Origin of the sequence: Fontibacter flavus, from assembly GCF_042432905.1 — a bacterium.
In the GTDB taxonomy this organism is placed as follows: domain Bacteria; phylum Bacteroidota; class Bacteroidia; order Cytophagales; family Cyclobacteriaceae; genus Fontibacter; species Fontibacter flavus.
This window is the reverse complement of sequence record NZ_JBHLWI010000006.1, coordinates 57672-153971: the sequence shown is the minus strand read 5'-3', so window position 1 is coordinate 153971 and position 96300 is coordinate 57672. Positions and strand designations below refer to the sequence as shown.

The following is a 96300-nucleotide window of genomic DNA, read 5'->3' as shown; positions in this document are numbered from 1 at the left end:
CAATTGCCAGTCTGATTTTTAAAAACTACCTTAGACATTGTTGTATTTTGTTCAACTCTAAAATAATAATTTTAGAGAAGATCAACAATAAAAAAAGGGTGTCTCGACTTTTCGGACACCCCCTTCGTTAAACTTCAAATCCTGGTCTGTAAGTTCTTCCTACAAACTGATTGGCATCTTCTAAGTTAGTGATCAACATTTTGTCTCCATCCCATAGGAGTTTTCTACGTCCATAGAATTCCATCTGACCGCGGCTGTTTTCTCTTCTTAGCATATAACTTCTGATAGCAAGGTTACCCATCAGCACTGTTTCTGTCATAGGACCTGCATAATCAAATGAAGAAGTCAATTCTTTAAATTCCTTACTGCCATATCCTGCCTTGCAGGCGTCTACCCATTTCCTTTGATGGCCATATTCCGGTTCTTCCATTTCCTCTTTCTCTGGTCCGAATTCTTTATAGCCATCATTCATATACAGTTTTGGCATTAAAGGAGAACTATCGTTGATATTGGTGGAAATAACGCCATGCTCTCCAATGATCAGTACACCATTGGCCGAGTTAGTGCCTCCCATATCATGATCAGCAGGGATGGCATCCGGTCTTGAAGGGCGGATACCTCCATCGCTCCAGGTCATTTCAATTGGGGCTTTACTCTTATCCGTTGCTGCAAAATTGAGGGTGATATAAGAAGATGCTGGGCATCCTTCTGGATGGTAATCTGGTGTCCACATTCTTGTAAATACTGTTCCTACACTACATTCAGCAGCCGTTGGATAGTGTAAGCCCAAAGTTCGGAAAGGGATGTCAATCAAATGACAGCCTACATCCCCTAGTGCTCCTGTACCATAATTCCACCAACCTCTCCAATTGAAAGGGTGGAGGTTAGGCGTGTAAGGAATCTCTGGTGCTGGTCCTAACCACAGGTCCCAATTCAATGCGTCTGGTTTTTGGCTAGGCTCAGGTTGCGGAAAAGCAAATCCTTGGGGCCAAACGGGTCTATTGGTCCATACCTGTACTTTGGAAATTTTACCAAGTTTGCCGCTGTCCACCCATTTTTGGACCATGCCCAAGAAGGGGTTCGAGGCACCCTGATTACCCATTTGGGTCACTATTTTCTTCTCCCTCGCCAATTCGGTCAGCATTCTAGCCTCTCTGATGTTATGGGTCAAAGGTTTCTGCACATATACATGTTTCCCTCTTTCCATGGCGTATTTGGCTGCAGGGCCATGTACATGGTCAGGTGTGGAAATGGTTACCGCATCGATGTCTTTTTCCTTGTCAAGCATCTCCCTGTAATCAGCATACAATTTAGCATTAGGGAAGTTGTCTATTGATTGCTTGGCAGAACCTGAAAAATCCACATCACAAAGCGCCACCACTCTTTCTCTGCCATTGACAGAGGCATTTTTGATATCGCTGATGCCTTTTCCCCCTGCACCAATTGCTGCAAGGTTTAACTGATCTGAAGGTGCGGTGAAACCAACACCGCCCAAAACATGTCTTGGGACTATAAAAATGGAGGAGGCAATTGCAGCGTTTTTGATAAATTCCCGCCGACTTTGGCCGGAAGATTCATTTTTTGAAGATTTCATAATAGGTTTTGGGTTCTTGAAAATTTTTCAAAAACCAAGATACACTTTTTGTTTATTTTGATAGAATTCTCTCAAATGTATTTTTATTCCACCTGAATTCAGATCCTGATTATTAGGGTTAAGATTTCCTGGTGAAAATAGCCACTATCGCACTGGTAATGACTCCTGCAACAGGGGCAAAGAGTGTGCTTTGCAACAGGTAACTGTTGAAGTTGAAGAATGTCTCAGCTTCTTCCTGGCTCATTTTTCCCTGACTTACACTATAGTTGATCATGTTGGTGAAATATTCTGGGCTGATCCAATAGGAGGTAATATATTGGGTAATAGGGGTAAGTAAGGTGACAAATAGTGAAATCCAGATTCCTGTAACGAATCCCTGTAAGTAGGTCATTTTGCCATGGTAAAAGTTTTTTCTTTTGTCCAAAAATGCCAGTGCATAAATCAAAAATGCCAGAACGGCCACTCCGTTGGTGTAGATGGCGTGCTTGTCGATGTGGGCATCATGTAATCCCGTGAGCTTCTCCATGAGCATCCAGGATAGCTGCATCAGCACAAAGATCAGTGCCCATTTAATTTCGATTTTGAGGTTTTTCATAGTGTGTGGGTTTTTGGGTGGGTTTATTGTTGAATCATAAAGTCAAAAGCTCCTTTTCTCAGGTTAATACCATATTCCAAATAAGCTTTCAGGCAGGCAAGGAAATTTGCCCATCCTGCGGTGTTGTTTTTCAGCCAATTCAAGCCTTCGTCATTGTTGTTCATTTCTTTTTCTTCCACCTTGACCAAAGTGGCTTCTCCGTTGTTTCGTGGCTCTAGGTGAATAGTCACCGTAAGCGCTTGGGTGTCTCCATCCCATTCAAAGGTGATATTTTCATAGGGCTTGATAGCGAGGATTCTGACAGGAAAACTGCCTGGAAATTCAGGGAATTCCCATTCTAGCGTTTTGCCGGCCTCCATGTTTCCAGAACTTTTAGAGATAAAATAATGGGTCATATGAGCAGGATCGATGATCGCTTCAAAAACTGCTTCAGGTGTTTTGTTGATTTGCAGGGAGGTAGATATGGAAAGCTTATTCATGGGTATATGGGGGTGATGTTAAATTTAACCATAAAAAATAAAAAGGTGACAGTTGCCCGTCACCTTTCTTGATTTGTACTCTAAAAAGCCTTAAAAAGCTGATTTGAAACCTTCCATTTTTTGGTCCACTTGGGTGTCTACCATAAAGGAAATCCTAACATTTTCCCAAGTCATGCTTACTTTAGCGATTTTGTTATTTTCTGCAGATATGTTGTATTGTAGTCTTTCCTGTACTGCTGGCAATTGTTCAGCTTTTACTTTAATGGTTACCACGTCGTCTTTTGCCAGTGCTTCCTCATCGATTTTACCATCTTTCATGTAGTTGAATACAGAATTGCCTTTGGCATTCAGTCTGACAGTCCATTCACCGGAAGCTTCTGGAGTCATGAAAAGTGAATATTTTCCTGGTCGCAGATTTTTTCCGCCCACATTGACTGCTGTACTGAATTCGATCATGGTGGTGGCATTAGCTCCAGCTCTCCAGGTAACACCATACTTCTCGATCTCACCGAAAATCTTTCTGCCTTTAACAGCAGGGGAAGAATAATCAATGCTGATTTTGGTGAAACCTACATTCTGTGAAACAAAGGCTGCAGGACTTGCAACAGGCAACTGAATCTGTGCTTTTGATTCTAATTGTAGTCCAAAAAGAATTGCAAATAGAGCGCAAGCAAATACTAAAACTTGTTTTTTCATTGTAGTTATGCGTTTATGGGTTGATAATATGCAATCTACAACTATTATCAGTTATCCTTGTTTAGAATATTTAAATGAGTGGTCATTTTTTTTATAGCAATGGAAAAACCGAGATTTAAAGCGAGATTTTTACTAACTTATTACCCTAAGAACTAGGTACATCAGTATTATGAAATCACTGGAATATTTACCCCATATAGCAGATATAAGGATGAAAATTCAAGGGAGCTTGGGGGAAGAACTTGCTGAAAAGAATATTTTTGTAAGGGCAGGATCCCGTTCAGGTGTGAGCGAAGAAGCGCCAATCGCTTACAAAGATATCGATGAGGTTATCGAAGTGGTCCATCAGGCCGGAATAGCCAAAAAGGTGGCGAGGTTGAGGCCATTGTCCGTCATCAAGGGTTAGTAAGGGTGATTTTCTTATGGGTTTCTGCTTTCCATAACCTGAGGGATATAGTTATTGGATTTGGTCATGTTAGAGGGGATCTGTTTCCATTTTTCTGAACCAGGAGCCAGAAACAAATACTGTAATTTTGCTTTTAAGGTATGGATTTTGGGTACTTGCTTAAAAATATCAATGTATTCATGCAGGATTATTTTGGCCGGATTATGTGTATATATATTGTGGGTAATGCCATAAATCGGCTTCTCTTTTTCAGGGGTGTAGGTTCCAAATAGGTGGTCAAAGATAATGAGGATGCCTCCCATGTTTTTATCTAGGTAATCAGGATTACTGGCATGGTGTACCCTGTGGTTGGATGGGGTATTGAAAATAAGGTCTAGTATTCCTAGTTTTTTTACACGCTCCGTGTGCACCAGTACATTCCAAAGTGTTGATATCGACTCATTCAACAGGATCATCCAGGGAGGGATGCCGATAAGACACAGGGGTGCCCAAAAAAGAAAACGATAGAAGGTATGAAGGAAATTCACCCTAAATCCCACAGAAATGTTGTAGTGAAGCGAAGAGTGATGGGTAACATGTGCTGCCCAGAATATTCTTGACTTGTGACCGAGCAAATGGAACAAATACATGATAAAATCACAAGCAAAGAAACCTGCGATCCATACCCAAATGTTGATTTCTGGTTTGAAAAATGCGTATTCATACACCACGCTGTAAAGTGCAAAAGCAACTCCTTTCATGAAAAGTCCAACTGTGAGGATGCACATGCCCACCACAAAATTGGCTAACATATCTTTGATCTCGTCATGGCTATGCTCATGTTTCCAAGAGATATAAAGCTCTACCAAAAAGAGCAATATCAGTAATGGGGCGCCAATGTTGTCAATGGTAAACATGATGTTTGAATTTATATTTAATTTTGTAAAAACTCAATATACTTCATTAATTAATTTGAAAATATTCTTTATTTCCATTATAAATTCTGTTTTTTGTTTATTTGTGAAATGATTAAAATATAACCAAAGTTTTATCCTGTTTGGTAAATTAATCAAAAGCAGACCTAAAGTTTTTTAATTCATATCTTTGTAATATGAATAATCATCCACCTTGCCCTGCCTGTAATTCTCCTTATGCCTATGAAGTGGACCATCAAATGGTCTGTCCTGAATGCGGTTTTGTTTGGACTCTCGAGGAAGAAAAAGTAGAAGAAGGCTTCATTGTCAAAGATGCCAATGGAAATATATTGGCTGATGGTGATTCAGTGGTCATCATCAAGGATCTTCCGGTAAAAGGTGCTCCAAAACCGATCAAATCGGGTACAAAGGTTAAGAATATCCGTTTAGTCGAAGGAGATCACAATATTGATTGCAAGATTGACGGCTTTGGATCAATGGCCTTAAAATCAGAGTTTGTGAGGAGGGCTTAAATTTTAGATTAAGGAAAGTTTATTTTTAAAGTAAGTCTGGATTTTTTGTTTAGGAATGATTAGATTGAACAATTCCGCTTGAAATTGTTTGTTTAATTAGAACTAATCCGAAAATTTTATGAGCTATACAGTAAAAATTACCGACGTATTTTCATTAACCCATGATGTTAAAAGGATCAAGACTACTAAACCTAAGGGGTATACTTTTTCTCCTGGTCAAGCAACTGAGGTTGCAATTAACAAGGAAGGTTGGAAGGAAAAAAAAAGGCCTTTTACCTTTACGTCTCTCCCTAGTGATCATTTTTTGGAATTTGTGATCAAATCATATAGAGACCATAATGGAGTAACTAAGAAGGTTGAGGATTTGACAGAAGGCGAGGAGTTGATCATTGAAGAGCCTTGGGGAACCATCCAATACAAAGGAAAGGGAGTTTTTATTGCCGGAGGGGCTGGAGTTACTCCTTTTATCAGTATTTTAAAAGATCTTTCTGCCAAAGGTGAACTTGTGGGCAATACGTTGATTTTTGCCAATAAAAAAGGAAAAGATGTGATTATGGAATCTTATTTTTTCGATTTATTGGGAGATAATTTCATTTCTATTTTAGACCAGGAAAAATTAGAAGGACATTCATTTGGTAGGGTCAATATGGAATTTTTGAAAGAGAAAATTCAGGATTTTTCACAAGAATTTTATGTGTGTGGACCACAGCCTATGGTAAAGGGAGTAAGTGAAATTTTGGAACAGCTTGGAGCGAATCCTGCAGGGATTACATTTGAACAGTGAATGAAACATTATATTTCAAATGAAAAAGCCGGTATTTTGACAGGCTTTTTCATTTTACAATTTATTCTTCTACAAACTCTAGAATATCTCCAGGCTGACAATCCAATGCTTTACAGATGGCTTCCAAGGTGCTGAAGCGAACAGCTTTCGCTTTGCCAGTTTTGAGTATGGAAAGATTGGATAGGGTAATGTCTACTTTTTCAGAAAGTTCATTGAGCGACATTTTACGCTTGGCCATCATTACATCCAAATTTACTATTATAGGCATGGTTTAGACAGTTAATTCGTTTTCAGCCTGGATTTCCACCCCTCTTTTGAAGACTTGGGCAATGGCATATATCAGAGCAGCCATCAAAAGGTATTCGAAAGCTCCTCCAAGATATCCGTCTAGGGAAGGGATATCGAAACTTCTTTTTTCCAACCATTTTAAATAAGTGGAGGCAAGAATAATAGATAGCCCTATTTGAAGCGCCATGTAACTGATTTCTGAAATCCTCTTGGAAACTTCTTTGCTAAAAGGGTGCACAAGGTTAATTTTTAGAAATACAAGGATCATCAGGTAGAACAAATGGGCTTTCTGACCAGCGATGAGCACAATAAAAGACATAACTCCTATGTAATTCCAAAAATGTTGGTTCAATAGCTCGTAAAGATTTAATCCTTCAAAAAGATCCTGGGCAACAACTGGATTAAATAGGCTGTAAACAAAAGTAAACAGCAAGGCGCCAGCTTTGATACAAAGACCTATGAAGATTGACCAGATCACTATGGTGATCAGCATTAGACCGGGTTGGGTTACCCATTTTTCTTTCCATTGTTGTTGAAGTTTCATGGCTTTAGATGTTTTATATTTCAAACATCGGAAAAAAATTATTGATAAACAATAAAAAATTATTGAAAAAAGAATTTTGTAAAAATAAAAAAATCCGAAGCATAGCCGCTTCGGATTTTTGATGTTTTTAAGAACTGTTAATTATCCAAGCTTTGCCAAAGCTTCTTCAAGCGTTTTGATTTTGGCCTCGGCATCTGCCTGTTTTTTCTTTTCATTTTCTACTACTTCAGCGGGAGCTCCAGCCACGAAGCGCTCATTACTGAGCTTTTTCATCACAGAATTCAGGAATCCTTTGGTGTATTCCAGTTCTTTAATCAGGTTTTCTTTTTCTTTTTCCACATCAATCTGCTCTCCCATTGGGATAAAGCACTCGTCAGCCTTCACTACAAAACTTACTGCATTGTCAGCTTTCTCTGCAAAGCTCAATTCAGAAAGGTTGGCCAGTTTCTTTAATACCGCCTCAAATCTGCTATAGAGTTCCGGCTGCTTAGTATTTACTGTCAGGGCAAAGGCTTCTTTTGGAGAAATTCCTTTGGAGGAACGGATATTTCTTATCTGGGAAACCACCTCGAAAATCTGCGTCGCTTCAGCAATAGGCTTGTCCTCGAAGGCTTTTGCTTTTGGCCAGGCCGATATGATCAATGCTTCATCAGCTGTTCTTTCCTTGATCTGATGCCAAAGTTCTTCGGTCAGGAACGGCATGAAAGGATGAAGGATTTTCAGGATACCCTCAAAGAAGGCAATGGTTTTTTCATAGGTAGCCCTATCAATCGGTTGCTGATAAGCAGGTTTGATCATCTCAAGATACCAAGAACAGAAATCATCCCAAACTAGTTTGTAGGTGGTCATTAGGGCGTCGGAAATCCTGAATTTCTGGAAGTGTTCTTCAATTTCCGTAAGGGCCTCATTGAACCTGTTTTCAAACCAGTGGATGGCGGCTGCATTTTCTGCTCCTGAAGCCTTTTCGTCAATTTCCCAACCCTTCACCAGTCGGAAGGCATTCCAGATTTTGTTGGCGAAGTTTCTTCCTTGCTCCACCAACTTCTCATCGAATGGAAGGTCATTACCGGCAGGAGAGGAGAAGAGCATGCCTGTTCTCACTCCGTCAGCACCAAAGTTGGCGATCAATTCCAATGGATCCGGAGAGTTGCCCAAGGATTTGGACATTTTTCTGCCGAGTTTATCCCTTACAATACCGGTCAGGTATACATTTTTGAAAGGCATGTCACCCATATATTCATAGCCTGCGATGATCATTCTTGCCACCCAGAAAAAAAGGATTTCTGGAGCAGTTACCAAGTCATTGGTAGGGTAGTAATATTTCAGGTCTTCATTAGGTTTGCCCGAAGTGAAGACTTCAGAATCAAATACTGAGATCGGCCACAGCCAGGAAGAGAACCACGTGTCCAAAACATCTTCGTCCTGCTTGAGGTCTTCCAAGGTGTAGGAAGCATTGAACTTTTCATTGGCCAATGCCAAGGCTTCTTCTTTGGTTTTGGCGACTACAAACTCACCGTTTGGCAGGTAGAAGGCTGGGATTTGATGTCCCCACCAAAGTTGACGGGAAATGCACCAGTCACGTACATTTTCCATCCAAGAACGATACATGTTCTTGAACTTAGGGGGATGCAATTGGATGGTATCATCCATTACCGAACTCAAGGCAGGCTTGGTAATCTCTTCCATTTGCAAGAACCATTGTAGAGATAGTTTTGGCTCCACAACGGCATCGGTTCTTTCAGAATGGCCAACATTGGATTTGTATTCCTCAATTTTCTCCAGTTGCCCGGCTTCCTCCAGGAGTTTGCCGATTTTCTTTCTGGCCACAAAGCGGTCTTCCCCAACCAAAATCTGTGCTTTTTCATTCAGGGTACCGTTGTCATTGAGGATGTCAATAACCTCAAGTTTATGCTTGATGCCTAGTTCGTAGTCATTGATATCATGTGCAGGAGTGACTTTCAGACAGCCTGTACCAAACTCCATGTCCACATATTCATCCTCGATGATTGGGATAGCTCTATTGATCAGTGGAATGATTGCTTTTTTGCCCTTCAAGTGGGTAAATCTTGGGTCATTTGGGTTGATGCAAATAGCCACATCTGCCATGATGGTCTCGGGACGAGTGGTAGCAATGGTCAGGAAATCTTCAGAGCCTTCTATTTTGTAATTAATATAATACAGCTTGGATTGGATTTCTTTCATGATCACCTCATCGTCTGATAGAGCAGTCTTGCCCTGTGGATCCCAGTTGACCATCCTGATGCCACGATAGATTTTGCCTTTATTGTACAAGTCCACAAAAACAGAAATAACGGCATCACTTAGGTCGGGATCCATGGTGAATTTGGTTCGGTCCCAATCACAGGAGGCACCCAGTTTTTTCAATTGTTCAAGGATGATGCCCCCATATTTCTCTTTCCATTCCCAGGCATAAGTAAGGAATTCCTCCCTGGAAAGTGATTTTTTATCTATTCCTCTTTCCTTTAGCATGGCTACTACTTTGGCTTCAGTAGCGATGGAAGCATGATCGGTGCCGGGAACCCAACAGGCGTTTTTGCCTTCCATACGTGCCTTTCTGACCAAAACATCCTGAATGGTATTGTTGAGCATATGGCCCATGTGCAGCACTCCGGTGACATTAGGAGGAGGGATGACGATGGTGTAGGGCTCTTTATTATGATCAACTTGGGAGGAGAAAAATTTGTGCTCCATCCAGTATTGGTACCATTTTGCCTCAACGGCTTCAGGACTGTATTTTGTAGCTAGTGACATTTTATAAAAGAGGTTTTTAAAACTTCAAGGTTGCAAAATTAAGAGAAAAAAGCTTCTGAACTATGAGAAATCAGGATTTGTGTAGGGCAAAGGAACAGGTGAAAAGACAGTGAAGGAATTAGGGATTTGTGTAGTTACAAAGATTTCGGAAATGGAAGGGGGGAATTCGGATGTTTTGGACTATAGCCGGAACTTAAGATAATATATCAAACATCTCAAGAGGAATAATATTTTCAATATTTATTTGAAGGGATGGAAAAGTGGAGTATATTTAGTTTGATAATTAGACGCAATATATTTATGTTGTATTTACTCTGGGTTGTGCTGAACATAACTTTGGTTTTGGGTTTGTTCATTTTATTTTTTGATTGGTTGGGTTTTGTGAAGTCAAGATTCGGATGGTTTATAGCAATTTTAGTTGGATTAATTTCTTTAGGAGCGATTACTAATGGACAGAAAAAAATAAGTGAGCAGGAAAAGGAGATTATTTCACCATGTTTGACCGAGAATGGTGTCAATTATGAAGGTTATAGAGGATTTGAGAGATTAGCGCTTGAAAGTAATCTGATTCAAACAGTTTATTTTGATTATTTTTTATGCAATTCTCAAAAGGAAGTAAACGTGTCGGCTTTAACCCCATTAGGCGTCTCTTTAAGTGGCTTGGTTTTGGGTTTTGATTGGGAAACCAACCATATATTAAAAATAAATGGTCCGGAAGATGAGGGTCTGGAGTATAAAATTCATGGCCGAATCAATTGGAAACTCCTCGGACTTCAAATTTTTGCCCAATCAAAGGAATATGAGGTGGTATTGAATTAAGAAAACCGATATCCTTTTTTATCCAACAAGTAAAGGATATCGGTTCCCAGTTTAATCTTCAATTTCAAATGTAATTTTTGCATTGACCCTGTAAGAAGTAATTTCTCCATTAGTAACAGTAGCGCTTTGTTCCTGAATGTAAACAGACTTGATATGCTTTACTGTTTTGGAGGCATGTGCAACAGCATTTCTGGCAGCATCTTCCCAACCTTTGTTTGAGTTGGCTAAAATTTCAATGACTTTTAAGACTCCCATGGCGCTTTTAATTTAAAGTGTGAAATGAAAATTTAAATGATTAGTAAGTTACTGAAAATTAGGTTGTTTTACAATTTTTCAGCCTATTAATTCAAGTATTTTGTTAGGGGTATTGTCGGTACATGATGTTGAAATTCGGTATAATTCAAAATTAAATTTTGTAGAATTAAAAAGTCTTTTAATGATTCCTGATGTAAAGGGATTGCCTAAAAACATTTTTGATACTGTGTCGGCTAGTTTCCGTTGGACATGAAGAGTTTTTATCTTCTACTTGAAAAGTCTACCTTTGCAACGGAAAAAACTTTTGAAGATGAGTAACCCAAATATGACACCCATGACTTCTTGGGTCCAAGTACCAAAAGATTCAGATTTCACTATTTATAATCTTCCATTTGGAGTTTTCGAAAGCAAGAGACTTTCACCCAGAGCTGGAGTTGCTATTGGAGACAAAATTGTAGATCTCTCGGTCTTGCATGAAGAAGGTTTTTTTGCTGAATTATCTCAATTGCCTAATGACATATTCCTGAGAGACTCTTTGAATGACTTTATCGGACTTGGGAAATCAGTTACCAGAAAAGTTAGGGAAATTGTGCAAAATCTTCTAAAAGAGGAAAATGATGCTTTGAGAGAGCATACTTGTCGTGGCAAGGCTATGGTAAACCGTAAGGAAGCCAAAATGTTGATGCCGGTGAAAGTTGGTGATTATACCGATTTCTACAGCAGTATGGAGCATGCTACCAATGTGGGCACTATGTTCAGGGATCCTGATAATGCATTATTGCCAAACTGGAAACATCTCCCTGTTGGTTATCATGGGCGTGCTTCTTCTATAATTCCATCAGGTATACCTATTCATAGGCCTAAAGGACAGTTCAAGGACCCCAATATGGAGAAGCCGGAATTTGGGCCGAGTAGGAGATTGGATTTTGAGTTGGAATTGGCATTTGTCACTGGAGGGCCTACCAAAATGGGCGATACTATCAGTACCGAAGATGCAGAGGATTATATCTTTGGTTTTGTGCTGTTCAATGATTGGTCAGCCAGAGATATTCAGGCTTGGGAATATGTGCCGCTTGGTCCATTCTTAGGTAAAAACTTTGCTTCCAGTATTTCCCCTTGGATTGTGACTTTGGAAGCCTTAGAACCATTTAGGGTTGCAGGTCCGGCTCAGGAACCTGAAGTTTTGCCTTATTTGAAATGTGAAAAAGACCATTCATTTGATATTCAATTGGAGGTTTACATACAGCCTGAAGGCTTCAATCCTACTAAAGTCTGTACTTCTAACTTCAAGTATATGTACTGGAATATTGCCCAGCAGTTAGCGCACCATACTATTAATGGCTGTAATATCAATGTCGGCGATATGATGGCTTCAGGTACTATTTCTGGCCCTACAGAGGATAGCTTTGGTTCTATGCTCGAACTTGCTTGGAAGGGTACCAAACCGATACAGTTAGTGGAAGGTGGCGAAAGAAAATTTATCAATGATGGAGATACAATTATCATGAAAGGTTATTCAGAGAAAGATGGAATTAGGGTTGGATTTGGGGAAGTGGCCAGTCAAGTGCTTCCAGCGAAATAAACTTCTTTTCTAACCTTTCCAGGTTTGTAACCCCTCCAAAAAACTTTAACTCTTGGAGGGGTTAATTTTTTCATCAATTTTTAAAGTTAAAATAGTGATGCCTGTTGTTCTGTGATTTTTAATCCTAAAAAAATACATATTCATACTTTTCGTCAGTTATAAGAAAAAAACGCTTAAACTATTTGTTTGGTAATTTGATATTTATAATTTAGCATTTGAATAAATCAAAAAATTATGAAAAGACTGCTTTTTTTATTTTCCTTTATGTTTTTAATTCAAAATTGTGGATATGCCCAAGCACCAGGAACACAATCGGTTTATTTGGAACTGGGTGGTGCTGGTTTGGCTTATTCTTTTAATTATGATTTCCGTTTTAATAAAGAAGACATCAATTCCTGGGGAATGCGGGTAGGTGCAGGTGGTTGGGCTTTCAATAATAATTGGCGGTCTGAGGGATTGTTAACCATGCCTTTTCAGGTAAACAAGTTATTCGGCAAGCAGAAACATTTCTTTGAATTGGGAGGAGGTGCAACGTTTATTTATTATCGGGAGCGATATAATGATTGGAATAATGGAGAACCAAGGATTTGGAAAGATTTTGATTTTATCTTGAATTCTGGAGATACACCTGCTTTTATGGGTACCTTGAATTTAGGATATAGGAGAATTCCTGTAGATGGGGGATTTACTTTTAAAGCCAACATGAACCCGATCTTTAATCAAAATGGATTTTGGCCACTTTGGGTAGGTGTTGGCTTTGGATATGCTTTCTAAGATTTGATCAGGAAATTGGTGGTAATTGTGCTCCGTTTTGCTTGAATTAATGCCGTTAGGAAGGAAAGTTTCACGTCTTTTTTATAACGTTTCTTGAGGGGCTCGTTCTCCGGCACGGACCTCAGAATCTGAATATCAGGATCAACCCCCCCATGCTACGGTCCCAACCCAAAAGATTTGAACCGCAGTTCTGGAATAGGTATTTTGAAAACCTTTCCGTGCTTATTACTCAAAATCCATTTCAAACCTTTCGCCTTTCCCCAATTCTACTTCAATAATATTTCCCTGATATTTCAATTTTGTCTTGCCACCGATTGGAGCAAATAAGCTTAAGCTTCTAAGCGCTCCATTGTCCCAGCTTAGATCCAGGGTATAATTTCCTCTTGCTTTCAAACCTTTGATGCTTCCTTTTTTCCAAGCTTCGGGCAAAGCAGGTAAGATATGGATGAAGCCATCGTGACTTTGTAAAAGCATTTCGGCAAATCCCGCTGTATAGCCGAAATTACCATCAATTTGGAAAGGGGGATGAGCATCAAATAAATTTGGGTAAAGGGAAATCTGAATAAGCTTTTTGACATGCTCATGCGCCATTTCACCATCATGAAGTCGTGCTGAGAAATTGATCAACCAAGCTCTCGACCAACCCGTGCCTGCTCCACCATGTGCCAACCTGTAATCCAAAGTTTTTCTAACGGCATCAAACAATTCAGGTGTTTTATTTTTCGTGATGGCATTTCCTGGGTGAAAAGCGTACAAATGAGACATGTGCCGGTGACCTTTTTCAGGTTCTTCATACTCTTGATCCCACTCCATCAACCTGCCATCTTTTCCAATCTGCAGACCTGATCTGAGATTTTTTCTTTTTTCCTTTACTTCAGCCAAAAGTGGTGGGGTCTTGGCCAATATTTCACAGGCTTTAATGTAATTGTCAAAAACTTCAGCGATGATCTGCTGGTCCATGGCTGCTCCCATGGTAGAAGCGACAGACTCTCCTTTGGCATTGATAAAGCTGTTTTCGGGAGAGGTTGATGGAGATGAAACCAAAAGTCCATCTGAAGGATAGGGGACCAGCCAGTCCACATAAAACTTCGCTATTTCCTCCATAGCGGGGAGAAATCTTTTTTCAAGGAATCCTTTGTCATTTGTAAAGAGGTACCTTTCCCAGAAATGCTGCATCATCCATCCTCCTGCACCCATCCAGGAGCCCCAATAGGCTTGGGCAGACTGGAGAAAAGTCATATGCCAAAGGTCTGAGCCATGCGCTAATGCTGCTCCACGCATGCCATAAGTTTTCTGAGCAGTTTTTTTGCCACTGAGAATCAATTGGTCCATATAATCAAAGAATGGCTCATGTAGTTCTGATAAATTGGTGACCTCTGCTAGCCAATAATTCATCTGAAGATTGATATTCATGTGGTAATCTGCATTCCAAGGTGCTTCAATATGTCTGTTCCATATCCCTTGAAGGTTGGCAGGTAAGGTACCTGGCCGGGAAGATGAAATTAACAGGTACCTCCCAAAGTCAAAAAGCAAAGATTCTAGATAAAGATCTGTTTGGCCCTCTTTTACTTTTTGAATTCTGACATTAGTTGCTAGATCCTCTGTTGGTTCCTCTCCTAGGTTTAGGCGTACTCTATGAAACAATGCCTGATAATCTTTAATATGTGCCTGAAAGAGTGCTTCAAAGTCTTTGTCCTTGATTTTGAGTAGATGCTCTTGGTTCTTCCCTTTAAAATCACTGTGATAATAAGAGGTGTTACTAATCAGTTTAATGGTTAGTTCTTGAACGCCTTCTAGTTCGATTTTATCACCATTTTGTTTAAGATTCCCTCCTTTATTGTCCAACCAGGCCAAGGCTTGAAATCGTACTCCATGTAGAATCGGACTGGGTTTGGAGTCAATCATCCCTTTTCTTTGGGTAATCTCTCCGTCCATCTGCAAGCTTTTGGTAGAGGTGGCCTGAACTTTCACAGTGGGATATCCCTGGTCATCAGGTCTGCTCATGCTGACAGATCCATTGATGCCTTCGGGATGGGAGGATTGAAGGTGGATAATGGTGGCTTGGTCTGGAGCTGAAGTAAATACTTGCTGTAAAAAATCATAACCATCCACTTTATAACTCACACTGACTAATGCTTGGTCGAGGTCAAGTTCGCGTCTGTAATCAGAGATGTGATGGTGGTTGAGTTCAAGCCAAAGGTCCCCCATAGTTTGATGGGATCGGGTAATGCTTTTTCTTGAAAATTTAGCGACCAATAAAGAGTCTGCTTGTTTATTTTCTCCTTTGATCAATAGTTGCCTGATCGCCTCTAAGTCATCAGGATTTCCTTCAGCTAATCCCCAGTCATTAGGTCCTCCCGGCCAGAGAGAATCTTCATTGAGCTGAATGCGTTCCTTGTCGGTATTTCCAAAAACCATGGCACCCATTCTTCCATTCCCAATGGGGAGTGCCTCTTCCCATTGGGAAGCAGGCTGTTGGTACCAAAGCTTTTTTTGGGCACTTGCTTCCTGAAGATTTAGAGAAATGAGGAGGAAAGTAAAAATAAGTTTAGAATAGGTTTTCATAGAAAAGGCATTTATCCTTCAAAATCGAGAATAAATGCCTGATCTCAAAACGGAGTTATCTTATCTGTCAATATATGCACGATAAAAGGCAAGTGTTGCCTTCTGGGGGTTACTTTTTACTGGTCTGAATCAAGAAGTTTCTGAATTCTTCCGTATCAAAGTTACTCATTCCTTCTTGGTAAAAGACGATTTCACCTTGAGGGCTTACCACTAAGGTGGTGGGGATTGATTGGCTTTGCAGGGATTCGTTTAGGCCAAAGGAAGCATGAACTGAGGTGAAGGAAAAATCCTTGCTGTCCATGAAGTTTTTACTTTTTGCCAATTCCTTATCCAAGGCGATCATCAGGAATTCAAGGTTTTCGGTGTCTTTGACCTTGTCATATAAGTCTGAAATATGAGGCATTTCCGCCCTGCATGGAGGGCACCAAGTAGCCCATAGATTGATAAAAACGGCCTTTCCTCGGTAATCTTCAAGATTTACTCTATTGCCTTCCATATCTAGAAAAGCACCCTGATATGAGAAATCAGTATTTGATTTGTCCACCAATGTGATTTTAGGCTTTTTGATGCCGGTTTTCAATAAGAGGGATTGCAATCCTCCCATAATCGGTGTAATCAATCCTGTAAAATATAAAAAGGCGAAAATGGCAATCATTATGCCCCAACTCTTGGCTTCTTTTTTCCAGTCAATCATTTTTATTAGTTTAATGATGATACAAATTAAGGAAACTACTGTTTATTTTCCTGTGACAATTGATACCAGACTTAAGTTTCAAAAATGGGGATGAGCCAGTTTCTTGAAAATTACAAGTTTGAGGTCTGGTCCTATTGGTTTTCATCCAGATGTTATTTTCTAGAGGTTTTGGGTTAGAAGGCTTAGAATCAATCTTAAGCATTCTCTTATAATTGCAGATTAAATAATTGGTGGTTAAAGTCATACTAAATCATTTTATCAGTCATTCAGATTTTTACTCTTTCTATTGAGATTTTCAAAAAGGTTTCTTTTGATGGACTAATTGGTCTTCTTACTTTGCGGTCCCATTTGATCAATCAAGTTTTTATATGAATATCAATCATTTTATAAAAGTAGCCGAAGAGCTTCAAATTAAGGTAAAGCAGGTTACCGATACCATTGAATTGTTGGATGAAGGAGCCACTGTTCCTTTTATTTCCAGGTACCGAAAAGAAGTTACCGGTAGCCTCGATGAGGTTCAGGTAGCAGCTATCAGGGATAGGATACAACAGTTACGGGATTTGGATAAAAGAAGGGAAGCCATCCTGAAATCCATTCAGGAGCAAGGTAAACTCACACCTGAACTGGAAGGCAAAATCAACGCTGCCGAGACCATGTCAATGTTAGAGGATTTGTATCTACCCTACAAACCCAAAAGAAGGACCAAGGCAACTATCGCAAGGGAAAAAGGGTTGGAACCTTTGGCAAGCAAAGTCTTTGAACAGGGATCATTTGACCTTGAGGCTGAAGCTGAGAGATACATCGATGCTGAAAAAGAAGTGAATTCCATTGAAGAAGCACTTCAGGGCGCACGAGATATCATTGCCGAATGGGTCAATGAGAATGTTGAGTTGAGGAAGAAAATGCGGGACCTGTTCATTGAAGAAGGGGAGTTTGTTTCCAAAGTAATACCCGGTAAAGAAGCGGAAGCTATCAAATACAAAGATTATTTTGACTGGAAGGAACCTGTAAAATCGGCGCCTTCTCACAGGGTTTTGGCCATGAGAAGAGGAGAGAAGGAATTATTTTTGATGTTGGATTCCTGTCCGGATGAGTTATCTGCGATTACATTGATGGAGAATATGATTTTGGAAAATGCCGCTAATGCTGCAGTAGAACATGTCCGAATGGCCATCAAAGACTGTTATAAGAGACTTTTGAAACCTTCCATGGAAACAGAGGTAAGGCTTTATACCAAAAAGAAAGCAGACGAAGAAGCGATTAAGGTTTTTGCGGAAAACCTGAGACAGCTGTTGTTGACAGCTCCTTTGGGAGAAAAATCTGTCTTGGCTATAGACCCTGGGTTCAGAACAGGCTGTAAAACTGTTTGTCTTGGACCGCAAGGCCAATTGCTAAGTTACGACACTATCTTCCCAAATGAACCTCAGAAGAAAATTGCGGAGGCTGGGGCGACTGTTAGGCATTTGGTAGAAAAACACCATGTGGAAGCCATTGCGATAGGAAATGGAACGGCGAGTAGGGAAACTGAGGCATTTGTAAAATCCTTAGGTTTACCTAAGCACGTAATTGTGACAATGGTGAATGAAAGTGGTGCCTCTATCTATTCTGCTTCTGATGTAGCAAGAGAAGAGTTTCCGGATTATGATCTTACGGTCAGAGGTGCGGTGTCGATTGGTAGAAGACTAATGGATCCTCTTGCCGAATTGGTGAAGATTGATCCTAAATCTATTGGGGTTGGACAGTACCAGCATGATGTAGATCAAGGAGCCTTGAAAAATTCTTTAGATGATACAGTAATGAGCTGTGTGAATGGGGTAGGGGTAGAAGTCAATACTGCCTCAAAGCAATTGCTGACCTATGTTTCCGGATTAGGCCCTGTATTGGCGCAGAATATAGTGAACTACAGAAATGAAAAAGGACCATTCAAGAGCAGGGATGAAATCAGAAAAGTGCCGAGATTGGGCGATAAAGCATTTGAGCAAGCAGCAGGGTTCTTGAGGATCCGCAATGCCACCAACCCCTTGGATGCTTCAGCAGTACACCCTGAGCGGTATGACCTTGTGGAAAAAATGGCCAAAGATATTGGGGCCAAACTGACTGATTTGATGAGTTCTGAAGAATTGAGATCCAAGATCATTTTGAAGAATTATGTTTCTGAGACTGTAGGGTTGCCAACTTTGCAGGATATTATGGATGAATTGTCCAAGCCAGGAAGAGACCCAAGAGAGACTTTCGAGGTTTTCAATTTTCAGGAAGGGGTCAATGAGATTTCAGACCTAAAGGTAGGGATGAAGTTGCCCGGTATCATCACCAATATCACCAAGTTCGGTGCTTTTGTAGACATAGGTGTGCATCAGGATGGCTTGGTTCACCTAAGTCATTTGGCAGATAGGTATGTGAATGATCCTGCTGATGTCGTCAGCGTCAATCAGAAAGTAGAAGTGACGGTGATGGAAGTGGATATTCCTAGAAAGCGTATCGGATTGAGCATGAAGTCTGATCCATTTGCCGAGAGAGGGAAGTCCAAGCCTGCTGGAGAAAAGAAACGAAGAGAAGAGCCTGAGGTAGAGGGAGATTTGGCAGCCAAGCTGGCAATGTTGAAGGGGAAATTTAGGTAAAAAATCAAAAGCCGAAGATGATTAAAATCTTCGGTTTTTTTCTAACTTATGCCCTTAAATTGCCATTGCTTTGAAATTCCAACCACTATGAAAACAACAAACATTTATCTTTTAACATTTATAATAGGAATAAATATGGCCTGTTCTAAACAAGAACCTGGAGTAATATTGCCTGATGTTCAGCCGCCTGTGGCTGAAGTGAAACCATTTGAATTAATAGCTAAGCATGGGCATGTCCGTGTGGATAATTACTATTGGCTCAATGATAGAGAAGATCCTGCTGTGATTGATTACCTGAATGCTGAAAATCAGTACTTGGATACCATGATGGGACATACCAAGGTGTTTCAGGAAAAGCTTTTCAACGAAATGAGGAGCAGAATCAAGGAGGATGATTCTTCCGTGCCTTACCGATTGGATGACTATTACTATTATGTTCGCTATGTAGAAGGGGGAGAATATCCCATATACTGCAGGAAAAAAGGCTCTTTGGATGCTCCGGAAGAAATTATTATGGACGGTAATGAATTGGGGAAAGACAAGCCTTACCTCAATTTTTATACTTCTGTAAGTCCTGATCATAATTTGGCGGCTATCATTATGGATACACAAGGGAGGAATTTTTACACCATTATGGTGAAAGATCTCAGAACTGGCGAGCTTCTAACTGATAGGATAGAAGACACCAGAGGTGGGGTTGCTTGGACCAATGACAACAAGTCCTTTTACTATTCGGTACCGGACAAACAAACTTTGAGGGTTTTTCAGGTGAAAAGGCATCTTTTAGGAAATGTGAGCCATCAAGATGAACTGGTTTTTGAGGAAAATGATCAAACGCTTGATTGCTATGTGACCAAAACGAAATCTAAGAAATATGTCATTATCGGTTCTGGAAGGACTGATGCTTCTTATGCCATGTTTGTCGATGCAGATAAGCCCGCTAAGCCTAAGTTAATTGAGCCTGTCCAGGATAATGTGCAGTATGCTGTAGACCATGCAGGAGGGGATAAGTTTTATATCCATACCAACTTAAATGCGGTCAATTACAGGTTGGTGGAAGCACCTATTACCAATTCAGGTCAAGGGAATTGGAAAGATGTCATTCCACATAGAGAGGATATTTTCCTGGAAGGTGTTGATTACTTTAAAGATTACATGGCAATCCAGGAGACTTTTGAAGGTCTTGCCAAGATTAGGATTGTGAAGTGGGCTGATGGTTCCGAATATGAAATGAAATTTGATGAACCTGCTTATTCAGCAGGAATTGCCTATAATCCAGCCTTTGAAACCAAGGTTTTGAGGTACTCTTATACCTCTATGACCACTCCAAACTCCACTTATGACTATGATATGGAGACAAAGGAAAAAACCTTGATGAAGGAACAGCCTGTATTGGGAGATTTTGATAAATCCAATTATGTTACCGAAAGGGTGATGGTGCCAGCCAGGGATGGAAAGCGGGTTCCTGTTTCCATCGTTTACAGAAAAGACAAGTTTAAGAAAGATGGATCCATGCCTGGATGGATTTATGCTTATGGGTCTTATGGGTACTCTATGGAGCCGACTTTTAGTAGTACGAGATTGAGTTTATTGGATAGGGGATTTGTCTTTGCCATTGCACATGTTCGTGGAGGACAGGAAATGGGAGGAGAGTGGTACGAAGATGGTAAAATGATGAATAAAAAGAATACTTTCACAGACTTCGTTGATTGCTCCAAATGGCTACAGGATAATGGTTATGTGGCCAAAGATAAACTTTTTGCTTCTGGAGGAAGTGCAGGAGGTTTATTGATGGGAGCTGTGGTGAATATGGCTCCTGAAACCTACAGAGGAGTGATCGCTGCGGTGCCTTTTGTTGATGTGGTCACAACGATGATGGACGAATCTATTCCCTTGACTACATTTGAGTGGTTGGAGTGGGGTAATCCTAATATTCAGGAACAATATGAATACATGCTTTCTTATTCCCCTTATGACAACGTGGAGGAAAAAGATTATCCAAACCTTTTGGTTACTACAGGTCTACATGATTCTCAGGTGCAATATTGGGAGCCAGCCAAGTGGGTGGCATTACTGAGGACAAAGAAAACAGATCAAAATAAGCTATTTCTTTATACCAATATGGATGCAGGTCATGGAGGGGCAAGTGGTCGATTTGAAAGATTGAAAGAAATTGCTTTAGAATATGCTTTCGTGTTTGATATTCTTGGGGTCTACGAATAATAAGGAACAGAGGTGTAACCTGATACTGATGGCTTACGAATCAATAACACTTGAAAAGTGAACAAGTTGAAACAAAAAATCCGGCCTGAAGCCGGATTTTTTTTATTTTTTAATCACACTGAAATCAAATGATTCCAGGAATTTGGTAGTAAAATTACCTGCTTTGAAGTCTTCATTTTCCAAGAGGGCGATGTGGAAAGGGATAGTGGTTTTGATGCCATCAATCACAAATTCCTCCAAGGCTCTTTTCATTCTGACGATGACTTCATCCCTCGATTGACCACTTACGATCAATTTGGCGATCATGGAGTCATAATTTGGCGGGATGACATATCCTGCATACACATGGCTATCCACCCTGACGCCTTTTCCTCCAGGCATGTGCAAGTTGTTGATTTTGCCGGGGCTAGGACGAAAGCCATTTGCCGGATCTTCCGCATTGATTCTACATTCCATAGCATATAGCTTAGGGAAATAGTTTCTACCTGAGATCTTTTCGCCGGCAGCTACTTTGATTTGTTCCTTGATCAAATCGAAATCGGTTACTTCTTCTGTAATTGGATGTTCTACCTGAATACGGGTATTCATTTCCATGAAGTAAAAATTACGGTTTTTGTCAACTAGGAATTCAATAGTTCCCGCACCTTCATAACCAATGGCTTCAGCGCCTTTGATGGCAGCTTGTCCCATTGCTTCACGCAGTTCATCCGTCATGAATGGAGAAGGGGTTTCTTCAACCAGTTTTTGATGTCTTCTTTGGATAGAACAGTCTCTTTCGGATAAATGGCAAGCCCTTCCGGTGCTGTCACCTACGATTTGGATTTCGATATGTCTGGGTTCTTCCACGAATTTTTCAAGATAGAGACCATCGTTGCCGAAGGCAGCTCCTGCTTCTTGACGGGCATCGTCCCAAGCTTTCTTGAATTCACTCTCCTGCTTAACAATTCTCATGCCACGACCACCACCTCCGGCAGTCGCTTTGAGGATTACAGGATACCCCATTTCATTGGCCAATTTGACACCTTCTTCGATATTGTCCAAAAGACCTTCTGATCCAGGAATAGTGGGAACTCCTGCAATTTTCATGGTAGCCTTAGCAGTGGCTTTGTCTCCCATTTTATTGATCATCTCAGGACTTGCACCAATGAATTTGATGCCATACTCTTCACATATTCTGGAGAATTCGGCATTTTCCGAAAGGAATCCATAACCAGGGTGAATAGCATCTGCATTGGTAATCTCAGCTGCTGCGATGATTCGGGGGATGTTCAAATATGATTCACGGCTTGGTGCCGGGCCGATGCATACCGCCTCATCTGCAAATCGCACATGCAAGCTCTCTTTATCGGCTGTAGAGTAAATTGCCACAGTTTTGATTCCCATCTCTTTGCAGGTACGGATAACCCTTAAGGCAATTTCTCCACGGTTTGCTATTAATATTTTTTTAAACACGGTAAAATCGATTGGTGATACAAAAATTAACCTGCTGGATCAACCAAGAACAATGGCTGATCGTACTCTACTGGCTGGGCATTATCAACCAAAACTTTTACAATTTTTCCAGAAACTTCTGACTCAATCTCATTGAATAATTTCATTGCCTCAATGATACAAACGGTTTGTCCCGCAGTCACGACATCTCCAACTCCTACGAATGGCTCGGAGTCCGGATTTGGGGTTCTGTAGAAGGTTCCTATCATAGGTGATTTGATCTCCAAATATTTGGAAGTATCCTCTTTAGGCGCAGCGGGAGCAGCCGCAGGAGTTGGCGCTGGAGCAGGAGCGGCAGCTACTGGTGCCGCAACTGGTACTGGAGATGCTTCAAACTTTACAGCAGGAGCCTCAGTATATTTTTTTATGGCAAGTTTAAATTCTTCTGTTTCTATTTTGACTTCGGCTAAGCCAGAGTTTGAAATAAAATCAATCAATTCCTGAATTTCTTTTGCTTTCATAATAAGTTTAGTTTAGGGATACCCTATTTAGTTTGGGCTGTTTGTATTGGTGGTAAATACAAAAGCTATGTAATTTAGGTAAATCACATAGCTTTTTAAAATTATTTTACTCTTTCAGAGTAAGATCCGTCTCTTGTATCAACTTTGATCATGATGTCCTGGTCCACGAAAAGTGGTACCATAACAGTCGCACCGGTTTCTACTGTAGCAGGTTTAAGAGCATTGGTAGCGGTATCTCCTTTGATACCAGGCTCGGTATAAGTGATCATCAATTCAACAAAAGGAGGTAACTCTACAGAAAGGGGAGTCTCAGTCTCAGCATGTACCAAGATATCAACCATTTGACCTTCCTTCATCAAATTGGCTCTTTCAATCAGTTTTTCTTGTATTGGGATTTGCTCAAATGTCTCTGTGTCCATAAAATGGTATCCCATATCGTCAGCATATAGGAATTGGTGAGGTCTTTTTTCTACTCTAGCGGTAGTTACTTTTTCGCCTGCATTGAATGTTTTGTCTAAAACCTTTCCTGAGGTAAGGCTTTTCATTTTTGTTCTTACAAACGCAGCACCTTTACCAGGTTTGACGTGCTGGAATTCTACAATGGAGTAAATGTCATTGTTCATTTCAAGACATAGTCCATTTTTGAAATCTGCTGTTGATGCCATATAAATTCAGATTAATAGTTTCAATTACTTTGGATCATATCCCCATTTGAGGTAAATCGCACCCCATGTAAAACCTCCGCCAAAAGCAGCCAGTATGATATTGTCACCTTTTTTGAGTTGTGATTCATAGTCCCAAAGACAAAGTGGAAGAGTGCCTGCTGTAGTATTGCCATACTTTTCAATGTTGAGCATGACCTTTTCCGGTCCTACTCCCATACGGTTTGCAGTGGCATCAATAATTCTTTTGTTGGCTTGATGGGGAACAAGCCAAGCCACATCTTCAGCCTTTAGGTTATTTCTTTCCATGACCTGCGCACTCACCTCTGCCATATTGGTAACGGCAAATTTAAAAACAGTAGATCCTTCTTGGTAAGCGTAATGCTCTCTCGCATTCACAGTTTCAATGGATGCTGGTTTTCTACTGCCTCCGGCTTTCATGTGTAGGTATGGGGCGCCTGCACCATCTGCGTGAAGTAAGGAGTCCATTACACCTACTTCCTCTTCAGTTGGCTCTAATAATACAGCACCACCTCCATCACCAAAAATGATGCAGGTTGCACGGTCCTGATAATCAATAATGGAGGACATTTTATCTGCTCCTACTACAATAACCTTCTTGTGCATGCCTGTTTCAATAAATTGGCTTCCCATGGTCAAGGCGTACAAGAAACCGGAACACGCTGCCGAAATATCAAAACTGTAACTGTTTTTTGCGCCTACACCATCTGCAATCAGGTTGGCAGTCGCTGGAAACGGCATATCGGGAGTAACCGTAGCACATATAATCAAATCAATATCTTCAGGGTCAGTGTTGGTCTTTTTTAGAAGTCCTTTTACTGCATTGATGCCTATAACTGATGTTCCTTGATTTTCTCCTTTTAGAATTCTTCTTTCTTTGATGCCGGTCCTGGTGACAATCCACTCATCGTTGGTGTCCACCATCGTTTCAAGTTCCCGGTTGGTCAATACATACTCCGGTACCCAACCCTGAACGCCCGTAATAACTGCTCTTGTTTTTTTCATTAAATGTGGGTTTTAGCCAGTTCAATACCATTGCGTGGTAATGTTTTGGCTTATAATGCTTTATGGTTGATAAGCTTGAGGTCAATGTTTAGTCCTTTAAGCAAGGTGTCAAAATTATCTAAAATGAACTTTTTCACCAAAGATTTTCAGGTTTTAGAATACATGTCACCCAAGTTAAGGCTATTAGCACTGTTTTTTACCAAAAAAAAATCCATCCCTGATAAGATCCGGGATGGATTTAATATAAAAGGCCTTTTGTGTAATAATTAAGCAAGAACTTCTTTCTCCATGATTACCTGTCCACCATAGTACAGTTTACCGTCTAACCAAAAAGCTCTATGTGGCAAATGGAATTCGCCTGTCGTAGGGCATTGTGCAAGACCTGGAGCTGTCAACTTATAGTGAGTTCTTCTTTTGTCTCTTCTTGTTTTCGAAATTTTGCGTTTAGGATGTGCCATCTCTATACTATTTTAGATTAATCTTTTTTCTTTAATTTATTCAATATTTCCCATCTAGGGTCTACCGGTTGATCTTGATCCTCTAAGGGTTCAGTTTCTTCCGGTTCAAATTCTTCATCTGTTTCATCTGAGAGGTAAACTAAACTGCCTTCTTCCTCAAAATCCTCTTCATCCATCTCTTCCAAGTAATCCGGATGGATTTTTTTAGCTGGAATTGCCAAAAGAATGAATTCATAGATCAATTGAGCCACATTGATACTCGGAGTGTCTCTTGTGATCATAAATACATCCTCGCTGATTTCCTGTTCGATCGGCCCATATTTATAAATTACCTTTTGGGTAAAACTGATGGGATGATCAAACTCTTCCAGGCTTCTATCACAGGTTAACCTGATCGTTCCAGAGAAGTTGAAATCAGCTTCCATGACAGAAACTGTCTTGTTGATCAATACATCTACTGTGATATTGGCTCCGTTGACCCAATCTTCGGCTTCGTAAAATTTAAAGAATTCATCTTTGACGTCAAAGGTAAAATTATGCTTACCCTCTTTCAGTTTGATGACATCAATGTTATATGCTCTTAAGAATTTCACGACTCCTCCAGCTATTTCAAGACCGCAAATTTAGACAAATGCTACGGAAAAATAAAATCTGGCGGAAAATTATTTTATTTCTCTTTTGGAGGGTCATCTTATTGCCCTTTTAAAATCTGAATTGGGCATCAAAGATATTTGAAGTAAATGCGGTTGATTCGGTTATAACAAGCTCAATTCTAGTGAATTTGTTTTTAAGGGCGCTTAATTTTTTTCTATCTTTTGATAAGATGCAAGTACGCCTCTGACCATTGCTGCAGAAAATCCCTGATGCTCCATTTCATTCAGCCCAACAATAGTGCAGCCCTTTGGTGTAGTTACTTTATCAATGGCTTCTTCAGGGTGTATGTTTTTTTGGATCATTAGCTCTGCGGCACCTTTTACCGTCTGATTGACAATTTGACTAGCTGTTTTGGCATCAAAACCGATCTGGATTCCGCCTTGGATCATGGCTCTCATAAACCTGAGTACATAAGCGATGCCACATGCACCTAAAACAGTCGCTGCTTCCATCAAGTTTTCATCAATGCTGATCGAAAATCCAATGCTATTAAAAAGCGCTTTCACTTGTTTGTCCTCTTTTTCTGTACTATTTCTCGAACAGATGCAAGTAACGGATTCCCGTATGTCTGCGGCTATATTCGGCATCGCCCTAAACGCAATGGTTTTTGGATCAAGGACTACAAACATTTCATCCAAAGTGATCCCTGTGGCCAAGGAGACGATCACTTGTTTTTTAGGGTCCAAGACAGGCTTGATTTCCTTTAATATTGCTGATACATTAAATGGTTTCACACCTAAAATCACCAAATCAGCTTCTTTTGCTGCAATTAAATTATCGGAATGTACCCTTACACCTTTGTCCTGTAAATGCAAAAGATTATGAGGGTTTCGCTTCGTAATGTGTAGATTCTGTGCCAAAAAATCCTCTTGCTCCAATAGTCCGTTGACTATTGAAGTGCCTAAATTTCCACAGCCAATTATGGCAATTTTTATATGATTCAGCATGAATATGTTTAATAAATCGACTGGTTAATTGTGTAAATATAAAAAAATATGCTTGTTTTTTTAATTATTGCCAAATCCCCAACTCAATCCAATATGAAAGTCGGCCTGTTTGGTGTCGGCAATGAGTCCTGTTATGATAGAGTTACTGCCCAAGAAGAATCCTCCATATCTTAGGCCTAACCCGCCTGTAATGCCGGCAACTTCATAACTTGTCCATGGGGAGTATATTTCAAAATTGCCAAAAAGCAATCTAGGGGTAAGAACAAGAATATTTTGGGCCACCAACTGATTGTTGTCATTCTGGGAATTAAACCGTTGTTGTCCATAGAGACTCATATAAAAAGATTTACTGAGTTTGAGTTCTCCATAGGCTGAGATTAGGGTTGGTAAATTTGTAAGTACTCCCTCTCTTTGTCTGTCAATACTAAAATAGCCACTATTGACCAGTTGTTGGTTGATTTCCTCCAAACTACCCTCCAGCTGGTCAATCCTAAAAGACTCACCTTCAGGGATGTTGATATTGTATGTGTTGTTTGTCTGATTGCGACCAAATCGCATCTGACCAATATTCCTCAAAGCCAGGCCTGCATTCAGTTTGCTTCCACCTTGAGGGTCTTTCCATTTGTAATTAGCACCTAGGTCTACACCATACCCACTAAGTTGGCTGAAATTAAAAGGGTTAACGGAAAAAGTAAACGAACCTGCATCCAAAGCCTCATCAGCATAGCTTAAATTGACTCTTCCTGTAGTGTTGGTCAAACTAAACTCAAAATCGTTTTGGACCAGGGTGCCGTTAATTTGGTTTACACCGACATTGATATAATTGTAAGGGAAAAGCAATTTATAAGTTCCCCCCACAGAAAGGCTGTGTTCAGCAAGACGGATAAGTTCGAATCCGGCTGTGAATCCAATTTCTGTCCATCCTGAAATGTTTACCCTTTGGTTGAAAGGACTGTTGATATTGATAATATTACTTCTCCCTGTGAAATTATTGGAAGAGAATGATTCTGCAAGTTTAGGGTCAAGGTCAATCATGTGCCCACTGGCAAATGCCTGAGTTGAAATTCCAAAAGCCCACCTATCCATTTTAAAACCAATGGAAGGACCGATTATTTCTATGTTAGACCTGACATTAACTGGTCCATCAGCTCTTTCAAATGCCAAATTGAGCACATCTTCTCTGTCTTTGAGCACATCCTGGAAAGAAATGATATTATTTCCAAAGGAACCTTGTACTGAGAAAAAGTTCACTTCTATTTTTTTATGGAGATGGTTGATTTCAGCGGGGTTCATCCATACGCTATGTATACTTTTCCGCTGACTGTTTTGGATACCGATAAATGAATTTTGTCCAAATGCAGTATGATGGACAATAAATAGCAGGGTCAGGATAGCGAAAGTCTTTTTCATAATAACAAAGAGATAAAAGTTGTTGGTTTATTTCAACTTTAAATCACAAAAAAAAGGCCACTTTAGGTCACCATCTCTTATTTGTTGGGATCTTGTCTGTTTTTGATTGATTCAGGTTAAGATTACCAGTATTTGTTTTAATCATTGCCAAAATCGATATTTAAATTTGTGACGCTAATCTCTCTTTGTGAATTTTGACAAATGCACCAATAAGGTCCCATAAGGTTGTCAAAAGCATCTATATTATTTATGAATTCAAATTTGTAATTAGCTTAAAGTTTAGTGATCTGGACAACTACTAAAGAGCATTTACAAATTGTAAAGATAAAAGGGGGCAAATTTCTTTCAGCGTACATTTGAATTTCAAAAATGCTTAGTATGATCCACGTAAAAATGGAAATTTGATGTAACTGAAGTAGATGAATAAAGAATAAATAAGATTTATGGATGTTTTCAACTCACTTATTGGAATGTTATTTATTCTTTTTTCAATAATTATTTTGATTATTCAAATTAGAGGTGGGGTATACAAGAAAAAAGGAGGAGTCACTATTGGAGATGTAAAATTATCTATTGCAGGATTATTTTCTCTTCTAGGAGGGTTTTATCTTTTAATAAATGCGTTTTAGTGCAAGCAGGCAAATGAAAAGCACATTCATGTAAGTCCTTTTCCGATTCAATAGATATCCTTTCTATGACCCAATTCAATAACATCAACTAGCAAGATACTATCCAGAATTTCCTAGAATATACAGTATTCGGCCACATGAATTCTGTAGCCATCCCTTCCTTATAACTTTAAATGTAAATCCTAATCTTGTTAAAGTTATTCAATGTTGTATCGGAAATGTATAGAGCAGTATCATTAAACCTTTATTTTACTGTGAATTTGAGAAGATAGCCATCCAAAGACAATAAAGTAATTTGGTTCAAAAAAGAGAAGGCCAGAAATGGCCTTCTCTTTTTGTTTAAATTTTTGGGCTTTAATGAAAGTGGCAAAAAGATTTTCACTTCACCTTCCTTAAGGTTACCCTAAATTATTTTACACTTCTTTAACTTCCGCGGTAAGCTTCTGTAAGGTGTCTTTTGCGTCACCGAAAAGCATTCTTGTCTTTGGATAGAAAAAGAGTTCATTTTCGATGCCAGCATACCCTGCACTCATACCCCTTTTGAGAATGATGACATTTTTGGCCTGGTCAACTTCAAGGATTGGCATGCCATATATAGGGGAGGAAGGATCGTTTTTGGCTGCAGGATTGACTACGTCATTGGCGCCAATCACGACTACTACATCTGTGCTGGCCAGTCTAGGATTGATCTCTTCCATTTCCTGCATCCTTTCATATGGAACATCAGCTTCTGCTAAAAGGACGTTCATATGACCTGGCATCCTTCCTGCAACAGGGTGAATGGCATAATTGACTTCCACTCCTTTTTCTTCCAGAAGTTTCTCCAACTCATGGCAAATGTGCTGGGCCTGTGCTACCGCTAATCCATATCCGGGTACGATGACCACATTTTGAGAATAGGATAGGAGTACGGCGGTATCGGAAACACTGATTTCCCGTACCGTCTGATCACCAGCTTCTCCTTTTGCACCTCCTGCACTTGCCCCTCCAAATGCCCCGAGCAACACATTGGTCAGTGATCTGTTCATGGCATTACACATCAAAATGGTCAAGATCGTACCTGCAGAACCTACCAAAATACCACCTGTCAACATGGCTTTGTTATCATATAGGAACCCGCCAAAGGCCGCAGCCATACCCGTAAAGGAGTTGAGCAGGGAAATCACCACAGGCATATCTGCACCACCGATAGGCATTACAAATAGTACGCCATATACCAAGGCCAATGCCAATAGAATGTAGAATTGGAAAGGTGTTGAGCCCACAAATAACTGATAAGCGATCAATACAATGATGGCGCCCAACATAATCATGTTGATTGCCTGATTCATCGGTAAAACCCTGTCTTTAATTTTTCCTTCTAATTTCCCATAGGCAATCAAAGACCCTGAAAACGAAACTGAACCGATCAACAATCCCAAGAGCATCACCAAAAGTTCTCCATCAAAACCGGTAACAGTGGTATGTTGGTGATGTTGGTATTCGATTATCGCAATTAGAGCCGCACATGCACCTCCCATGCCATTGAAGAAGGAAACCATTTGCGGCATGGAAGTCATCTGTACCCTCTTTGCCATAATGGTTCCGATAACGGTGCCCACAACCAATCCCCCGAAAATCAATCCATAATTGATCATTTTCGCCTGATCAAAGTCCTGGTACAACGTCAAGGTAGCGAGTATGGCAATCAGCATCCCTACCGCTGCAATTAGGTTCCCTTTCCTTGCAGAGTCAGGATGGCTAAGCATTTTTAACCCTATGATAAAGGTCAAAGAAGCTATCAAATAGCTTATTTCAAGTATGTTTAAACTCATGATTTCTTCGGTTTTTTCTTAAACATCTCCAACATTCTGTCGGTGACTACAAATCCACCGATTACATTTAGGGTCCCCACTACTACGGCCAGAAAGCCAACAGTCAATGCCATATAATTGTCAGGGGAAGCCTGTAACATGACGATAATAGCTCCGACCACCACTACACCATGGATGGCATTGGCGCCTGACATCAATGGGGTATGGAGAATGGCTGGGACATTGGAAATTACTTCCACTCCAAGTAAAATTGCCAAAACAAGGAAATATATCATTTCCATGTTTTCACCTATATAATTGAATATTTCTTCCATGATCAGCTGTTATGTATTTGTACAATTCTTGAACTTACAGGCTTGCCGTGATGGCATACACATGTTCCGGTCACAATATCATCTTCAAAATTGAGGTTGAGGTTACCGTCTTTAATGATGAGTTTAAGGAAATTCAGGTAGTTTTTCCCGTACATCTTGCTGGCATCCTGAGGCATATTTGCCGCTAGATTTCCAACCCCAACGATTCTGACTCCATTTACCTCAACTGTTTGGTCTGGTTGTGACATGGCACAGTTACCTCCCGAAGAGGCAGCTAGATCAATGATTACAGAACCAGGCTTCATTGCCCTTACAGTTCTTTCTTCCACTAAAAGCGGGGCTCTCCTTCCTGGAATCTGTGCTGTCGTGATGATTACATCTGCCTTGGCAGCATGTTCATGGATGGTGTCTTTTTGGCGCTGCAGGAATTCTTCTGTCTGCTCTACGGCATATCCTCCGGCACCTTTGTCTTCTTTTGCACCTTCTACATCTACGAATTTTGCACCTAATGACAAGACTTCCTCTTTGGCAGCCTGACGGACATCAAAAGCAAATACACTTGCACCCAGTCTTCTCGCTGTGGCAATAGCCTGTAAGCCGGCAACACCAGCACCCAGAATCAGGACTCTGGCCGGAGTAATACTGCCGGCAGCAGTCATAAACATGGGAAAAAATCTGGGTAAAAGATCTGCGGCCATCAAAACAGCCTTGTATCCCGTTACAGTAGCCATTGAAGACAAGACATCCATGGCCTGTGCCCGTGTTGTTCTTGGGACAAGCTCCATGCTAAATGCAGTCCTGTTGTTGTTGATCAAAAACTCAGTGAGTTTGGGGTTGAAAAGAGCGTTCAATTGTCCCATCAATACAGCATCAGGTTTCATTTGCGAAATTTCTGTTTCTGAAATCGGCTGTATTCCTAAAATCAGGTCTGCTTTGCTCAGGACTTCAGTCCGGCTGTGGATTTCTGCACCGGCATCCTGATAAAGGTGGTCCGAGGCATAAGCTTTTGATCCAGCATCGTTTTCGACCCAGACCGAAACCTTCCAGGAGAGTAGCGTTTTGACGGCTTCCGGCAATAGTGCTACCCTTGCCTCATCCTGAGGTTCCTTCATTATTCCTATAATCATCGATTGTTAGTGATAAAGCGTGAAATAATTTGATTGAAATTCAATTAATGCATGAAGCTATCAAAAAAGATGAAAAAAGAAACTGATTTTTGTCAGTGTGTACCAAATTTTACACGAAATAACCATCCAGTTGAAAAATGTCGAGTAGAAAAAAGGCTGAAAATTTATTCAGTTTTTGAGAGATATAGGTTGAATTCCAAAGGACTGCAATTGACGAATTCATCTACCTCCAAATCTTCAAAAATTTCTTCATCAAACTCCATAGGTGTTTTTTCAACCTTTCCATCGGGATGGATGATTAGTTCTAGACCTGTCAAGTCATCGGGATTAACTTTCACCAAGACTTGGTAATCATCAAAAACACGCTTGAAATATTGAGGGATAGATTTCATAAGATGGAATGATTTATACAAATGTATTGATATAAGGTGTCAATTGCCAATTTCAAATTACCAAATAGCATTTTTTGTTAGATTGTGAATAATGAGGATATAAAATTTCCAATATATTTTCTTGGATATTGTTTTGTTAATAAAAAAGCATAGCTAAATTTGAAGCCAAATAGATATGAATACAATTCAAGCAAAATATTGGTGGTGGCATTTGACTTCTCAAAGCGGGGAAGAACCAATAGCTATTGCCTAAATATTAGTTTGTAAAAATACTTGTAAAAGGCTTGCTGGTTTTTCCCAGCAAGCCTTTTTTGTTTTTAATCCAAGAACATGAAAAAATTCAACATACAATCTAATTTTAAGAAGCTTCTAGCTGACACCATCACACCTGTAAGCATTTACCTACAGATCAGAGATAGGTATGCCAATCCGATCTTGTTGGAAAGTTCTGATTACCATGGTCAGGAAAACAGCTATTCTTATATCTGCTTCAATCCTCTGGCCACATTTTCTTTTAATGATGGAAAGGTGAAGGAAAGTCTTCCTGATGGAGAGATCATGCAGTATGCAATAGGAGGGGGACTAAAAGTGATTGATGCTTTGCGCGAGTTTTCCGGAAAGTTTGAAGACGAGAACGGGAAACACAAGTTTATTCATAATGGCTTGTTCGGGTACATACAATATGATTCAGTGGCTTATTTTGAAGAAATAAACCTGAATAATACCCAGCCTGATAGTATTCCCATGATGCACTATGCTGTGTATCAACATGTGATCGTCGTCGACCATTTCAAAAATGAGCTGTATCTATTTGAACATCAGGTGGAAAATAATGCCAAAGAAAGCATTCTTGACCAATTGGTTACCTTACTGAACAACAAAAACATTCCGGCCTATTCCTTTGAATTAGTTGGTGAGGAAGTATCCAATTACACAGATGAGGAATTTCTGGATATCCTCAAAAAAGGACAGGACCACTGCAACAGAGGGGATGTCTTTCAGATCGTGCTTTCCAGAAGGTTTACCACAGGATTTAAAGGAGATGAGTTCAATGTCTACCGTGCCTTAAGGTCAGTCAATCCATCACCATACTTATTTTATTTTGATTATGGGTCATATAAGGTTTTTGGAAGTTCTCCTGAAGCACAAATCGTGGTCAAGAACAAGAAAGCAACTATTTATCCCATTGCCGGCACGTTTAAGCGTACTGGACATGATAAAGCTGATGAAAGCCTTGCCCTCAAGTTATATGATGATCCCAAAGAAAATTCCGAACACGTGATGTTGGTGGATCTGGCTAGAAATGACCTGAGCAGATCATCTGAAAAAGTTGAAGTTGAAGTGTTCAAGGAAATACAATACTATTCTCATGTCATCCACCTTGTATCTAAGGTAACTGGGCTGCTTCCCGATAATGCCAACCCGCTTCAGCTAGTAGCTGATACATTTCCTGCAGGGACGCTATCCGGTGCGCCGAAATACAGGGCGATGGAGCTCATCGATGAACTGGAAAATACTTCCAGAAAATTCTACGGGGGAGCCATCGGTTTTTTGGGTTTCAACGGTGATTTCAACCATGCCATTTTGATCAGGTCTTTTGTTTCAGAAAACAATCAGCTCAGGTTCCAGGCAGGTGCCGGTGTTGTGGCAAAGTCGTCCATACCTTCAGAATTGCAGGAAGTGGCCAATAAATTAGAGGCGCTCCGAGTGGCCTTAAAAACGGCAGAAGAAATTTAAAGATTCAAAAATCTCAGACCACTTTAGCCATGAAAATCCTCGTCCTTGACAATTACGACTCCTTTACCTACAACCTGGTCTATATCATCAGGCAGTTAGGCTATGGCCCCCAAATGGATATTTTCAGGAATGATAAAATCACCTTGGAGGATGTCGCCCAATATGATAAGATTTTGCTTTCTCCCGGTCCTGGTATTCCCTCTGAAGCGGGAATCATGCCTGAACTCTTACAAAAATATGCTCCTGAAAAAGATATCCTGGGAATTTGCCTTGGGCATCAGGCCATAGGAGAAGCTTTTGGCAGTGAGCTGACCAACCTTTCAGAAGTGGTGCATGGTCTGGCTTCGCAAGTGACGGTAGAAAATGATCTCTTGTTTAAAGGGATTCCGAAATCATTTAAAATAGGAAGATACCACTCTTGGGTAATCAATGAAAATTCTTTATCTCCAGATTTAGAGGTGATTGCGCGGACACCTGATGGTCAGATCATGGGGGTTAGACATACATCCTACAAGGTAAGGGGATTGCAGTTTCATCCTGAGTCGGTATTGACTGAGTATGGAGTAGAGATGATGAGAAACTGGCTGGAAAGCTGATTTGAATTGTGAGGATTTACCTCCTTCTTAAGTAAGTGAGGTGGTAATCATAAAAAATTGAATTGAATAATAGCAGCAATGTCATGAAAGAAATATTAAATCATTTGATTGAGCACAGGACCTTATCCAAAGATCAGGCTCGGGAAGTATTGAAAAAGATTACCACTGGAGAATTTAACACCAGTCAGATAGCGGCCTTTATGACAGTTTACCTGATGCGTAGCATTACCGTGGAGGAGCTCAGTGGCTTTAGGGAAGCCATGCTGGAACAGTGTATTCCTGTCGAAATAGATGAATATGATGCAATAGACCTTTGCGGAACTGGAGGTGATGGAAAGGATACCTTCAACATCTCTACTTTGGCCTCATTTATAGTTGCCGGAGCTGGTCAAAACGTGGCCAAGCATGGCAATACAGGTGTCTCATCCATCTGCGGATCCTCCAATTTGCTGGCATCCTTTGGATATGAGTTTACCAATGATGTCAATAAAATCAAGAAGAGTTTGGACGAGGCAGGAATCTGCTTTCTTCATGCTCCTTTATTTCACCCAGCTATGAAAAATGTTGCCCCGATCAGAAAGGATTTAGGTGTGAAAACATTCTTCAATATGCTGGGGCCTATGGTGAATCCAAGCTTTCCTAAGAAACAATTGGTGGGAGTTTTTAGTCTTGAGTTGGCCAGGTTATATGCGTACCTTTACCAAGAGCATGAGGGGTATTTCAGTATTTTACATGCTTTGGATGGATACGATGAAATTTCTTTGACAGGTGACTTTAAGATGATTTCCAATACCGGTGAAAAGCTGATCAGTCCTGAGAGCATAGGAATGCCCAAAGTGACTGCCGCATCTATTGCTGGCGGTAATACTGTAGAAGAGTCTGCTAAGATATTTGATAATATACTCAGTGGAAAAGGAACGCCAGAACAGGACGCAGTGGTGATAGCAAATGCAGGTGCAGCCCTCAAAACTGCCGACCCGAAATTAGAATTTCCCGAGGCATTAGCGAAAGCAGAAGAATCTTTGAAAGGTGGAAAAGCCAAGGAGGTATTCCAAAAATTGGTCAACCCAAAAACTTCCATTTCATTTAGCTAAAAATTACTATGAATATTTTAGACAAAATAATTGCACACAAAAAGATTGAAGTTGCTGAAAAAAGCAGTTTAGTCCCGGTCAAGCTTCTTGAGAAAAGTATCTACTTTGATTCGAAGGTGGTATCCATGAAGAAGTATGTTGAAAGAGAAGACAAGACAGGCATCATTGCCGAGTTTAAGAGGAAATCTCCCTCAAAAGGAGATATCAACATCAATGCCTCAGTAGAAGCAGTAACGATTGGGTACATGCAGGCAGGAGCTTCCGCCTTGTCTATCTTGACAGACAAAGAGTTTTTTGGAGGAAAGAATGAAGATTTGACCTTGGCACGCAAATTCAATTTTTGTCCCATTCTAAGGAAAGAATTCATCATAGATGAATATCAGATCATTGAAGCAAAGTCAATAGGGGCAGATTGTATCCTTTTGATAGCAGCAGCCCTTTCTCCCCAAAAGTTGAAAGAACTGGCAGCCTTTGCGCATAGTTTGGGTTTGGAGGTATTAATGGAGGTGCATGATCAGGAAGAATTGGCATCTTCTCTGAATGAACATTTGGATTTGGTAGGTGTCAATAACAGAAGTCTGAAAACATTTGAAGTTTCCTTAGAAACATCCTATAGTTTAGTGGATCAGATCCCGGCTGGATTTACGAAAATATCTGAGAGCGGTATTTCGGAACCGGAAACATTGGTGAATTTGAAGCAGGCAGGATTTGATGGCTTCTTGATTGGGGAGAACTTTATGAAATCCAGTAGACCTTATCAGGCTGCTCTTAATTTCATGAATGCTTACAGAAAGTTAATAGCTGATCAATCAGAAATCAGTACAGGGTAATGAAATTAAAAGTCTGTGGCATGCGTGATCCCGACAATGTACGGGAACTTCTCAATCAGGTAAGTCCGGATTGGATGGGGCTGATTTTTCATCCCACTTCATCTAGGTTTGTTTCTGATGATTATGCCTCATTTATGAAAGAAATACCTGTCAAGAAAGTAGGTGTCTTTGTAAATAGCAGTTTGACCAATATTCTGAAAAAAATCGAGGATTTTGGTCTAAGTACACTGCAGCTTCATGGCAATGAAAGTGTGGATGAAGTCAAGGAAATCAAAGAAAATACCGGAAGAGAGATATTTAAAGTATATGCTGTCCAGGAAGAGATTCAATGGTCATCACTTGAACCTTATCTTCCCCATGTGGATTATTTTCTATTTGATACTTTCACCAAGGCTTATGGGGGAAGTGGCAGGGCTTTCAATTGGGACTTATTGCTGGATTATCCATTTGAGACCCCTTTTCTCTTGAGTGGTGGAATAAGTTTGGAGCATATAGAGGCTATTAGGGATATTCACCAAAAATTACCTCAAATGGATGGAGTAGATATCAATTCAAAGTTTGAGCTAGAGGCAGCTTTTAAGGATATAAAGTCTATTAAAAGATTTAAAACGGCACTTGAAGCAGTTTCCTGAATCGGACTGATGGAAAGATGGTTTGAGATCAAAAGTAATATTAGAAGAAAAATGTAAAATAGAGTGAAGGCCTGTATGCATTGTGCAAGCCTGAACTCGTGTCAGATACCAATATGATTAAAGTTGACGAAAAAGGTTTTTACGGAAAATTTGGAGGCGCCTACATTCCAGAGATGCTTCATCCCAATATTGAGGAACTAAGGGAAAATTATGAAAAGATCATGGCCACAGAAGAATTCCAGAAAGAATTCCGGTCCTTGCTCAAAGATTATGTGGGGAGGCCAACTCCTTTGTATTTTGCATCCCGACTTTCTGAAAGTTATGGTGCCAAGATATACCTGAAGAGGGAAGATCTCTGTCATACAGGAGCCCATAAGATCAACAATACCATTGGGCAGATCATCATGGCCAAGAAACTTGGTAAAAAACGTATCATCGCTGAAACCGGAGCAGGACAGCATGGAGTAGCTACTGCTACTGTCTGTGCATTGATGGGGATGGAATGTACAGTTTACATGGGGGCATTGGATATCCAAAGGCAACGTCCCAATGTGGAAAGAATGAAGATCCTTGGCGCAAAAGTTGTGCCGGCCACTTCAGGAAGTCAGACGCTGAAAGATGCCACCAATGAAGCCATGAGGCAGTGGATCAATAATCCTGTGGATACGCATTATATTATTGGCTCGGTGGTAGGACCTCATCCTTATCCTGAGATGGTAGCCAGATTTCAGTCTGTCATCTCTGAAGAGATTAAGTGGCAGTTAAAAGAAAAAGAAGGCAGGGAAAATCCTGACATCGTCATTGCATGTGTAGGTGGAGGAAGTAATGCTGCTGGGGCGTTTTTTCATTATTATGATGATGAAAGAGTCAGGTTAGTAGCGGCAGAGGCAGCAGGTCTCGGTATAAGCTCCGGTAAATCAGCAGCGACGACCGTCCTGGGCACTCCAGGGATCTTACATGGTAGTAAAACTTTATTGATGCAAACGGAAGATGGTCAGGTGGTAGAACCTCATTCCATTTCAGCGGGCTTGGACTATCCAGGAATAGGACCTGTTCATGCACATTTGTTCGATATAGGTAGGGGTGAATTTGTGGCTGTTGAGGATGAAGATGCCATGAAAGCCGGTATACAATTGAGCAGATTGGAAGGGATTATACCTGCCATAGAAACAGCTCATGCCATCCATGCACTGAATATGATTGAATATAAAAAGGATGATGTGATTGTCATTAATGTTTCTGGCAGAGGGGATAAGGATTTGGATACTTATATCAAATGGGGAGGGTATTGAGAGGCGAGACCTGAGAGGCAGGATACTAGACGTAAGACATTAGATATAAGATACAAGAACTAAGATTTCTGAATGAAAATTTGGGTTTTGGACAAAAAGACAATTTAGATGAACAGGATAGATCAACTATTTCAGAATAAAAAAGAAAGGGTGCTTTCCATATATTTTACAGCGGGATTTCCTCATTTGGAAGATACAGTCCCTGTGATGAAAGCCATAGAGGAAGCTGGTGCAGATATTATTGAAGTGGGCGTGCCTTATTCAGACCCTATTGCTGATGGACCTACTATTCAGGACAGTAATATGGTAGCATTGAATAATGGGATGAGTCTCAAGAAGCTCTTTGAACAGCTGCAAGACATGAGAGCATCTGTAAGTTTACCGGTGGTATTGATGGGTTACCTCAATCCAATTATTCAATATGGAATGGAGGCATTTTGTAAGAAATGCCAGGAAATTGGCATAGATGGATTGATCTTGCCTGATCTTCCCATGCAGCAATATTTGGATGAATTCAAGGAACTGTTTGATCAATATGGTTTGAGGAATACCTTTTTGATCTCGCCACAGACAAGTGAAAAAAGGATAAGGGAAATTGATCAGCATTCGGATGGGTTTATATACATGGTTTCTTCCCATAGCATCACAGGAGCGAAATCAAATATTTCTGAAGAACAAATCGCTTATTTTGAGCGGGTCAAAGAAATGGGCTTGAAGAACCCAACTCTGATAGGTTTCGGGATTTCTGATGCCGAAACTTTTTCCAAGGCATCCCAATACAGCAATGGTGCCATAATAGGAAGTGCTTTTATTAAAGTAATACAAAACAGTAAGGACCTGAGGTCTGATATCAAACAATACATACAGTCCGTAATCCAATAAAATTATGATCATCCAATTAAAAGAAGATATAAGTGACAGGCAAAAGGAGTCCCTGATTGCAGAGGTTAAACAAATCGGTTATAAGATCACAGAAGTTAAAACACAACTTGGAGATTATTTGGTCGGTATAGGCAAAAAGGATTTTGATATCCGTAAAATCGGTCAAAAGGAAGGTATTCAGGATATTCATATTGTTTCGGATGAATACAAACTTGTGTCCAAAAAGTGGAAAGTAAAACCCACCTCCATTGACCTTGGGGATGGTGTATGCATCAAAGATGGGGATATGGCCATTATAGCGGGCCCTTGTTCCATTGAATCGGAAGAACAGATCAGAAAGGTGATCGGACATTTGAAGGAGAACGGGGTCAGAATGATGCGCGGGGGTGTTTTTAAACCTCGTTCCAGCCCATATGCTTTCAGAGGCTTAGGTTTGGAAGGTTTGAAATTATGGTATCAACTTGCTAAAGAAGAAGGGATCAAAATTGTGACTGAAGTTATGCAGGTTTCTCAGATTGAAGAAATGTATCCATACACCGATATTTATCAGGTAGGTGCCAGAAATACCCAAAACTTCAACCTTTTGGATGAATTGGGTAAAGTGGACAAAGCTGTAATGATCAAAAGAGGGATTTCTGGGACTATTGAGGAACTTTTACAGTCTGCGGAGTATGTGTTTTCGGGTGGAAACGAAAAATTAATATTATGTGAAAGAGGAATCAGAACCTATGAAAGGGCAAGTAGGAATACTTTGGACCTCAATGCCGTACCGATTTTGAAGTCCAAGTCCCACTTACCGGTAATAGTAGACCCTTCACATGGTATTGGTATCAGGGAATTTGTGCCTCAGATGGCCTTGGCCGGGGTGATGGCAGGTGCAGATGGGATAATTTATGAAACCCATGAAATTCCTGAAAAAGCGTATTCTGATGGACAACAGACCTTGGATTTTGCCCAAAGTTCGCTCTTAGTCGATTGGATCAGGAAATCTTTCGCTCTCAGAAAATCATTTGAATTGCTTTAAAATTCCTTTAAAAGAATTCAATTATAGAAAAAGCAGAAAATCATTAATTTTGAGAGTAAAGTAGCCTGTCCCTTTCTTGAAAGGAAACAATTGTCTTATAATTTGAGTACATAATATAGCTGGACTCGATTTTAAAGAAAAGTGGACGGGCTCAAGATTTTAAACCCAAATAAACAATGACGAATAAACCCAAAGACTGGGTCTTTTCTGACCCGAGATTAAAAGAAATGAAGCAAGATTATGCTGCTTATACTGAAGAGGACTTTAACGTTTGGAAAATACTCTTTGAAAGACAGATCGTTAATCTTCCCAAAGCCGCTTCCAAGGCATATTTAGAAGGGATAGAGGAGATCAATTTTACAGCAGATAAAATTGCGGATTTTGAGGATGTCAATAAAAGATTGGCTAAAAGTACAGGCTGGGCTATTCAGGTAGTTCCCGGGCTCATTGATGATGACCTGTTCTTTGGTCTGATGAACAACAAGCGTTTTTGTTCATCCACCTGGTTGAGGAAAATGGAGCAGCTAGATTATTTAGAAGAGCCTGATATGTTTCATGATGCATTTGCGCATATGCCGATGTTGACCAATCAGCCTTATGTTGATTTCCTTGAAAAATTGAGTGGAATTGCCTTGAAACATATTGATGATAAATGGGCCATAGAACTGCTTTCCAGAATTTACTGGTTCACCATTGAGTTTGGTTTGATCAGGGAAAATGGAGAGCTGAGAATCTATGGAGCAGGCATTTTGAGTTCAGCAGGAGAGACCAAGTATAGCCTTTCTGATGAGCCGGCTCATTACGAATATGATGTCAGGAGGATTATGAATACGCCATATTGGAAAGATAAATTCCAGGACAAATATTTCATCATAGAAAGTTATGAGCAACTTTACAATTCACTGCCTGAAATCGAATCAGTCTTAGAGGAGATGATAGCTGAACAAGTTAAATAATTAGGATTCAATTAATAAATAGTAAGACAGTCTATTAAAATTCTTTTGAGCAAGATGACTGTCAAAATTAAATTGACATTTCTTCAAATAATCATGGGGTTATGTCTTTTGTTAAAAGCCAAAAAAAGGAGCGTTTGTGGCTGAAAGGTTACAAACGTTTTTTTATCAAAATATAGAGAGGCTTTTGCCTTCTCTTTGATCAAACAAAAAAATGAAAGTAGCAGTCATCAAATACAATGCAGGTAATGTTCAGTCTGTACTATACGCATTGGAACGATTGGGCGTTGCTGCGGAATTGACAGATGATCAGGAAGTAATTTCCAAATCAGATAAAGTCATCTTCCCCGGTCAGGGAGAAGCAAGCACAGCAATGAGGTACCTGAAAGAAAGGGGATTGGATAAATTAATACCGGAACTTAAACAGCCGTTTTTTGGTGTTTGCCTTGGCCAACAATTGCTGTGTGAGTATTCGGAAGAAAATGATACGCCCTGCTTAGGAGTATTTCCAGTTAAGGTCAAAAGATTTGTTCCGGAAAACAAGGAATTGTTCAAAGTACCTCATGTCGGTTGGAATAATATATTTGAGTTAAAGTCACCACTTTTAGAGGGGTTGAATGACGAATCTTTCGTGTATTATGTGCACAGCTATTACTGTGAAGTGAGTGACTATACCATAGCCAAGACCAATTATGTGCTTGATTTTGCGGCTTTGATGCACAAGGATAATTTCTACACCATGCAGGCTCACCCGGAGAAAAGTGGACTTGTAGGAGAGAGGATCCTGAGGAATTTTCTAGATCTTTAATCTCTCATTGGTTTTCTTAAAAAAAGACCGCCAAAATCATGCTTAATAAGAGTGGATTTCATTTATGAGAACCATGTTTCCAATCATTAAAAACCAATTATGCAAATTATTCCAGCTATAGACATCATCGGAGGAAAGTGTGTCCGTTTGACTCAGGGTGATTATGGGCAGAAAAAAGAGTACCATGACAGTCCTTTAGAAATGGCCAAACGTTTTGAGGATGCCGGTATCAAAAGGCTTCACCTGGTAGATTTGGATGGGGCCAAAGAAAAGAAGATTGTCAATAAAGAAGTACTAAAATCAGTTGTGGAGGGAACTTCTCTTCAAGTCGATTTTGGGGGAGGGGTGCAGTCCGATGAGGATATCACTTTGGCTTTTGCATTGGGAGCATTTCAGGTTACAGGGGGTAGCATAGCAGTGAAAAAGCCAGTTTTGTTTGAATCATGGATTCAAAAATTTGGCGGAGAAAAAATTATATTGGGTGCTGATGCTAAAGATCGGAAAATCGCTATTTCAGGTTGGGAAGAAACCACTTCTGTTGATTTGATTGACTTTATCAAAGTTTTTCAGAAAAAAGGTATTTCCTATGTAATATGCACTGATGTAGCTAAGGATGGCTTACTTCAGGGACCTTCATTGGAACTGTATACAGATATTTTAGCCGAAATTCCAGGAATCAAGCTGATTGCCAGTGGAGGTGTTTCTAGAATAGAAGACTTAGAAGCCCTTCAAAAACTAGGTGTTTACGGAGCCATTGTCGGCAAGGCATATTATGAAGGCAGGATCACTTTGGCTCAACTTGCATCCTTCAGTAAATAAAAAATTCAATTGACCCCAGTCATGCATGTGGGCCAATATTATGACAGTTGGCTTAACGCAGATCATTGTACATTTAAAGATGTTAACGAAAAGAATTATACCCTGTCTGGATATCAAAGATGGAAGGACAGTAAAGGGAGTGAACTTTGTGGAACTGAGAGATGCAGGAGATCCTGTTGAGCTTGCCAAAATCTATTCGGATGAAGGGGCAGATGAATTGGTTTTTCTGGATATTACCGCGACAGTGGATAAAAGAAAAACCCTTGCCGAACTGGTTACCAAAGTAGCGAAAGCAATCAATATTCCATTTACAGTGGGTGGGGGTATATCCACTGTGGAAGACGTGAAAGTCTTGCTGAATGCTGGAGCAGATAAAATTTCGATCAACTCTGCTGCAGTAAAAAACCCTGATATCATTAATGAGATGGCTCTGGAGTTTGGTTCGCAATGTGTAGTGGTAGCCATAGATACCAAGAATATTGACGGGACTGACTTTGTGCATACCCATGGGGGAAGAAAGCCGACAAATCTCATCACTCAGGAATGGGCAAAAGAGGTTTGCGATAGGGGGGCTGGCGAGATTCTCCTCACCTCAATGGACCACGATGGCACAAAGGCAGGTTTTGCCAATGAAATCACAGCTGAAATTTCATCTATGTTATCTATTCCTGTGATTGCCTCAGGAGGAGCCGGTAACATGGAGCATTTCAAAGATGTCTTCACTATGGGTAAGGCAGATGCAGCTTTGGCTGCCAGTATTTTCCATTTTAAGGAAATTCCTATTCCAGATCTGAAGCGTTATTTGGAAATGGAAGGGATACCGATAAGAAAGTATTAGAGGAACTATTTTCTGAATTAAATCTTTTTGAATGTAAAGAATAGAGAAATGAATGATTTGAACCTGGATTTTGATAAAGTAAATGGACTTATTCCCGCTATAGTTCAGGATGTAGAAAGTAACCTGGTCCTGATGTTGGGTTATATGAATCAGGAAGCATTGGATAAAACGTTAGAGACCAAATTGGTTACCTTTTTCAGCAGAACCAAAAACCGGATTTGGACAAAAGGAGAAACTTCTGGCCACTTCCTTCACTTGGATTCAATCACAGTTGATTGTGATAATGATACCCTTTTGGTAAAGGCTAAGCCTGTTGGCCCTGTCTGTCATACCGGTAATGATACATGTTTTGATGAAAAAAATACCAGTAAAACCCTTTTTATAGATAAACTACGTCAAATTATCAAAGACAGGAAAAACAATCCAACTGATAAATCTTATACAGCGTCTCTTTTTGATAAGGGGATCAACAAAGTCGCTCAAAAGGTTGGAGAAGAGGCTGTTGAGATAGTTATAGAGGCAAAAGATAATAATAAGGAGCTCTTTTTAGGTGAAGCTGCAGATTTGCTTTTTCACTACTTAGTACTTTTGGAAGCAAAAGAAATTGAACTTGATGAGGTAGTGGAAGTGTTGATTGAGAGACATTCCAAAAAACAATAGTCTATTAATTATGAGTAAGAGAAATGTTACTGTCCGCATGAAAGCGGATTATGAATATGAAGCCACTAATTTACAGGGCAACAAAGTAGATATCGATATGTATGATGCGCCGAACAAAAAGGCGCAATCTCCGATGGACTTGTTACTTTCTGCTTTGGGAGGCTGTTCGGCCATCGATGCTGTTCTCATGATGAAGAAGAAGCGTAAGACCATCGATGACTTTTTTATTGAAATTGAAGGGACCAGAAATGATGGTGTACCTTCTTACTATACCCATATAGAATTGAAATTTGTATTGGTTTCCCCAGATGCCAAGGAGGAAGAATTCGCAAAAGTGGTAGCACTTTCTGTTGATAAATACTGCTCTGTCGCATCTTCACTTAAGTCAGAAATAACCTATACTTCCGAAGTTAGAAAACCTTAATGCGCGTAGTCAAAGAGTTTGTCAAGGAGGATATCAGGATTTCCATTTTCAGTTGGAACAACAAATACCTGATCAAGTTTGAATATGGTCCAATGGAGCAAACATTTAAAATTCCAGAAATGGATATTTTGGATGAAAATGATCTTGATGGTTTTTGTAATGGTGAATTCTTTCAATCAGTAATATTTAGATTCAAAGAAATGGGCGAAAGCTTTCAAAAACAGCTTCAAAATCTTTAGATTTAGGGAATAACCTAAATCTAAAGATGCTGTTTCGTCATGTTTTTGCAATAATTTGTTTTTTGCAGCTTTTTGGTTGCAGTCAGTCTGAAACCAAGAGTGCGGCTGAAATTGAACTTGAACTCAATTCCTTTATTGCTTTGATGGAATATGATCTTCAAGCTCTTGAGGAAGAGATCATCAAATTAGGGGATACGGTCCAATACCTGTACGCTAATAAGGATGAGATTCTTTTAAATGCAGATAGGTCAAAATATAGCTTTGAAAAAGGTCTGGCCAATAATGTCCCCAATGAAGACCCAAACCTCAGCACAATTTATATTTCTGAATTGATACAAGACCCAAAAGAATGGCAAGAGGCTATGGATTTGGTTTATCTTACCAATTCATTAGATGAGGTTTTCAAAAATATCATCAAAAAGCATGATGTGGTTAGTCAGGTATACTTTAATAGTGATAAGCAGGTTAACCGGCTTTTTCCACCCTATGATGCCCGCACGATGCTAGAGCCCGATCTTGACCTTACTTCTTTTAATTTTTATTACTATGCAGATTCCCTCAATAACCCTGATAAAAAACCTGTATGGGTGGACGAAATCTATATTGATCCTGTGGGGAGAGGTTGGATGATTTCGTTACTAAATCCGGTTTATGTAGATGGTGAGTTGAAAATGGTGTTGGCATTTGATGTCACATTAAATGATATAATAGAAACCTATCTTGATAGATTTGATAGGTATTTCATTATTGTGGATGAAACAGGGACCTTAGTTGCCGGTAAAACAAGAGGAATTGAAGCACTGTCCTTTCCGCCTTTGAAAAACCATGCTTATACCCAAACTATCACTTCGGATAGTTTCAGAATGGAAGATTTTAACCTTTTTAGAAGTAAAAGCAGCGAAGTGAGAAAGATGGCTTCTAAAATAATCCTCTCTTCTGAAAAAGAATATTTTTTAAAAGAAGGGGAAGTAGGCTTGAAAATTTGTGCAAGAAGAATGGAGAAGCTTGATTGGTATGTGCTTGATCTTATGTTCTGATGGGAAAAGGGAAAAACTTCGAAAAAAGTAAATTAAAGTTTGGATACCGATGGTTGATCATTTTTGGTATCACTGTTATTATTTTAATTTCTTCTCTGGCGGTCTATTTTTTCAATGCTTTAACAGATAACCAAGTTGAATCCAGGAAGCTGGTTTTTGATAAGCAAGTTGAGTTAGCGGGTAAGGATATTCAAAATACTTTTTCGTCCATGTATGATGATATGTTGTTTTTTGTCAATAACCTTGAAGCATGGACATACGATTCTACGACCAATGAACAATTGGCTTTTGAAAGAAGGGCTAGAAGGATTTTCAATAACCATAGGGATTTATTAGATACGGTGGTGGTTATTTTTCCGAACCATATTGTTTCCTTTCATTTTGATTCCAGAAACAATTTTTCAAAGCAATTCCATAAAAGCCTGGACGAATTTCAATTTGAGTCAGAACAGGACATTTCTCTTCGAAATGCAAGTAGAGGAGTAGGCATATTGGTGAAACTTAATCTGAACAGGTTTTTCAATGACCAACTCAGTAATTTTTATCTCGGGCCAACTAGTCAAAAATTTATTTGGATCAATAGTCATCTTCAGGCTGTCAATTTGGATAAAAATGAGCCCATTATCTTGTTGGAAGAAGATTTAATGAAGCTGCTTTCTGATGATATTGCTGCTGGCCTTAAAGGAGCAGGAGACGGTTACTTTAATTGGCCGGAGGATACTGAAAGGAACAAGGTAACTGCTCATTATTATCCATTTCATTTAAGTCCACTAGATCAAATGTTCGCAGTGGTATTTGTTCAGGATATTTCTAAGGTAGGGATAGATGTTTATGGTACTTATATTTCTTTTCTTTTAGGTCTTTTGCTTATACTAGCAATTGTCTTGGTGATTCTTTACAAATCCATCAGGAATATTCAGATTACCAATTTTACATTGGAAAAGAATGCTGAAGAAATCAGAGAATTGTTTCGTAGACAAACCCTTCTCCTGCAGGAAACAAAAGGGTTTATTTATTTTCAGGAAGCTAATGGGAAAATGACAGCAGTAAGTGAAGAGGTGAGAGATGTGTTGGGATTTTCACAGGAATATTTCATCCATAATTTTAGATCTCTTATGAAGGAAGATCAAACTGCAGAACTTAAAAAGATAATTGATCAATCTATTGATATCAGAAAAGACAGTATTGCTAATGAATTTGACATGATGAAAGCTGACGGTGCATGGATCAGGGTCAAAATTTTTGAAAAATTACTTTACGATGAAAAGGGTCGCTTCACAGGAAATGTGGGGATTTGTACTGATGTACAGGATAAATATGAATCAGAACAAGAGCTTATCAAATCAGAAAATAGGTTAAGAGCCGTATTGAATAGTTTGCCCGATCTGATTTTTATATATGACAATGAAGGAGTGTTCAGGGATTATTATGTTCAGGATAGATCACTACTTTTGGCTCCACCTGACAAAACCATAGGCATTAACTTCCGTGATTTCCTCCCTGAACCTTTAAAGACAGATTTATCAAATGCTTTCGAAAAGGCTAAAGCCTCTGGAGATATTCAACAGATAGAATTTGAATTACCATTAGTGGTAGGAAAGAAGATTTTTGAGGCGAGGGTATTTAAGTTAGATGAAGAAAAGGTTGTGTCTATTGCAAGGGATATCACTGCGCAAAAACTCTGGTCTAAAGGTTTGCAGGAAGCAAAAGAAGCCGCAGAGCAAGCCAATAGAGCGAAATCAGAATTTCTCGCTAACATGAGTCATGAGATCAGAACTCCGATGAACGGTTTGTTGGGAATAGTGGAATTGCTGGAGAGGACTAAGCTTGATAATAAACAGCAGGAATATTTACGTGTAATCAAGGATTCTGGAAAGTCGCTCATTAGCATTATCAATGATATTCTAGACTATTCAAAAATAGAATCAGGAATGATGGATTTGAACCTTAGCGTATTTCATTTTAAGAAAGAAATGGAAAGGATTTTCAAAATATTTGAAGGTATCGTCCAGAAAAAGAATATTCATTTTTCATATGCATTTGGTGAGTTCGTACCAGAGTTCGTTCAGTTTGATAAAGAAAAAGTAGCTCAGGTTTTATTAAATATAATTGGGAATGCCCTGAAGTTTACGCCCATTGGAGGGAATGTGCATATATCCATCAATGTAGAAAGTATCATTGAAGAAAGTATCATTGTCTACTTTACTGTAAATGATAGTGGTCCTGGGATTCCTGCTGATAAAATTGAAAGTTTGACCCAACCTTTTGTACAGCTAGATGGTAGCAATACGAGAGAGTTTGAAGGTACAGGCTTAGGTTTGGCCATTTCCAAAAAGCTTATTGAGTTGATGGGCGGGGAGCTTGAAATCAATAGCGAGCTAGGCCATGGTTCAGAGTTTAGCTTTAGTGTTTTTGGAACGGCTATTGAAAAATCAGAGAAACTTACTGGGAATGGTTTGTATCAAGAAGAAGATGATGACATTGAGTTTGATCAATTAGTTAGAAAATCCCCTTTGAACATTTTATTAGTGGAAGATAATGATACCAATTTGACCTTTATGTTGATGATGATGGAACAATTGGGATATAAGGTTGAGATTGCAAGAAATGGCTTTGAAGCTATTGATTTGGTACAAAATAAGGATTTTGATCTTGTTCTTATGGATATTCAAATGCCCAAAATGAATGGCCTAGATGCCACTAGAAATATCAGATTGCTCGAAAAAGGAAAGCATCTAAAAATTGTTGGGCTATCTGCCAATGCCTATAAAGAAGATGTGGATGAAGCCCTTAAATCTGGAATGAATGATTACCTGAGCAAGCCTGTCAGCATCAGGGAAATTGCAAAGGTGATTATGGAAAGATTTAAAGAACTTGAAAACAAAAAAGAGGTCAACTGACCTCTTTTTTGTTTTCCTTATTTTTTATTTCAGATATCTGAATTCAGATCGAATGCTTCAAGATAATCTGCAACTCTTCTCACAAACATCCCCCCCAAGGAACCATCTACGACTCTGTGGTCATAGGAGTGGGATAAGAACATTTTGTGACGTATGGCTATCACATCTCCTGTTGGTGTTTCTATAACTGCAGGCTTCTTCTGAATTGCTCCAACCGCTAAGATTGCAACTTGTGGCTGCATAATGATCGGAGTTCCCATCACGTTTCCAAATGAGCCTACATTGGATACTGTATAGGTTCCGCCGCCAAGTTCATCAGGAGATAGTTTGTTGTTTCTTGCCCTGTTGGCGAGATCATTGATCTTTTTGGATAATCCTGTAAGGTTGTATTGGTCAGCATTTTTGATGACAGGCACAATAAGGTTTCCTGATGGCAATGCCACGGCTACACCCACATTGATGTCTTTTCTCTTGATGATTTTATCACCATCAACTGATATATTGATCATTGGAAAATCTTTGATAGCCTTAGCTACTGCCTGAATAAAGAAAGGAGTGAAGGTCAGTGATTCGCCCTCTTTTTTCTTAAAGTTGTCTTTTACTTTGTTTCTCCAAAGAACGATGTTGGTTACATCTGCTTCTACGAAAGAAGTGACATGTGGGGATATCCTCTTGGAATCCACCATTCTTTGAGATATCATTTTTCGCATTCTGTCCATTTCGATGATTTCATCTTGGGCAGATATGCTCATTTCTACTCTTGGTGCAGGTGCAGGAGCCACCGACGTACCTGCCACTTTGGTTTCTGCCACCTGAGCAGGTGCATTTACACGGGCTTTTACATATTGTAACATGTCCTGCTTCGTTACACGTCCATCTTTTCCCGTACCTGGGATTTTCGCCAATTCGCCTTTACTGATATTTTCTTCTTTGGCTATGCTCAATACAAGGGGAGAGTAAAATCTGTCATCTACCTCATCTGTAGAAGGAGCACTGGCGCTAGCTAATATGGTTTGAGTCTGTGCAGGTGAAGCAGCTATCAATTCCTCTTTTGCTGATTCAGGGGCGGATACACTAGGTGTGGAAGCTACAGTTTCTTCACCTTCAGTTTCAATTATTGCGATTGGAGCTCCAACAGCCACTACTTCTCCTTCTTTGGCAAGAATTTTTTTCAACACACCACCATGGGTAGCAGGTACTTCTGTATCCACTTTGTCAGTCGCTACTTCCAATACAGATTCATCCTGCTCTATGGTTTCACCTTCCTTTTTTAGCCAAGTGAGAATTGTTCCTTCTATGATACTTTCTCCCATTTTGGGCATTAGCATTTCTACAGTCGCCATACAGATATATTTAATTGGGTTTATTTCTGAGTTATAAAATTAAATTTTATTTTATGCAATCCAAAATTGATATTGGAAATTTTATTCTGTTTTACCTTCAATACACAATCTTAGCATGTTTAGAACCGCTACTCCTGTCAGTTGGATGTTGAGCATTCGGTCCTGTGTAAGCTGGAGTTTTTTGGTAATGGTCTTGCCGTTCATGGCACAGGCAATCCAAACTGTACCTACTGGCTTCTCTTTCCAACCCCCTCCTGGACCTGCTATACCACTTGAAGCAAGACCAAAATCTGCCTCAAACATGGTTTTGATATTTTCAGCCATTTGGATGACTGTGGCCTCACTTACTGCGCCATGCTCCTTCAAGGTGTTTTGATCCACATGGAGGAGTTTGTTTTTGAAATGATTGTGGTAAGGAACCATGCTTCCCTGAAAGTAGTCACTGCTGCCAGGTACAGTTGTGACTAAATGAGTTATGTAGCCCCCCGAACAGCTTTCTGCAAAGGCAACTTTTTTTCCATTAGTTCTTAGCAACCTTCCTATTGCTTCCTCCAACGTTTCCTGATTATAGCCAAAGATATACTTGTCAATCAAAGGTTTTACCTTGGTGATTTCATTTTCAACATCATTTGTAATTTGGTCCATATCATCCCCGAAAGCTGTCAGTCTCAATTTTACCTGACCTAAAGATGGCAGATAGGCTAATTTGATATGTTTTGGGAGGTTTTTTTCCCAGTTCTGGATCAGATCGGACAACCAACTTTCCCCAATACCAACAGTCTTGATTACTTTATGGTAGATATGTGGTAAGGTGAAGTTTTCTTTAATTCTGGGAATGACATGATCTGACATCAGCCGCTTCATCTCATGAGGAACTCCTGGCATAGACATCCAGATTTTTCCATTTTCTTGAAACCACATTCCCGGTGCTGTGCCCAGTTCATTGGGGATGTAAATACATTTGGTGGGTAAATGTGCTTGAAGTTTGTTTGTATCTGTCAATTCCCTGCCACGCTTCTCAAAGAATGTTCTGACTGCTTCAAGCGCTTCCGGGACAAGGGCAAGTTCACAATTAAAGTATTCTGCTAAAAGTGGTTTGGTTAAATCATCGTTTGTTGGTCCCAACCCCCCGGTAATCAGTATAATATCAGCAATCTTTTCAGCACTTTCAAATGCGGAGAGCATTGCATCCCTGTTGTCTCCAACTGTTGTTCTTCTTACTACCCGGACGCCAATTTTGTCCAGTTCCTGGCTTATCCAATGGCTATTGGTGTCCATAATCTGACCATAGAGCAGTTCATCTCCAATTGCCAGAATTTCCGCTTTAATTTCTTTATATTGGGTCATTTAAGGTTTAGGTAAGGGTAAATTTTCAAGTAGCTTTCGTCCAAAATACAGCTTCTAGGCACTAACTATGTTTCGCTTAAACTTGTTAACGGACTTTTGCTTTTCTGAGAATTTTTGAGAAGATGCCGGGGAAAAACCTTTTAAGATAGACGGCATATTTTTCTTTGCCCCCCACCAGCATTTCTTCCTTTCCAGCTTCGATTCCTTTATAGATGATCTTTGCACATTCTTCCGGACTCATGCCCTTTTCTTGGGCATCATCCATTTCATTGAGTTTGGTTCCATCTCCGGTAAGGGCATTGATCGACACATTTGTTCTGATGAATCCTGGGCAAATAAGTGTGACTGAGATATGGTTTTGGTATAATTCGGCTCTCAAAGATTCAAAAAAACCATGAAGTGCATGCTTGGATGCCGCATAAGCTGATCTATAGGGTGTGCCAAATTTCCCTACCAAACTACTTACTATTGCAAAATGTCCTTTCCCATTGGCAATAAAATAAGGTAACAATGCTTTACTTAGGGCAACAGTTCCAAAAAAGTTGACCTCCATAAGTTTTTTGTCAACATCTAGCTTCGTTTCTATTGCCAAAGATCTCTGACTGATGCCACCATTATTGATCAGCAAGTCGACCTTTCCAAAAGCTTGAACGGCTTTCTCACAAAGTTTTTCAAATTCATCTTGCTTGCTCAGGTCAAAAGGCAGCACATAGACGTCTTCAGGTCTTTCTGAATTGTTTTTTAATTCCAGCAGTATTTCTTCACTTCTTGAAGAAATGATGGTTTTGTGTCCTTCCTGAAGATACTTGTCCACTAGTGCAAGTCCAATGCCAGAGGAGGCTCCTGTGATCCACACTACTTGATGCTTCATTTGGTATTTCGTTTATATACGACAAAGTCAAAATTGTACTGGTTTTGCGAATCTTTTTCAAAATGTTCTCTAGATTCTTCACTCCATATTTTTGGATCAATTTTAGGGAAGAAGGCATCTCCATCTGGTAAAGCTTTTACTTCGGTCACGATCAATTCATCAGCAAACCGCATGGCTTGTTTGTAAATATCTGCGCCGCCAATGATAAAAATTTTCTCAAGACGCTTTCCAATACAGGTCTGCACAGCATCTTCAAGTGAATGTACCACAATATGTCCTTCAGGTAAGGTATAATGCTTGTTCCGGGTAATTACTACTGAAGTTCTATTTGGTAAAGGCCGTCCCATGGATTCATAGGTTTTCCTTCCCATAATAATATGATGTCCTGTTGTCAGTTTTTTGAAAAGCTTTAAATCTGAAGATAGTTTCCAGATTAATTGGTTATCTTTTCCGATAACATCATTATCGGCTTTGGCTACAATAATTGAAATTTTCAAGGTGATTATTGTTTATTCGCCAAGATACCAAGGTTTCGTCAGTTTGAAAATCAAATTGGCACTAAAAAAAAGCAACCCCTCAGAATGGAAGTACAATAAAATCATCTGAGAGGTCATTTAACAGCTTTATTTTTCCTGCATGCCTGCAAAGGCATTTTGATATTCTGCCATTTCTAAAGTTTGGGGGTGGTTTTCGTTTATTGCTAGAATTGTCATCAGTATTTCGCTTTTGTCTTTAAGGCTTGTATAATGCATCTCCATCAAATTTCCTTGTGGCATGTTTTTAAAACTTTCCATTGGTTGATTTTTCATCTTAGCTGATAAAAACGGATTACTTGCTCCCCAAAATAGAGACCTTGACTGAATTGGTTTTTCAGTAAACCAATAAGAGGCCTTTCCTTCTTCATCTTCAACTTCATATTCTTCACACAAGTAGCCCAGAATGGTTTTGGTATTATTGGTTTTTCTGAATTTTGGGAGTTCATCATCCTCTGATTCTGCATCATCCAGTTCAACTCCTTCGGCAATTTTATTCAAATCCAAACCATAAGCCATCCGGGTTTTCTTTCCTTCATTTTCGAAAAGAATGATCGAGGCATTTCTTTCAAGATCGTAAATGATAATAGGATCGCTTTCATTTGATTTTTTGTCTTTGTTTTCAATTTCCATCCCAAGTGTCGATTGGTTATCGGAAAAGAAAGTTTTGATGTTGGTAGGTTCTTGGATTTTTCCTTTTTCATCTTTGCCGGTAAATTCCATTATAGAAAATCCGGTAAAGTGGTAAGCATCTGCCACAGGCACATCAGCACTTATGCCTTCTAGAATCTTACCCATATCCATTCCAGGCAACCCTTCAGGGCCGTAAATTCCCGTAAACACCTTCTCAAGCTGTCTTTGGGCGATTTTCTCCGTTTCACTTTCCACCTTTTTCTCAATGGCATTGCTTACGCCTCTTTCTGCAGCCTGTTTTAACTTTCTCATCAGCTGGGAATGAGCCTGAAATGGAAGATTGATAAAAATCAAGGATAAAAGAATTATAAGTTTTTTCATGATAAATTAGTTTAAAACACCATACTAATTTAAGAAAAATAAGCGTAAAGGCATAATATACAAGTGATTGCCTTTGTTTATTATGCCTTGAATTGAATGAATTGCTGTGGAATAGATTAGCCCAACTGATATCCTCTTAGGAAGTCTTGAATGTTCATCCTTTTTTTACCTTCCATCTGAATTTCAAGGATCTTAAGAGTTCCTTTTCCGGTTTGAAAGGTCAGGTGTGTTTTTCCATCAGATGTAAATTCGCCGATTTGAAGACCTTCTATATCAGATTCAGCTACTTCTGAAGTATATATCTTACAGATTTTATTGTCTAAGGTTGTCCATGCTGCTGGGTAGGGTGACAATCCTCTGATCAGATTATGGATATTAAGAGCGGATTTAGACCAATCTATTTTGCATGTTTCTTTGAAAATTTTCGGAGCATGATGCAGGGCTTGGTCTTCATTTTGTGGAGATGTTTTGACTTTGTTCTCTGCTATTGCTTCAATAGTTTTCAAGACTAATTTTGCGCCTTTTTCCATTAGTCTTTCATACAGACTTCCAATATTGTCTTCGGGATGGATTGGTTCTTTTTCCTGAAAAATAATATTGCCCGTATCAATTTCATGTTGGAGAAAAAAGGTGGTCAGACCAGTTTCTTTTTCGCCGTTGATGATAGCCCAATTGATCGGTGCAGCACCACGATAATTAGGTAGGAGAGATGCATGAAGATTGAAAGTGCCTTTAGGTGGCATATTCCATACAACTTCAGGGAGCATTCTGAAGGCTACAACCACCTGGATGTCAGCTTGAAAATTTTTGAGCTCTTCCAAAAATTCAGGAGCTTTTAAGTTTGTTGGCTGTAAAACCGGAATTCCATGTTTTAAAGCAATTTCTTTTACTGGAGATGGAATAAGTTTTTGTCCTCTTCCTTTTGGTTTATCAGGTGCTGTCACTACCGCGACAACATTCCAGCCCTCATCAACCAAAATTTCCAGAGCAGGCACCGCAAACTCTGGGGTTCCCATATATATAATGCGTAAATTTTTATCCATGCCAGTTTTACATTTGAAATTTCAAGAAGCAAAAATTGTGAAAATTATGGAAAGGACGTGAAAACCTTTGTATAAGTTTAATGTACCTGAAGATAGGGGTGAATTAAAGGTAGATTATTTTTATGGTGATACAAGTTAACCAAAATTTATAAACCTATAATCCGTCAAATATGAGTGAAACAGTACAATTCTTCGAGCAGTCCGGGTGAAAATTGTTATGGAAGTACTTTCAGTTACTTTATCAAAAGAAAAGGTCTCGCACGTTAATAGAATTAAAAGCAGATTTTACGAAACCTCAGGATGCAGAGTAGCTTTGGTTTATTGACTTTTTGATCAAGTTTTTTTGAAACTATTAATTTATCACTATTTTAAAATCCCAAGAGGGAAGTTAAACATATAAATCACACCAACACTATCTTATTGACTTCCTCCAAACTATACCTCGGTGTTCCTCCTTTTTGACTTACTAGGTAAGCACCTAACTTGCTTGCGAAGTCTAATATTTCGTGAGGCTTCTTGCCTTCTAGGTACATTTTTACAAATCCACTCAGAAAAGCATCCCCTGCGCCTACAGTATCTTGCACTTGTACGCTGTAGCCCGAGTGTCGTGTAATCTTACTATCCTGATACATCATAGCTCCTTTACTCCCCAATGTGATGCAGATTGTTTCAATGGGATACTCCTCCATTAAAAATTCACAGAGTTGCATAGCGATATCTCCTGTCTTTTTCAAGTCAAAGAAGTCTGCCAAAATCTCCAATTCATCTTCGTTGATCTTCAAAATATCAGTATAGCCTAGCAAGCTTTCAATCTTATGAAAATCTATAAATGGTGCACGCATGTTGATATCAAATACCGTCAAGAGCGGCTGATGAACTAGGTGGTAGAGTGTTTGCCAAGATGCTTCATTCCTCACTGCCAAGCTCCCGAAAACCAGCGCGTCTGCTTTTGCGACTAGCTCCTGATTCTCTGGAGTCAAGCTGATAAAATCCCAAGCAGCAGGTACAAGGATATCATACTTGATGTTTTCCCTGTCAGATTGGTCGACAATGACCTTGCCAGTAAGCTGCGTCTCATCTACCTGAATAGTGGTGAGCGGCAGCCCATATTCTTTGACAAAATCAAGGAGCTTTTGCCCATGGTCATCTTTTCCAACACGAGAAATCATCGTCACATCCAAACCGAGCTGCTGCAAGTTGAAGGCTACATTCATCGGCGCACCTCCAGCCACTTCTCCATCAGGAAACACATCCCAGAGCATTTCCCCAAAACAAATTACTTTTTTAGACATGATCTTTTAATAAGTCTCTCTGTATATCTTCCAATGACCTGCCCTTCGTCTCTGGCATCCGAAACATGACCCATAGCAACTGGAATAGCATCATCATTGCAAAAAAAGCAAAAATATTCCCCGCGCCATATTGATTGGTAAATAATGGGAAAATATTGGCAATCACTGCAGCCAAAATCCAGTGGGTAAAAGAACCCAAGGACTGCCCATAAGCTCTCAGTTCGTTGGGGAAAATTTCAGAGATAAAAACCCAAATCACAGAACCCTGCCCTATTGCATGCGCAGCGATAAAGACAAATACGAAATACGGCAGCCAACTGACATCCACAGCTCCCCCAAAATAACTGTAAGCCATCAGCGATAGTGAAATCAAATAGCCTATCGAACCGATATACATCAGCATCTTCCTGCCCAGTTTATCAATCAAGAACAAGCCCATCATGGTCGCTAACAGGTTGATCGCACCAATACCAATAGTGGATATCAAGGCATCCTCAGTAGCAATCCCCGCAGATTCAAATATCCTGGGAGCAAAATAGATGATGGCATTGATCCCTGAGAGTTGGTTGAAAAAAGCCATCAATACTGCCATAAGGCTGATTTTTCGAAACTTAGAGCCTAAAAGCATTTTCAAACTGGCCTTCTCTTTGATTTTCTCGCTTCCCGCTCTGGCCAAATCAATTGCTTCATCTACACCTTCTGGATCTGTTTTGGTCAAAATCGCTCTCGCTCTATCAAAATCCTTGTATTTAGTGATCAACCATCTCGGACTATTCGGTACTTTCAATATTAATAAACAATAAATCAAAGCTGGGAAAATTTCCACCCCAAGCATCCACCTCCAAGCATTGGCCAAGCCTGCCGTACCGATAAGGTAATTTGAAAAATAAGCCATCAAAATACCAAAGACAATATTGAATTGATAGAGCGCAACTAACTGCCCTCTCCTTCCCGCAGGTGCAATTTCAGAAATATAAAGCGGGGCGACTACGGATGATGCACCTACACCCAATCCTCCAAGAAATCTAAAAAACATAAAGCTGTTTATCTCTGGAGCTAGGGCAGAACCCAAAGCTGATATCAGATAAAGCAAACCTATGATTAACAGAGACTTTTTTCTCCCGTATTTATCGGCGGGGAATCCCCCAAATAATGCACCCAAAACAGTTCCATACAATGCAATTGCAACGGCTAATCCGTGTTTTAAATCAGATAATTGCCATAACTCTTGGATGTCCCGCTCAGCGCCAGATATAACAGCTGTGTCAAAACCAAATAAAAAGCCACCCAGTGCAGCTGTGATGGATAAGAATAAAACATAATTTTTGCTCTGCATTCTTTTGGATATAAGTATTGAAAACTAATGGTTAAGGATTTCATTTCTGTGGCCGTGATAGCGAAAATATCATTTTATGACTTTAGACTAATGGTAACTACAGTTGTTGCTTAGGGAAAAAAATCCGCAATCCTTTCATGTTTGCTGGATCTATGCCAGGATTGCGGATACTTGTTCATTTTTAAGAGAAATTAGTTTTGAGCATTAGTTGCCCCAAATTGATTTTAAAGGATACACAATACTCTTTGGCTCAATTCCTTGCATAACTAATTTGCTGTAAGGGGAGGAGGGGAAAATCAATTCGGTGAACACTATTTCTCCTTGATTTAAAAAGACCTCAATTGAGGATCTGTCAAGAAAAATGCGGATTTCCTCGTCATTCACTACTGTTGCTGGTGCAGTATGCATTTTATTAAATTCCTTATGGAATCCCAACGATGTAGAATTGCTTCTGTCGAAAAATAGTTTTCCTTGAATTTTTTCAAAGATCACTTGTTCACCTTTGTCATTTAAAAATGTCAATTTGAAATCTTCAGCAGAAGCTTTCAATTCAATTTCCAAAAGTTCTGATGGGAGCTCAATTTCATTGGTATTGAAAACGATAGGGTCCCTTCTTAATTTTTTTAATTCATCAACTGGTTTAGATGTTAAGACATAGTCATCCTTTAGGTAAGATAAATTTAATTCCCTCGCGATGGTCGTGCTTGATCTCCAGATTTCTGTAGGCACCTCTTGTGCGTAAAGCCAATTACTCATCCAGCCTATAAAAAGCCTTCTGCCGTCTTCTTTTGGAATATCAGACCAAGTCACGCCAGCGTAATTATCTGCTCCATAATCAATCCATTTGATTTCATTCGTCTCTGTATTAAATACCTTTCCATCAAAATCTCCTATAAAGTATTGCGTGGCGCTTCCGCCATTTGGGCCTCCTGGATTAATACTGACAAGTAGCACCCATTTTTCTTCACCAGTACTAGCGGTCAAGGGGAATAAGTCAGGGCATTCCCAGACTCCACCATAAGCAGCCCACTCAGGGTTGAAATCACTGCGGTGTTGCCAATCAATCAAATTGGGAGAAGTATAGAAGCTGATTCTGTCTTTTACCGCCAAAGACATTACCCACATACTACTTTCTTCGTGCCAGATAACTTTAGGGTCTCTAAAGTCATTGATTCCAGGACTCTTCAATACTGGATTTCCATGATATTTTTCCCAAGTACGACCTTTGTCGGTACTGTAGGCAATTCCCTGTGATTGGTAGTCGTTCCTTCCGGATTTTTCTCCCTCGGCATCATGGTACGTGAAAATAGCAACCATAGGCGGGTTGTCTAATGAACCTAAGCCCGAAGAGTTGGTGTAGTCGACTACCGCAGAACCTGAAAAAATCGTCCCGTGCTCATCTGGGAACAAGGCTATCGGGAAGTGTTCCCAATATACGAGATCTTCTGAAATGGCGTGCCCCCAGTGCATTGGCCCCCAGGTATTTCCATCTGGATGATACTGATAGAATAAATGATATTCGCCATCGAGGTAAACCATCCCATTAGGATCATTCATCCAGTTGCTGGGTGGTGAAAAATGGAATTGGGGCCGGAATGGCTCATTAAACATTGGTTTGGAAACTGACTGTAATTCAGTGCTTTTTTGACCACAAGAAAGAATGGCTGTGCACAGAAGGGCTATTACTAATTTATTTTTTGTTATCATGTTAATTGTAATTGGGTATTTGAAAGAACCATAAACCTGCCCCGAATACATTATTCGGGACAGGTTTTTGAAGTTAATAACCAGGATTTTGTTTGTAAACGCCTCTGGTAAAATCTATTTCTCGTTGAGGAATAGGGTAGTATTCATCTCTTCCTGCAGTAAATCGAGCATTGGAAAGAAAATCTCTCCTTTGTTTTTCCTTATCTAGGTATGCATTGAGCACTTGTGCTGCTTCTCCCCATCGGACCAGGTCAAAGAATCTATGACCCTCCATTGCAAATTCCAATCGTCTCTCAAATTTCAATACTTTTAGAGCAAATTCTTTGGAAGGAAAAGTTTCATACTGATTCACATTATAGATATTACTAGCACCTGCGGCTAAGGGACGTTGAGTACTTTGTCCTGCTCTTGCACGGATTTGATTGATGATTGGCAATGCCTCATTCCAACGATCCAGCTGAATCAAGGCCTCTGCTTTGAATAAAAGGACATCAGCATATCGAATAAAATCAATGTTTTTTGAGGTTCCTACGAAGGGACCTTCTTTAACGTAACAGCTACAATCGGGGGCTTGCTGTTCTTTCATATTTCCAAAATATCCATAGACTCCTGGGTCTCTTGCCCATGAAAAGTTATAAATCATATCACCAGTATTATTGACAGTATTTCTGTATTTGAATGGTCTTCCAGGGATTCCTACTGTATGGTCTAATCTTGGGTCGATCGTTTGTCCCGCTGTTATTGGTGAGATACCTCCTGGGGCAATGCTGTCAAATATGCTCTGATTGTTAAAATCATCTAAAAGAGGTAATCCTTGTGCGTTGGTTTTGAATGCATTTACCATATTTTGACTGGCTAAATGGAAGCCACAGCATCCATAAAGATCAGTACCATGTGGTGAATTAAGCCCTGTTACATAACTTACTCTGCTGACCACTGTCCCATCATTGATAGAAAACTGAACTGCCCAAATCGACTCAGGTCCATTGTCAAATCCATCCAAAAAGTTGTTGCTATAATCAGCTTCCAATGCTCCTTGAACTTGGTCTGCATATTGGATTACTTCTTCCAATAAGGCCCTGTTGATAGACACAACTTGATGACTGTCGTTTTGCTCGTACGCTTGATATAGTCGTAGTTTTGCAAGGTATGCAGCCGCTGCATTTCGGTTAGCCCTTCCCGCTTCGCTTTGAAATTGTGGGAGGTTATTGTATGCAAAGAGGAAATCTTCTGCTATTTTTTCCCATAGTTCATTATTTGGCACATCATTGCTGACCTGTTTGATTTCTTCTTGGGTCAGATCTTCGGTGATGATTGGGATTTTTTTAAAGAGCAGTTTTAGCATAAAGTGGGAATGAGCTCTCAAGAATCGTAGTTCGGCCTGTCGAATTATTTTTTCAGGATAGGTTTCATTCGGTATATCATTGATTACTCGTAAAGCAAAATTTGCCCTGGAGATAGCTTTGTAATAATTCGTCCAAGTTCTAGGCGCCATCCAGTCTCCTTGGTCTGCAATGGTCAGATTGTATTGTTCGTAGCGATCAATAACATCAACGTCTCCTCTTCCTCCTCCGCCTTTGTATGCATCGTCTGACCTTACACTGCCATATACCCAAAGACTTGTCAAGGGGCCAATCATTTCATCATTACCAATACCTGCATAGGCAGCTATTACCAAAGCTTCAGCATTGGATGGGGAATTAACATTTTCGGATGACAGTACACCTCTAGGTTCAAATTCCAAGAAATCTGAACAGGAATTTAGTGTGACTATAACGGAAAGAACAGTGATGTATTTAAGTATATTTTTCATGGTGAATTGCTATTAGAAGTTGATGTTTAAACCCATTGAATAAACACTTGGTACTGGGATTCTATTGACATCGGTCCTTTCAGGATCTGCGCCAATATAATTTTTCGGAGTTATCCAAAACAAATTTTCTCCCTGAATGTAAGCCCGTACGCTTCCAAGACCTGAAACTTTTTTCACGAGAGATGCCGGTAAAGAGTATCCTAGTTGTAGGTTTCTGAGTTTGAAGTAAGAATTATTTCTAAACAAGTAATCAGATGTCTGCGTGTCATTAAAAGCGAGCGATAAGGCAGGGATCTCTGTATTGTTATTTTGAGGTGTCCATGCGTTCAATACTCCTAATCCGGAGTTTTCTCGACCTGAGGCAAAGTTATTCCAGAAAATGTATGGATCTAACCCAATACGACCAGTAACACCTGATCCGAATAAGGCGAGGTCAAAGTTTTTGTAGGTCAAATTGATTCCTAAACCTAATTCAAGCGATGGAAGAGTGTTGCCAATGAAGTCTCTATCATCCGCATCTATGATTCCATCATTGTTGATATCAACAAACTTTATCCCTCCTGGCCTTGCGCCTACCTGGGTTGGACTGTTGGCAACGTCTTCAGCACTTTGGAACAGGCCATTAGTTCGATATCCAAAAATGGAGAATTGTGATTGCCCTATGATTGAATTTTCAGCAGTCCCTGGAAATGCCGCTCTGACTTCTTCTGGTAAATCAGTGATTTTATCTTTGAATGCACCAAAGTTGGTAGTCACAGTCATGCCCAATCCATTGTTAAACTTTTTGTTATAACTTAGGATAAGTTCCCATCCTTGTGCGGCGGTTGATGCACCGTTTAGAACACGTTGCTGTCCTTCTCCAATTACCGAGGCTATTGGAGGAGTGGTCAAAATATCAGAGGTGTTTCTTTTGTAATAGTCAAAGGAACCAGTGATCACATAGTCAAAAAAACTGAAGTCTAAGCCTAGATTTAATTCCCGAGTTGTTTCCCACTTTAGATTTGGGTTTTCAGCTTGAATGGATACAAAACCAGAAGGAAGGGTACCAGTTCCATTTCCCGCAATATCGTATGCAGTACCTACATTATAATAAAACTCAAAAAAGCCACCTACAAATTGAGATTGGTTTGCTCCATATCTTGATTCATACAAGCCAAATCTTGCAAGATCCCCTATTTCCTGATTTCCAACCAATCCATATCCTGCTCTAAATTTCAAATCAGAAACTTGCTTGATTTTCTTGATGAAATCTTCTTCACTAAGTCTCCAACCTACAGTTGCCGCCGGGAATACACCATACCTATTGTTTCTTCCAAACCTTGAGGAACCATCTCTCCTTACTGTAAATGACGCCAAATACTTGTCAGAAAGCACATAATCTACTTTTGCAAACTGAGAAAGCAACCGGTTGCCTGAAGTTCTTCCAGCATTTGTTCTGGCGCCTGTAGCAGCATCCAAGACAAAATAACTATTTGTTTCGACAGCAAAACCATCGGCAATCGATAACATAGTTGAAAAATCATCTCTGATAGCCTCGACTCCAGCCAAAAAGTTTAGTCTGTAATTATTCTTTTCCAAACTGTAGTTTAAGGTATTAGAGAAGACCAAACTTGAAAACTCATTAGTGTCATGAATTAACCTGTTGTTAGATCTGGTGATAAAACCATTTCTGACGGTTGGTTCAATATCTCGTCTAAAGAATGTATTGTAATCTACACCAGCACTTGTTTTGAAGGTCAGGTTTTCCAAGATGTACCATTCCGCGAAAACATTTCCATAAAAGTTATTTTTACGTATGTTGTCCCATCTATTGATGTATTGCATTAATAGGGGGTTATTTCTATCTGAATAACCTGCACCTAATGGTCCCGCAAAGTCCCCATTTTTATCTCTTACAGGGATGGAAGGCGCAAGGGTTATTGCTAATCCGGGTGTTGGTGCACTTCCTACATCTCTTGCGGTTGGAGTTTCATTAGAATTTGTAAACTGTGTGTTGACCCCAAATCGAACTTTATTGTTGAAAAGAAAGGTATTTGCATTTATTCTACCGCTATATCTTTCAAAGCCCGTATGTTTTAAAATCCCAGTATTTTTTAAGTGGCCCAAATTGATCATTAAAGTGGACTTTTCTGAAAAAGTTGAGACAGATACTTCATTATTGAAAACGAAGCCTGTTTCATACATTTCATTTTGCCAATCTGTGTCACCTACGGGTACATTTTGATTTCCGCCGACAAATGGCTGCAGTGTTACACTGTTTAATCGGGGATTGTTAAAGTCGCCGTTCCAATCAAAATTATAGATTTCACCATATCCCGAGTTGGGGTCTGCACCGTCATTTACCATGGCTCTCCAAAGGACTTCTCCGCGCTGCTGCGCATTTAGCATTTTATACCTTTGTGGTTTTTCTGATAGCATGGAAAAATTTGAGTTGATGGCTACCTGTAAGGATTCTCCTCCTTTTGCCCGATTTTTGGTAGTCACGAGAATTACCCCATTAGCGGCTCGTGAACCGTAGATGGATGCTGCAGAGGCATCTTTCAATACCTGAATGGATTCAATGGCCTCTGGATTGAGACTTGCAAATACCTCTTGTCTTTTGGTGGGTACACCATCTATAACATACAAAGGATCATTGTTTCCTAATGTGGATACGCCACGGATAAGCACTCTGGCACTCGCTCCTGAAGGGTCACCTGACTTTTCTATGAATAGTCCGGGTACACGACCCTGAAGCGCTTGCATGGGGTTGCCGGAACTCATACTTTGGCCTTTAATGGGCGTTAAGTCTACTGATACAATTGAACCTGTGACTTCAGCTTTTCGCTGACTTGTATACCCAACTACCATTACCGCTTCTAAGTCTGCAATGTTTTCTTCCAACGTGACATCAATAATTGATCGATTACCTACTACGATGTTGACAGTGGTGTATCCAACGAAGGAAAAGACTAACTCATCTGTCGTTAATACATTAAGACTGTATCTTCCATCAATATCTGTAACGATACCCTTAGTTGTTCCTTTTACTGAGACGGTTACACCTGGTATTCCTTCACCAAATGCTTTGTCTATAACTCTTCCTGTGACATTGACACTCTGAGCCATGAGCTGTAATGCCAAGCAGAAAAAGAATGAAGTGAGTAAAATTTGTTTTTTCATAAATTATGGGTTTAAGTAATTTGTGATTGTTTGTATTAATCTGCCGGGAAAACTCTGGCAGATGGGGTTTGGATAGGTTGAGAGATTTTTGTGTGTATTTTTATTTGGAGTTCTTCCAGTGTAAGTTTAGTGGTCTCAGGCATAAGAAATAAGACAAAAAAGAGCTGAAGAATAGCAAAGACTAGAAAGCATGAGAAAATATATACCAGTTCAAATGAACCAATAATGACCGTCCCCAAAAATGTTATTAGTGCAGCTAAGGTCCAATGCACAAAAGATCCGAATGACTGTCCTTTTGCTCGCTGCATGTTCGGGAAAATTTCAGCGATGAAAACCCATATAACAGAACCTTGGCCGATGGCATGGGAGACTATAAAAAGGATAAATCCTCCGTAGCCAATAATAGAAATAGTTGTACCGGTAGAGCTCAATACTAATAAAGATAGGCTTATAAGGTATCCTATTGAACCAAAAATCATCAGCTTTCTACGGCCAACTCGATCAATGAATTTGAGGCTAACAATTGTGAATATCAGATTTGCCAAACCTATGAATACTGGAAGAAGCAACGATTGTGCAGTTTCTAATCCTGAGAGTTGCAAAATTTCTGGCCCATAAATAAGGATGAAATTGATTCCGCAGACTTGATTGAAGAATGCAATTAAAAAAGCTAGAAAATAAGATTTTTTTAGTTTTTTAAAATCAAAAGTTCCTTTGCCAGCCTGTTTTTTTTCGTCTTCGAGCTGAGATATCAGCGTTTCGGTGTCATGCTGATTTGTGCCAAATAGCCGATGAATAATTTCAATTCCTTTTTTATCGTTGATTCTTTTTGAAATCAACCATCTTGGGCTTTCAGGTAAGTCAACCACTAAAATCAGAAATAGTATGGCAGGAATGGCTTCTGCTCCCATCATCAGTCTCCAGTCAAGATCACCACCGACACCTACCAAGAGATAATTGGAAAGAAATGCGGCAAGTATCCCGACTACAATGTTTAATTGAAATAAGCCGACGAGCTTTCCCCTCCATTTATAAGGAGATATTTCGGAAATGTAGGTAGGAGCTGCCACCGTAGATGCCCCAATGGCAATGCCTCCTAGAAACCTGTAAGCTGAGAAAAAATAGGGATCAGTAGCCAAAGCAGTCCCTATCGCAGAGATAAAATAAACTACAGCTATCCAGAAGAGAGTGTTTTTTCTTCCAATCCGGTCACAAGGAATATTTCCAAAAGCTGAACCTATCAGTGTGCCCCACAACGCAACGCTCATAATAAAAAATCCATGGAACCACTCGGATGTGTTCCATAGTTCTTTGATAGGAAGATTTGAACCTGATATAACGACTGTATCAAATCCAAATAAAAATCCAACAAAAGAGGCTAAGACTGCATTATGTTTTGGTTTTTTGTACATTAGGGTCTATTGTTGACGCTAATGTATTATTTGGCATTTGGAAAAGTTTTTAATTGCGTTTTTAAGATTTTCAATTTTGTCTGAAAAATGTTGAAATCAAAAAAAGGCACTTTAAGCCCTGTTCACTCGATTTAAATGAAGAAAAACTGAAAAGTATACTTTCAAAATTGTTCTATGTTTTCAATTTTGTTTCATTTTATCCTGATTGCTGGTCTCTGAATTCACTTGGCGTGATTCCAAGGGAATTTTTAAAGACTGTAGAAAAATAAGCGGCAGATTTAAACCCAGTCAAGAATGAAATGTCAGCAATGCTTTTATCACTTTCGCCTAATAAGTATTTCGATTTTTTCAGCCGTACTTTGGTAATGTAATCATTGACAGAATAGCCTAGTTCGGATTTGACTTTTCTGTACAATTGCCCTCTTGATAAACCTAATTCCCGGCAAATTGCATTCACACCAAAATCTGGGTCATGTAGGTTTTTTTCAATTATTGACTTAAATTCAATGATGAACTTTTTGTCGATCTTATCGGCTTTATGTTCAGCTACCGGTAATCCATGAAGATAAAACTGTTCAATTTTATTTCGATTTTGTAGGATGGTTTTAATTTTTTCCTTCAGAATAGCCATGTTGAACGGTTTCACCACATAATCTTCAACACCCAACTTAATTCCTTTGAGTTGTTCTTCTGATGAGCTTTTGGCAGAGAGAATGATTATGGGAATTGAAGCTGTAATTGGGTTGCCTTTTAGTTGTGAAATCAAGTCAAATCCATTCCCACTTCCTAACATAAGATCGCATGTAATTAAATCTGGTATGAAATCACAAGCTTTTGAAAATCCTGAAGAGGTATCTGAAGCCTCCATAATTTGATAATTTGCAGCGAGTCCCCTTTTAATATAATCTCTTATTTCCGCGTCATCCTCTATGATTAAGACTGATTGACTAGCATATTCATTTCCCTGAAGTGTTGGCAACTCTTCTTCTGTTGTAAAATTATCAAAATCAGCGTGTGCGTTTTGAGTGAAATCCTTGGCAATCTCACTTTCTTGAAAATGTGTCTGTCCCATTTTCATCCTGATTTCAAACACGGTAGTTTCCCCTAAATTACTTCTGACATTGATTTGGCCATATTGTAATTCAACCAATTCTTTTGCCAATGCTAAACCAAGTCCAGTGCCTACCTTTCGTACCCCTGTACGCCCTTGGTAAAATCGGTCAAAAACATAGGATATTTCTTCTTGATCTATTCCTGTTCCATTGTCTTCAACTTGGATTACGACTTCATACTTGAGGATGTCTTGAAATACCCGAATGGAAACAAATCCTTTTTCTGAGACGAATTTGAAGGAGTTAGAAAGTAAATTAAAAAAAACCTTATCCATTACGCTTGGATCAAACCAAAGTTTGAGTTTTGGTTCTTCACAAAATAATTTGAGCCTTACTTTCATTGAATCCGCTTTTTTTTCAAAAACAGACATAATCTCCTCTATAAATGGAACAATTTCCTGTTCTGTTACCTGGATTTTCATTTTTCCATTATCAAGCTTACGGAAATCCATAATCTGATTGACTAAGCGGAGCAATCGGTGCGCATTTTTTCTAATCAGTATCAAGTCTTTCTTGAATAGTGATACATTGGGACTATTCAACATTTCTTCCAAAGGCGCTAGTATTAATGTCAAGGGAGTTCTAAACTCATGGGAAACGTTTGTGAAGAATTCTAGTTTTTGAGTAGTAGCTTCTTCTGCTTTTTTAGAGTAGTCCAATAGTTGTTGCTGTTGCTTCAAAATTTCTGAGTTTTTGGCTTCCAACTCCCTGTTTATTTCTTGTTTGTCTTTCAAAGATTTGAATACATAAGCCAAAGAAATCAGCGCAATAAATAGGGTTACTGCAAATACAATTAATAAACCCTTTTGACTTTGATAAATGTCAATTTGCGAACGAATCATATCTTGTTGTCGGACGATATTTGTTTGTTGATTGATGATTCTGTCCGTTTGCTGTTTCATGATTCGGACGTTTGATGAATCAACAGCAGCTGTTTGGAGTATATTTTCTTTTTCGAAACTATCCTTTGAAAGGATTTTCCAAGCTAATTCAATTGCTTTCTCTCCTCCAGTTGGGTAAAAAAAGGTGGTATGCAAGACCCCGTCACTGACTGCCTGTATGCCAGCTAATGGGCCTGGTAACGCATCTACTCCAATGACTTTGATGTGTTCATACCCCAATTCTTTGCAGACTTCACTAGCAGATATGGCCATGACATCATTATGCCCAAAAATTAAATTAAAGGAGGCATTAGGATTTTCCTTTAGAAAAACTCTTAACTTATCTTTGGCGACCTTTCTTTCCCATTCCCCATCTATACGGTACTTGATGCTCTCTTCTCCTCCCAGTGAACTGACCAAGCCTTGATGCCTGTCTTTTGCAGGGGAACTCCCCTTTAATCCCCAGATTTCAAGAATTTCAAGCTTATCTGGGATTAAATTTTTGATGTATTGGCCAACTGAATATCCAATTTCGAAATTGTTACCACCGACATAAGCCGTGTATTGATTGGAATTGATTTTTCTGTCGACGACAATTACAGGTACTCCTGATTGAAATACTTCGGAAACAATCGGTGTGATTGGGTCAGATTCATTGGGTGACACAATCAATAAATCGATGCCTAATTCTTGAAATTCTTTTATTTGTGCAATCTGGAGCTCATTATTACCTGCGGCGTCTTTGATTATCAACTCTATGTTAGGGTAAAATGACAATTCCCTTAACATCTCCTCGTGCATAGCTTGACGCCATGCATCCGTGGATATGCATTGAGAAAAGCCTACTACAAATATTTTTTCTTTATCAGGCTTACAAGATGTTCCTAAGATGAGAGCAAATGCTACAAAGAAGCTATAGTTCAATTTTATAACGATCTCGAATACATGTTTCATAGGAGTGCACCTGATTTATTCTTAAAGATAGTGCTATTGACTATCGATTCAAACTTACATTATGTTCAAAAGTGTTCCAAGTTGATTTATAGCTTCGCCAAGAGTTATCATCACTTTCTTATTGTCTCTAGTGGAGCCAGCACAATTTTTTATTGGAGATTTTTATTCTTCGCAATTTATGCGTGGATTAGAGCTATTAATCTCTGCGTTTTTGATTTTTCTACTTTGCGGCAACAAGTCATTTTTACAAAAAAAAATGTAGAAAAAACGCTTAGAGATATGATTTCTACCTTTCTTAGAACTTATTTGCCCAATAATTCTTTATCAAAATGAAACATAAGTTTAAACATTATTGTTGGCAGCTCATATAAAAAGTAGTTGCACAGATAATATTTTGATTAATTTTGCAGCATGATTCAAAAACTACAACGGCAATTTAAGGTGTTCATCAGGCTTATGGCCTGTGTGATGGCTTTGTTTTTTGTAGTTTTGGCCGTTTTTGACGGTTTTGAAGAGGTTGAGCAAATCGAGTATTTCGGAGGATTTGAAGTAGATGAAGCTGAATTTGACTATGTTGATTTCCCAACTTCGATATCAAGGCCGAGTGGATCCAAAGTATCCAAAGTTAAAAGAATAGAAGTTGTCAAAATATTTGATCAGATTCAATCTATTCTTCCATTTCAGGTCGTTACTGTTATTCGACCAACTTTTGATGAAAAACCAATATTTCAATTTATTCAATTGATCATACAGCATACGGTCTGTGCCAATGCACCTTGATTTTTATTGTTTTTGAAGTCCTAAAAAACTCACTTCTCTTCTTTCCAATTGACAAAATACCCAGATAATCTTAGGTAAGATTAACTCATTATCATCTTAAAAAAAAATGAAATCAGAAGTTTCTAAGAGAACTTTTGGGCAGTTGAATTATGAATTCAGCCCAAAGTATCTATTGGTTCTGGCAATACTTGCCGGCATCATCATGTCTTCCTGCAGCTCAGGTAATGGCAAAAACGCAAACAAAGAAAAATTGGTGAATATTCCTGTACTGGAATTGAAATCAAGGGATATTGAGGTGCCCAAAACTTATGTTTGTGACATTCAGGCTGTTCAATTTGTTGAAGTCAGGGCAAAGGTTGAAGGATTTGTTGACCGTATTTATGTAGATGAAGGTCAATTTGTCAAAAAAGGGCAAACCCTTTTCCAATTGACTTCTAATGAGTTTAATGAAATGGTCAACTCTGCGAATGCAAAAATGATGCAGGCCAGGGCAGAGGCGAAATCTGCTTCTCTTGAAGTGGAAAGACTTCAGGTATTGGTCGACAAAAACATTATTTCGTCTTCAGAACTTGAATTGGCAAAATCAAAAAGGGCTGTTGCAGAGTCTATTATTCTAGAAGCAGAATCCATTCTTAAAAATGCCAAAACAGGGCTTTCTTACACTACTATCAAAGCTCCATTCGACGGTATTGTGGATAGGATTCCATATAAAACAGGTAGTTTGGTGACGGCAGGAGACCTATTGACCAATATTACAGATATTTCTGAGGTTTTCGCTTACTATAAAGTGACCGAAAATGAATATTTGCAATACATGAGGGAGAAAATGGAAGAAGATTCTGTAGGATTGAAAGAGGAGTTTGAAGATGATATCACCTTGATTCTTTCAGATGGAATGGAATATCCGTTAAAAGGTAAGCTAGAAACAATGGAAGCAGACTTCGAAAGAGGCACAGGTTCGATTGCTTTTAGGGTAAGGTTCCCAAATCCAGACCAGCTACTAAAACATGGGGCCAGCGGTAAAGTCCAAATGACCAACATGTTGGAAGATATTTACCTGATTCCTCAAAAATCAACTTTTGAAATTCAGGATTACAATTATGTCTACATGATTGGTAAAGATAATAAGGTTGTCGTAAGAAGTTTCAGACCTATGCAGAGATTTGGGGTCTATTACATATCCGATGGTTTTCAGGAAGGCGATAGAATCATCTTTGAGGGGATTCAGCAAGTAAGTGATGGAATGGAAATAGAGCCTTCTCCCGTCACCGAACTGGAGGCTTACGATACATTAAGTACATCTAATTAAATATTTCAATTTTTAAGCAATAGGTTATGTTTGAAATATTTATTAGAAGGCCGATACTTTCTACTGTAATTTCTGTTTTCATCACGCTGCTTGGTTTATTGGCTTTGACCACATTACCGATCACGCAGTTTCCTGAAATCGTACCGCCAGCGGTAACTGTTACGGCTAAGTATACAGGAGCCAATGCAGAAGTATTGTCAAAGGCGGTAGCCACACCTTTGGAAAGAGCTATTAATGGTGTTCCAGGAATGGAATACATGACCTCTGTTAATACCAATGACGGTATTACCTTGATCAATATCGTGTTTAAGGTAGGTACTGATCCTGATCAGGCAGCTGTAAACGTACAGAATAGGGTTGCGACTGTTTTGGATGAATTACCGGAAGAAGTGATCAGGGCAGGTGTTCAGACTGAGAAAGAAGTCAACAGTATGTTGCTTTACCTCAATCTTATCACTTCAGATACCACTCAGGATGAGAAGTTTGTATACAATTTCGCAGATATCAATATCCTTCCTGAACTGAAAAGGATCGATGGTGTAGGTTTCGCCCAGATCATGGGTTTCAAAGATTACGCTATGAGGGTTTGGTTAAAACCTGATAGGTTGGTTTCCTATAACCTGACTCCTCAAGATGTTACAGAAGCTATCCGTGCCCAAAACGTAGAAGCAGCTCCCGGTAAATCAGGGATCAGTTCCGACAGGGACCCTCAAGCTTTACAGTACGTATTGAAATATACAGGTAAGTTTAACGAGGAATCTCAATACGAAAATATCACCTTAAAAGCCTTGCCTGATGGTTCTTTGTTGAAGCTGAAAGATGTGGCTGATATTGAATTTGATTCTCAGGAATACAGCATGGTATCCATGACAGACGGTAAGCCATCTGCTTCTATCATGATTAAGCAAAGGCCGGGTTCTAATGCGAGGGAAGTTATCCAGAACATCAAGGACAAGATGGATGAACTTGAGGTTTCTTCTTTCCCTCCTGGAATGGAATATAATGTCTCTTATGATGTATCAAGGTTCTTGGATGCTTCTATTTTTGAGGTAGTAAAAACACTTATTGAAGCATTTCTCTTGGTGTCAATTGTGGTGTTTATTTTCCTTCAGGACTTTAGATCTACTTTGATTCCTGCTATTGCAGTACCTGTTTCCCTAATCGGTACATTTTTCTTTATGCAGTTGTTTGGATTTTCCATCAACTTGTTGACTTTGTTTGCATTGGTATTAGCTATTGGTATCGTGGTGGATAATGCCATTGTGGTAGTGGAAGCCGTACACGTGAAAATGCATAAGGACAGAATGAATGCTACGGATGCTACCATTGCCGCCATGAAGGAAATTGGAGGTGCTATTGTTGCCATCACTTTGGTGATGTCAGCGGTGTTTGTTCCTGTGAGTTTTCTATCTGGTCCTGTTGGGATTTTCTATAGACAGTTCTCATTGACCTTGGCTATAGCCATTGTGATTTCCGGTATCAATGCTTTGACTTTATCTCCGGCTTTGTGTAGCCTTTTACTTAAGCCTGCTGATGTTGAGCATAATCCAAAAAAGGGTCTTTTACAAAAATTCTTCTTTGGGTTTAATAAAAGATATGATGCACTTTCTGATAAGTATGTGGGAATCCTTAACATAATCGCTAACCGACGAACTGTCACATTTGGGGCTTTGATCTTATTTTCTGTCTTGACTTATGGTGGATTGGCTGTGTTGCCGACTGGCTTCATTCCAAATGATGACCAAGGTATGATCTATGTGAACGTGACTACTCCTCCTGGTGCCACTGTGGAAAGAACCAGAGATGTCATGGACCAGGTTCAGGCAAGTTTGCTGCCACTTGAGGAAGTGGAGACTGTTTCTACCCTTGCTGGATACAGTTTGATGACTGAAACTGCCGGTGCTTCCTATGGTATGGGGATGGTGAATCTTGTAGGCTGGGGTGAGCGTGATCGTAATGTCAATGAGTTGATCCGAGATTACCAGGAAAGGACAGCACACATCAGAGGAGCAGATATTCAGTTTTTCTCCCCGCCACCAGTGCCTGGTTTTGGTAATGCTTCCGGTTTTGAATTGAGGATGCAGGACAGATCAGGAGGTGGATTGGATGTGATGGCGCAAGTAACTGAGGATTTTATTAATGAACTTAACAGCCGTCCGGAGTTAAGTGGTGTTGTGACCAATTTTGAGCCTAATTTCCCGCAATACATTCTGAATGTAGACCATGATAAGGCAGCAAAATTGGGGGTTTCTGTCAATGAAGCCATGGAGACACTTCAGAGTTACATTGGTAGTTATTATTCTTCCAACTTTATCAGATTTGGTCAGATGTATAAGGTGATGATTCAGGCCTCCCCGGAGTTTAGAACAACACCAGAATCATTGCTTGGCATGTATACCAAAAATGATCGTGGTGAGATGGTGCCTTATTCCAATTTTGTCTCGCTTGAACGGGTTTATGGTCCTGAGCAATTGACAAGATACAACATGTTTACTTCTGCCTTGATTACAGGGGATGCTGCTGAAGGCTATTCTTCCGGTGATGCGATCAAAGCTGTAGAAGAAACAGCTGAAAAAATGCTGCCAAGAGGTTTTGATATAGATTGGTCAGGGATCACAAGGGAGCAAATTGCTTCCGGTAATCAAGCTGTCTACATCTTCGCACTTTGTTTGGTGTTTGTATACCTTTTGCTTTCAGCACAATATGAGAGTTATTTCCTGCCATTGCCGGTTATCCTTTCATTGCCTGCGGGGATATTTGGTTCATTCCTGTTCTTGAAATTAACCGGCCTGGAAAACAACATTTATGCCCAGGTTTCATTGGTCATGTTGATCGGTCTTTTGGGTAAGAATGCCATTTTGATCATCGAAATAGCCATTCAAAACAGACAGAAAGGTTATTCCATTCTTCAAAGTGCCATCAACGGTGGGGTGGAAAGGTTAAGACCTATTCTGATGACCTCTTTTGCCTTTATATCTGGTTTGATTCCTTTGACTATTGCGAGTGGTGCAGGTGCTATTGGTAATAGGACTATTGGTACTGCGGCAGCCGGAGGGATGTTAATAGGTACCATTGTAGGTGTATTTTTGATACCAGGGCTTTATGTGGTTTTTGAAACCATGTCAGAGAAGTTTAAAAAGAAAGAACCCAAGAAACATAAAACAGCAGCTTTACCACAATGAGAAAGAATATAAGAACACAGGTAAGCGTTTTGATGACCCTGGTTTTATTCATATTTCAGGGTTGTAAAACTGCTGAAATATCCCAGGAAAATCAAAATTTACGTTTACAAAATAATTACGATGTTGTAAATGTTGACACCTCTGCAACAGCGGCAGAATTGCATTGGGAATCTTATTTTGAGGATGAAGCTTTGAAAACCCTCATCAGGATTGCCCTGGAAAACAACCAAGACCATTTGAAAGCTTTGGAAAGGATGAGAGTAGCCAAAGCAAGTTTTAATATTGCCAAAGTGGGCATGCTACCTGAAATAAGTGGTATGGCAGGTGCTTCAAACAGAAAGTTTGGTGAGTATACGATGGACGGGGTTGGTAATTTTGATTCCAATCTTTCCCCAACTGTACCTGAAGATAAAAGAATTCCTGACCCTTATAAAGACTTTATTATAGGAGCAGGTTTCAATTGGGAATTGGATGTATGGGGCAAATACAGAAATCAAAAAAGAGCCGCCGCGGCAAGGTTTTTAGCCTCTCAGGAAATGGCCAACTATGTCAAGACTTTGTTGATTTCAGATGTCGCCATAGGTTATTATATGCTGGTAGGCTTGGATGAAGAGATCAATATCCTTGAAGAGAATATCCAATTGCAGGAATTGGCTTTCAACCTTTCAAAAGATCTAAAAGAGTCCGGTAAAGAAAATCAGCTTGCGGTTGACCAATTTGAATCTCTATTGCTTAACTCAAAGGCTTTATTTGTAGAGAAACAAAGGGAGAGGAGATCTGCTGAACTTTATTTAAGCGGTCTTTTGGGGATTTACCAGCCTGAAAATGAAAGGACTACTTTAGATGCAGCACTTAATTCCCAAGACTTGGTTAAGGTAGGTCTTCCTGCAGAACTGCTTCGATTCAGACCTGATATTAAAATGGCTGAACAGGAATTGTTGGCTTCCAAAGCAGATGTTGGCGCTGCAAGAGCTGCCTTTTTCCCGAGCATTAACTTGTTTGGTATGGCCGGATTCAATGCTTTTGATTTCAGCAAACTGTTTTTCAATCCTGCCTCAACTGCCTATCAGATAGGGTCGGGTTTGACAGCTCCGATTTTCAATAGAAATCAAATCCGTATGAGCTTTGAAGCAGCTAATGCGAATCAAAAGGTAGCTTGGTATGAATATGAGCAGGTGGTTTTGAAAAGCTATTTGGAAATTTTGGACTTGGTTAATCAGTTCGAAGCTTACCAAATGCAGGTTCAAATGAAGACCTCTGAAGTTGAAGTCCAAAAAAGGTCTGTTGAAAATTCCAATATCATGTTTACAGTTGGTTATGCCAATTATCTGGAAGTCATCAATGCCCAAAGCAGGGCTTTGACTGCCCAAATTGAATTGGTAGAACTGAAAATCCAACAATTGCAATCTAGAGTTCAGCTTTATCGTGCATTGGGTGGTGGCTGGATTTAAGCACAAAACTCAGAACAGAAAATTGAAGTATTAATGAAAAAGATACTTTTGAAGTTGAATAAAAAAGGCTGTCTCCATATGAGACAGCCTTTTTAGATTTTATCTTTTCCTCCAAAGAATTTTTTGAGATAATACAGAACAGGGTTTTTGTATTTGAGAAATTTCCAGGGTCTACTGCTATGGGGAAGGTGCAAGACAGGTAAATTTTTCAGCAGATAGTTTTCAAAGCCTAATTCCAGAGCTTTTTTTGATATGGAAGTATCATACCAATCCTTGTCTTTTCTTAACTGATGAAAATCGTAGGAGGAGAGAAATTCATTTGAAAACATCGTACAGCAAAAACTAAGACTTCTTTTGGTATTCAATATATCAGCTTTTTCTTCTGCAAATTTCAGATATGGGTAGTTAACAGCACCTCCTTTATCTACAGTAACAGCACCTATCATCCCAATTTTCTTATTTTTTTTATAGAAATTAAGCATACCAGATAAAGTGTCTTTATTGACAATTACATCTGATTCTACAACCATCAGAGGAAGATTGGTTTCCATGGCTACTTTTTGCCCATATTGAAGGACCAAATCGTAATTTGGAGAAGGTTTTTGTGTAATATTTTCCAAATGGATCAATTCATAGTTCCATTTGTTTTTATACTCTTCCAATCCCTTTTTGGTTTCTTCTGTACTGAAGTCATTAAAAATAATATGCCTTACGGGAATATCTGAAAGTTGAATAGCTTCAGCACATTGAAGGGTGGTTTTCAGGGAATCTTTTACTGGCGTGATAACAATGGCTTGGTGCATAGACGGTTTGAAAGTGTAGGAATCTGATAATCTGAATAGACGTTGCAAATTAAAAAATTATCATGTGGATTCCCGATGGAAGTTATTTTTTCGGATAAGTTTCAGGAGTGAAATATTGGAAAGGTGATAAGAAATGAACTAGATTGTGTTTGCTCGTATTTGGGCAAAAAAAAACCTTTGATAGCATCAAAGGTCTTTGTTTTTGGGGATAACCCTTATTTGAACTTAAACACTTTTTTAGAGAACCTCTAAAAGATGTACAAGTATATGTAATTATTTACGCCAAAAAAATACCCATTTATGGGTATTTTTTTGGTTTTATTATCATTAAAATTCAACTAATTAACCTTAAAACAAAACTAATTTATAGTTTTAATTCTCGACTAGTTTTGTCAAAATGCTTTTAAAATAGCCTGTTATCTAAGTGACTGTCAAGCCTAAGCCTTTCGACTCCATTTTTAATCCAGTCAGCTGGTTCAGCCCCTTTAAGGTGATAATCAAAGAATTCCATCATTCTTACACTGTAGTCTTTACGGTTTTCCAATTTGGATAAACCATGGTTTTCACCCTTGTATTGAACCATGATTACCGGTTTCTTCAACCTCCTCAATGCATTGTAATATTCGATGCCTTGTGTGAAATCAACAGCTCCATCTTTGTCGTTGTGCAACATCAATAGGGGAGTTTTAACATTTTTAACGTGGTAAACAGGGGAATTTCTCTGATAGGAATCCCAATTTTCCCAAGGGCCACCTGTAAACCTACCTTGTGAAGCCTCGAAAATTGACATATTTCCCCCACCACTGTTCCAATAGATCAAGTCATACATTGAAATCATATTGGTTAAAGGGGCTCCTGCTGCCGCAGCTTTGAACATGTCTGTTTGGGTTATCAGGAAAGATGTCTGATACCCTCCCCATGAATGTCCGTGAAGTCCCATCTTGTTTTCGTCAATCACGCCTGTTTTGATAGCTTCTTTCACGGCAGGCAGCACACACCAAACAGCAGACATGCCAGGGTCATCCATCTGATACACGATGTCAGGGATCAAAACAGCGTATCCATTACTGGTGTAAACATTAGGGTTCCAGCCTGTACCACTAAATCCAGGAGTACTGTAATTGTGTAAGGTCTGAGATAGTTTTTCGTAGTAATACACAATGGTAGGGTACTTTTTACCCTCTTGGTATCCTGCTGGAAGGAATAAAGCAGCTTTTAATGAATCACCTTTATCGGAGACATAATCAACAAGTCTTGCGCCCGAAGACCAAATGAATCTACCTTTGTCAGGAGCATTTTCAGTAACCTTTTTGGTATTTGATAAGCTGCCATCAGCAGATATGTAAAACTCTGTAGGCTCATTGAATTTCTCTTTGGTAAAATAATAGACTTCAGCATTTTTTGCTTTGCTTAACCTATTGATGTTGGCGTCCTCCCAAATCAGTGTTTGTGCATTTGCAACAAGCCCCGATTTACCCGGTCTTAATCTGGCAATACCGCTTTTCTTGGTTCTTTCTCCATAGGTTCTGACATATACAAATTTGGAAAGATCAATGCCCTTTTCCTCAGAATCCAAGGTAAACCGTGATTGATACCTGATTTTTTCAGCTCTGCCGTTTTGGGTCAGATTTATGGCTTTATCTTTTCCTGAAACAGGAACTTGCCATATATCCCATTCATCCCTTAACAGGACAAATCTATTGTCACTGCTCCATCCCAAAGCCGGAACCATAGGCTTCACGACATTGTGATCGTCTTCAGTATTGACAAAAGTAGTATTGAGGCTCTCAGTAATGTTTTGCTGCGTTCCTGTAATCAAATCCATTACATAGTAATGACCATCTAACCCAAAAAGGAGTTTCGTTCCATCGGGAGAAGATCTTGGGAAGGATGAGAAGGATGGAAGATAAAACTTTTTGAAAATCTCTTTTCTTTCACCTGTTTGAAGGTTGATGATATATAAGTCTCTGTAGTTTTGACCATCTAAGTTAATGTCCAATTCATAAGCTTGCAGATCAGCGCCCAAGGCATACTTTTCCTTTGGTAAGATGGTAAGTTCTCTCAAGCTACTGTCCTGGAGCGCTATGTGTTTTTTCCTGTTTACATCATACATTGCCCAGAAACTGTAGTTTTTGTCCTGATTTTCCAGAACCTGTTGACGGGATTGTAGCCTACTGTCCTGCCAGTGCCAGATGGTCATATCTGGTTTACTCAAGTCATTTTTATTTTCAGTTTTTTGTTTTCCACTTTCTAGTTTGGCAATGGCTTTCTGTAGATCCTCAACAGATTTAATCGAGGTGTCTGCCTTTATTTTTTCCAATTGGGCTTTGTTGAGGGAATCCTTGTTGGCTATTGGAGCCTCTTCTTTTTTGGCTTCTTTTTTCTCAGCTACTAAAGGATGTATCCCATAGAATAACCGGCTCAGATCTTCTGACCACATTGGTTTCCTATTTGGACTAATGGTGAAATTCTTTTCAAATCCAACAAAATCCTTTTGTGGATCATATAAGGTTATTTGTGGATTTGAGGGGTTTTTCACACCCAGGACTTTTCCGTGGTCCTGCTTGTACGCTTTGTCTTTCACCATTTTCAAGAGGGCAAAGGCATCACCTTTTTCTGTCCAGTTGATTGATCTGTATGTTGCCTTATCTGACTCAAGCAGTTCTATTTTGCCTGAAGTGATGTGTAATAGGTAAACACCGTTTCCGGACTGATTGGCGGCATCAATGGTATAAGCCAAGAAGTCTCCTGCTTTATTAAAAGAAAACTCTAGGACATTACCGATATTTTGGGATTTTTCACTGTTCAGATGAACAAGTAGGAGGTCGGATCCTTTTGCATCTCCATTGCTTCCTTCTTTGTTCAGATTGATAGCCAAATGAGACGATGATTTACCATTGAATGCAAAGTTTCCAACGTTTTCAAACTCAGTTTTCTTGAAATCACTCTGAAGGTCCAAAAGGATCAGCTTATCTTTTAGGCCTTTGCCATTTGATTTTACGGCTGCTTTTTTCTCTTTATCCTTTGGATATTCTTTGAAAGCAATCCAGCGTCCGTTTTCAGAGAAAGAAATACTGGGAAATGTTGTCGAACCTATTGGGTAAGTTTTTTTATTTCCAGGGTCATCTGATTTTTGGATGACAATTTCACCATCTCCTTCCACAGGCATGATGGCATAAGCCATCCATTTGCCGTCAGCTGATAGTTGAAAGGATGGTGTAGAAATTGATTTCCAGGCTGGGATATCCTGCCATGAAATTGGTTTGGGATCGATAGGGTCCTGTTGGGCATAGCCTTGGAAAATAAAGAGTCCAAGGATAAGATAAAGTATGAATGATTTTTTCATTTTTTAAGGGTTAAGGATGATTGACATATCTTTCAAAAAACTCGATTATTCTGGCCATTCTGTCAATTCTTCTAGAGACAGCTCCGGATCTTGACAATTCATGCCCTTCATCAGGATATCTGACATATTCAACTGGTCTTCCCAGGATTTTCAAACTTTTATACAGCAACTCGGACTGCCTTACACCTGTCCTGTAGTCTACATCTCCATGTTTGATCAAGAGTGGTGTTTTGATGTTCTGAACATAGGTTTGAGGACTATTGTAATCCAAAATTTCTTTGACTCCATCTTCCCATGGGTAACCAAAATGATTGGGAACCAACCTCCAGGCATTGCCTTCACCCAAGAAGAAAGTCAGTTCATAGACTCCTCTTTGAGAAAATGCCGCTTTGAACCTGTGGTCATGGCTGACTATCCAAGCGGTCAAATATCCCGCATAAGATCCTCCTGTTAGGAACAATTGGTCCTGATCAATCCAAGAATACTGATTCCCTGCAGCATCTAAAGAACCTAAGACATCGGCTGATGGCCCATCCCCCCAATCTTGAAAGTTCCCTTTTTGAAAGGCCTTACCATAGCCACCACTTCCCCTCGGATTGGCATAGACTATGCCATAGCCCTTAGCTGCCATAACTTGGAATTCATGCCACATGGAAGCTTCTCCAGGTCCCCACATAGCTGAAGGTCCACCGTGCATATTAAGGATAGTCGGATATTTTGTGCCTTCCGTTCTTAAAGTTGGTTCCATTACCCAGTAGTCCAAGACAAAACCATCATTTGTTTTGAGTTGATGGGCAGTTGGTTTGGAAAGTTTTTTACCAGCTAGCCAACTTTCATTGAATTTGGTGATTTGCTGGTTATTTTTATTGGCAAGGTCGGCAGTATATATTTCTGAAGGATTCTCGATTTTTGTTAAAGCGTAAACCAGTTTTTGGCCTTTGACGGCAAAACTTGTCACTCCGACCGGACCGGAAATAACAGCGTCGATTTTACCTGAATTTACATTGGCTTTCCAAAGAGAGAACCCGCCCTGATTGGCACCTGTAAAGAACAATTCAAGGTTGTTGTCAGCCCATGTTGGGTTGGAAACACTTCTATCCAACGATTCTGTAAGCCATCTGAAGCCACTGCCATCAGGTCTAATGACACCAATCATTGACATGTTATAGCTTGGTTCGTCAAGGTTTTGTCCACCGATGGCGATCCATTTTCCGTCAGAAGAGAAAACAGGGTTGCCGATTCTATGGTTTTCCAAGCCGAAAAATTTACTTTCAGACTTGTCTGACAGGTTGATTTTCCAGATTTCTGTATGATTAGTCAGATCTGGGTGCAGGGTGTTTTTCAGTGTTGAAGCCAAGATGTAGGAACCATCAGGTGACCAAGTGGCCCCAAAATAGTTTTGAAAGCCATTGGTGATTCTTTCACTTTTTCCGCTTTCAATATCCGAAATGTTTAAATGGGAAAAGTAAAGATCAGGACTAAGGTCTTTTTCTCCAAGGAAATTCAGACGGTCTATTACCCTTGGGTCATTTTTGGCAGCGTTTTGAGCAAGGTATGCCCTCATTTCTTCCAAACTTCCATCTGGGTTTGGCTTGATTTCTTCTTTGGCCAATCCCTCTTTGATGGCCCTGTAGTCAGGTTCATCACCATATTTTCTTCCAGGACGTGGCATCTCCCATTCAGGATTGCCCTCGATTGCCCACATTGGTATAGTAGTGGTAAATAGGATTTTCTTTCCATCAGCGGACCAAACAGGGTTTCCTGCTCCATATTTTTCATTGGTTAGAACCTGACTTTCACCGCCATCTAGCGGTAGTATCCATATTTGTGACTTCCCGTCTTTAGGTCTTACAAATGCTACTTTTTTTCCGTCAGGAGATAGCGATGGAGATGAGATGTTATACTCTGAGGAAGTAAGTGGTTTGTTGGCGAAGGGTGCCGTTAAATCCGAAATCCAAAGCTGTGACTTGTATGAATATTGATCATTTCCCTTGTCTTCCACAAAATTCTTGAGGTAAATTACCATTTTACCATCAGGACTGATTTCATGGGAAGAACTATTGACGATTTTCGTTAAATCTGTGATGTTTATCAGATTGTCTTTTTGTGCATGGGCAACATGAAAGCAGCACAAGACCAGTAATAGGATTATTCTTGATCTAATGGTCATCTTAAAATTTGATTTTAATTATGGAAATACAACTAATATATTTAGATTGGCTGTTTACTCAATCTCCCTTAAAGTAAACCAATTAAATTATAATCTACATTTAATTTTACAGGATTGTATGGCATATTTTGAAAAATTGGATATATCCGTTTTCAGCTTTTTTGACGAAGTACCTGATCCCATGATGGTTTTTAGTGAAGACCAGATAGTTTTTGTGAATAAATATTGGAGGGAAAACTTTGAGCATGAGTATAAAAAATGGCAAGAATTTGTGAACAGTGGGGCGAGCCAAAATGAATTGTACCGGTTCTTTTTGGGTGGGGATATTCCGAAGGCAGATTTTGTTAGGACTTTAAAAGATAAAAGGGGCATCCACCAAAGGTTTCACTGGGCTTTTATCAATCTTACTTCCAATAATGACCAACGATATTGCTTAGCAAAGGGTAGGCATCATATCACTTTGACAGAGTTATTGGACTCCAGCCAGCCCCATTCACCTGAAAGTGATTCTTTGAAGGAGTTGGGTTTTGTTAAAGCTGTTCTTAAAAATAGTCATGATTTTTTGGCGATTCTGGATGAAAATGGCATTTATAAATTTATCAGTTCAGGAGTAACCGACAAATTGGGGATTGCCCAAGAGAAAGTAATAGGTAAGTCAATCAGGGAATTTATTGGTAAAGGTCTCATTGAAATAGTCGAAGGGAACCTTGAAAAACTTTGGGATTCTAAAGAAGAAGTTAAAATAGATTTTTGGATTAATAAGGAGGATGGGAGCAGGGTATTTTTAGAATGTTATGGCAAAAACTTGATAAAAGATCCCTCTGTTGAAGGAATTCTATTCAGTGCAAGGGAAGTAACTGAATATTATCAGGCTAAAAAATCCCTGCAAAAGAGATACGAACTGGAAATATTGATCAATAGGATTTCTGCCAAATTTGTGAATGCCGACTTTGATCAGTTGGATAATGTTTTCAAGGAATCCCTTCAGATGTTGGGAGATTTTGAACAAGCAGACAGGGCTTATATCTTTTTGGTACATGACGATACCAGTACGCTTGAGTATGCCTATGAATGGACCAATTCTGAAATAGAACCTCAAATAGAATATCTAAAATACATCCCTATCGATGAGGATGCTACCACCTTGAAATCTTTGAGAAGAGGTGAAATTCTGATTGTTCCGGACGTGAAGAAAATGGAAAATTCCTTGGCAAAGGAAAAAGAGGTTTACCTACAGCAAGGAATTAAATCAGTTATTTTAATCCCAATTTTTTCTGAGAACAAGCTGATAGGTTTTTTTGGACTTGATGCTGTCAAACAGAAAAGAGATTGGTACGAAAAAGATGAATATGTGCTCCGTCAATTGGGGGATATCTATGCGGGGAGTTTCATCAATAGGGCAATCAAAAAGAGTTTGGACCGTAATGAACGCCTTCTGGAGTCCACTGAGATTTTGGCGAAATCAGGTTCTTGGAGATATAGTTCAGGCAAAAAAAAGATTTTCTTTTCTAAGGGATTGAATAAAATTTTTGACCTTGAAGAAGATGTGGTGTCAGCAAATGTAGGGGACCTTCTGGGTAGACTGGATAAATTGAGCAGAAAGTTATTGATCAAAAACTTAAGAAAAGCGGTATTTGATCTCACAGGCTCTTCAGGTGAATTTGTGATCAAATCTTCAGAAGGAAAGGAAAAGTACATCAGTTACAGCATAGAAGTCAGGCCTGTTCCGGGATCCAAAAAAATAGAAATTTATGGCTATTGTTCAGATATCACCCATAAGAGGGATGCTGAAAATTACCTGAAACTTCAGTCTCAGATTCTTGCTCAGGTGGATGACCCTATTTTTGTTACGGACAATAATTGGAATATACTTTACTTGAACAGGGCGGCAAGAAACGAGTGTAACATTTCTACTTCTGCCAATTATCAGGGCACCCTTTTCGATTTATTTGACTTTCTTTCGACAGATGTAAATTCACTTCAGAATACTATCTCTGGACTTAAGGGATCAAAGGTTCTCAAAAAAGAATTGAACCTCAAAGCGGTGAACGGCACAGTTCAGCCTTATGATATCTCTGTCCAATCTTTTTTAAATAATGATTTTGAAAAAATAGGATACTCCTTTGTTATCCGAAACTTGTCTATTCTTCAAAAGCAAGAAGCTCTAGCAAAAAGGGCGAAAATGGTTGTTGAAAATAGTCCTGCCGTACTGTTCACTGTCGATCCTAATGACCGTTTTAGGATACTTTATATCACGGAAAATATCAGTCAGTTTGGGTATGACGCAGATGACCTTATTACCAGAGGCGTGAGCATTTTGGATCTCATACATCCTGATGATGTGGAGGAGTTGATGGATTTTCATTTGAAAGAAACAGATGAGAAAGGTATTCCTGCATATTCAGGCGAATATAGAATTAAGAAGAAGACAGGTGAATATAGATGGGTGGAAGATAAATCCACAGAAGCACTTGATCAGGATGGGAAAGTAGTCTTGCACGAGGGGCTATTGCAGGATATAACCGAAAGGAAGAAAAGCCGCGAGGAAATTATACGAAGTCAACAGCGATACAGAGTACTTGCTTCAAATATACCTTTGACCTCCGTATTTTTGATAGACAGAGATTTGAGGTACATAGTAGCCCAAGGTACCACAATGAGCAATTGGGGTATGAGTCCTGAAGACTTTGAAGGGAAAACACTTTCTGAAGTTCATAAAACCAATCTTAGTGAAATCCAACCTGCTGTAGTATCTGCTTTACAAGAGAAGAAGGACGTCAACAAATTCCTGATTTTTAGAAAAAGGGTTTATGAAATGACCGTAAAGCCCATCATGTACGAAGGTGAGGTAGAATATGCACTGGGGATTTTGCGGGATATTACGGATGAACATGAGGCAAAAGAAAACCTTCGAAAGAGTGAAGAGAAATATAGAAGCCTTGTAGAAGAATCCACAGAGGTTATTTTTTCAATGGCTCCCGATCTGACACTTACCTACGTGTCGCCCAATGTCAAACAGTTTTTAGGATATGAGACTTTTGAAGTCTTGGATAAAAAGCTTACAGATTTCTTATCTGATGAGGATCTGATGGAGTTTGATAGACAGTTTGTCAGTGATGAACATTTCCTTGAAAACAATCAATACCTTGAGTTCAGGTTGAGAAGAAAAGATGGCGCTATGCGGGTTTTCAGCTCTCACGGAAAAATGGTGAGCACAGAAGATGGGAATCTTTTTTATAATGGTATTGCAAGGGATATCACGGAGTTGAAAGAAGCTCAAAAAGAATTGTATTTGGCAAAAGAAAGGGCAGAACAGGCTTCTAAAGTAAAGTCGCAGTTTCTTTCAATTATGAGCCATGAAATCCGTACACCTATGAATGCGGTAATCGGGATGTCTCATCTATTGATAGAAGATAGCCCTAGGCCTGACCAACTTGAAAACCTTAAAACTTTGCAGTTTTCAGCCGAAAATCTGCTCGGTCTTATCAATGATATTCTTGACTTTACAAAGATAGATTCCGGTAAAGTTGAACTTGAAAATGTGGAGTTTGAACTCAAAAATGTCATCAACAGATTTATTCATTCTTATACATATCAGGCAAGAGAAAAGGCATTGGATATTATTTTCGAATACGATGAAGAAATACCTGCCAAGTTATTAGGTGATCCAGTGAGATTGGGACAAGTGATCAATAACTTGGTTTCGAATGCCGTGAAATTTACCCATGAAGGTCATATTAGAATCGCTTTGAACAGGATAGATGAAGATTCGGAAGGGATAGCCATTAAATTTGATTTTGAGGATACAGGTATTGGTATACCTCAGGAAAAGATTCAATCTGTATTTGAGGCATTTACTCAGGCGAGTGCGGAGACTACTCGGAAATTTGGAGGAACAGGTCTTGGATTGGCCATTGTAAAAAGATTGGTGAATCTTTTTGGGTCAGATATTGATGTGATGGGCAGACCTGGAGGAGGTACAATTTTCTCTTTTGTGATCAGGTTTGAAAAGGTTAAGGCTATAACAAGTGTTCATTTTCAGCAAATTGCTTCTTTAGATAAGAATCTTGAGATGGCCAGAATTTTGGTGGCAGAAGACAACCTTGTCAATCAGATCATGATCAATAAATTTCTGAATAAATGGGGAGTAAGGGAAGTTGTAATTGCAAATGATGGTAAGGAAGCCATTAAGGAGTTTGATAAACATAACTTCAATTTGATCCTTTTGGATCTTCAAATGCCAGAACTGGATGGATTCGCTGTGGCAGCATATATCAGAAAGCACCCTGATCCTAACAAAAGTAATGTTCCGATCATTGCCCTGACAGCATCTTCATTGATTGATGTCAAAGTTCAATTAGAGGAAGTTGGTATGGATGACTTTATTCCTAAGCCGTTCAACCCAGATAATCTCTATTCTAAAATCATCAGGTTTCTGAACGTATAATTTTTATGCTTTCGATCATTGGTAATGAGTTTAGCTTTATTTTTGGGATGAAATCCAAAATCATGAAACCCGTATTTGTTTGCATATTCGTTTTACTCAGTGTTTTTTCTCTTCAAGCACAGGATAGTAAATCCAGTCGTTCTACCATGTATTTCACATATGGCAAGACTGGGTCTAATATCAGGGAGTTTAATCAAATGCTTGATGATAAGGGGCTTAGTCCAATGAGGAAGGGTTATAGTAACTTCAACCTTGGCTATCAGGCTAGGTACAATGACTTCGTAGTTGGTTTTGATCTTTTTCAGAATCCAGGTCCCAAATCCCGCTTCAATGGTTATGACATTGACTTTAGGACAACAAGATTTAATCTAAATGTTGGGTTTTCTTTTACAGAAGAAGGAAGGTTTCAGCTGATCCATTACATGGCTATTGGTGCTGGATTTCTTAATTTTCAAATGTTAAAGGACCGAGAGTCTGGTAGTCTTGATGAATTTTTGCAACAGCCTGAACAAGGGTTTATTCTCAGAGATGGAAACATACATAAGAGTTCTTTGAATTTTGCAAATTTCTTGACTGAAATCGGCTTTCATATGAGTTATGATATGCCTATTCCGGGAAGAGATGAGGCTTTGGCATTGATTGCCAAATTTGGTTACTCATTTAGCCCTTTTGAGGATTCCTGGCAATTAAATGGTGTCAATTTCAACAATATTCAATCAGGGGCATTTTTAAGATTAGGGGCTGGACTGACCTTGCCGGATTACAAATTCTTCTACAAGGATGCAAGTCTTGGAGCACATCTCTTTTATGGTTTGCACTTCACTTCTCCAGATGCTTTTAATACACATTTGAAGGAAAATGGCCTGGAGCCATTTTCAGGAAGACCCAACAACTGGGGAGTGAAAATTCTTGGATACAATAAAAACCTGGTATATGGGGTGGATGTTTTCAATTTAGGTTATGGCGGAAGGGCGAATGCTACAAAGACGCATAGTCTAAACAGTGTAAGGATTTATGCAAATGGAGGAATGAAATTTCTTGACCTTAGAAATCTGGAAATTGGAGCCTTGGCCGGGCTTGGATTCGGAAATCTAAGATATTCCCTGACCAGTAACAATAAACCTGATTTTCCAAGATTATTCGAAGAACCTGATCATGATGGTTATTTAAGAAGTCATGGTGCAATGGCCAAGCCTGAAGTTTTTATCACCTATGGAATTCCTTTATCCTCAAAAAAAATCTTTGATCTTGTTTTAGGAGCCCATGCCGGTTATGAAGTGCCTCTGAGTCCTTATCAATTGGCTGGATTGGCCATGTTCAAATATATGGCCAATCCATATGTTCAATTCAGTGTGGGAGTAAGGCCTTAGCATTTAATGCGTTTCTGAGTTTTCTTCGGGTGGGTTTAATTGACATTTTGATCATTTATCGTCATCTTCAATTTCCACTATCAATTCAACCTCTACGGCAATATCCATAGGTAAGGAATTCATGCCGACGGCTGACCGGGCATGTTTTCCTTTTTCCCCAAATACATCCACCATTAGATCGGAAAAACCATTGATGACCTGTGGATGTTGGGTGAAATCAGCCCCACAATTGACCATTCCAAGAACTTTTACAATTCTTTTTACCCTGTTGAGATCTCCTAACTCTGCTTTCAAGACGGCTAATTGCGCTATTCCAACTAATCTTGCCGCTTCTTTCCCTTCTTCAATGCTTAATGATTCCCCTACTTTTCCTGTGATGTAATTTCCATTTGGAAGATTTGGTCCTTTCCCAGCCAAAAAAAGTAGGTTTCCAACACGAACAGCGTTGACATAATTGGCAACAGGAGAACTTGCTTCGGGTAATTGGATACCAAGTTCTGTTATTCTGGTTTCTGCATTCCATTCAAGCGGTAGCGGCTGTTGAGTGGAAGATTCCTGTTTTGTGCATGAAAGCAAAACAGATACAATCAGAAAAAGGATTGCTTTATTCATAGGAGGCTTGGATTTTTATGTTACACAAAATAACGGAGTGAATCTGCAAATCAAACAATAACTTTTAAGAATGGGGAATTTGTAAGAAAACTTTCTCAATGTTGAATAGTTCTCGATATTTATGTAAGAAATTTGAAAAAATGTAATATAATTCAAGATTAGGAATTACCTTTGAACTTGCTTATCGAGAAAGACCGAGGGAAGGGCCCTATGACGTCTTAGCAACCTGAATGACAAGGTGCTAAATCCCTTTCCGGAAATGCCGGAAAAAGATGAGCGGAAGAATTCCTTTTTCATCCGGTTATACTCGCATAAGCTTTTATTATATTAGACTATGAACCGAAGCGAGTTATTACTTTCCTTAGCAAAGAAAAAAATCCTTATCCTTGATGGTGCCATGGGTACCATGATTCAGCGATATAAACTGTCTGAAGAGGATTTTAGGACACCAGAATTGGCCAATCATCCCAAGGCTCTTAAAGGTAACAATGATCTCTTATCACTTTCAAGACCTGATGTGATCAAATCCATACATGCAGCTTACCTTGAGGCAGGAGCAGATATATTAGAAACAAATACCTTTAGTGGGACTTCCATTGCGCAAGAAGATTATGGGCTTTCACACTTGGCTTATGATATTAATTACCATTCAGCAAAAATCGCCAGGGAAGTTGCTGATGAGTTTACCGCCAAAAATCCCGAAAAACCGAGATTTGTTGCAGGTGCCCTAGGCCCGACCAATAAAACAGCATCCCTTTCGCCGGATGTGAATGATCCCGGTTACAGAGCCATTACTTTTGACCAATTGGCAGCTGCTTACAAAGAACAGGTGCAGGGCCTTCTGGACGGTGGGGCAGATATCCTCTTAGTAGAGACCATATTTGATACGCTGAATGCCAAAGCAGCATTATATGCTATCCAGGAGGTTTTTGAAGAAAAAAATATCCCTCTTAATCCTGAAGAAGGTGGTGTTCCAGTTATGGTTTCAGGGACAATTACGGATGCATCAGGCAGGACTCTGTCCGGGCAGACTACAGAAGCATTCTTGATTTCAGTTTCCCATATTCCATTATTCAGTGTGGGATTAAACTGCGCCTTAGGTGCTAAAGAATTAAGGCCGTATCTAAAAGTGATGTCGGAAAATGCACCTTTTTTAGTGTCAGCCTATCCCAATGCGGGCTTGCCCAATGAATTTGGTCAATACGATCAAGATGCAGAGGATATGGCCAAACAGATTGAGGAATTTGCCAAAGAAGGTTATGTCAATATATTAGGCGGGTGCTGTGGCACTACGCCGGAGCATATTGCCGCAATTGCCAAGATTGCAGATAAATATCAACCAAGAAAAGTGGAACTTGTAAATAATGGTGATGACTAAGATCCAGAAATATAATGTTTTAAAGCTGTCAGGACTGGAGCCTTTGGTGTTCACTCCTGAAATCAATTTCGTGAATATTGGGGAAAGAACAAACATCACTGGTTCCAAAAAATTTGCCCGATTGATTTTGAACGGGCAGTATGATGAAGCATTGGAAATTGCGCTCGAACAGGTCAGAGGAGGAGCCCAGATTTTAGATGTCTGTATGGACGAGGGGATGTTAGACGGTGTGGCAGCGATGCAAAAATTTTTAAACCTGATTGCTTCTGAGCCTGAAATCAGCAGAATCCCCATTATGATCGATTCCTCGAGGTGGGAGATTATTTTGGCAGGATTGAAATGTATCCAAGGTAAGGGGATCGTCAATTCAATCAGTTTGAAAAACGGTGAAGAAGAGTTTATCAACCAGGCCAAAACTATCAAAAAATTTGGAGCAGCTGTAGTGGTGATGGCATTTGATGAAGAAGGCCAGGCAGACACCTATCAGAGAAGGATTGACATCTGTAAGCGTAGTTATGATATTTTGGTCAATCAGGTTAGGTTCAACCCGCAGGATATCATTTTCGACCCTAATATTTTTCCAGTGGCAACGGGGATGGAAGAGCATAGGAGAAATGCCCTTGATTTCTTTCATGCCACCCAATGGATCAAACAGAATCTTCCAGGGGCAAAGGTCAGTGGAGGGGTAAGTAATGTGAGTTTTTCTTTTAGAGGAAACAATCCAGTGAGGGAAGCTATGCATGCTGCATTCCTTTATCATGCAATTCAGCATGGGATGGATATGGGGATAGTCAATCCTACCATGTTGGAAGTCTATGATGATATTCCAAAAGACCTTTTGGAAAAAGTAGAGGATGTTCTTTTTGACCGTTCAGAAAATGCAACAGAGGCTTTGTTGGCTTTTGCAGAAACAGTCAAATCTGAGGGTAAAAAAGAAATTCAGTCTGAAGCCTGGAGGTCTCAGGAAGTAGAAAAAAGGATTGAGCATGCTTTGGTAAAAGGAATCATTGACCACATCATCGACGATACTGAGGAAGCGCGGTTGAAATATCAGAATGCGCTAAAAGTTATAGAAGGGCCATTGATGGACGGGATGAATGTGGTAGGGGATCTTTTTGGAGAAGGTAAGATGTTTTTGCCTCAAGTGGTGAAGTCTGCGCGGGTTATGAAGAAAGCGGTGGCCTATCTGGAACCTTTTATGCCACAAGTTGGAGATTTGGACTACAATGCCACACAAAGTAGTGTTAAAAAAATCCTCTTGGCGACAGTAAAAGGGGATGTGCATGACATTGGCAAAAATATCGTGGGAGTGGTACTAGCATGTAACAGCTATCAGATTATTGACCTAGGAGTCATGGTAGATGCCCAGAAAATTATTGATGAGGCGATCAAAAACAAAGTAGATATTATAGGTTTAAGTGGTCTTATAACCCCTTCTTTGGATGAAATGGTAAATGTGGCTTCGGAGATGGAAAGACAAGGGCTCAAAATCCCTTTGCTGATCGGTGGTGCTACTACTTCCCGGATTCATACAGCAGTGAAGATAGATCCAGTGTACAGTGGAACTGTTATTCATGTGACGGATGCATCCAAATCAGTTCCAATTGCAGGAGAGTCTATTTCTGAAGAGACAAGAGATGCTTATCATCAGGAGATTAAAGAATTGTACAGACAATTGAGGATAGAGCATGAGGCCAAACAACAGGTCAAGCAACTGGTATCTTATGAAGAAGCCAAATCAAACCCAGTTTTTATAGATTGGGAACATTTTGAACCTTTAAGACCTGCTCAAGAAGGAGTAAAAGTGTTTAAATCGCTTGATTTGAGTGTGTTAAGGAGGTATATTGACTGGACTCCATTTTTCAGTACCTGGATGTTGAGCGGAAAGTTTCCAAAGATTTTGGAAGATCCAGTGGTTGGCCAGGAAGCTAAGCGCTTATATGAGGAAGCCAATGCCATGTTGGATAGGATTACTCAGGAAAGGTGGATTGAAGCCAGAGCAGTGGTTGGAATTTTTCCAGTCCAAAGACATGGGGATGATATCAGCGTATTGAATAATGAAAAAAAATTTACTTTTCATTTTTTAAGACAGCAGGGAAAAAAGGGGAAAGGAGTGCCTAACCGTTCTTTGGCTGATTATATCCATCCAACTAAGAAGGATTACCTTGGAGGTTTTGCAGTTACCGCAGGTTGGGGAATTGAAGATAAGCTGAAGGAGTTTCAGGAGAAGCATGATGATTACCATGACATCATGCTCAAAGCATTGGCTGATAGGTTAGCGGAGGCTGGAGCAGAATATTTGCATGAACTGGTACGCAAAGAAATATGGGGATATGCATCTGGAGAAGTATTGGATAATGAGGGGCTGATTCGGGAGGATTATGAAGGGATACGACCGGCTCCAGGGTATCCAGCCTGTCCAGAACATTCAGAAAAAAGAACGTTATTTGATTTATTACAGGTAGAGGAAAATACAGGGATTACCCTTACAGATAGTTTTGCTATGTATCCTACTTCCTCAGTCAGCGGATTTTATTTTGGACATCCTGAAAGTAAATATTTTGGATTGGGAAAAATCGGAGAAGATCAGGTAGCTGATTATGCCAAGAGGAAAAATGTTTCAATAAAGCAGGCAGAAAGGTGGCTTTCACCTAATCTTGCTTATACTCCTTCATTGAAAGTTCAAGAATAATGAATTATGAAAATTACTGACTATATCAATCAGGCAAAGAAGCCTTTGTTTTCTTTCGAAATATTACCTCCTCTCAAAGGCCAGAGTTTAAAAGATCTTTGTGAGGGCATAGAGCCTTTGATGGAATTTGATCCACCGTTTGTAGATGTTACTTATCATAGAGAAGAGTATATTTATAAAAAACATCCAAATGGCTTATTGGAAAAAGTATCCACCAAAAAAAGACCAGGTACGGTAGGGATCTGTGCGGCCATCATGAATAGGTTTAAGGTAGAGGCCGTGCCGCATCTGCTTTGTGGAGGCTTCACCAAAGAAGAAACAGAAAATGCGCTTATTGATCTGAATTTCATAGGAGTGCAGAATATCCTGGCACTGAGGGGAGATGCCCCAAAGAGTGAAAATAAGTTTGTGCCCGAACCTAATGGTCATGCCTACACCAAAGATTTGGTCAAACAGATAGTAGATATGAACCATGGCAGGTACTTACACGAGGAAACCGAAACAGGTTTTCAGACTGATTTTTGTGTAGGCGTAGCAGGTTATCCTGAAAAGCACTTTGAGGCTCCTAGTTTGAAGTTTGATCTGAAGCATCTCAAAGAAAAAGTAGATGCCGGAGCTGAATACATTGTCACCCAAATGTTTTTTGACAATCAAAAGTTTTTTGACTTTGTGAAAAAGGTAAGAGAAATGGGGATCAATGTGCCTATTATTCCAGGTATTAAACCCATCACGACCTTGGGACAGATTACCATGCTTCCCCGAACTTTCTTTTTGGATTTGCCGGATGACCTGATGGATGAATTGGAAAAATGCAAGACAAATGCAGATGTAAGGGAAGTTGGTGTCAAATGGGCAATTCATCAAAGTAAGGAGTTGATAGCCAATGGAGTTCCTGTCTTACATTATTATACGATGAGTAAAGCCGAAGCTACATATAGAATAGCGAAGGAAGTATTTTGATTTTGACTAAAAGTTTCCAATGTCCAGAGTTTCTAACTCTGGACATTGGATGTTGGGTTTCCAGCTCTTTTTCTCAGTATAATTTTTGGATTATTTGAGTTAAAAACTCTTGATTCATAGTCCCGCGTTCGAAAACGCGTGACAACAGAACTATTTGTCGGAAATTCTGTCAAGGATCATTGCCAACTGTTTGGTCAGGTTTTTACGGGAATATTGTTGGATTTCAGGAGAGGGTGTATGATTTACCTCAGGTTCGAAATCCCTAAGAAATTTCCTGATTCCTTCCATATCACTGTGTGCATAAACTTTTCCTGCGTTAGCTTTTTGAAGAATTCCGGCGGCATCTCCATCCGGGTCTCCCAAAGCAATGATCGGTTTGCCTGTAGCCATATATTCAAAAAGTTTACCCGGAATATTACCTTTAGCATTTTTGGTGTCCGTTAGAATCAACAGTAATAAATGGGCTTGTCCGTAGAAATCAAATACCTTTTCATGGCTTACGTATCCTTCCAACTTGACATGTGCCGAAAGCCAGTCGTCTGCTTGAATATAGGTCTTCACGCCATCTGAAACTTTTCCTACAAACCGAAGCATGACATTTCCCTTATTGTGCGCTAAGCTGGACTTCATGGCTTCCAGAAAAGGGATTGGATTTCTAATCGCATCAATAACTCCTGTATAGACAATTTCAAAGGAACTTGAGGAGGGAATTCTTTTAGTCCAATCGTCAGGAAGGTCATCTTCATCAAAACCATTGGTCAGAAGGTCTACCTTTCTGTTCGATAAGGCTTCCATCTCTGATTGAAAAATAGGACTAATGGTGCTTATCGCAGTTGCCTTTGATAAGACCTTTTTTTCAAGTTTTTCGTGTTTTCTTCTTGCCCATGAAGTCATGGGTAATGTGTCAAGAAATTCCCATTTTGACCAAGGATCCCTGAAATCTGCTAACCAGGGTATTTTGTGTTTTTGATGAAGCTGCAATCCAATCAAGTGAAGACTGTGGGGAGGACCGGTAGTGATGATAGCCTGAAATTGTCCTGAATTGACCAGGTCAAGAAGGAAATTTACCGAAGGTTTCACCCAGAATACCCGTGGATCAGGGATAATGGCATTTGCCCTAAGCCAAATTCCAAACTTGTCCATCAAGCTCCTTTTTGACTTTTCCAAAACTTTGGAAGTATCTCCGGCTTTTTCTCTTTTGAGTTTTCTAAAAAGATTGTAGGGTTCCCATATCGGAAATTTCAAGACCTCTGTTTGTGCACTGATTTCCGACAATAAAGTTTCATCTTTAAGTTCAAAATCAGGATTTTCTGGAGTGAAAATCACCGGATCCCAACCAAATTCAGGCAAATATTTTGCAAATTTCAACCATCGCTGAACTCCTGATCCTGCAGAGGGAGGCCAGTAATAGGTTATGATAAGGACCCTTGCGTTTTTTTTTGATTGGGAGTCGGATATTTGCATAAGTTACAAGTCAGGTATAAGCAGGTTGTTTCAGTTCAATCACTTTCTGTAGTATTTCCTACCAAAGAGGATGAATATCTGCTTTGAAATATTTTTCGTAGATGTTTCTTACCGCTTCCATCTTTTTTGGACTTATTTCAGGTAAGTTCATGGCTTGTAGATTAGAAGAAACCTGTTCCACTTTTGAAGCCCCTGGTATAACAGTGCTTACCTGAGGAAACATCAATACCCATTTGATTGCCCATGCTGCCAAAGGCTCGTTTCCTTTAAAGATATCTTTAAGTTCCTCCACTGCCAAAAGCCCTTTTTGGAAGTCAATTCCTGAGAAAGTCTCTCCTTTATCAAAAGCTTCCCCATTTCTATTGAAAGTGCGGTGGTCTTGAGGATCAAAAACAGTATGTGAATGAAGCTTACCGGTTAATAATCCGCTAGCCAAAGGTACTCTAGCAATGATCCCATATTTGGAGATATCAGGCCTATTGAAGAGTTGCTCTGCGGGCTTGTGTCTGAACATATTGAAAATGATCTGAATGGTTGAAACGATTTCGTACTGCATGGCGGTAATAGCTTCATCTACCAATTCCACACTAACCCCCATCGCCTGGATTTTTCCCTCTTCTTTGAGTTTTTCAAAAAGTTCAAAAATCTCCGATCTTTGGTAGACAGAACTAGGAGGGCAATGCAGTTGAATGAGATCGATTGTTTCTAAGCCTGTGTTTTTCAGTGAAGCTTCTACGAATTGTCTCAATACCTGAGGTGTATGTCCTTTGTCGATGTGCGGATTGATCTGTCTTCCACACTTGGTTGCGATATAGACCATTTCAGACCTTTCTCTCAAGACTTTTCCTACTACTTTCTCACTTAATCCAGCATCATAAACATCCGCTGTATCAATAAAATTGATGCCCTGATCAATTGCATGGTGAAGGATTTTATGTGCCGTTTTTTCGTCAAATGTGCCGCCCCAGCCTCCACCAACCTGCCAGGTACCAAGAGATACCTCAGAGACATTCCAGCCTGTTTTTCCCAGTGTTCTGTATTTCATTTTGTTTCGATTATTTCCGAGACCTGTTTCATCAGGCAATTTAAATTTTTATATTTAATGCCTTTAAAAATATGAAAATGAATTCCAGAAGAAAATTTCTCCAAACCTTAACTGTAGCGGGAGCTGCAGCAACATTACCTATTAATCTTATGGCAGAACAAGCAAACAAGCAAAAAATGATTCACCAGGTGTTTTTCTGGTTGAAAG

General features: G+C 39.6%; 77 protein-coding genes and 1 riboswitch (1 of these 78 cut by a window edge). Of the genes, 35 read left to right on the top strand and 42 right to left on the bottom strand.

Annotation, left to right across the window (positions count from 1 at the left end):
* Positions 1-127 precede the first annotated feature (127 nt).
* The 4 genes from ACFFIP_RS03410 to ACFFIP_RS03395 all read right to left on the bottom strand — a co-directional run bounded on the left by ACFFIP_RS03410 (position 128) and on the right by ACFFIP_RS03395 (position 3364).
* Positions 128-1594: a Gfo/Idh/MocA family protein gene (locus ACFFIP_RS03410; RefSeq protein WP_382386157.1), complete on the bottom strand. Its 1467-nt coding sequence runs from the start codon at positions 1592-1594 to the stop codon at positions 128-130.
* Between the two features lie 118 nt (positions 1595-1712).
* Complete coding sequence (locus ACFFIP_RS03405; protein WP_382386156.1) at positions 1713-2189, bottom strand: DUF4199 domain-containing protein; 477 nt, start codon at positions 2187-2189, stop codon at positions 1713-1715.
* A 23-nt stretch (positions 2190-2212) separates the two neighbouring features.
* Positions 2213-2668: an SRPBCC domain-containing protein gene (locus ACFFIP_RS03400; protein WP_382386155.1), complete on the bottom strand. Its 456-nt coding sequence runs from the start codon at positions 2666-2668 to the stop codon at positions 2213-2215.
* A 90-nt stretch (positions 2669-2758) separates the two neighbouring features.
* Positions 2759-3364: a DUF2911 domain-containing protein gene (locus tag ACFFIP_RS03395; protein ID WP_382386154.1), complete on the bottom strand. Its 606-nt coding sequence runs from the start codon at positions 3362-3364 to the stop codon at positions 2759-2761.
* 169 nt (positions 3365-3533) lie between these two features.
* On the opposite strand from ACFFIP_RS03395, the gene ACFFIP_RS03390 reads away from it, so the two are divergent.
* Positions 3534-3770: an RtcB family protein gene (locus tag ACFFIP_RS03390; protein ID WP_382386153.1), complete on the top strand. Its 237-nt coding sequence runs from the start codon at positions 3534-3536 to the stop codon at positions 3768-3770.
* 14 nt (positions 3771-3784) lie between these two features.
* On the opposite strand, the gene ACFFIP_RS03385 is transcribed toward ACFFIP_RS03390, so the two are convergent.
* Entirely contained in the window at positions 3785-4666 is an 882-nt protein-coding gene (locus tag ACFFIP_RS03385) for a sterol desaturase family protein (RefSeq protein WP_382386152.1), read from the bottom strand.
* Positions 4667-4860: 194 nt separating this feature from the next.
* Here ACFFIP_RS03385 and ACFFIP_RS03380 point away from each other — a divergent pair, with 194 nt between their 5' ends.
* Both ACFFIP_RS03380 and ACFFIP_RS03375 read left to right on the top strand, forming a co-directional pair.
* Entirely contained in the window at positions 4861-5196 is a 336-nt protein-coding gene (locus tag ACFFIP_RS03380) for a zinc ribbon domain-containing protein YjdM (RefSeq protein ID WP_382386151.1), read from the top strand.
* Between the two features lie 118 nt (positions 5197-5314).
* Positions 5315-5980, top strand: a complete 666-nt coding sequence (locus ACFFIP_RS03375) for a ferredoxin reductase domain-containing protein (protein ID WP_382386150.1) — start codon at positions 5315-5317, stop codon at positions 5978-5980.
* A 61-nt stretch (positions 5981-6041) separates the two neighbouring features.
* On the opposite strand, the gene ACFFIP_RS03370 is transcribed toward ACFFIP_RS03375, so the two are convergent.
* The 3 genes from ACFFIP_RS03370 to ACFFIP_RS03360 all read right to left on the bottom strand — a co-directional run bounded on the left by ACFFIP_RS03370 (position 6042) and on the right by ACFFIP_RS03360 (position 9584).
* The gene (locus ACFFIP_RS03370; RefSeq protein ID WP_291789222.1) at positions 6042-6248 is read right to left on the bottom strand and encodes a helix-turn-helix domain-containing protein; all 207 of its coding nucleotides are present in this window, start codon (positions 6246-6248) and stop codon (positions 6042-6044) included.
* Positions 6249-6251: 3 nt separating this feature from the next.
* Positions 6252-6812, bottom strand: coding sequence for a DUF2975 domain-containing protein (locus ACFFIP_RS03365; RefSeq protein ID WP_382386149.1), 561 nt, complete (start codon positions 6810-6812; stop codon positions 6252-6254).
* A gap of 141 nt (positions 6813-6953) precedes the next feature.
* Positions 6954-9584 carry a valine--tRNA ligase gene (locus ACFFIP_RS03360; protein ID WP_382386148.1) on the bottom strand — a complete coding sequence of 877 codons (2631 nt, stop codon included), beginning with the start codon at positions 9582-9584 and terminating at the stop codon, positions 6954-6956.
* 300 nt (positions 9585-9884) lie between these two features.
* Between ACFFIP_RS03360 and ACFFIP_RS03355 the strand changes: the two genes are divergently transcribed.
* Complete coding sequence (locus ACFFIP_RS03355) at positions 9885-10403, top strand: hypothetical protein (protein ID WP_382386147.1); 519 nt, start codon at positions 9885-9887, stop codon at positions 10401-10403.
* A 51-nt stretch (positions 10404-10454) separates the two neighbouring features.
* Here the strand turns inward: ACFFIP_RS03355 and ACFFIP_RS03350 are convergent, their stop codons facing one another.
* Positions 10455-10658, bottom strand: a complete 204-nt coding sequence (locus ACFFIP_RS03350; RefSeq protein ID WP_382386146.1) for a dodecin family protein — start codon at positions 10656-10658, stop codon at positions 10455-10457.
* A 334-nt stretch (positions 10659-10992) separates the two neighbouring features.
* On the opposite strand from ACFFIP_RS03350, the gene fahA reads away from it, so the two are divergent.
* Entirely contained in the window at positions 10993-12240 is a 1248-nt protein-coding gene (gene fahA / locus ACFFIP_RS03345) for a fumarylacetoacetase (protein WP_382386162.1), read from the top strand.
* 234 nt (positions 12241-12474) lie between these two features.
* Positions 12475-13014 carry a hypothetical protein gene (locus ACFFIP_RS03340; protein ID WP_382386145.1) on the top strand — a complete coding sequence of 180 codons (540 nt, stop codon included), beginning with the start codon at positions 12475-12477 and terminating at the stop codon, positions 13012-13014.
* 225 nt (positions 13015-13239) lie between these two features.
* Here ACFFIP_RS03340 and ACFFIP_RS03335 read toward each other — a convergent pair whose 3' ends face one another.
* Together ACFFIP_RS03335 and ACFFIP_RS03330 are read right to left on the bottom strand one after the other, a co-directional pair.
* Positions 13240-15579 (bottom strand): glycoside hydrolase family 95 protein, encoded by a 2340-nt coding sequence (locus tag ACFFIP_RS03335; RefSeq protein WP_382386144.1) that lies wholly within the window; start codon positions 15577-15579, stop codon positions 13240-13242.
* A 109-nt stretch (positions 15580-15688) separates the two neighbouring features.
* Positions 15689-16273, bottom strand: coding sequence for a TlpA family protein disulfide reductase (locus ACFFIP_RS03330; RefSeq protein WP_382386143.1), 585 nt, complete (start codon positions 16271-16273; stop codon positions 15689-15691).
* Positions 16274-16641: 368 nt separating this feature from the next.
* On the opposite strand from ACFFIP_RS03330, the gene ACFFIP_RS03325 reads away from it, so the two are divergent.
* Together ACFFIP_RS03325 and ACFFIP_RS03320 are read left to right on the top strand one after the other, a co-directional pair.
* The gene (locus ACFFIP_RS03325) at positions 16642-18891 is read left to right on the top strand and encodes a Tex family protein (RefSeq protein WP_382386142.1); all 2250 of its coding nucleotides are present in this window, start codon (positions 16642-16644) and stop codon (positions 18889-18891) included.
* Between the two features lie 135 nt (positions 18892-19026).
* The gene (locus ACFFIP_RS03320) at positions 19027-21114 is read left to right on the top strand and encodes a S9 family peptidase (protein WP_382386141.1); all 2088 of its coding nucleotides are present in this window, start codon (positions 19027-19029) and stop codon (positions 21112-21114) included.
* Between the two features lie 102 nt (positions 21115-21216).
* Here the strand turns inward: ACFFIP_RS03320 and accC are convergent, their stop codons facing one another.
* From accC to ACFFIP_RS03260, 12 genes are all read right to left on the bottom strand, one after another.
* Positions 21217-22566: an acetyl-CoA carboxylase biotin carboxylase subunit gene (gene accC, locus ACFFIP_RS03315; protein ID WP_382386140.1), complete on the bottom strand. Its 1350-nt coding sequence runs from the start codon at positions 22564-22566 to the stop codon at positions 21217-21219.
* A 26-nt stretch (positions 22567-22592) separates the two neighbouring features.
* Positions 22593-23066 (bottom strand): acetyl-CoA carboxylase biotin carboxyl carrier protein, encoded by a 474-nt coding sequence (gene accB, locus ACFFIP_RS03310; RefSeq protein WP_382386139.1) that lies wholly within the window; start codon positions 23064-23066, stop codon positions 22593-22595.
* Positions 23067-23167: 101 nt separating this feature from the next.
* Positions 23168-23731 (bottom strand): elongation factor P, encoded by a 564-nt coding sequence (efp, locus tag ACFFIP_RS03305; protein ID WP_382386138.1) that lies wholly within the window; start codon positions 23729-23731, stop codon positions 23168-23170.
* Between the two features lie 24 nt (positions 23732-23755).
* Positions 23756-24754 carry a beta-ketoacyl-ACP synthase III gene (locus ACFFIP_RS03300; protein ID WP_382386137.1) on the bottom strand — a complete coding sequence of 333 codons (999 nt, stop codon included), beginning with the start codon at positions 24752-24754 and terminating at the stop codon, positions 23756-23758.
* A gap of 266 nt (positions 24755-25020) precedes the next feature.
* Positions 25021-25212 (bottom strand): 50S ribosomal protein L32, encoded by a 192-nt coding sequence (gene rpmF / locus ACFFIP_RS03295; RefSeq protein WP_123951833.1) that lies wholly within the window; start codon positions 25210-25212, stop codon positions 25021-25023.
* Between the two features lie 17 nt (positions 25213-25229).
* Positions 25230-25805 (bottom strand): YceD family protein, encoded by a 576-nt coding sequence (locus tag ACFFIP_RS03290; protein WP_382386136.1) that lies wholly within the window; start codon positions 25803-25805, stop codon positions 25230-25232.
* Positions 25806-26009: 204 nt separating this feature from the next.
* Positions 26010-26813, bottom strand: a complete 804-nt coding sequence (gene proC, locus ACFFIP_RS03285; RefSeq protein ID WP_382386135.1) for a pyrroline-5-carboxylate reductase — start codon at positions 26811-26813, stop codon at positions 26010-26012.
* 60 nt (positions 26814-26873) lie between these two features.
* Complete coding sequence (locus ACFFIP_RS03280; protein ID WP_382386134.1) at positions 26874-28223, bottom strand: hypothetical protein; 1350 nt, start codon at positions 28221-28223, stop codon at positions 26874-26876.
* Positions 28224-29265: 1042 nt separating this feature from the next.
* Positions 29266-30666, bottom strand: coding sequence for an NAD(P)(+) transhydrogenase (Re/Si-specific) subunit beta (locus ACFFIP_RS03275; RefSeq protein WP_382386133.1), 1401 nt, complete (start codon positions 30664-30666; stop codon positions 29266-29268).
* Positions 30663-30980 (bottom strand): NAD(P) transhydrogenase subunit alpha part 2, encoded by a 318-nt coding sequence (locus ACFFIP_RS03270; RefSeq protein ID WP_382386132.1) that lies wholly within the window; start codon positions 30978-30980, stop codon positions 30663-30665. Before ACFFIP_RS03270 ends, ACFFIP_RS03275 begins: the two co-directional genes overlap by 4 nt.
* 2 nt (positions 30981-30982) lie before the next feature.
* On the bottom strand, positions 30983-32107 hold the full coding sequence (locus tag ACFFIP_RS03265) for a Re/Si-specific NAD(P)(+) transhydrogenase subunit alpha (RefSeq protein ID WP_382386131.1): 1125 nt from the start codon (positions 32105-32107) through the stop codon (positions 30983-30985).
* A gap of 164 nt (positions 32108-32271) precedes the next feature.
* Entirely contained in the window at positions 32272-32499 is a 228-nt protein-coding gene (locus ACFFIP_RS03260; RefSeq protein ID WP_382386130.1) for a hypothetical protein, read from the bottom strand.
* A 330-nt stretch (positions 32500-32829) separates the two neighbouring features.
* Between ACFFIP_RS03260 and ACFFIP_RS03255 the strand changes: the two genes are divergently transcribed.
* The 17 genes from ACFFIP_RS03255 to ACFFIP_RS03175 all read left to right on the top strand — a co-directional run bounded on the left by ACFFIP_RS03255 (position 32830) and on the right by ACFFIP_RS03175 (position 49264).
* Positions 32830-34236, top strand: coding sequence for an anthranilate synthase component I family protein (locus tag ACFFIP_RS03255; protein WP_382386129.1), 1407 nt, complete (start codon positions 32830-32832; stop codon positions 34234-34236).
* A 29-nt stretch (positions 34237-34265) separates the two neighbouring features.
* Positions 34266-34832 carry an anthranilate synthase component II gene (locus tag ACFFIP_RS03250; RefSeq protein WP_382386128.1) on the top strand — a complete coding sequence of 189 codons (567 nt, stop codon included), beginning with the start codon at positions 34266-34268 and terminating at the stop codon, positions 34830-34832.
* Between the two features lie 83 nt (positions 34833-34915).
* Positions 34916-35926, top strand: coding sequence for an anthranilate phosphoribosyltransferase (trpD, locus tag ACFFIP_RS03245; protein WP_382386127.1), 1011 nt, complete (start codon positions 34916-34918; stop codon positions 35924-35926).
* An 8-nt stretch (positions 35927-35934) separates the two neighbouring features.
* Positions 35935-36756, top strand: a complete 822-nt coding sequence (trpC, locus tag ACFFIP_RS03240; RefSeq protein ID WP_382386126.1) for an indole-3-glycerol phosphate synthase TrpC — start codon at positions 35935-35937, stop codon at positions 36754-36756.
* Positions 36756-37388: a phosphoribosylanthranilate isomerase gene (locus ACFFIP_RS03235; RefSeq protein ID WP_382386125.1), complete on the top strand. Its 633-nt coding sequence runs from the start codon at positions 36756-36758 to the stop codon at positions 37386-37388. Before trpC ends, ACFFIP_RS03235 begins: the two co-directional genes overlap by 1 nt.
* 113 nt (positions 37389-37501) lie before the next feature.
* Complete coding sequence (gene trpB, locus ACFFIP_RS03230; RefSeq protein WP_382386161.1) at positions 37502-38680, top strand: tryptophan synthase subunit beta; 1179 nt, start codon at positions 37502-37504, stop codon at positions 38678-38680.
* 108 nt (positions 38681-38788) lie between these two features.
* On the top strand, positions 38789-39562 hold the full coding sequence (gene trpA, locus ACFFIP_RS03225) for a tryptophan synthase subunit alpha (protein WP_382386124.1): 774 nt from the start codon (positions 38789-38791) through the stop codon (positions 39560-39562).
* Between the two features lie 4 nt (positions 39563-39566).
* Positions 39567-40586 (top strand): 3-deoxy-7-phosphoheptulonate synthase, encoded by a 1020-nt coding sequence (gene aroF, locus ACFFIP_RS03220; RefSeq protein ID WP_382386123.1) that lies wholly within the window; start codon positions 39567-39569, stop codon positions 40584-40586.
* Positions 40587-40762: 176 nt separating this feature from the next.
* Entirely contained in the window at positions 40763-41542 is a 780-nt protein-coding gene (locus ACFFIP_RS03215) for a phenylalanine 4-monooxygenase (RefSeq protein WP_382386122.1), read from the top strand.
* A gap of 211 nt (positions 41543-41753) precedes the next feature.
* The gene (gene hisH, locus ACFFIP_RS03210) at positions 41754-42347 is read left to right on the top strand and encodes an imidazole glycerol phosphate synthase subunit HisH (protein WP_382386121.1); all 594 of its coding nucleotides are present in this window, start codon (positions 41754-41756) and stop codon (positions 42345-42347) included.
* A gap of 99 nt (positions 42348-42446) precedes the next feature.
* A complete protein-coding gene (gene hisA / locus ACFFIP_RS03205; protein ID WP_382386120.1) occupies positions 42447-43166 on the top strand; it encodes a 1-(5-phosphoribosyl)-5-[(5-phosphoribosylamino)methylideneamino]imidazole-4-carboxamide isomerase in 720 nt (239 codons plus the stop codon).
* A 79-nt stretch (positions 43167-43245) separates the two neighbouring features.
* Positions 43246-44004 carry an imidazole glycerol phosphate synthase subunit HisF gene (gene hisF, locus ACFFIP_RS03200; RefSeq protein ID WP_382386119.1) on the top strand — a complete coding sequence of 253 codons (759 nt, stop codon included), beginning with the start codon at positions 43246-43248 and terminating at the stop codon, positions 44002-44004.
* A 48-nt stretch (positions 44005-44052) separates the two neighbouring features.
* Complete coding sequence (hisIE, locus tag ACFFIP_RS03195) at positions 44053-44664, top strand: bifunctional phosphoribosyl-AMP cyclohydrolase/phosphoribosyl-ATP diphosphatase HisIE (RefSeq protein WP_382386118.1); 612 nt, start codon at positions 44053-44055, stop codon at positions 44662-44664.
* A 10-nt stretch (positions 44665-44674) separates the two neighbouring features.
* Positions 44675-45088 (top strand): OsmC family protein, encoded by a 414-nt coding sequence (locus ACFFIP_RS03190; RefSeq protein ID WP_382386117.1) that lies wholly within the window; start codon positions 44675-44677, stop codon positions 45086-45088.
* On the top strand, positions 45088-45327 hold the full coding sequence (locus tag ACFFIP_RS03185; RefSeq protein WP_382386116.1) for a hypothetical protein: 240 nt from the start codon (positions 45088-45090) through the stop codon (positions 45325-45327). The genes ACFFIP_RS03190 and ACFFIP_RS03185 overlap by 1 nt, the downstream gene beginning before the upstream one ends.
* Before the next feature lie 26 nt (positions 45328-45353).
* Positions 45354-46364 carry a Cache sensor protein gene (locus ACFFIP_RS03180; protein ID WP_382386115.1) on the top strand — a complete coding sequence of 337 codons (1011 nt, stop codon included), beginning with the start codon at positions 45354-45356 and terminating at the stop codon, positions 46362-46364.
* A complete protein-coding gene (locus ACFFIP_RS03175; protein WP_382386114.1) occupies positions 46364-49264 on the top strand; it encodes a response regulator in 2901 nt (966 codons plus the stop codon). The genes ACFFIP_RS03180 and ACFFIP_RS03175 overlap by 1 nt, the downstream gene beginning before the upstream one ends.
* 29 nt (positions 49265-49293) lie before the next feature.
* Here ACFFIP_RS03175 and ACFFIP_RS03170 read toward each other — a convergent pair whose 3' ends face one another.
* From ACFFIP_RS03170 to ACFFIP_RS03110, 13 genes are all read right to left on the bottom strand, one after another.
* Entirely contained in the window at positions 49294-50607 is a 1314-nt protein-coding gene (locus ACFFIP_RS03170; RefSeq protein WP_382386113.1) for a dihydrolipoamide acetyltransferase family protein, read from the bottom strand.
* A gap of 81 nt (positions 50608-50688) precedes the next feature.
* Positions 50689-51954: a competence/damage-inducible protein A gene (locus tag ACFFIP_RS03165; RefSeq protein WP_382386112.1), complete on the bottom strand. Its 1266-nt coding sequence runs from the start codon at positions 51952-51954 to the stop codon at positions 50689-50691.
* Positions 51955-52039: 85 nt separating this feature from the next.
* Positions 52040-52825, bottom strand: a complete 786-nt coding sequence (locus ACFFIP_RS03160; RefSeq protein ID WP_382386111.1) for an SDR family oxidoreductase — start codon at positions 52823-52825, stop codon at positions 52040-52042.
* The gene (locus ACFFIP_RS03155; RefSeq protein ID WP_382386110.1) at positions 52822-53322 is read right to left on the bottom strand and encodes a dihydrofolate reductase; all 501 of its coding nucleotides are present in this window, start codon (positions 53320-53322) and stop codon (positions 52822-52824) included. The genes ACFFIP_RS03160 and ACFFIP_RS03155 overlap by 4 nt, the downstream gene beginning before the upstream one ends.
* Before the next feature lie 126 nt (positions 53323-53448).
* Complete coding sequence (locus tag ACFFIP_RS03150) at positions 53449-54372, bottom strand: DUF4412 domain-containing protein (protein WP_382386109.1); 924 nt, start codon at positions 54370-54372, stop codon at positions 53449-53451.
* Between the two features lie 116 nt (positions 54373-54488).
* A complete protein-coding gene (fmt, locus tag ACFFIP_RS03145; RefSeq protein ID WP_382386108.1) occupies positions 54489-55415 on the bottom strand; it encodes a methionyl-tRNA formyltransferase in 927 nt (308 codons plus the stop codon).
* A gap of 401 nt (positions 55416-55816) precedes the next feature.
* Positions 55817-56707 carry a carbohydrate kinase family protein gene (locus tag ACFFIP_RS03140; protein ID WP_382386107.1) on the bottom strand — a complete coding sequence of 297 codons (891 nt, stop codon included), beginning with the start codon at positions 56705-56707 and terminating at the stop codon, positions 55817-55819.
* Positions 56700-58043, bottom strand: a complete 1344-nt coding sequence (locus ACFFIP_RS03135; RefSeq protein ID WP_382386106.1) for a sugar porter family MFS transporter — start codon at positions 58041-58043, stop codon at positions 56700-56702. Before ACFFIP_RS03135 ends, ACFFIP_RS03140 begins: the two co-directional genes overlap by 8 nt.
* A 204-nt stretch (positions 58044-58247) precedes the next feature.
* On the bottom strand, positions 58248-59750 hold the full coding sequence (locus ACFFIP_RS03130) for a glycoside hydrolase family 32 protein (protein ID WP_382386105.1): 1503 nt from the start codon (positions 59748-59750) through the stop codon (positions 58248-58250).
* Between the two features lie 73 nt (positions 59751-59823).
* A complete protein-coding gene (locus ACFFIP_RS03125) occupies positions 59824-61563 on the bottom strand; it encodes a RagB/SusD family nutrient uptake outer membrane protein (RefSeq protein ID WP_382386104.1) in 1740 nt (579 codons plus the stop codon).
* 12 nt (positions 61564-61575) lie between these two features.
* Positions 61576-64725 carry a SusC/RagA family TonB-linked outer membrane protein gene (locus tag ACFFIP_RS03120; RefSeq protein ID WP_382386103.1) on the bottom strand — a complete coding sequence of 1050 codons (3150 nt, stop codon included), beginning with the start codon at positions 64723-64725 and terminating at the stop codon, positions 61576-61578.
* A 35-nt stretch (positions 64726-64760) separates the two neighbouring features.
* Positions 64761-66137 carry a sugar porter family MFS transporter gene (locus ACFFIP_RS03115; RefSeq protein ID WP_382386102.1) on the bottom strand — a complete coding sequence of 459 codons (1377 nt, stop codon included), beginning with the start codon at positions 66135-66137 and terminating at the stop codon, positions 64761-64763.
* 196 nt (positions 66138-66333) lie between these two features.
* Positions 66334-69084, bottom strand: coding sequence for a hybrid sensor histidine kinase/response regulator transcription factor (locus ACFFIP_RS03110; RefSeq protein WP_382386101.1), 2751 nt, complete (start codon positions 69082-69084; stop codon positions 66334-66336).
* 411 nt (positions 69085-69495) lie between these two features.
* Here ACFFIP_RS03110 and ACFFIP_RS03105 point away from each other — a divergent pair, with 411 nt between their 5' ends.
* From ACFFIP_RS03105 to ACFFIP_RS03090, 4 genes are all read left to right on the top strand, one after another.
* Positions 69496-69864, top strand: a complete 369-nt coding sequence (locus ACFFIP_RS03105) for a hypothetical protein (RefSeq protein ID WP_382386100.1) — start codon at positions 69496-69498, stop codon at positions 69862-69864.
* Between the two features lie 202 nt (positions 69865-70066).
* A complete protein-coding gene (locus ACFFIP_RS03100; RefSeq protein ID WP_382386160.1) occupies positions 70067-71173 on the top strand; it encodes an efflux RND transporter periplasmic adaptor subunit in 1107 nt (368 codons plus the stop codon).
* Positions 71174-71199: 26 nt separating this feature from the next.
* The gene (locus ACFFIP_RS03095) at positions 71200-74355 is read left to right on the top strand and encodes an efflux RND transporter permease subunit (RefSeq protein ID WP_382386099.1); all 3156 of its coding nucleotides are present in this window, start codon (positions 71200-71202) and stop codon (positions 74353-74355) included.
* The gene (locus ACFFIP_RS03090; protein WP_382386098.1) at positions 74352-75806 is read left to right on the top strand and encodes a TolC family protein; all 1455 of its coding nucleotides are present in this window, start codon (positions 74352-74354) and stop codon (positions 75804-75806) included. The genes ACFFIP_RS03095 and ACFFIP_RS03090 overlap by 4 nt, the downstream gene beginning before the upstream one ends.
* A 92-nt stretch (positions 75807-75898) precedes the next feature.
* Here the strand turns inward: ACFFIP_RS03090 and ACFFIP_RS03085 are convergent, their stop codons facing one another.
* The 3 genes from ACFFIP_RS03085 to ACFFIP_RS03075 all read right to left on the bottom strand — a co-directional run bounded on the left by ACFFIP_RS03085 (position 75899) and on the right by ACFFIP_RS03075 (position 82125).
* Entirely contained in the window at positions 75899-76609 is a 711-nt protein-coding gene (locus tag ACFFIP_RS03085) for a glycosyltransferase (RefSeq protein ID WP_382386097.1), read from the bottom strand.
* A 403-nt stretch (positions 76610-77012) separates the two neighbouring features.
* On the bottom strand, positions 77013-79955 hold the full coding sequence (locus tag ACFFIP_RS03080) for an alpha/beta hydrolase family protein (RefSeq protein ID WP_382386096.1): 2943 nt from the start codon (positions 79953-79955) through the stop codon (positions 77013-77015).
* A 10-nt stretch (positions 79956-79965) separates the two neighbouring features.
* Positions 79966-82125: a S9 family peptidase gene (locus ACFFIP_RS03075; protein ID WP_382386095.1), complete on the bottom strand. Its 2160-nt coding sequence runs from the start codon at positions 82123-82125 to the stop codon at positions 79966-79968.
* A 118-nt stretch (positions 82126-82243) separates the two neighbouring features.
* Here ACFFIP_RS03075 and ACFFIP_RS03070 point away from each other — a divergent pair, with 118 nt between their 5' ends.
* Both ACFFIP_RS03070 and ACFFIP_RS03065 read left to right on the top strand, forming a co-directional pair.
* Complete coding sequence (locus tag ACFFIP_RS03070) at positions 82244-86572, top strand: PAS domain S-box protein (protein ID WP_382386094.1); 4329 nt, start codon at positions 82244-82246, stop codon at positions 86570-86572.
* A 62-nt stretch (positions 86573-86634) separates the two neighbouring features.
* Positions 86635-87942, top strand: a complete 1308-nt coding sequence (locus ACFFIP_RS03065; protein WP_382386093.1) for a hypothetical protein — start codon at positions 86635-86637, stop codon at positions 87940-87942.
* A 51-nt stretch (positions 87943-87993) separates the two neighbouring features.
* On the opposite strand, the gene ACFFIP_RS03060 is transcribed toward ACFFIP_RS03065, so the two are convergent.
* Positions 87994-88554 carry a RidA family protein gene (locus tag ACFFIP_RS03060; protein ID WP_382386092.1) on the bottom strand — a complete coding sequence of 187 codons (561 nt, stop codon included), beginning with the start codon at positions 88552-88554 and terminating at the stop codon, positions 87994-87996.
* A gap of 178 nt (positions 88555-88732) precedes the next feature.
* Positions 88733-88833, top strand: a riboswitch (SAM riboswitch).
* 55 nt (positions 88834-88888) lie between these two features.
* Here ACFFIP_RS03060 and ACFFIP_RS03055 point away from each other — a divergent pair.
* From ACFFIP_RS03055 to metF, 3 genes are read left to right on the top strand one after another with little or no spacing between them, the layout of a single operon-like run.
* Positions 88889-89932 carry a homocysteine S-methyltransferase family protein gene (locus tag ACFFIP_RS03055; protein ID WP_382386091.1) on the top strand — a complete coding sequence of 348 codons (1044 nt, stop codon included), beginning with the start codon at positions 88889-88891 and terminating at the stop codon, positions 89930-89932.
* Positions 89925-92624: a methionine synthase gene (gene metH / locus ACFFIP_RS03050; protein ID WP_382386090.1), complete on the top strand. Its 2700-nt coding sequence runs from the start codon at positions 89925-89927 to the stop codon at positions 92622-92624. Before ACFFIP_RS03055 ends, metH begins: the two co-directional genes overlap by 8 nt.
* A gap of 6 nt (positions 92625-92630) precedes the next feature.
* The gene (gene metF / locus ACFFIP_RS03045; RefSeq protein WP_382386089.1) at positions 92631-93584 is read left to right on the top strand and encodes a methylenetetrahydrofolate reductase [NAD(P)H]; all 954 of its coding nucleotides are present in this window, start codon (positions 92631-92633) and stop codon (positions 93582-93584) included.
* Positions 93585-93734: 150 nt separating this feature from the next.
* On the opposite strand, the gene ACFFIP_RS03040 is transcribed toward metF, so the two are convergent.
* Positions 93735-95048: a glycosyltransferase family 4 protein gene (locus ACFFIP_RS03040; RefSeq protein WP_382386088.1), complete on the bottom strand. Its 1314-nt coding sequence runs from the start codon at positions 95046-95048 to the stop codon at positions 93735-93737.
* 58 nt (positions 95049-95106) lie between these two features.
* Positions 95107-96093, bottom strand: a complete 987-nt coding sequence (locus ACFFIP_RS03035; RefSeq protein WP_382386087.1) for an aldo/keto reductase — start codon at positions 96091-96093, stop codon at positions 95107-95109.
* Positions 96094-96170: 77 nt separating this feature from the next.
* Between ACFFIP_RS03035 and ACFFIP_RS03030 the strand changes: the two genes are divergently transcribed.
* Positions 96171-96300 carry the 5' portion of a Dabb family protein gene (locus tag ACFFIP_RS03030; protein WP_382386086.1) on the top strand. It continues 260 nt past the right edge of the window, so 130 of the gene's 390 nt are visible here — the first part of the coding sequence; it begins with the start codon at positions 96171-96173; its stop codon lies off the right edge, out of view.

Excerpts from the sequence above, each read along its gene's own strand:
- ACFFIP_RS03410 (WP_382386157.1), bottom strand. The coding sequence starts at position 1,594 with ATGAAATCTTCAAAAAATGAATCTTCCGGCCAAAGTCGGCGGGAATTT.
- ACFFIP_RS03405 (WP_382386156.1), bottom strand. The coding sequence starts at position 2,189 with ATGAAAAACCTCAAAATCGAAATTAAATGGGCACTGATCTTTGTGCTG.
- ACFFIP_RS03400 (WP_382386155.1), bottom strand. The coding sequence starts at position 2,668 with ATGAATAAGCTTTCCATATCTACCTCCCTGCAAATCAACAAAACACCT.
- ACFFIP_RS03395 (WP_382386154.1), bottom strand. The coding sequence starts at position 3,364 with ATGAAAAAACAAGTTTTAGTATTTGCTTGCGCTCTATTTGCAATTCTT.
- ACFFIP_RS03390 (WP_382386153.1), top strand. The coding sequence starts at position 3,534 with ATGAAATCACTGGAATATTTACCCCATATAGCAGATATAAGGATGAAA.
- ACFFIP_RS03385 (WP_382386152.1), bottom strand. The coding sequence starts at position 4,666 with ATGTTTACCATTGACAACATTGGCGCCCCATTACTGATATTGCTCTTT.
- ACFFIP_RS03380 (WP_382386151.1), top strand. The coding sequence starts at position 4,861 with ATGAATAATCATCCACCTTGCCCTGCCTGTAATTCTCCTTATGCCTAT.
- ACFFIP_RS03375 (WP_382386150.1), top strand. The coding sequence starts at position 5,315 with ATGAGCTATACAGTAAAAATTACCGACGTATTTTCATTAACCCATGAT.
- ACFFIP_RS03370 (WP_291789222.1), bottom strand. The coding sequence starts at position 6,248 with ATGCCTATAATAGTAAATTTGGATGTAATGATGGCCAAGCGTAAAATG.
- ACFFIP_RS03365 (WP_382386149.1), bottom strand. The coding sequence starts at position 6,812 with ATGAAACTTCAACAACAATGGAAAGAAAAATGGGTAACCCAACCCGGT.
- ACFFIP_RS03360 (WP_382386148.1), bottom strand. The coding sequence starts at position 9,584 with ATGTCACTAGCTACAAAATACAGTCCTGAAGCCGTTGAGGCAAAATGG.
- ACFFIP_RS03355 (WP_382386147.1), top strand. The coding sequence starts at position 9,885 with ATGTTGTATTTACTCTGGGTTGTGCTGAACATAACTTTGGTTTTGGGT.
- ACFFIP_RS03350 (WP_382386146.1), bottom strand. The coding sequence starts at position 10,658 with ATGGGAGTCTTAAAAGTCATTGAAATTTTAGCCAACTCAAACAAAGGT.
- fahA (WP_382386162.1), top strand. The coding sequence starts at position 10,993 with ATGACTTCTTGGGTCCAAGTACCAAAAGATTCAGATTTCACTATTTAT.
- ACFFIP_RS03340 (WP_382386145.1), top strand. The coding sequence starts at position 12,475 with ATGAAAAGACTGCTTTTTTTATTTTCCTTTATGTTTTTAATTCAAAAT.
- ACFFIP_RS03335 (WP_382386144.1), bottom strand. The coding sequence starts at position 15,579 with ATGAAAACCTATTCTAAACTTATTTTTACTTTCCTCCTCATTTCTCTA.
- ACFFIP_RS03330 (WP_382386143.1), bottom strand. The coding sequence starts at position 16,273 with ATGATTGACTGGAAAAAAGAAGCCAAGAGTTGGGGCATAATGATTGCC.
- ACFFIP_RS03325 (WP_382386142.1), top strand. The coding sequence starts at position 16,642 with ATGAATATCAATCATTTTATAAAAGTAGCCGAAGAGCTTCAAATTAAG.
- ACFFIP_RS03320 (WP_382386141.1), top strand. The coding sequence starts at position 19,027 with ATGGCCTGTTCTAAACAAGAACCTGGAGTAATATTGCCTGATGTTCAG.
- accB (WP_382386139.1), bottom strand. The coding sequence starts at position 23,066 with ATGAAAGCAAAAGAAATTCAGGAATTGATTGATTTTATTTCAAACTCT.
- efp (WP_382386138.1), bottom strand. The coding sequence starts at position 23,731 with ATGGCATCAACAGCAGATTTCAAAAATGGACTATGTCTTGAAATGAAC.
- ACFFIP_RS03300 (WP_382386137.1), bottom strand. The coding sequence starts at position 24,754 with ATGAAAAAAACAAGAGCAGTTATTACGGGCGTTCAGGGTTGGGTACCG.
- rpmF (WP_123951833.1), bottom strand. The coding sequence starts at position 25,212 with ATGGCACATCCTAAACGCAAAATTTCGAAAACAAGAAGAGACAAAAGA.
- proC (WP_382386135.1), bottom strand. The coding sequence starts at position 26,813 with ATGCTGAATCATATAAAAATTGCCATAATTGGCTGTGGAAATTTAGGC.
- ACFFIP_RS03280 (WP_382386134.1), bottom strand. The coding sequence starts at position 28,223 with ATGAAAAAGACTTTCGCTATCCTGACCCTGCTATTTATTGTCCATCAT.
- ACFFIP_RS03275 (WP_382386133.1), bottom strand. The coding sequence starts at position 30,666 with ATGAGTTTAAACATACTTGAAATAAGCTATTTGATAGCTTCTTTGACC.
- ACFFIP_RS03270 (WP_382386132.1), bottom strand. The coding sequence starts at position 30,980 with ATGGAAGAAATATTCAATTATATAGGTGAAAACATGGAAATGATATAT.
- ACFFIP_RS03265 (WP_382386131.1), bottom strand. The coding sequence starts at position 32,107 with ATGATTATAGGAATAATGAAGGAACCTCAGGATGAGGCAAGGGTAGCA.
- ACFFIP_RS03260 (WP_382386130.1), bottom strand. The coding sequence starts at position 32,499 with ATGAAATCTATCCCTCAATATTTCAAGCGTGTTTTTGATGATTACCAA.
- ACFFIP_RS03255 (WP_382386129.1), top strand. The coding sequence starts at position 32,830 with ATGAAAAAATTCAACATACAATCTAATTTTAAGAAGCTTCTAGCTGAC.
- ACFFIP_RS03250 (WP_382386128.1), top strand. The coding sequence starts at position 34,266 with ATGAAAATCCTCGTCCTTGACAATTACGACTCCTTTACCTACAACCTG.
- trpD (WP_382386127.1), top strand. The coding sequence starts at position 34,916 with ATGAAAGAAATATTAAATCATTTGATTGAGCACAGGACCTTATCCAAA.
- trpC (WP_382386126.1), top strand. The coding sequence starts at position 35,935 with ATGAATATTTTAGACAAAATAATTGCACACAAAAAGATTGAAGTTGCT.
- ACFFIP_RS03235 (WP_382386125.1), top strand. The coding sequence starts at position 36,756 with ATGAAATTAAAAGTCTGTGGCATGCGTGATCCCGACAATGTACGGGAA.
- trpB (WP_382386161.1), top strand. The coding sequence starts at position 37,502 with ATGATTAAAGTTGACGAAAAAGGTTTTTACGGAAAATTTGGAGGCGCC.
- trpA (WP_382386124.1), top strand. The coding sequence starts at position 38,789 with ATGAACAGGATAGATCAACTATTTCAGAATAAAAAAGAAAGGGTGCTT.
- aroF (WP_382386123.1), top strand. The coding sequence starts at position 39,567 with ATGATCATCCAATTAAAAGAAGATATAAGTGACAGGCAAAAGGAGTCC.
- ACFFIP_RS03215 (WP_382386122.1), top strand. The coding sequence starts at position 40,763 with ATGACGAATAAACCCAAAGACTGGGTCTTTTCTGACCCGAGATTAAAA.
- hisH (WP_382386121.1), top strand. The coding sequence starts at position 41,754 with ATGAAAGTAGCAGTCATCAAATACAATGCAGGTAATGTTCAGTCTGTA.
- hisA (WP_382386120.1), top strand. The coding sequence starts at position 42,447 with ATGCAAATTATTCCAGCTATAGACATCATCGGAGGAAAGTGTGTCCGT.
- hisF (WP_382386119.1), top strand. The coding sequence starts at position 43,246 with ATGTTAACGAAAAGAATTATACCCTGTCTGGATATCAAAGATGGAAGG.
- hisIE (WP_382386118.1), top strand. The coding sequence starts at position 44,053 with ATGAATGATTTGAACCTGGATTTTGATAAAGTAAATGGACTTATTCCC.
- ACFFIP_RS03190 (WP_382386117.1), top strand. The coding sequence starts at position 44,675 with ATGAGTAAGAGAAATGTTACTGTCCGCATGAAAGCGGATTATGAATAT.
- ACFFIP_RS03185 (WP_382386116.1), top strand. The coding sequence starts at position 45,088 with ATGCGCGTAGTCAAAGAGTTTGTCAAGGAGGATATCAGGATTTCCATT.
- ACFFIP_RS03180 (WP_382386115.1), top strand. The coding sequence starts at position 45,354 with ATGCTGTTTCGTCATGTTTTTGCAATAATTTGTTTTTTGCAGCTTTTT.
- ACFFIP_RS03175 (WP_382386114.1), top strand. The coding sequence starts at position 46,364 with ATGGGAAAAGGGAAAAACTTCGAAAAAAGTAAATTAAAGTTTGGATAC.
- ACFFIP_RS03170 (WP_382386113.1), bottom strand. The coding sequence starts at position 50,607 with ATGGCGACTGTAGAAATGCTAATGCCCAAAATGGGAGAAAGTATCATA.
- ACFFIP_RS03165 (WP_382386112.1), bottom strand. The coding sequence starts at position 51,954 with ATGACCCAATATAAAGAAATTAAAGCGGAAATTCTGGCAATTGGAGAT.
- ACFFIP_RS03160 (WP_382386111.1), bottom strand. The coding sequence starts at position 52,825 with ATGAAGCATCAAGTAGTGTGGATCACAGGAGCCTCCTCTGGCATTGGA.
- ACFFIP_RS03150 (WP_382386109.1), bottom strand. The coding sequence starts at position 54,372 with ATGAAAAAACTTATAATTCTTTTATCCTTGATTTTTATCAATCTTCCA.
- fmt (WP_382386108.1), bottom strand. The coding sequence starts at position 55,415 with ATGGATAAAAATTTACGCATTATATATATGGGAACCCCAGAGTTTGCG.
- ACFFIP_RS03140 (WP_382386107.1), bottom strand. The coding sequence starts at position 56,707 with ATGTCTAAAAAAGTAATTTGTTTTGGGGAAATGCTCTGGGATGTGTTT.
- ACFFIP_RS03135 (WP_382386106.1), bottom strand. The coding sequence starts at position 58,043 with ATGCAGAGCAAAAATTATGTTTTATTCTTATCCATCACAGCTGCACTG.
- ACFFIP_RS03130 (WP_382386105.1), bottom strand. The coding sequence starts at position 59,750 with ATGATAACAAAAAATAAATTAGTAATAGCCCTTCTGTGCACAGCCATT.
- ACFFIP_RS03125 (WP_382386104.1), bottom strand. The coding sequence starts at position 61,563 with ATGAAAAATATACTTAAATACATCACTGTTCTTTCCGTTATAGTCACA.
- ACFFIP_RS03120 (WP_382386103.1), bottom strand. The coding sequence starts at position 64,725 with ATGAAAAAACAAATTTTACTCACTTCATTCTTTTTCTGCTTGGCATTA.
- ACFFIP_RS03115 (WP_382386102.1), bottom strand. The coding sequence starts at position 66,137 with ATGTACAAAAAACCAAAACATAATGCAGTCTTAGCCTCTTTTGTTGGA.
- ACFFIP_RS03110 (WP_382386101.1), bottom strand. The coding sequence starts at position 69,084 with ATGAAACATGTATTCGAGATCGTTATAAAATTGAACTATAGCTTCTTT.
- ACFFIP_RS03105 (WP_382386100.1), top strand. The coding sequence starts at position 69,496 with ATGATTCAAAAACTACAACGGCAATTTAAGGTGTTCATCAGGCTTATG.
- ACFFIP_RS03100 (WP_382386160.1), top strand. The coding sequence starts at position 70,067 with ATGTCTTCCTGCAGCTCAGGTAATGGCAAAAACGCAAACAAAGAAAAA.
- ACFFIP_RS03095 (WP_382386099.1), top strand. The coding sequence starts at position 71,200 with ATGTTTGAAATATTTATTAGAAGGCCGATACTTTCTACTGTAATTTCT.
- ACFFIP_RS03090 (WP_382386098.1), top strand. The coding sequence starts at position 74,352 with ATGAGAAAGAATATAAGAACACAGGTAAGCGTTTTGATGACCCTGGTT.
- ACFFIP_RS03085 (WP_382386097.1), bottom strand. The coding sequence starts at position 76,609 with ATGCACCAAGCCATTGTTATCACGCCAGTAAAAGATTCCCTGAAAACC.
- ACFFIP_RS03080 (WP_382386096.1), bottom strand. The coding sequence starts at position 79,955 with ATGAAAAAATCATTCATACTTTATCTTATCCTTGGACTCTTTATTTTC.
- ACFFIP_RS03075 (WP_382386095.1), bottom strand. The coding sequence starts at position 82,125 with ATGACCATTAGATCAAGAATAATCCTATTACTGGTCTTGTGCTGCTTT.
- ACFFIP_RS03070 (WP_382386094.1), top strand. The coding sequence starts at position 82,244 with ATGGCATATTTTGAAAAATTGGATATATCCGTTTTCAGCTTTTTTGAC.
- ACFFIP_RS03065 (WP_382386093.1), top strand. The coding sequence starts at position 86,635 with ATGAAACCCGTATTTGTTTGCATATTCGTTTTACTCAGTGTTTTTTCT.
- ACFFIP_RS03060 (WP_382386092.1), bottom strand. The coding sequence starts at position 88,554 with ATGAATAAAGCAATCCTTTTTCTGATTGTATCTGTTTTGCTTTCATGC.
- ACFFIP_RS03055 (WP_382386091.1), top strand. The coding sequence starts at position 88,889 with ATGAACCGAAGCGAGTTATTACTTTCCTTAGCAAAGAAAAAAATCCTT.
- metH (WP_382386090.1), top strand. The coding sequence starts at position 89,925 with ATGACTAAGATCCAGAAATATAATGTTTTAAAGCTGTCAGGACTGGAG.
- metF (WP_382386089.1), top strand. The coding sequence starts at position 92,631 with ATGAAAATTACTGACTATATCAATCAGGCAAAGAAGCCTTTGTTTTCT.
- ACFFIP_RS03040 (WP_382386088.1), bottom strand. The coding sequence starts at position 95,048 with ATGCAAATATCCGACTCCCAATCAAAAAAAAACGCAAGGGTCCTTATC.
- ACFFIP_RS03035 (WP_382386087.1), bottom strand. The coding sequence starts at position 96,093 with ATGAAATACAGAACACTGGGAAAAACAGGCTGGAATGTCTCTGAGGTA.